Here is an 83,360-nt window from a genome sequence, read left to right on the forward strand (position 1 = left end):
GTCAAAGGGGTTCATGCTCATCTTCACGTTGGCGATGTCCACACCCGTGTTGTCCGACTTCACGCGGACCTTCACGTTGTAGTCCACCACGCGCTTGACGGGAACGAGGATCTTCAGCATGTTGGATTGGCAGAAAAAGTGAATGCGCTGCTCGGTGAGGCAGCAATGAAAAAGCAGCAGTGCCCACAAGAAAGGGCATTGCCGCAAACCAAGGCGCTGGGTCAGGGGTTGACGTACGCCGTCTTGACCGTGGTGAAGAACTCGGCGGCGTAGCGCCCTTGCTCCCGGGGGCCATGGCTGGACCCCTTGCGGCCACCAAACGGCACGTGGGGGTCGACCCCGGCAGTGGGCGCATTGACCATGACCATGCCGGCCTGCAACTCGCGCTTGAAACGGGCGGCGCTATTCAGGGACTGCGTCACGACCCCTGCGGACAAGCCAAACGGTGTGTCGTTCGCCACCTTCAGCGCCTCGTCGGCATCTTTCACCCGGATGACGCTGGCGACCGGTCCGAAGATTTCTTCGCGATTGATGGTCATGGCAGGCGTCGTCTCGGTGAACAGCGTGGGCTGCAGATAGAAGCCGGGCTGCCCGTTCCATTGCTCCATGGCGTTGCCGCCGAACGCCAAGTTCGCCCCTTCCTGTGTGCCCAGGCCAATGTAGCGCAGGTCTTGCTCCAGCTGGCTTTGATCCACAACGGGACCAATGACCGTGCCTGGAGCGCGGGCGTCTCCCACCACCAGGTTCTTCATCGCGTCGACCATGCCCGCCACGAAGCGATCATGGATGGCGTCCGTCACGATCAAGCGGGACGAGGCGGTGCAGCGCTGCCCCGTGGAGTAGAACGCGCCGTTGATGGCGCACGCCACAGCCTGCTCGATGTCCGCATCGTCCAGTACCACGAGCGGGTTCTTGCCGCCCATCTCCAGCTGGAATTTGGCCATGGCACCAGGCCGGCCCACCGCGCTCTGTGCGACTTTGCGACCAGTCGATTCCGATCCGGTGAAGGTGATGGCCTGAACGCCCGGATCTTCCAGCAGAACCTTGCCAAGCTCTCGTCCGCGCCCCATCACCAGATTGAAGGTGCCTGCGGGCAGTCCCGCACGCGAGATGATGTCTGCCAGCGCCCAGGCGCAGCCTGGAACCAGCTCCGCAGGCTTGAACACCACCGCGTTGCCGTAAGCCAGTGCGGGCGCAATTTTCCAGGCCGGAATCGCCAGCGGGAAGTTCCACGGCGTGATGATGGTGACCACGCCGACGGGCTCGCGAGTGATCTCCACGGTCATATTGGGGCGGGTGGACCCCAAAAGCTCGCCGCCCACGCGCAGAGCTTCGCCCGCAAAGAACTTGAAGATGTGCGCGGCGCGCAGCACTTCGCCCGCGGCGTCTGCCAAGGCCTTGCCTTCCTCGCGCGCCAACAGGTCGGCCAATTCGCCTTGCCGCGCCAGCAACTCGCTGCCGATGCGGTCCAGCGCTTCCGATCTCTGCATAGGGGTCTGCGCGGCCCAGCGCGGTTGCGCCGCCGCTGCAGCGGCCACGGCCGTGCGCGCCTGCGCTTGGCTGGCGCGCGCGTACTGACCCACGACATCTCGGGTGTCGGATGGGTTGATGTTGGCGGCGGCGTCCGCGCCCGCGAGCCATTCGCCCGCAATGAAATTGTGGTGGATGGAGTTACTCATTCGGATAGAGGCCCTTGGTTTGAGCAAATAGTCGGCAGATGCCGAACAAGGCGTCCACATTCGGCGTGGGGACCTGCACTCGCTGCGCAATGTCCCGCACTGCACCGACGATGGCGTCGAGCTCCAGTGTTCGGCCTGCCTCGGCGTCCTGCAACATGGATGTCTTGAAGGCACCGAGCTTTTCGGTGATGCGATGCCGGTCTTCGGGGCTTTGATCGATGGGGCTGCGGATTTTTTCGCCCACTGCGGCAACTTCGTTCATGGCGGCAGAGCAGAACGCCCGCACTTGTGCATCGGACAAGATGCGGTCTACGGTAGCGCCTGTGACTGCAGACAAGGGGTTCATGGTCAGGTTGCCCCAGAGCTTGAACCAGATGTCATGCCGTATGTCGTCACTCACCGTGACCTCGAACCCTGCAGCTTGCAAAAGCTCACCCACGGCCAGGGCGCGCGGCGAACTGCCCCCTTGAGGCTCGCCGATGATGAGGTGCTTGCCCTTGACGTGTTTGACCATGCCCGGCCCGCGCATCCGGCTGCTGGCATGCACCACAGCCCCGAGCACATTGGCAAAAGGGATGCTGGCGGCAATCTCGCCGTGAGGGTCAATGCGGGGCAGGCCGGACTCGAAGCCTGGCAGGCCCTGGCAGAACCACCAGGGCACACCGTTCATGGCGGGCAGCACCACGGTGTGGGGGCCGATGAGCGGCCGGATGGATGCGGCCACCGCCGCCAGCGCAGGGCCTTTGACTGCTATGACCACCAGGTCCTGGGGACCCAGGTCCTCGGCACGGTCGCTCGCGTTGGCCGGTGCCTGAACGTTGCTGCCATCCTCCCGCTCCATGCGCCACCCGGAGGTCTGGAGAGCGGTCAGGTTGTCGCCACGGGCGAGTGCAGACACCCGCAAATTGCCCGTGGCCGCGATGGATGCACCAATCAGGCTGCCAATCGCCCCCGCCCCGACGATGCAAACCGTTTGCAGGTTCGGGGCGGCGAGATCTGAAGCGAGGCGCGGCGGCGACTCAAGCATCGGCCGTGAATCCGATGGATTTGACGATAGGGCCCCAACGCTCCAGATCGGCCTTCAAGGCTGCCGCGAGTTCTTCAGGCGAAGAGGCGCGGACTTCGAGGCCCATGGCGGCGAGTCCGTCCACCACTTCTTTCGCGCCAAGCGCTTTGCGGATTTCGGCGTTCGCCTGGTTGACCACGGCCGCGCTGGCCTTGCCAGGCAGGAAGAAACCGTGCCATTCCCCATAGACCAGCGACTTGTACCCTTGCTCGGCCAGGGTGGCGACTTGCGGGACGAACTTGCTGCGCGTGGCTCCGCTGGTCGCAAGAATGCGCAGCTTGCCGCCAGGCAGATGGGGCAGAAACTCGCCCACGGGCGCGGACACGGCGGCAATCTGCCCGCCCACCAGGTCCATGATGGCTGGCTGCGTGCCACGGAAGCCGATGTGGCGCAGGTCCACCTTGCCCGCACGTCCGATCAGTACGCCGACGAAGTGGGGGACCGAGCCAGGGGCGGGAGAACCGAAGTTCGCCTGTGTGGGATTGGCATTGCACCAGGCCAGGAACTCAGGGACGGTGGTGACGGACGCAGGAACCAGGGGGCCCACGGCAAAACCCATGTCCACCTGCACGGCCGTCGAGACGGGCGTCAGATCGACCAGCGGGTCGTAGGGCAGCTTCTTGTAGGTATGGGGGTAGATACCGAGCATGGACATCGGCGTCACCAGCAGGGTGCTGCCATCGGCGGGCGACGCCTTCAGGGCCGAAATAGCGATTTGCCCCCCGGCACCCGGGCGGTTGTCAACGACGACCGCCTTTGCATAGGTGCCGGTTAAGCGAGCAGCGACACGGCGGGCTTCCGTATCGATCGTTCCGCCGGGGGCAAAGCCGGCAATGATCTTGGCGTTCTCCAGCGTGTTTGCGCGGGCAGCGAAGGGTACGGCGGTGGCGGCCAGGCCCCATGCCATCTGCGAGATGAGTTGTCGACGTGTTTGCATTGGATATGTCTCCTTGTGTTGATCGTTGAGGGGCAAGGGCTCAGCCCTTCTTGCTCTTTCTGGCGTCGGCAAGGTTTTGCTTGAAGCGGTCGGGCACGCGCTCGTCGAATCCCAGCGCCACGCGCCGGACCTCTGCCGTATCGGTGGGTGGATGCCCCACGCCCAGGGCGCTGGCGCGGGGAGCCGCAATTTCCACCACCGTTCCTGCCACGCGGCCCAGACCGGTGATTTCGCACTCGACGACATCGCCAGGGTCTACGGATCGCGAGTGGCAAGGGGTGCCCATCAGGATCACGTCGCCGGCCACCAGCGTGATGTGGCGCGCCAGATCGGCGATCACGTAGTGGGGGCCCCAGATGGTTTCTTCGCCGATGTGGGCCTCTTGCACCACCAGTCCGTTCACATAGGTACGCAGGGTCTGCGCAAACAGATTGACCCCACGCACCAGTCCGGGGCCGATGGGCAGCAGCGTGTCCGCGCCCTTCACGCGCAGCATCGAGCCCTGGTCGGTATCGCGGAAGTTCTGCAAGCCCATGTCGAGTGCGGGGCAGAAACCTTCGATGTAATCCCACGCCTCGTCGGGCGTGACATTGCGGCAGGTCTTGCCGATCACCACGGCATATTCGCCTTCGTAGTTCAGGTACTGGCAGTCGGCGGGCTTGAGGATTTGCCCGCCGTGACCGTTGAGCGACGTAGGCGGCTTGGTGAAATAAGTCGGCGACTCTGTTGGCTTGCTTTTTTGGCGTGTCTCGTAGCTGCGCGAGCTGTACGAGATATGCACGGCAATGATCTTGCTGGGGTTGACGGGCGGCAAGTAGGTCAGCGCCTGGGCGTCCAGCACCCGGCCGTCGTCCAGCTGCAAGCGGCCCGCGTCGGGACCACCCTCCATCAGGGTTCCCCAGAATGCGCTGCCGCCTACCAAGGCGCGGCGGCGCTCCACCCGGGGGCCGCACATGACGGCGGGTAGCTCAGAGATGGGAAACTCGAAATTCATGGTGCTCAATCTGTTGGATGTGTTGAAGGGGCGCGATGCGTTAGGCGGCAGCAGGCTGGCTCGCTGCGCCGGTGTTGCCCTGGCTGGCTGCCTCGGAGACATCGAACCAGACGTGGATGTTTCCGGTGCCGCGTGCGTTTTCGTAGGCCGACAGCGGGTCGCCTTTGGCGCGGCAGGCCGCACCACCCATGGCTCCGAGCATCTGCAGGTAGTGCGCTCCAAACGCTTCCCACGGCTTGCGGCGGTAGTCGTCGTCCCAGCGCGCGAGGATCTCGTCGTGGCGCCCCTGGCGCATGAATTCAATGGCTGCCTTGTCGCTGGCAATGTTCTCGGGACGAGACACATTGCTTTCGTGGAAGATGCGCGGATGGTTCGGGCGCCAATCAATGCCGTTGAACTTGTGGCTCAGCGCCCCAGAGGCGAGCAGCACCACATTGAGGTCGCTGCGGCGAATGGCTTCACCGATGTCTTCGCCCGATTGAAGGAACTGAGGCCACTCGCAGTTCTGGCAGGAGCTGACGGTCAGTACCGGGGTCTTGCTCAGTTCCAGGTGCAGGTGCTTGACCAGGTTGATCGTTGCGTACTGCTTTCCCAGTTCGGGATGGCGGATGTTGCGCACATAACCTTTGCGCTCCCGCGAAACGGCTTCCACCTGCACGGCGAGGTCGGGGCAACCCAGGTAGTTGTAGGGAACTCCATGCAGATACCAGGGCATTTCATCCGAGATATAGCTGCCTTCGAACTTCGCGCCACCGTCCACCAAGTGGTAGCCGGTGGTGAACCAGTGCGAATCAAAGATCAGTACGGCATCGGGTTTCACGGCCTTGATCCGCTCACGAACCCGGGCGTAGCCCGAGATCAGGTCAGAGTCTGACCCTGCACCTTGCAGCACGCGAAACTCTTCGCACTGCATCAGGCCAGGGTGGTGCGACACCATGGCGGCGCCAACGATTTTTCCCATCGGGAGTCTCCTAGAAGCTGCCATCTAGGCAGCAGGTCAGTTGAATTTCTTGCCGGCCCACAGTTGCCGCCGGTCCGCCAAGGGATCGGCCACCACTGCCGAGCGGGTGTCAAAGCGCATGGTCTGGCGGGTGGTGAGGTCGTACCGCGTCCATCCGGGGTCTCCGGTTTTGACGAATCGCAGCCAGTGCCCAAACATGGTGTCTGCCAACGGCTGGTAGCCCGGGCCGCCCAGGAAAGGGCTGGCCTGTTTGCTGGCCAGGGTGTTGAAGACGTAAGGAACGTCCACCACATGGGCGGCGCCCAGCCGGCCGCCAAAACCTGGCGATTGCCAGGCAAACTGGTAGTTCCAGGTCTGGGCACCCGCTGCGACCCGGTTCTCCGCGTAGCGCTGCGCTGGCATACGGAACGTGCTGTCGGACTCCAGTGCCGCCAGCATGTCGCCGGGCGATGCGTTGGGGCGCACCTGGGCGTAGACATTCGGCGCGTTGGACGTCAGGCCCGCCCCTCCCAGCGCAGCAGCGAAGGCCGGTGCAGAGATGCGCTCAATGGCTCCGCCGGGCACCAGGTACAAGCGGGCTTCGTCGTCGGTGCTGCCGATCAGCAGCGGTATTGATTTGTGTGCATGCCGGGTCAGCGAGGCCAACGGAGGGTCCGTGAGCAGCGTGCCGTCCACCACGGGCAGGTAGGGGGGCTGACCACTGATACCGCCCCACTTGGCCCGGTCACGCAAGTCGGCCACCATGCGTTCCGTGCCTGCGACAAGCGCGGGCAGGGGCACATTGGCAAGCGCCTTGGCGGTGGGCTCTACACCCAGTGTCGCAGCGGTCGCCGCCGCAATGCGGCCGGCCTGCTCAGGGGTCAAGTGATTCTGGGGCGGGCTCTGCGCAATGGCCTTATGGAACAGCCCTTGGGCCGCAGGCATGCCCATCAGAGCCATCACGCTCTGGGCTCCGGCAGACTGCCCGGCCAGGGTCACATTGGTCGCATCGCCCCCGAAGGCCGCGATGTTCTGGCGCACCCATTGGAGGGCCGCCACCTGGTCCAGAAAGCCCCGGTTGGGCGGCATGCCTTCGACCCACATGAATCCGTCGATGCCTACGCGGTAGTTCACGGTCACCACCACCACCCCTTCGTGGGCATAGGCGCTGCCGTCGTACCACGACTCGCCAGCATCCACGCGATAGAAGGCGCCACCCGGCAACCAGACTAGGACCGGCGCGCCCCGGGCGTCGGCGGGTGCCCAGATGTTCAGCGTCAAATCGTCTGCAGCGCCCGACATGCCTCCATCGGCTCCACGGGACGGCTGGGGAGGCATGGGGCCTGCACTCGACGCATCGCGAACGCCCGCCCATGCGGGCACTGGCTGGGGGGCCTTGAACCGGTTGGCCTCCAAGTACGGATTGGCTGCGTAGGGGATGCGCTGGAAAGACAGCACTTGCCCTTGCCTCCGGCCCGCTAGTTTCCCCTGCGCCACGGTCGCGATGGGGGTATCGCCCGTGGCATTGGCAATCGCCGTGGCCGTCGATGAGGCGCATCCGCTGAGCGCCATGCCGCTCAGGCCCAACGCCGCGCAACCCATGAGAAGCTGGCGCCGGGATGTGTTCTCGCTGTTCATTGTTGTCTCCTTGTGATGCGGCGATGCCGACCGACACTCAACGGTGGCTGAAGCTGGCCTTGAAAGGCTTTTTAGGAACGACCACGTCCTTGACATCGCAGAAGAATTCGAAGCTCCACTCGCCACCTTCACGACCCACCCCTGAGCGCTTGATGCCGCCAAACGGTGCCGCGAGATCGCGGATGCCAAAGCTGTTCACCCAGATAAAGCCCGTGCGGACTTTTTCGGCTACAGCCACGGCGTGTCCTTGCTCGCCGTAGCACACGCCCCCAAGGCCGTAGTCGGTGCCGTTCGCCATCTCGATGGCTTCTTCGTCAGAGCAGAAGGTCTGCAGCGTGAGTACCGGACCGAACACCTCGTTCTGCACGATCTCGTCGTCCTGGCGCAGGTTGGTCAGCATGGTGGGCTGGTAGTACTGCGCGCCGAATGGATGGCGAGCGCCGCCCCACAGCACGCGTGCGCCACCGGCCACGGCACGGTCCACAAACGCACCGACACGTTCCAACTGCCGGGGATGAATCAGTGGGCCCACTTCTGTCGCTTCGTCGCGCGGGTCGCCAATGTTGAGCTTCTCCACATAGCCGCGCAGCGCTTCGATGTAGCGGTCGGCGATCTTTTGGTGCACCAGGAATCGGGTGCCAGCCAGACACACCTGACCAGCGTTTCGGTACATGAGTGCCCCGGTGGCCGCAGCGCTATCGATATCAGCGTCTTCCAGCACGATGAAGGCGCTCTTGCCGCCCAGTTCCAGGCTGCACGGCACCAGGTTGGCACCTGCGGCCCCGGCGATCCACTTCGCGGTGGGGACTGAGCCCGTGAATGAGATCCGGGCAAGGCGTGGGTCGCTGACCAGCTTGGCACCGGTCTTTGCGCCGCTGCCTTGCACCACGTTGAACACGCCGGGGGGCAGGCCCGCCGCATGGGCGGCATCGGCCAGCAGCGAACAGGTCAAGGGCGCCCACTCTGGTGGCTTGAGCACACAGGTATTGCCCGATGCCAGTGCCGGGCCCAACTTCCATGTGGACAGCATGAGTGGTGCATTCCACGGCGTGATGATCGCAACCACCCCTGCAGGGTCATGCCGAACCAGGTGGGTGGCTTGTTCCGTTTCCAGCTTGCGGTCCTGCAGTCCCAGCGCGTGTTCCGCAAACCATTTGATGTTGAGCATGGCGCGTGGGACCACGCCGTGGCGCATGCGCGAGAGGAGCACCCCCGCGTCATTGCTTTCGAGCTGGCACAAGGCGTCTGCGCGCTTGCCGATCTCTTCGGCGAACCGGTCCAGATAGGGCTTGCGGCCCTCGGCCCCTAACGCTGCCCAGGCCGGAAACGCGCGTTGCGCCGCTTGGATCGCCTGGTCCACATGCTCGGCAAGGCCTTCCGACACGTGGCCCAGCAGGTGTTGGTCAATTGGGCAATGCAGCTCAAAGGTTTCGGTGGAACCGACTCTTTGGCCGTCGATGTAGTGGTCTGGTGACACGGGGACGCCGGCCACGACCAGGGGTGCGCTATTCATTGGGATTCCCATCCAAGTTGGAAACAGAAGAAGACGATCGATCAGGGCAGCAGCTTGCCGGGGTTGAGCAAGCCATGCGGATCGAGCGCGGCCTTGATGCGGCGCATCAGGTCGAGCTCCACGGGCGACTTGTAGCGGGCCGACTCGTCGCGCCGGAGCACACCGAGCCCGTGCTCTGCAGAGATGGAGCCGCCACGCGCGTGCACCGCGTCGTGGATCAAGCGATTCATTGCTGGCTCCAGTGCCAGAAAATCGGCGGGGGAGGACCCCTCGGCTGGCGACAGGTTGTAGTGCAGGTTGCCGTCGCCCAAATGGCCAAAAACCACAAGGCGGACCAAATGAGACTGCGCCAGGATGCCCGCATCGGTAGATTCGATGAACTCGGCAATGCGCGACGCTGGCAGCGAAATGTCGTGCTTGATGGTCTTGCCTTCCGCGCCTTGTGCTTCGGAGATGTTCTCGCGCAGCGCCCACAGGGCCTGCAGCTGCGACAGGCTGGAAGACGGCGCTGCGTCTGTGATCAGGGACTGCTCAAATGCGGCCTCCAGCAACGACTCCATGCTGGACGTGGCCTGGGTGTCGTCCATTTCCCCAGACAACTCCATCAGCACGTACCACGGACTGCGTTCTCCGAACGGAATGCGGCTTCCCGGAACATGCTTCTCCACCAGCTGCAAGCAGGTGTCGCTCATCAGCTCGAAGGCAGTGAGGGCCGCGCCCAGGCGTGCCTGTGCGAAAGTCAGTAGCTCGACCGCTTGGGCGGGTGCAGGCACCGCCACGCATGCGACGACCTGGGACCTGGGTTGGGGGAAGAGCTTCAGGGTCGCGCCCGTGATGATGCCGAGCGTGCCTTCGCTACCGATGTACAAGTCGCGCAGGTCATAGCCGGTGTTGTCCTTGCGCAGACCGCGCAGTCCGTTCCACAGCTCGCCTTCGGCCGTCACCACCTCAAGCCCCAGACAAAGCTCGCGTGCGTTGCCGTAGCGGAGCACCTGCACACCTCCTGCATTGCTGGCCAGGTTGCCGCCGATGGTGCAGCTGCCCTCGGCGGCCAGGCTCAGCGGGAACATCCGACCTTGCGCCTGCGCGGCCTCCTGCAGGGCCAGCAGCGTGACGCCCGCATCGACGGTGATGGTGTTGTTCTGGAGGTCGACCGAGCGGACGCTCTGGAGCCGGGACAACGACAGAACGACGGAGCGACCCGAAGCGTCGGGCGTCGCCCCTCCAGACAATCCGGTGTTGCCCCCTTGGGGTACTACCGGAATGCGCCGCTCATGGCACCACCGCATGACGCTCGCTACGTCCTGGGGGCTATCGGGTTGCACCACCGCCAACGCAGTCCCCGTCCACTTGCCGCGCCAGTCCGTCAGGAACGGCGCCATCTCTTCAGCCTCTGTGAAGAGACGGCCGGCAAATGCGGCACGCAGCGCCGTGTGCAGCTCAGTAGCCATTGCGCACCTCGGTGCTAGGGGATGCGACGTCGTTGCGATAGCGTTGCAGCAAGGCCTTGGCCGCCTGCGACAGCAGCGTCGTGTCGACCCCGATAGCAACAAACTGCGCACCCACCGAGGTGTAGTGACGCGCCAGGGCTTCGTCGGTGCACAGGATGCCGGCGGCCTTGCCGTGAGAGCGGATGGTCCGGATGGCCTTTTCGATGGCCGCCTTGACCTCGGGATGCGATGGCTGCCCCAGGTAGCCCATGGAAGCCGACAGATCGGCAGGGCCGATGAATACACCGTCCACACCTTCGACCTGCGCAATGGCGTCCAGCTGTGCAAGTGCGTCCGCCGTCTCGACCTGAACCAGCAGGCAGACCCGGTCATTGGCCTCGTGCAGATAGTTGGGATACCGGCTCCAACGGGAGGACCGCGCCAGGCCACTGCCCACGCCGCGAATGCCTTGCGGCGGATAGCGCATCGCGGAGGCCAGCGCGCTGGCGGCTTCCGCAGTCTCCACCATCGGGACGAGCAGGGTCCGCGCACCGATCTCCAGCACTTGTTTGATCAGCGCGGCATCGCCGTGTGGAATGCGCACGACCGCTTCCGTGTCGTAGGGGGCTGCCGCCTGCAGTGCGCCCAGCATGGAACGCAGGTCGTTCGGACCGTGCTCTCCGTCGATCAGCAGCCAGTCGTAGCCGAGCCCTGCGCACACCTCCGTCGCATACTGATCGGCAAGCCCGAGCCACAGGCCCGCAAGTTGTCGACCCGCCTGGAGCGTGTCCTTGAACGTATTGCGTGGCGTCTGGGTCATACAAACCTCGCAGAGATCGAACCGAGGGAGCCGTAGTCGGCGTGGAACACATCACCCACGGCACAGGCCACAGGTCGCGTGAAGGAGCCACCCAGAACAATTTCACCGGCAGCGAGCGATTGCCCGTAGGGCGCGAGCCGGTTGGCCAGCCATGCAACACCGTTGCCGGGATGGTTGAGCACGGCAGCCCCGAGGCCCGACTCTTCGATCCCCCCGTTTTTGAACAACAGGGCGCCGGCCCAGCGCCAGTCCACCTCGTTCGGGCGCATGGGGCGGCCTCCCAGAATGATGGCGCCATTGGCCGCGTTGTCTGCAATCGTGTCCAGCACCTTGCGCGGCGCACGCGTGTTCCGGTCGAATTGCTCGATGCGCGCGTCAATGAGTTCCAGCGCCGGGACGACATAGTCGGTCGCGTTGAGCACATCGAACAGGGTGATGCCCGGCCCCTGGAGGGGCTTGGCCAGGATGAACGCGAACTCCACCTCCAGGCGCGGCAGGATGAAGCGGTCGGTCCGGATCTCCGATCCGTCAGGGATCAGCATGTCGTCGAGCAGCGTCCCGTAGTCAGGCTCCGTGATCTGGGACGAGATCTGCATGGCGCGGGAGGTCAAGCCGATCTTGTGACCAATGACCTTGCGGCCATCCTGTTGGCACAGGTCCATCCAGGCGCTCTGGATGGCATAGCTGTCTTCGATATCCATGGTGGGATGAAGACGAGAAAAGTGTTCGAGCTGGGTGCGTGTGCGCTGCGATTCGTGCAGCTGGCGTGCCAGCGAGGCATGCAATGCGGGGCTGAGATTCACGGTATGGGCCTGGTCGGTGCTGATGGCAGGCCCAGAGTATCTGACTGTGAATTGCGCTTGACAATCGACAAATAATGGTGAATTAATAAGTAAAAGTGGCTAATTGATTTGACCTGGTGCAAAGCGCAAGCTGCAAAATTCACGCATGGCTCTCACACGGTTCACCCTCAGGCAGTTCGAAGCCTTCTCCAGCGTTGCTGAAATGCGGAGCTTTGCGGCTGCGAGCGAGCAGATGGGTTTGTCTTCATCAGCGGTCAGTCAACTTGTTGCGGAGCTGGAGTCCACCATTGGTTTCCGCGTGTTTGATCGCAGTACGAGGCGCGTGGAGCTGTCGAGTGCTGGCAGGGACTTTCTCGGCTCGGTCAAGTCCGTGCTGAGACATGTTCATATGGCCGAATCGGCGGCCTCTGACGTCAGAAACAGGGCCTCCGGGGTTGTGCGCATTGGCGCGCCCCTGGTGCTCGCGGGGGCCATCCTTCCTGCCGCTATCAAAGCCTTTTCCGAAGAGCGTCCGAAGGTTGTCATCCGCATCCGGGATACCCCTGTCGATGACCTCCTGGACCGTGTCGCCAGCGGCGACTTGGACTTGGCTGTGGGGCCAGATCGCAGCGGCATTGAACACGTTGAGGCCATCCCCGTCTTTGACAGCCCCTGGGTCCTTTGGTGCTCGCCCGCACATCCTTTGGCGCAGCGCAAGTCCCTCAAGTGGGCGGATCTGCGCAACGCCCACATCGTTTCCGCCGGGCGCGACCATGAGCGAAGCGTTGCGCAAATGCGCCTCAACGCCCCCGAGGGCTCGCGGATTCTCCCGGTGGATGTGGTGGACAACGTCTCCACGGCCCTGGGTATTGCGGCCCAGGGGCTCGCGGCGACGTTGGCGCCGGCGTACATCTCTGCCATGGCCGTGCCTTTGGGCCTCGTCATGCGGCGCGTCAAAGATCCGGAAGCAATACGCCAGGTTTGCATTTACCGGTCCACGGTACGTGCAGCGCCTCCGGCTGCGGAAGCGTTTGCCGAGTTTCTCAAGGAGTGGCTTCAGCAGTGGCAAGCTAATGAAGCTCGGCGGAAGCGGGCTCCACGGGCAACTGCGCGATGACTTGTCCCGTCCCTGAAGCCACAAAATACGGGGTGACCAGATGGGCGGGCGCCTTGTAGTTGGCCCAACCCAGGGCGCCCAGAAGCATCGCCGTGTCGTGCATCCATCCCTCGCCAGTGCACGCCTTGGCATAGCTCGGTAGCATGGCCGTGAACTCGGCCCAGCGGCCCGCCTGCCACAGCTCCAGGGTGAGCAGATCGCACTGCCGATTGAATTCGTCGCTGATCTCATACGGCCGGTCCAGAACGTCCTGGTTGTCGTGAATCCGGTGGGAGAGCGAGCCGCTGGCGATGAGCGCAACGCGGCTTTCCGACGCTTCAATGGCTTGGCGAAAGGCGGCACCTACCCGGCGGCTCTCGTCAATCGTCGCGAATGCGCACCAGCCAGACACCGAGATGACGCGAATGCTCTTGTCGAGCTGCATGAAGTGCAGCGGCACCAGCGTGCCGTACTCCAGTCCGAGATGGGATTTTTGGTGCGCAATCGTCTTGACGCCCGTCGCGCTGGCGCACTGGGCCATGGCGAATGCAAGCTCCGGGTTGCCCTGGTAGGAATAGGGAAGCTCGCTCAACTGCGTCGGGAACTCACTGCTCGTGAAGACGCCGTCAAATTGCGCTGCTCCGTTGATGTGGTACGCGGCGTTGCTCAGCCAGTGCGTGTCCAGGATCACAACGGTGTCGGCCCCGGCTTCGGTGATTTGCCGACCAACGGCCAGTAGCCCATCCGTGGCATCACGGCGGCAGCCGTGCAGCGGCCCTGGCTGCTCCGAGATGATGAGGCGGGGAATGTGCGTGACTTTGGCGGCGTAGACAAGTTGGCCCATGGGCGATCTCCTTTGGTTTGAGTTCCGCTGCAGTGTTGTTCAGTCACACCCCCAAGGACAAGCGATCAATACTTGCCCACTCTTCAGAATTCCTCAGCAAATGAATTCCTGGCAATTGCGCTTTGTCAACACGCTTCGCGTTTTGGGGTGACAACCAACGACCCGTTCAAAGCCGAATTGAACTACCGCCTAGCGCTATGAATAAAGCAAGGACATGGTTGAATTCGCTACGCTCAATTTTGGGTATCTTGGTTATCCGTCGTCGCCTGCTCGTTTCAAACTCTACGTCTCGCGTGCTGCGACTGAGGCCACCAAGTAGCGGGAGTTCGCCAGTCAAAACAATGAGATGGTGACGTGACTTGAAACGAACAGCCTCGGAACAGCTGGGACGATTCATTCCGAACTAGCGCTAACGAGTGGGTAAGAATTTGTCGATTGGTTTTTTGCTCTCCACGAATCAGACTCCGGGCACTTTGTTCGCTCGAACTTCGATGCCCATGTCGATGTCCAGAGCGCACGAAGTGCGAAGTAGAAAACACACTGGAGACATTTATCAATGCGGCGATTTAATCCCCTCTCACTCGGCACTGCCAAGCTCTCTCTGGCTGCGTGCATTGGCACCAGCGCGCTCATCACTGCGTGTGGTGGATCTGACGATTCATTCACGTCTCCCTTTCTCGACGCCACACTCACATTGCCTGCAACTGCAGTGCCGGCAGCTACTCGATCACCTGCAGGCACGAGTGAATATCAGCGACATCTGGACGCTGCGACGGCCAATGCCGGCAAGGAGTTCGCGGGAGAGCAACGTCGCCAATGGTGCTACTCCGTCGAGAACGCAGGTGCCCCGCCTGAGCTTCAGGACACGGCGGTCATTCCGATGACCAAGATGTTTGACAACCTGTACTACACGGGACGCCGCTGGGTGGGACAGTATGTTTTGAAGACGCCCAATGGCTATTTCCTTTTGGATGCGCAGAATAGTACCGATGACGCCAAGACTATGACGATCCCCGGACTGGTGTCTGTTGGCATCAATCCCGCCACCCTCAAGGGAATCATGCCGACACACGGGCATGGCGACCACTACAACGGCGCGAAGTTTATGCAGGACACCTACGGTGGGCCTGTGTACATTGGCTCTGAAGACGCGGCGGCACTGACTGCGGCCAACGCGCGCAACGCAACGGTGTTTTCTGGTTCCATCATCACCACCTCGCTCAGCAACGGGACCATGACACCCCAGATACTCGCTGTAGATGGCTTGAACTTAACGGTGCTGTCTACTCCCGGTCACACGCCTGGAACGTTCTCCGGCATATTGCCGGCGCAGCTGGATGGCAAGAGCTACAAGCTTATCTTTTGGGGTGGCACAGGTACACCAACCACCTTACCGCTTGCCAAGGCATATCTCGATGGATCTGAGCGGCTCTACCAATTGGCCGTTGCCGAAAACGTGGATGGGACTATCCACACGCATCCATTTGTAGATGGATCGCTGGCCAAGCTGGATGCCCTCAACAAAGGCACCGCAGGTGGCAAGAATCCATTTCTGATCGGTAATGCCAGCACGCTGCGATCTTTGTCGATTCTTCGCGAGTGCTCCGCAGCAAAGGTCAATGCGCTTGACGCGACCGTGATCAATCCTGTTTGGCTCACGACCACTACGGAAGTCGCAGCTAGCAAACGCACCAGTTCGAACGGCACCAGCAACGTGGCAGGACTGATTCGCGTCGCGGACCCCTATGGACCCGTCGCGAACGCGACGGTCAAGCTCAGCCTGTCGGGAGGCAGCGATAGCTGCACTGCGACTACAGATGCTGCAGGCGTCGCCTCCTGCGCCTTCCTGACAACTCAACCGACACAGGGTGGTATTGCTACTGCCCAGTTCGTCGGGACGCGGACCAGTACCCAGGTCCAGCTACAAAGCTCGGCATCTGTCGCACTCAACTAATAGATTACGTTCGTTGATGACAGAAGATCGTCTCGTACACGCTGCCTACTTCAAGGGGCCGGCTCTTAGGCAGGCCCTTCTGGGCCTGCTTTTCTTGTGTCCTTGGGGTGTCATCTGCGCTGATACTTCGCCTGCCGCAGAGAGACACCTTCATTCGGCGCGCCAGCATGCCAAGTCGTCCGCACAACTTCAAAAGAATTTCCGGACCTGGTGCGCATCTGACTTACAAGATTCGCGGTTAATTGGCGGCCTCAAAGAAGCATTGCTACAAGCCGAGATCAAGTTCAAAGATGCCCGGGACTCAGGTCAAAATAATCTTGAATCTCCCGTGGTTGAACGCCAATGCCTAGCATACAGGCTCACGAAGGTGAATCCTGAGTTCAAGACCCCAGTCTGGTACTTGAGTCATCTACAGTTTGTTCATACAAAGCCCACGAGCGGGCATGGAATTAGCGCAAAGGCCGTTGCACGGGCGAGCAGCGCAGACGGCCCAATCCTGAACAATCGAATCACTTTCTCCATGGGGCTTCATCACAGTTGCTTTGGTTACACGGATGTTAAGGGGCAAGTTGCCTGCACCCTTGTAGACACCCATCCCCATGGACCAGGGGTTGTGCACGAGGAGGAGGCCGACAGTATCGTGGCTTCATTGCAGGGGGTTCTGAGTGACGATCTGGTTCTGTGGCCAACAACCTTGACCCTAAAAATATCTCCGCACTCTGGACGTTCGACAGGGTCAACTGCAAAACGCCCGTAGTTCAAACTCTGCTGCGCAGTATCCGCCGTCGCTTTCAGAAAGAAGATGGGGCGGTGCACCGCGTGGATTCAGGTCTCGGCGGAGCGAGTCGCAATCCAACGGCTCTCTTCAATCAGTTCAAGTAAGCCTGCTTGGATGATGTCCAAGGTTGGTTTGTCCACTAACTGACCTTCTTGGATACGCGTCGCCACACCAGCAATGGCGATATGTTGGCGCACCAATGGCCGCGCTAACGTAGCTGCCAGTGCGTCACGAATCTGGGCTTGTGCGCGCACCCCCCCAGCTGTGCCTGGCGATGCTGTCATGATGAGCGCCGGCTTGCCCTTGAGGGGCGATGCGAAGCCCGGTCGCGACGCCCAGTCAATGGCGTTCTTGAGCACGCCTGGTATGCCGTAGTTGTATTCTGGCGAGCAGACAATCAGGCCATCGGCGCTCTTGATTGCTTCTTTCAACTGAACTACGGCGGCGGGCGGTTGGTCCCCATCCAGATCGGCGTTGTACAAGGGAATCTCGTCGAGAGGAAACAGCTCCAGTGTCGCTTCGGGTGGTAGCAGGGGCTGCAGGCTGCGCAGCACGGCGGTGCAATGCGAGGCACGGCGGATGCTGCCCGAGATGGCCAGGAGGCGCAGGGGGGAGGGGGGCGAGGCGGTAGTCACGAGGTTTTCTCCTTATTTCAATGGTCTGAGTTTATGCATAAAATTCAAAACATGTATAAAAATGACACTTCTCAGCGCACCCCGCCCCTGGTGGATCAGGCCTTTGCGCAACTGCGCAGGGATGTGTTGAGCGGCACCTATAGCCCCGGTGCCAAGCTCAAGCTCGATGAGTTGCAAGCTGCCTACGGTTTTTCCAGCAGCCCTCTGCGGGAAGCCTTGAGCCGTCTGGCCCAGGAGGGGTTGATCCGCGCCGACGAGCGCCGGGGTTTTCGTGTCACCGCAATTTCTGCAGAAGATCTGATCGATATCACCCGCATGCGGGTCATGCTTGATGTGCAGGCGCTGCGCGAGTCTATCGAGCACGGGGACGACGCGTGGGAAGCCCAGGTGGTGGCAGCTTTCCATCGACTGGAGAAGGTAGAAGGCCGGCTCAGCGACGGACCGGTTGTTTTGGACCAGGGATGGACCGACGTACACACGGCCTTTCACATGGCCCTGATCTCGGCGAGTCCCTCGGAGCGTTTGCGCACCTGGAGCGCCAGCCTCTTTGATCAGGCCGAACGCTACCGGCGGTTTTCTGCACGCCACCGGAAAACCTTCAAGAACAAATCCAGCGAGCACCGCAAGCTCATGGATGCCACCTTGCGGCGCGATGCGGACACCGCCTGTGCGCTTCTGCAGGAGCACATCTTGGGCACTGAGCGCAATGTACTGGCCGTGCTGAGCAAGGTGGAGCCTGATCGCGGCGCCTAAGAGGCTCTGCTCAAGCGCAGCTCAAGAAAACTAAGCGAACCCGTCCCATCGCGCACCAAGCCTTTACCTGGGGCGCCCATAGAGACCGTCTTTCCCTAGACCGTCCCCTCTCTCGTCAACGCCTCCCCCCTCAAAAAAAAGCCCGCAGGCCTCATGCCAGCGGGCTTTTTTTGCTTCTGGATGCGCGCGTTCCTGACGCTGACTGTGCAGCCTTCTGATGCTTGTTTCAGACAATTTCCCAGAAATTGCTCGGTAGAAACAACTATGCACGAAACATGTTTTATGCATAAAAATAACTTCATGCATTTATCTGCGAGATGCGTGATTTGTTGAATCACTCTTCTCGAAGCCTCTTTTCCATCCCTCTCTAAGGAAACCCATGAAACTGATGTCCTACTCAATCGGCGGCCGTGAAACCTGGGGCGTCGTCCTCGGCGATGGCGTGGCTGAACTCGCCAGCCGTACTGGCCATGCCACCTTGGCCGACTTCATTGCGAGCCCAGATTTCCAGCGTCGTGATGCTCTGGTGGATGGGCTCAAGGCGGATGCGAAATTGGCTGACGTGACATTCCTGCCAGTGATTCCTCGCCCAGAAAAGATCGTCTGTGCGGTGCGTAACTACATGGACCACCACCAGGAAGTGCTCGCCGCCGGCATGCAGCGCGAGTTGTCCGAGCAGCCACCGATCTTCCTGCGCGTATGGCGTTCGCAGACGCCCCATCAGGGCCCCATCATTCGCCCGCACGTGTCGGATTCGCTGGACTGGGAAGGCGAGCTGGCCGTGGTGATCGGCAAGGAAGGCCGTGACATCAGCGAGGCAGAAGCCTGGTCCCACATCGCGGGCTACAGCTGCTACAACGACGCCAGCGTGCGCGAGTGGCAGTTCCACGCCAAGCAGATCGCTTCAGGCAAGAACTTTGAATCCACTGGCGCCTTCGGCCCCTGGATGGTGACGGCCGACGAGATCGCGCCGGGCCGGGAGCTCAAGCTGGAGACACGCCTGAACGGCGTAGCGGTGCAGTCCAGCCACACCGGACACATGATCTTCTCCATCCCCCGACTGATCGCCTACGCCTCCACCATCTTCACGCTGGTGCCCGGTGACGTGATCATCACCGGCACTCCGGCTGGTGTGGGCTGGAGCAAGAAGCCGCAGCATTTCATGAAGCCAGGTGACGTGGTGGAGGTGGAGATCGAAGCCATTGGCGTGCTGCGCAATCCCGTGGTTGCGCAGGGCTGATTCCTACCGTTCACCAAACCCTTTTCGACCTTCCACCCACCCCTGCAAGGGCAGAGCCAGGCCCCATGCGGCCGCCGCCCACGGAGACAAATACGATGCATAGAAGACATGTCTTGGCCGCCTGTGGCGCGGCCGCGCTTGGATGGCCGGCTTTGCCTGCCTGGGCTCAGGTGTACCCTGAGCGAGCCATCAAGCTCTACCAGGGTTTTGCCCCCGGCGGCAACGCTGACGCCATCGCGCGCGCCGTTGGAACGGAAATGGCCAAAGCCTTGGGCCAGCCGGTGGTGGTGGAGTCACAGTCGGGAGCAGGTGGGAACATCGCAGCCACTACGGTGGCACGCGCCAAACCCGATGGGTACACGCTGCTGCTGGCGACCGGCGGACACGCCGTTGCGGGCGCCCTGTACAACACGCTGCCCTACAAGTCGGTGGCAGACTTCGAGATGGTGTCCACCATCACCTTCTTTCCCTTCCTGGTGGTGGTCAACGCCAATTCAAAGATTCAGAACCTGCGCGAGGTGATCGCCAATGCACAGGCTGCGCCCGGAACGGTAGGGTACGGCACCGCAGGTGTGGGCTCTACCCACCACCTGGCGGGCGAGTTGCTGGCCAAGATGGCCCGCGTGAGTCTGCTGCATGTGCCCTATCGGGGCGACGCTGCATCGATCACTTCCCTGCTGGCGGGCGATGTGCCTTTCATCATCGCTCCCCCCACTGCGGTGTTGACCAACATCCAGGCGGGCAAGCTGCGGGCCATTGCCACCACGGGGCTTCAGCGCTGGCCCGGCCTGCCCAACGTTCCCACCGTGGCGGAACAAGGCGTGGCAGGGTACGACGTGCGGTCGTGGGCGGGTTTGATGGCACCGGCCGGCACGCCCCGAGCGGTCGTAGATCGCCTCCAAACAGAAGTAATGCGCGCTCTGCAAGCATCTACCGTGCGTCAACGCCTGGAGGATATGGGAGGCGAGGCACGAGGGAGCACGCCCGAAGAAATGAAAACCATGGTCAGCCACGAAATAGAAAAATGGCAGCAGGTGGTGGCTGACGCCAAGATACCCAAACAATGATTGCCACCCATTCCAGCGAAGGACTTATTGCATGACTTTGATCGCTATCCGCAAGCGCAGCTTGACCATTGAAACGGTGTACCACGAGGGCGGGCCACCGCCCCAGACACCATTGCGTGTCGCCTCTGCCTGTGCCGTCATCCGCAATCCCTATGCGGGCCGATATGAGCCGGACCTCCTGCCGTTCATGGCCGAGCTGCGCAGCCTGGGCACGACGCTCGCCGAAGAGCTGGTCGGCGTGCTGGGCAAGGACAACGTACAGGCCTATAGCAAGGCCGCGATTGTGGGTGTGAACGGTGAGCTGGAACACGGTGCCGTCTGGCACGAAGCTGGCGGTTGGGCGATGCGCCAGGTGCTGGGCGAGCCCAAGGCCATCGTGCCGTCGGCCAAGGTCGTCGCGGCGACAGGTTACCGCTTGGTGGTGCCACTGCACTACATCCACGCGGCCTATGTCCGCAGCCATTTCAACAGTGCCGAGGTCGGCATCCAGGACGCACCGCGCCCCGACGAAATTCTCTTTGCGCTGGTGATGGCCGATGGTGGTCGCATCCATGCGCGTCTGGGCGGGCTCACCCGCGAGCAGGTCTCCGTCCACGACGGCCAGCGCTGAAGGTCAAGATGGCGATCTCCTTCGAAGGCTCGATGAAAGCCGTGCAGTTGCAGGTCACGGGTGGCCCGGAAGTCCTTTCCTGGATCGATCTGCCCACACCCCAGCCCGGGCCGGGCCAGGTGCGCGTGCGAGCGCGCGCCATCGGCGCAGGTGGCCCCGACGTGCTGATCCGCAACGGAACCTACAAATGGATGCCGCCGCTACCCGCCATCCCTGGCAACGAGCTGGCTGGCGTTGTGGACGCCGTGGGCCCGGGCGTGGCTCGGCTGCAAGTGGGAGATCGGGTGCTGGTGAGTGCGCGAGAGCTGCCCCAGCGCGGTGGCTGCTATGTGCAGGCGATCTGCGTACCAGAGTCGGTGCCTTTTGTGCTGCCCGCCAGCATCGCTTGGGAAGACGCCGTGAGCCTTGGCAACTTCCAGTTGGCCCTTGCTCTGCTGGGCAGCAACGGCAACTTGCCGGCCCAATCCATCCTGGTGCCTGGCGCAGCCGGTGGGGTGGCCACAGCGCTCGCTCAGGTTGCTCGCTCGCGCGGCCTGCGGGTGATCGGCACCGCCTCTACGCCTGAGAAGCGGGCATTCGCCTTGGAGAACGGCGTGACGGACCTGGTGGATGGCGACGTGCAGGCGCTGCCGCAACGGGTGATGGAACTGACCGCTGGCCGTGGCGTGGACCTGGCGTTCGACCACGTGGGCGCTGCGCTCTTCATTGCGTGCCTGCGTTCGCTCGCGCCGTCGGGCATGGCCGTGTCGTACAACATCCTGGCCGGCCCGCCCTCTGCGGACGTGTTCGACGAGTTGCGCAAGCTGCTCGCCAAGAGCCTCGCCATTCGCACCTTCTCCATTCACGCGGTGGACGCCGATGTGGCGCAGCGCCGTGGGTTGATGGAGCAGGCCATCGCACTTATGGCCAGCGGCCAATTGCGTGCGCCGCGCGCCATGTGCATGCCGCTGGCGGAGGCACGCCGGGCCCACGAGCTTCTCGACAGCGGTGGCACGCTCGGCAAGCTGGTCCTCATCCCCTGAACCCCTGGAGTCCGACACCGTGAACCCACCCTATACCGCCAACCTTTCCCACTGCGGAATCTTCTGCCGCGACCTGGAGGTGATGAAGACCTTCTACACCGGTGTGTTTGACATGCAGGAGACCGACCGGGGCGAAGGTGTGACCTTCCATTTCGAGATCGTGTTCCTGAGCGGGCGTGACGATCAGCACCACCAGTTGGCGCTGGCCGGAGGCCGCTCAGCGGATGCACCCAGCACGGTGATGCAGCTGTCCTTCAAGGTCCAGACCCTCGACCACCTGCGCGAAGCTCGCCGCCGTGCGCTGGCCCTGGGGGCGACAAAGATGCGCTGCCTCAACCACGGCAATGCGATCTCCATCTACTGCATGGATCCGGAAGACAACACCGTCGAGATTTACCTGGATACCCCTTGGTATGTGAGCCAACCCCATGGCGACCCCCTGGACCTGGACCAGACCGACGACGCCATCTGGGCCCAGACCGAGCGCGTTGTGCGTTCGGACCCCAGCTTCATGCCGATGACGGAGTGGACGGCGCGGTTTGCGCAACGCAATGCGGCTTTGAAGGCACAGTGAGGTAAAGAGAGCGGGGTTTTGAGGAGCCGCAGCAACTGTTGGCTCCTCATCATCGCTCCCTCCAACCGCTGTAGCGTATTTCCTAGCAGGGCAGGGCGCAATACAGCGGTGGCGGGACGGTAGCCGGCGCCTGCATCCATGGCACCGTTTTCTTTTCAAAGACTGAATGCCGAAGGGTCAGGCCTTCAGCGTGCAGCAACCGCCGCCGCCTCATAGATATCGATCTGCGGAGGCTCCTGGCAGAGGCTTGCCATGGACTGTGCGAACGTGCGCGAGGCCTCCACCCGGAAATGGGCTTGCAGTGCCGCCATGTCGCTCCAACGCTCGAAGAACACGAACCGCAGCGGCTGTTGCACGTCGCGGCTGACTTCGTGGGACACGCAACCCGGCTCCGCCCGGGAGCGCAGAACATGCTCCACGGCCAGCCTCTCAACGGTCTCCTCCGTGTCTTTGCGCGCGATCACATGGCCTGTGACGATGATCATGGTTTGGCTTCCTCTTTTTGTAGTGGCTGTAATGAACGGACAGATGCTCCCCAGAGCTAACGTGCGCTGGCACCACCGTCGATGGGGATGATGGCTCCGGTCATGTAACTGGAGGCCGGCGAAGCCAGCAGCAGCGCCAGCCCCTGGATCTCATGCGGCTGGGCGATGCGGCCCAGTGGGATGTAGGTGCGCATGCGTTCAGCGCTCTCCGGCAGGCGCAGGCGCCCGCCATTGATGCCGGTGGCAAAGGGGCCTGGGGCGATGGCGTTGACCAGGATGTTGAACGGCGCCAGCTCGATGGCCGCCTGGCGCACCACGTTGTTCACCGCGGCCTTGGAGGCCACGTAGGCGTAGCCGGAATGTGCCTCCGACCTCAGCCCGGCGATGGACGAGGTCACGATGATCCGCCCTTGGCGGCGGGGCTTCATGTGGCGGCTGGCGGCGCGCAGCGTGCCCAGCACGCCCGTCAGGTTGACCTGCAGTACCTTTTCCCACGCTGCAGGGTCCACATTTTCCAGGCGCCCTTGTTCGACCAGGAAGCCGCGTCCGGCGCTCATGCCCGCGTTCGCAAACACGCAATCGATGGCCTCTTCAGCCGCGATGGTGTCGATATGGCGGTCTACATCCGCGCCATCGCTGACGTCGATCACCCGCTGCTGAACCTTCGTGTATGCCTTGCGCAGACGTTGCACTTCGGCGTCCAGCGCCTGGGCATTGCTGTCAGACAGCACGACTTCCGCGCCTGCATCCAGCAGGGCTTCTGCGATAGCGAGGCCCAGGCCGCTGGCAGCGCCCGTCACCAGCGCCCGCTGGCCGGTCAAATCAAACAAGGATGGCAACTTGGCCATGGTGGCGGTGCCATTCATCAACGGGCTCCTTGCAGCGGAATGAGGTGGTCCCAGCGCTCGGCTGCTTCGATCATGTAGTGCACGCTCAGAGTGACGCGCTGAAAGAGCCACTGCCCGTCCAGGCGGATGTACTCGTCGTCAAAGCGGCCCACCACGTAAAAGCTCTTGCCATCCCGCACCGGCCGGCCGTCGAGGTAGCTGGACCCCGTGCCCCGGTCGCCCTGGACCTGCACCACATGGCTGTGGATGAACTGCCGGGCCGTTTGCACGGGAAACGATGCGAAGAAGGCGCGGATGTTGTCGCGGCCTCGCACTTCGGGACGGCCGCCGTAGGCCACGCAGGCGTCGGGCGCAAACAGTTCATAGAGGCGGTTGCCCGCATCCTCGTTCACGAGTTCGTGGTAGCGGGCGCGCAGCGCGCGGATGGCTTCGATGCCCTCCATGCGTTCAACGCGTTCTGTGAGCGCTTTGACAGTGTTGTGGAGGGCTGAAAGCTCGACCGGAGCGTGGGTTGCCGTCATTGAAAAGTCTCCTGGTGAAAGTGGTGGAAATCACCCATGATTTTTTGGGCGCGGTCCCTCACGGACGCACCCGTGTGGGCATGGGGAATGACGTAGAAGCGGCGTGCGTGAATCGCGTCGACCGCAGCGCGCGCGACATCCTCGGCCCTGACGGCGGATGCGGCCATGCCGGCGCGCACCCGCTCTTCATATGCCGCTGCCGTCGGGCCGGCCCCTGCCAATGCGGGTGGCCGGTTGCGCTGTGACTCGTTGATGCGCGTGGCCACCAGAGAGGGGCACAACACCGACACACCAATGGAAGAGCCCACCTGCTCCAGATCCTTGGCCAGGCATTCCGAATACGCGACGACCGCGTGCTTGCTGGCGCAGTACACCGCAGAGCCCCCGACGGTGGCGAGGCCTGCGGCCGACGCGGTGTTGACGATGTGGGCCGGCGTGCCCCGGGCGCGCATGCGCGGCACAAAGCTGTGTACGCCATGTGCCACCCTCATGAGGTTCACGCCCAGCACCCACCGCCAGTCGTCGTCCGTGGCGTCCCAAGCGGTCCCGAGCACCGCCACACCGGCGTTATTAAAAAGCCAGTCCACGCCGCCTCGCCAGCTCCAGCTGACTTCGGCCAGACGCTCCACGTCGGCGGCGCTCGACACATCGCAGCGCTGCGCCACGCAATCGGCGCCTGCGGCCTCCATCAGCGCCTGCGTTTGCGCCAGGGCCTCTGCCTCGACGTCGGCTGCCACCACCGCCATGCATTCGCGGGCACATGCCAACGCCAGTGCGCGGCCTATGCCGCTGCCTGCGCCGGTGACTACGGCCACTTTGGGCGACGACATCAGAGACTCGCCCCGGACTTGCGAATCACCTCGGCCCACTTGGCTGCCTCGCCGGCCACGAAAGGAGTGAACTGTTCGTGGGGCATGCCGATCTTGACGCTCGAGACCGCGTCCAGCGCCGCTGTGACCTCGGGCGAATTCAGTGCCTGACCCACCCCATCGGACAAGCGTTTGACGATGGGCGCAGGCGTATTGGCCGGTGCAAAGATACCGCCCCAGTTCATCGCCACCACGCTGGGGATTCCGGCCTCGGTCATCGTGGGCACGTTGGGCAGTGCAGCGAGGCGGCTCGTGCTGGTCACCGCGTGCGCATTGATTTTTCCGTCCCGGATGTGCGCCCGAGATGTCTGTACATAGTCGAACAGCACATCCACATTTCCCGCAATCAGGTCGACCAGGGCCGCGGTGGTGGCCTTGTAGGGGATGTGATTGAAGCGCGCGCCGGTTTGGGTTTGCAGCAACTCCAGACACAGGTGGGCAGACGTGCCATTTCCACCCGACCCAAAGTTGAGCTTGCCAGGCTGTTGCTTGCCGAACTCGATCACGTCGGCGACGGTTTTGAACTTTGTATTGGGATTGCAGACCATGACGTTGGCGTTACCTGTCAACCCATGGATGGCCACGAAGTCCTTGATCGGGTCGTAGCGAATGTTCTTGAAGAGAACCGTGTTGGTCCCTTGTGTGCCCTGGGTGCCGAGCAGGATGGTGTAGCCGTCGGGCGCCGCGCGTGCCACAAACTCGGCGCCGATGGACCCGCTCACACCGACCCGGTTGTCGATGACGATGGGCTGACCCAGGTTGTCACTCAGCGCCCGTGCGATGAGGCGGGCCTGGACATCCACCACGCTGCCCGCGGAGAAGGGAACGACGAGGGTGATCGGGCGCTGCGGGTAGGCGCTCTGTGCAAATACCGACGGCGAGAGTGCCAGAGCCCCCATGGATGCCGAGAAGTGGCGGCGATTCATCATGGTCTTGTCTCCTTGTTGTGTATTCGGTCGTGCTGCATGAGCGCGCAGTACGGTGAGCACTGAGTGGCGCGGAGGCGGTTTGCCCGACCGCCCCTTCCTGCATCAAACCATCGCGAAACCGCCCGATGCGCCGATGGTCTGCCCCGTGATGAACAGCGCGCGGTCGGACGCCAGGAACGCCACGATGCCCGACACGTCGGCGGGCCGCGAGAGGCGCCCCACTCCCTTGGAGATGGGGTACGCATTGAGCATCTTGCCCAGCAGCTCGTTGTTCTCCACCGTGGCGTGGATGTTGAGCGGGCCGTCCTTGATGCCTTCGTGGGACACGGCGCCCAGAGCGATGGAGTTGACGGTGACCGCGTGGCGGCCGTGCTCCCGTGCCAAGGCCTTGGCGAAACCGGCAATGGCGGCCTTGGCGCCCGAATACACCGCCATGTTGGCCTCGCCGATGCGGCCCGCTTCCGAGATGATGTTGATGATGCGGCCCGTCTTGCGCCCCACCATGCCTGGCAGCACGGCGCGGCAACAGTGCATGGTGCCGTAGACATTGAGGTTCACGATCTTGGCCCAGTCCACCACGGGGGTGTCCACAAAGGCAGGTGTGCGGCCGCCTTTTTCGCGGCGCTCGGGGATGATGCCCGCGTTGTTGACCAGCACGGTGATGGGTGCGCCGAAGTGCTCAGCGGCACTGGCCACCATGGCGTCGACCGCGTCCAGTTGGGTGATGTCCGCCGGTGCGGCGTAGGCTTGTCCGCCTGCGGCGTTGATCTCATCCGCCACCGCTTGGGCGCGCTCTGCAAACAGGTCGTTCACCACCACGCGTGCACCTTCGGCTGCGAGTTCGATGCAAATCTGCCGGCCTACGCCTTGCCCGCCGCCAGTGACGAGCGCGACCTGTCCGTTCAATCCGAGTTCCATGGGATACCTTTCGTGTGTGTTGTCTGATGAAGTCGCCAGTGCGGTAAGGCTCTAGCGCCCTTTGAATTGGGGTTCGCGTTTCTCGACAAAGGCGCGCATGCCCTCGATGCGGTCTTCGCTGTCCACGATCATTGCGGCCGCATAGCGCTCGTATTCCAGGCCCGAGTCCAGGTCAGTCTGCATGCCTCGGTTGATGGCACGCTTGGCGAAACGGACCGCCAGCGGCGGGTACTGCGCGATGCGCTGGCTCAGTTCCAGTGCAGCCGTCATCAGCTCGGCCTGCGGCACTACGCGGCTGACGAGGCCGTAGCGCAGCGCCGTCTCCGCGTCCACCAGGCCAGCCGTCAGGATCAGCTCTTTGGCCCGGGCTTCACCCACCAGCCGTGGCAGCCGCTGTGTGCCACCGGCGGCCGGGATGACGCCCAGCTTGATTTCGGGCAGGCCAAAGCGCGCGTGGGAGGCCGCAATGCGCAGGTCGCAGCACAGAGCAATCTCCAGCCCGCCGCCTAGCGCCACACCGTTGATGGCCGCAATGACGGGTTTTTCAAACTCTTCGATGTTGCGGAACAGTTCGTGGGTCGCTTTCTGGCGCACGAAGTACTCCGTGCCGCGCACCACGTCCGTGGCGCGCTCCTTGATGTCAGCGCCCGCGCAGAATGCCTTGTCGCCGCTGCCGGTGATCAGCACCGCGCGCACTTCGTCGTCGTTGCGTGCCAGCTCGAAGAAGGCGCGTGCCAGGTCCGGTTTCATGGTGCTGCCCAACGTGTTCATGCGGTCGGGCCGGTTGAGGGTGATCACGGCCACGCGGTCGCGCACCTCATAGAGCAATGTGCCCAGGTCCTGGATATCAGGGGTAGTCATTGGATTGCTTTCGGGAAGAGATGTGCGGTGCCGTCAAGCAGATGCCGACAACACATGAGCGACGGACACAGAACCCAGACCGATCATGTGGGCCATACCCCAACGCGCGTTGGGGTGCTGCCGGCCTTCGGCTTCACCCCGCAACTGCCGGGTGATTTCCGCCAACTGACCGATACCCGTGGGGCCGAGCGGGTGGCCCATGCCGATGAGGCCGCCCGATGCATTGATGGCGCAGCGGCCGCCAATCTGCGAATCGCCACGTGCCAGATAGCGGGCGCCTTCGCCGGGTTCGCACACACCAATGGCTTCGCTGTACAGCAGCTCTTCCACCGAGAAGGCATCGTGCAGCTCTAGCAAGTCGAGCTCCTTGGGGGCAATGCCTGCTTGGTCAAACGCGGCCTGCGCGCTGGTGCGGACCAGCTCCACAGCGCTGTCGCCGTATTGCGCTTCGGGCCGCTCGCTGCCTGCGACCGATGCCTTGACGCGCACGCAGCGGCGTGCATCCAGTCCCAAGTGACGGATGGCGTTGCCAGAGACCACCATCACTGCCGCAGCCCCTTCGCCGCGCGGGCAGCATTGCTGCACCGTGAGGTCGCCCACCACGCGCGGCGATGCGAGCACCTGTTCCAGCGTGCGGGGTTTGCGGAACTGCGCGAAAGGGTTGCGCGCCGCATTGCCGTGGTTCTTCACGGCCACGTTGGCCATTTCTTCGACAGAGGCACCGCGCTCGCGCAGATAGGTACGAGCCATCATCGCGAATTTGGCCGCCGGGATGGTGGCGGTTTCGCTCAGCCTCTCCAGACCGTCCTTGTTGGCAGCGCGGCGTCCGTCGCCATGTTTGTCCACTCCGACCGCCAGCACCACATCGCTCATGCCGGTGGCCACTTCCATGCACGCCTGGCGGAATGCGAAGGAGCCAGAGGCCGATGCGTTTTCCACCTGCGTCACCGCCAGGCCCGTGGACCCCAGGTGGCGCAGCATGACGCGGCCCGCCGCCATTCCGATGGAGGTGGTGCCCACGTACGCGCTCTGCACGCGGTCCCATGCCAGTCCCGCGTCGGCCAGCGCAGCGCGCACGGCCGTGAGGCCCAGCTCGGTATAGGGCGTTTCGGTAGGGAATTGATAGGGATGCAGGCCAATACCGGCGATGAACACGCCGCCATTGGCATCCAGCCAGTTGCCCGAATGGGATTGTTGGGTAGGGCTCATTGCGCTGCTCCTTTGTTCATGGGCACAAAGCGGCAGGCATAAACGCCTTCTTCCGGCTTCACTTCGGCCACGGCGCGAACCGCCATGCCGTGCTTTAGTAGCGATTCATCTGCAACGGCCATCACGCCTTCTTCGACGATGCCGGGGGCGATGCGAATGTCTCCCGCGATGCTGGGCGCGGCCATGCCGGGCAGCAGTGGTACGTGCAGAGTCACGAACTCCAGCAGTTCCCCGCCGCCTGGGCGGGTAATGCGTTGGGCTTTGCTCAGTGGTTCTCCGCAATGCGTGCAGCCCGGTGCGTTGGCAGGAAAGCTCAGCCCTCCACAGGCGCTGCATTGCGCAAAGAAGAAGTTGAGCGAGTGGCCGTCTTCTGCCAGCTCATACAGAGTCGGCTGCAACGGCTTCAAGGAAGTCTTTGAATCGGTCATAGAAAGAAGGGAGGGGAAAAAAGCTGCTGTGGGCGGGCAGGGATTGCCCGCAGCCTGTCAATCAAGCTTGGCGCCCGATTGCTGCACCACTGCACGCCACCGGGTCATCTCCGACTTCACGAAGGCGCCCATCTTGGCGTCGCGCAGGCCGACCAGCGGGACGCTGCCGAACTTCTCGGTGGCCTGCAGCATTTCGGGGTGAACGATGGCTTTGGCGATCTCGTCGCCCAGGCGCTTCACGATCTCGGGTGGCGTCTTGGCCGGAACGAACACCGCGCCCCAGGCAGTGGATTCGGCGTCGGGAACGCCCAGCTCACCCACGGTGGGTACGTCGGGCGAACTGGCCAGGCGCGTCTTGGAGGTGACCGCCAGCGCCTTGAGCTTGTTCGCCTGCACCTGGGGCAACACCACCGCCGGGTAGTCGAACATCAGGTCGATGCTGCCGGCCATCAAGTCGGTCAGTGCCGGCGCGCTGCCGCGGTACGGCACATGGGTCATCTTGATGCCGGCGGCGGTCTGGAACAGCTCGGCCGTCAGATGGGTACCCGTGCCAGGCCCTGCGGAGCCGTAGTTGAGCTTGCCGGGGTTGGCTTTCGCATAGGCAATCAGCTCCGGCACCGTCTTGAATGGGCGCGAAGGGTTGATCACCAGCATGAGCGGCGTTTCCGACATGGCGTGCACGGGCACGAAGTCCGCCACGGGGTCATAGCGCACGTTCTTGTACAGCGCTAGGTTGGCGCCATGCGTTCCCTGCGTGCCGTAAATGATGGTGTAGCCATCAGGCGGTTGGCGCGAGGCCGACTCGACACCAATGGAGCCGCCCGCCCCAGGGCGGTTGTCCACCACCACCGACTGCCCCAGTTGCGCGCTGAGCAGCTTGGCCAAAAGCCGCGACGTGCTGTCCGTAATGCCCCCGGGTGGGAACGGCACCACAAACGTTATGGGCTTGCTGGGCCACGCGTCCCCCGCAGCGTGCAGCACACCGAAGGCCAATGAGGCAATGACAAAAACAACCAGTTTTCGGAAGGTTCTACGCATGCTTGTCTCCATTTTTTGTTGCCACTTGATTGCGGCTGGTCGTAGAATACTTCAATATTTCGTAGAAATGCAAGAAGTTTTGGCGATCATCTCGAGAGCAAAAATGGAAATTTCAAAGCAAATCCATCGCTGAATCGCTTCAATCCCAAAGCTATGATTCGTTGATACCTACGAAATACCGGAGAACTTATGCCCACCATCGTCCCCGCTGCATCTCGCACCATGGCCCTTCTGGAGGTCTTTGCCCGCGAGCGCCGCGAACTCTCCAACTCAGACCTTGCGCGCCTGATGGACCTGCCCGAAAGCAGTTGCTCCGATCTCTTGCACACGTTGCATGAGCTGGGCTACCTGATGCGGACTGCGCGCACCCGGCGCTTCTATCCAACAGCCCGTCTGCTCACAGTTGCCAAAGGCATCGCTGCGGGCGATTCGCTCTATGCCGTGGCGTCCGAGGCCTGCGAACTGCTGCGCGACAAGACCGGAGAGACCGGCATGTGCGGCCGCGTGGAGGCCGGCGTGGTCAAGGTCCTGGCGTTTGCCGAGGGCACACACCCGCTGCGCTATGTAGAAAACGTGGGCAACAAGATCGCCCTGCACGTATCTGCTTTGGGCAAGGCCGCGCTGGCGCTGGGCACGCCCGAAGAGGCTGCGCGTCAGCTGCGGCTCAAGCCGCTCAAGCAGATCGCCCCCGGCTCCATCACCGACCTCGCAGCGCTGGAGGCGCAGATCGCGCAAGCGCGCGAGCAAGGCTGGATGTGGGTGGAGAACGAAGGCTTTGACGGCCTAGCCGCCATCGCCGTGGCCGGCTATCTGGGCGACGAACCCCTCGCGCTGTCGATCGCCGGCCCCACGGAACGGCTGCGTCGTACAAAAGACGCGTGCCTGCAGGCCTTGCAGGAGGTGCGGGCGCTCGTGTTCCATCCCCAGAACCCCGCGCCCACGCTGCGCGCCACGGCCTCGGGCCGGCGCGGCGCGGGCACCAAAGACACCACGCCCGCCTAGCGGCGGGTCCAAGCATTCAACCCAGGAGACATAGCCATGTATGCAACGATGAGTTCCGAACAAGAAATGCTGCGCGACAGCGTGCGCCGCTTCATGAAAAGCGAGGTCGCACCCCACGTGGCCCAGCACGACCGGGACAAGACCTTCCCCTTCGAACTCCTCAAGGAGCTGTCCCAGTTCGGATACATCGGTGGCCGCTTGCCCGAGGCCCTGGGCGGCATGGACATGGACCAGATGACCTGGGCCATGCTCATGGAAGAAGCGGGCTACACCTGGTTGTCGCTGCGGACCATGGTGAACATCACCAACGCGGCCATCAACAAGCTGGCGGCCGAGGCCAACGAAGAGCAGCGCGAACGCTTCCTGAAGCCCCTGCTGGCGTCCGAACGCAAGGTGTTCAATGCCATCAGCGAGCCAGGCACGGGATCGAACATCGCCCAGGTCCAGACGCGCGCAGACCTGCAGGGTGACCACTACGTCCTCAACGGCCGCAAGCTGTGGATCACCAACGGCGCCTTTGGCGACTTCGGCATCGTGGTCGCCCGCACGTTCAGCCCCGACTGCCAAGGTGGGCTCTCCACTTTCCTGATAGAGCGCGATGTATCGCCCTATGAAGTGCGCAATGTCGACACCATGGTGCTGCGCAGCACCGGCACGGCGGAGCTGGCGTTCGACAACGTCAAGGTGCCCCGCGAGAACCTGCTGGGCGAAGAAGGCAACGCGCTCAAGAAGATGCTCATGGGCCTGGACGGCGCGCGCGTCAACATTGCCATGGGTGCTGTGGGCGCTGCGCAGGCTGCGCTCGACCTGTCCATCGACTATGCCCGCACCCGCACCCAATTCGGCAAGCCCATCGGTAGTTTTCAACTGGTTCAAAAGCTCATCGTGGACATGACGATCCGCGTGGAAGCCGCCCGGGCACTGAGCCTGCGCGCTGCCGCAGCCCTCGACGCCAATGCCGATGCGCGCACTGCCTGCTCCATCGCCAAGCTCTACGCCACCGAGGCCGCACACGAAGTCGCCAGCATGGCGCTGCAGGTGCATGGCGGCCTGGGCTACGCCACCGACTACCCCATTGAGCGGATCTTCCGCGACACGCGCGGCGGCACGATCCCTGAAGGCACCACAGAAGTGCAGACCTTGATCGCTGGTCGCGAAATCCTGGGTATCTCAGCGATTGCCTGACCCTCGGCATCACCGCACCTATAACGACCAGGAGACAAGATTGACTGATATTTCACGACTGATCCGCCCCCGCTCGATTGCCCTTGTGGGCGCGTCCGACCGCCCGCAGAGCATCGGCGAGCGCACGCTGACCAACCTGCTGGACCATTCCGAGTTCGACGGGGACATCTACCTCGTCAACCCGACCAAGGCAGAAATCCGCGGGCACCGCTGCTGGCCCAGTGTGGCATCGCTGCCCGCCACGCCCGACGTGGCGGTGATCGTGGTGCCCGCATCGGGTGTGCTGGCCGTGGCCGAGGAGTGCGCGGCGCGGGGCGTGCTGTTTGCCATCGTGCTGACTTCGGGCTTTGGCGAGGCCGGAGAAGAAGGCGAACGCGCCCAGGTGCGACTCAAGGAGATTGCTGACGCAGGCGGCATGCGCCTGTACGGTCCCAACTGCCCGGGCCTCACCAACGTCAACCACCGCCTGGGTCTGACCTTTTCGCCGTCGTTCCCGCACGACCTGGTGAAGGGGCCCATCGGCCTGGCCACGCAGGGAGGTGGCCTGGGGCGCAACGTGATGCAGGCCATGGACCGGGGCATCGGCATTGGCCTGTGGGCCTCCACCGGCAACGAGGTGGACCTGCAGGTGGCCGACTTCATCCACTACATGGCCGATGCCCCCGACATCAAGGTGATCGTGACCTTGCTGGAGGGCATCAAGGACGGCGCGAAGTTTGTGGCCGCCGTGAACCGCGCGGCGGCCAACGGCAAGCCCGTGATCGCACTCAAGGTGGGCAAGTCGGCCTACGGGCAGAAGGCGGCGCAATCTCACACCGCATCCCTGACCGGATCGGCCGAGGTGAACAGCGCCGTGTTCAAGCAGTGTGGCGTGATCGAGGTGGATGACATCGACGAGCTGGTCGATACGGCCTGGCTGTTCGCGCGGGGCGAGCCGGCACCCAGCGAAGGGGTGGCCATCTACACCTCGTCGGGTGGCACGGCGGCCTTGACGGCGGATGCTGTGGGCACCGCAGGCCTGACCCTCGCGCAGTTTGCCCCGCACACACGGCAAGCCCTGGCCGATCTGCTGCCCGACTTCGCTGCGCTGGACAACCCGGTGGACACCACCGCCGCCGTACTGAGCGATGCGGCGCTGATCGAAAAGTCATTGAGCGCCGTGGCGGCGGACCCCCACCTGGGCTGCGTGATCGTTCCGATCGCGCTGGACTATGGCGACACCACGATCCAGCTGGCGCGCACCATCATTGCGGCGCAGAAAGGTTGCGCCACCCCGATCCTTCCCATCTGGATGAGCGATCGCATGGGCGATGGCTATCGCATGCTGGTTGAAGGCGGTTTTGCACCGCCACGGTCGGTGGGCAAGGCCATCAAAGCCATCCAGCGCTGGATCGAATATGGCCGCTGGACGCGTTCGCGCGGCACGCACACCCCGTTGAACCCAGCAGCGGCGTTGCCGCCCGCCAGCGCCACGCGCAGCCTGTCTGAGGCCGAGGCCAAGTCCCAGTTGCTGGCAGCCGGTATCCCGTTACTGCCCAACGCACTGGCACCGACGATGGAGGCTGCCGTCGCAGCCGCCAACGGCATGGGTTACCCCGTGGTGGCCAAGATCGCCAGCGAGCAGATCGTGCACAAGTCCGACATCGGCGGCGTCATCGTGGGGCTTCAGAACGCCGACGAACTGCGCCAAGCCTGGGAAGACATCATGGTGGCCGCGAAGCACCACCGGCCTGACGCGCACATCGACGGTCTGCTCATCGAGAAGATGGCGCCGAGCGGAGGCCTGGAGTTGATGGTCGGCGTCACGCGCGACCCGGTGTTCGGCCATGTGATGACCTTCGGCCTGGGCGGCATCTACGTGGAGATTCTGCGCGACGTCACCCGGCGCATGCTGCCGCTTTCCGCCAGCGAGGCCGCTGCGATGGTCCGCGAGATGCGGTGCTTCCCCTTGCTGGAAGGCGCGCGTGGCCGCCCGCCGGCGGACCTGGATGCGCTGCACACACTGCTGCTGCGCATCTCGGACTTCGTGATGCACAACGCAGGCCGTATCGAGGAGATGGACCTCAACCCCGTGTGGATTGGCGCGCAAGGCGAGGGCGTGCTGCCGCTCGATGCCGTGATCATCGAAAGAACCGTCGAATGACCGCCACTACAGCCCGGCCGCCGCTGCAGGGCATCACGGTGGTGGATTTCAGTGAGCTGCTGCCGGGGCCCTTCCTGACGCAGAACCTGGCGGAGATGGGCGCGCGCATCATCAAGATCGAGCGCCCGCCGCACGGCGACAACGCGCGCCATCTGGGGCAGGGAGCGTTCGAGGCCGTGAACCGGGGCAAGCAGAGCCTGATGGTGGACCTCAAGGACGAAGCCCAGCGCGATCACGTTCGCGCGCTGATCGCATCGGCCGATGTAGTGGTCGAGTCCTATCGCCCGGGCGTGATGGCGCGACTGGGGCTGGATGCCTCCGCACTCTGCCAGGCCTTTCCGCGACTCATCTATGTGTCCCTCAGTGGCTACGGGCAGACAGGGCCCTGGGCCGACCTGCCGGGGCATGACATCAACTACCTGGCCGCTGCGGGCGTGCTGGCGGTGTCAGGCCAAGCGAATGGCGTCCCCGCGCAAAGCTTCGGGCTGCCGGTGGCCGACCTGTGCGGGACCATGTACGCGCTGTCCGCCACGCTCGCCGCGCTGTTCCAGCGCGAAGCCACAGGCCGGGGGCAGTACCTGGACGTGGCGCTGGCCGATTGCGCCTTGCACTGGATGAACCCACGGCTGGGTGCCTACCGGTCGGCCGGCGCGCGCACGGTGCAAGCGCAGCGCGAGGCCACGCTGGTGAAGGCCGCCTACGGCGCGTTCCGTTGCAAGGATGGGCGCTACGTGTCGATTGCTGCGCTGGAAGACCATTTCTGGAAGCGCCTCTGCACAGCGCTGCCGCTCGCGCCCTTTGACGGGCCGGAGTACGCCACACACAAGACCCGCAAGGCAGTCGCTGATGCGATCAATCTGCGCATTGAGCAGGCCATGGAGTCACTGGATTCGCGTGAAGCCTTCGAGCTGCTGTGCCGTCACGACGTTCCCGCCGCGCCTGTGGTGCACCCCGCAGAACTGTCGACCCAGGCGCACTTTGCCTCGCGCGGCAAGTTTGGCGCTGGGGACGACATGCCATGGGTCCGCTTTCCGGTGGCCATGGAGGGGATGGGCGGCACCGACCTGGCGGGCGCGCCGTCACTGGGCGCAGGGATCGACTGAGTCATGGCAGCCGTCCTGCGCACGCGCATTACGCAGCTTCTGGGGATCGACCATCCCATCCTGGGCGGCGGACTGATGTGGCTGTCCGACGCCAGGTATGTGGCCGCGCTGGTGAACGCGGGCTGCATGGGCTTCATCACGCCCCGGTCGTATGCCAGCGAAGCGGATTTCTGCGACGCGCTTGCGCTCTGCTCTGCGCTGACCCGCGGCAAACCGTTTGGTGTGAACCTCACGCTCTCGCACCGGCCCGAAGCCAACATCACGGTTCCACGCTGGATGGATGCCGCCCTGGCGTATGGCGTGAAGGTGTTCGAGACAGCAGGACATGCGCCTGCGGAACTCATCAAAGCGCTGCACAAAGCCAACGCCGTCATTGTCCACAAGGCCTCCAGCATCCGCCACGCTTTGTCCGCAGAGCGCGCAGGTGCCGATGCCATTGCTTTGGTCGGCATGGAAGAGGGCGGTCACCCCGGCATGAACGAGCTGCCCACCATGCTGATGGGCGCTCTCGCCCATGGCCAGTTCAAGGTGCCCGTGGTGCTGGGGGGCGGCATCGGCCGCGGCAGGCAACTGGCCGCGGTGCTGGCTCAGGGGCTGGACGGTGTGCTCATTGGCAGCCGCTTTCTGGTGTGCGAGGAGATCCAGACGCACCCTCTTTACAAGGAGCATTTGCTCACCTGCGACGAGCACTCCACGGTGCGGTTGCTGCAGTCACTGGGCACCACCTGGCGCGTGCTGCTGAACGACACCGCGCGCCAGGTTCAGGCCATCGAGCGGGCTGGTGCCACTGAACACGCTGCGTTCGGCAGCCTCGTCAGTGGAACCGTCGCGCGCGACTGCTGCTACGCCGAGGGCGACTGGCGCCATGGCATGGTCTCCCTGGGGCCATCCATCGCATTCGCCCAACGCATCGAGCCGCTCCAGGCCATCGTCAATGACCTCGTGGACGAAGCGGTGCAGGCCATCGCGGCCCTTCGCGCAATGCATTCACAGAACTGAATGGAACAAGAATGAACCGACTGCCTTTTATGGAGCGGCTGGTGGTGCCCGTCATTGCGGCCCCTATGCTGCGTGTCTCGGGCATCGATCTGGTCTCGGCCGCTTGCGCGGCTGGCGTCATCGGTGCGTTTCCCACGGCCAATTGCACGTCTCTGGACGAGTTCGCGGCGTGGTTGCAGCGACTTCGGCGCGAGGCCAAAGAACAGCCCAGCCGAGCGCCTTATTGCCCCAACCTCATCATGCGGCGCGACCCCGCACGCCTCAAGGCCGAAGTGGACTTGATCGTGCGCCACGGCGCGGAACTGGTGATCACCAGTGTGGGGTCGCCCGCTTCGGTGATTCCTGCGTTGCGTGACGGCGGCTGCCTCGTGTTTGCCGATGTGGCCTCGCTCCACCATGCAGAGCGCGCGCTGGAAGCGGGTGTCGATGGCCTCGTTCTGCTGTCGTCCGGCGCCGGCGGGCACACCGGCTGGGCCAACCCGTTCGCCTTCGTACGTGCTGTACGCCAGATGTTCGACGGCCCCATCGTGCTGTCGGGCGGACTCTCGGACGGTGTGGCACTGCGCGCAGCCACGGTGTTGGGTTGCGACCTGGGGTGCGTGGGAACGCGATTCATCGCCACCCAGGAAAGCATGGCGACAGCGGACTACAAAGAGATGCTTCTGGAAAGTTCCATGGACGATGTGCTCGCCACACGCGCCTTCACGGGACTGCCTGCCAACTTCCTGAAGCCGTCTATCGTCCAGGTTGGGCTCGATCCAGAGGCTCTGGACGAGACGGTATCGGTTCAGGAGGCGCGCAAGAAGTTTGGCGGAGGATCTGAAGGGCCCGTCATTCAACGGTGGTCAGATCTTTGGAGTGCGGGGCATTCGGTGTCGGGTGTGACATCCCTACCCACTGCTGCCGAACTCGTTCAGTCCATGAAGATGGAGTATCGGGCTGCCAAGTAGCCTGTGTAGCCTGTATTCACCCGCTGGGATTGCAGCGGCACAGTATGTTCCCTGTAGCCGTCAGTGTCCGGTACGCACACATGCAGTCATGAGCAGCCATACATCTACGACGGCTATCAACCTGGAGCCGTCCAATCCTGCCGAATCAGCTAACGAGGCTCTCAACCCCCTCACCACTCCGCAAAACTCCCATCCCGATGCCGCCACACCGGATTCCTCCACCGGTGCCCCTCTACCGCGCGCTCGCGCACATACGCTTCGTTCACCTCAATGCCCAAACCCGGCCCGTTCGGGATCGCCACCATCCCATCCTGGTACGCAAACACCTCGGGGTTGGAGACATAGTCCATCAGGTCGTTGGCCTGGTTGTAGTGGATGCCCAGGCTCTGCTCCTGGATGAAGGCGTTGTAGCAAACCGCGTCCAGCTGCAGGTTGGCCGCCAGGGCAATGGGCCCTAGCGGGCAGTGCAGGGCCAGTGCCACGTCGTAGGCCTCGGCCATGCTGGCGATCTTGCGGGTTTCGGTGATGCCGCCTGCGTGAGAGGGGTCGGGCTGGATGATGTCGGCGTAGCCGCCTTGCAGCACGCGCTTGAAGTCCCAGCGCGAGTACAGGCGCTCGCCTAAGGCGATGGGGGTGGACGAGATGTGCGCTATTTCCTTGAGCGCCTCCTCGTGTTCGCTCAGTACGGGTTCTTCGATGAACATGAGCTTGTAGGGCTCCAGCTCCTTGACCAGCACCTTGGCCATGGGCCGGTGCACGCGGCCGTGGAAGTCCACGCCGATGCCCACATTGGGGCCCACGGCCTCGCGCACGGCGGCCACGTTCTGCAGGCAGCGCTCCACCTTGTCGTAGCTGTCCACGTACTGCACTTCTTCGGTGCCGTTCATTTTCACGGCCGTGAAGCCGCGTGCCACGGCGGCTTGAGCGGCGGCGGCTGTCTCGCTGGGGCGGTCGCCGCCGATCCAGCTGTAGACCTTGATGTGGCTGCGCACGTTGCCGCCCAGCAGCTCGGCCACGGGCACGCCCAGTGCCTTGCCCTTGATGTCCCACAGCGCCTGGTCGATGCCCGCCAGTGCGCTCATGTGTACGCCGCCACCCCGGTAGAAGCCGCCACGGTACAGCACCGTCCAGTGGTCTTCGATGTGGCGCGGGTCTTTGCCAACGAGGTAGTCCGCCAGCTCATCGACCGCAGCGGCCACGGTGTGGGCGCGGCCCTCCAGCACAGGCTCCCCCCAGCCGGCGATGCCTTCGTCGGTTTCGATTTTGAGAAAGCACCAGCGTGGCGGAACGATGAACGTGGTGAGTCGGGTGATCTTCATGGGGGCGCTGCAATGCGTTGCGAAACGCGGAGTTGTTGGGGACGAGTGGGGAAGTTCAGGCGGTGGTGGGCGAGGTGCTAAACGACGCCTGCCACGCCCGTGCAAACGCTGCGGCCTTGTGCGCCACTTCGGGGGGCTGGTCGCCGGGCCGGTACAGGGCCGAGCCCAAACCAAAGCCGCTGGCGCCAGCGGCGGCATACGGCGCGATACTCTCGGGCACGATGCCGCCCACGGGCACCAGTGCCATGGGCGGCGTGATGACGGCGCGCCAGGCCTTGAGTACATGGGGCGGCAGCGCTTCGGCCGGGAAGAGCTTCAGCATGTTGGCGCCCGCCGCCAGTGCGGCATAGGCCTCGGTCAGCGTGGCGACGCCCGGCGCGCAGGCCATGCCGGCAGCACGGGCGGCGCGGATCACATCGGGGTCGCTGTGGGGCATGACGATGATCTGCCCGCCGGCCGCCGCGACATCGGCCACGGCATCGATGGAGAGCACGGTGCCTGCGCCCACGAGGCAGTCGGCAGGCAGTGCATCGCGCAGTGCGCGGATGCTGGCCAGCGGCTCGGGCGAGTTGAGCGGCACTTCGATGATGCGAAACCCCGCGTCGTACAGTGCGTGGCCGATGGCCACCACCTCGTGCGGCTGCACGCCGCGCAGGATGGCGATGAGCCCGCAGCGCTGCAGGATGTGGAACAGGGCTTTGTCGATGGGGTTCATGCGGGCAGGCTCCCGGAGGTGAAGGGGTGTGAGGAGGAGGCGGGTGCGGGCGCAACGACCAGCCCTGCCGCCAGCGCGATCTGCCACAGCCCGGTGGCCGTGGCCTGCGTGGCGATGGTGGGGGCGGCAAAGCCATGGGTCTGCAGCGCGACGGCGTAGCGGCGGCACAGGTCGGGCTCGCCGCAAAGCACCAGCGTTTGTGGTGTTGTTGGGGTTTGATCCTGCGCGCGGCTCAGGCTCGCCACCTCGTGCCCGATCAGCAGGCCCGAGAGGTAGTCCGCTTGCGCGGTAGGCGCCAGCGCGCCGGTCAGCCCCAGCGTGCGTGTGCTGAAGATGTGCGACAGCAGGCCCAGTGCGGCATCGTTGCCACGTGCCACTTCTAGCCCGCGCGCAAAGGCATCGTCGTCGGGTGCTGCTGCAGCCTGCATGGTCTTGCCCAGAATGGTGTGGCCTCGCAGCGCAGCAAACACCTCGCCGGTCATGAAAGTGTGGAACTGTTCGATGCGGCCTTGCCGTGCCAGCACCCATTTGCTGTGCGTGCCGGGCAGGCCGATGAGTACGGGCGCGTTCGCAGGCTGTGCAAGGTCCGCCAGCACGCCCAGCACCTGGGTTTCTTCACCGCGCATCACGTTGGGTAAGGTGCCCTGCTGCAACAGGCCCGGCACGATGTGCAACGGTGTGCCGTCGCGCCGCGCCACCAACGTCAGGCCCCGGGCCAGTGCGTCGAGCGAGGTCGGCGTGGGCAGGTACTTGGCCTCGCACCAGCCTTGGGCGCTGCCCACCATGCCGCAGGCCAGCAGGGGCAGGCCGGGTGCGGCGGCCAGCCAGTCGCCACAGGTGTCCTGCACCGCGCGTTCAAATGCGGCGCCGGGTTCCGTATCGACTACATCGCTCGCGGCCGGGGGCAGGTTCATGATGCCCCAGGGGCGGTGCCGCGTCTCCAGCACCTCGCCATGCGCGCCCATGCGGAAGGCGCGCAACGCGCTGGTGCCCCAGTCCAGGGCAATCAGGCCCGCCTCGGCGGGCACCAGAAAACGTGCGGGCACCATGCGTGTCCTGCTTAACGCGCCCAGCGCAGCACCAGCGGGTCCAGCCGCCGCGCGATGTCGATCAGGCCGCGCCGCACTTCGGGGTGCATGGCCGGGAAGGGGTGGCGGCCCGCCTCGGAGGTGATCACGCCGCCTTCCTTCATCAGTGCCTTGGCCGTGAGGATGCCGCCCTGGCGGTTTTCGTGGTTGATGAGCGGCAACCAGCGCTGGTAGAGCGCAAACGCCTGGTCCATGTCGCCCTGGCGGTGCGCCTGGATGATGGGGCGGATACCGTCGGGGAAGGCGCCGCCCGTCATCGCGCCCGTGGCGCCGGCATCCAGGTCAGCCAGCAGGGTGATGGCTTCTTCACCATCCCACGGGCCTTCGATGGCGTCACCCCCCAGTCGGATTAGCTCGCGCAGCTTGCTGGCGGCGCCGGGCACTTCGATCTTGAAGTAGGCCAGGTTCTCGATCTCCTGCGCCATGCGCGCGAGGAACGGTGCCGACAGCACGGTGCCGCTGGCGGGTGCGTCCTGCACCATGATCGGGATGCGGATCGCATCCGACACTCGGGCATAGAACTCGTAAATCTGCGCCTCGGGCACGCGGAAGGTGGCACCGTGGTAAGGCGGCATGACCATCACCATGGCCGCGCCCATGTCCTGCGCGGCGCGGCTGCGCTCGGCGCACACGCGCGTGCCGTAGTGGGTGGTGGTGACGATGACTGGCACACGGCCCGCCACATGCTCCAGCGATGTGCGGGTGAGGGCTTCGCGCTCGGCATCCGACAGCGAGAACTGCTCGGAGAAGTTGGCCAGGATGCAGACGCCGTCCACGCCCGCATCGATCATGAAGTCGAGACAGCGCTTCTGGCTGTTCAGATCCAGCGTGCCGTCTTCGTGGAAGGTGGTGGGCACGACGGGGAAGATGCCTCGGTAGCGAGGGTTCTGGAGGGAATGGAGGGCAGGCATGGCGGGTATGGGCAAAAATTTGAGTGGAATATGCCTCTAGCGCTAGTTGAATTTGCGCTGGTAGCTATTGAATTTGTAGCGATTGACTGCGGCGAGCGTCTCAGAGGGCGCATCAATGCGAGTGGCGGGGTACAGCAGCCCCCCGGCAGCCGACCAGAAAGTCGAAGTCGCAGCCATCGTCAGCCTGCAGCACGTGGTCCACATACAGGCGTTGGTAGCCGCCGCGCCCGCCGTTGTCGGTGCCCGCCAAGGCAGCCAAGCGCGCGGCCAGTTCCTCGTCGCTGATATCCAGGTGCAACCGGCCGTTCTCGCAGTCCAACTCAATGAAGTCGCCATCGCGCACCGCAGCCAGGGGGCCGAGTGCAGCGGCCTCGGGCGCCACGTGTAGCACCACCGTGCCGTAGGCGGTGCCGCTCATGCGGGCATCGGAGATGCGCACCATGTCCTTCACGCCCTGGCGCAGCAGCTTGGGCGGCAGGCCCATGTTGCCCACCTCGGCCATGCCGGGGTAGCCCTTGGGGCCGCAGTTCTTGAGCACCATCACGCAGCTGGCGTCGATGTCCAGGTTTTCATCGACGATGCGCTCCTTGTAGTGCTCCAGGTTCTCGAACACCACGGCACGGCCCCGGTGCTTGAGCAGTTCGGGCGAGGCGGCGGAGGGCTTGAGCACCGCGCCACGCGGCGCCAGGTTGCCGCGCAGGATGCAGATGCCACCGTCGGCAATCAGCGGGTTGCTGATCGGGCGGATCACCTCGTCGTTGTATTGCGGCGCCTCGCGCACGTTGTCCCACAGGCTCTTGCCGTTGACGGTGAGCGCGTTGGGGTGGGGCAGCAGGCCGTTCTCGCCAAGGCGGCGCAGCACGGCGGGCAGGCCGCCCGCGTAGTAGAACTCTTCCATCAGGAAGCGGCCCGAGGGCTGCAGGTCCACCAGGGTGGGCGTGCCACGGCCGATGCGGGTCCAGTCCTCCAGGTCGAGCTGCACGCCGATGCGGCCTGCGATGGCTTTCAAATGAATGACAGCGTTGGTCGAGCCGCCGATGGCGGCGTTGGTGCGGATGGCGTTCTCGAACGCCTCGCGGGTCAGGATCTTGGAGAGCGTGAGCCCTTCGTGTGCCATTTCCACAATGCGCTTGCCCGACATGTGCGCCAGCACATAGCGGCGCGAGTCCACCGCCGGGATGGCTGCGTTGTGCGGCAGCGATGTGCCCAGCGATTCAGCCACGCAGGCCATGGTGCTGGCCGTGCCCATGGTGTTGCAGGTGCCGGCAGAGCGGGACATGCCGGCCTCGGCCGCGAAGAACTGGTGCTCGTTGATCTCGCCGGCTTTCAGTGACTCGTGCAGGCGCCACACGGCGGTGCCCGAGCCGATGTCCTTGCCGTCGAGCTTGCCGTTGAGCATGGGCCCGCCCGTGACCACGATGGCCGGCACGTCGCAGCTGGCCGCACCCATCAGCAGCGCGGGCGTGGTCTTGTCGCAGCCCACCAGCAGCACCACCGCGTCGATGGGGTTGCCGCGAATGGCCTCTTCCACATCCATACTGGCCAGGTTGCGCGTGAGCATGGCGGTGGGGCGCAGGTTGGATTCGCCATTGGAGAACACAGGGAACTCCACCGGAAAGCCGCCTGCCTCGTAAATGCCGCGCTTCACATGCTCGGCAATCTTGCGAAAGTGGGCGTTGCACGGGGTCAGCTCGGACCAGGTGTTGCAGATACCGATCACGGGACGGCCGTCGAACGCGTGGTCGGGGATGCCCTGGTTCTTCATCCAGCTGCGGTACATGAAGCCGTTCTTGTCGGCGGTGCCGAACCATTCGGTGGAGCGGAGTTTGCGCTTGGGGGTGGTCATGGTGGGGTGCGAGAGAAAGAGGAGAAATGAAGGGTCAACGGGCCTTGCCTGTGCGGCGCGAGAGCAGCCGCTGCAGCAGACAGAAAGCGAACAGCAGTACGCCGACGACGATGCGCGTCCACCAGGAACTGAGCGTGCCGTCGAAGGAAATCAGGGTCTGGATGATTCCGAGCATGAGCACGCCAAACAGCGTGCCCGCCACATAGCCCACGCCGCCGGTGAGCAGCGTGCCGCCAATGACCACGGCGGCAATCGCGTCCAGCTCCATGCCCACGGCATGCAGGCCATAGCCCGACAGCATGTAAAACGTGAACACCACGCCCGCCAGCGCCGAGCAGAAGCCCGACAGCGTGTACACGCCGATCAGCGTACGGCGCACCGGCAAACCCATGAGCACGGCCGAGTGCTCGCTACCGCCCACTGCATACACAGTGCGGCCAAACGGCGTGCAGTGCGCGACAAACAGGGCCACCAGCAGCACGGCGATGGCGATGAGCGCGCCCAGCGAGAGCGATGCGCCTTCCCACAGCGGCAAGCGCCACTGGGCCAGCTCGGAGTAGCCCTCGTGCGTGATACTGATCGAGTCAATGCTGATCAGGTAGCACAGCCCCCGCGCCAGGAACATGCCCGCCAGCGTGACGATGAAGGGCTGCAGCCGAAAGCGCTCGATGAGGAAACCCATGAACGCGCCAAACGCCGTGCCCATTAGCAGCACCAGCGGGATGGCGGCTAGAGGGTTCCAGCCCCGGTGTTCCACCAGCGCAGCCAGCACCATGGTGGTCAGTGCCACCACCGAGCCCACCGAGAGGTCGATGCCGCCCGACAGGATGACGAAGGTCATGCCTACCGCCACGATGATGAGGAAGGCGTTATCGATCAGCAGGTTGAGGAACACCTGGGCCGAGAAGAACCCGGTGTACAGCACCGAGCCCAGCGTGGCCATGGCCACGAACAGCGAAATGGTGGCGGCCAGCGGCAGGTACTTGGGGTTGAATCGCGCGCGCGCATTGGCGGCCGGTGGGGCAGGGTGGCTCACGCTGCTGAAGCCTGCAGTCTTGGGCACGGCGCTCATTGCAAGGCTCCCGCGCCAGGACGGCGTGCCAGCGCGCCGACTTGCGCTCGAAACTCGGGCGACTGCAGCAGCATCACGATGAACACCACCACGGCCTTCACTACCAGGTTGATCTCGGGCGGCACGCCCAGCGAGTAGATGGCGTAGGTCAGCGTCTGGATGATGAGCGCACCAATCACGCTGCCAACCAGGCTGAAGCGCCCGCCCGTGAGTGCGGTGCCACCCAGCGTGACGGCCAGGATGGCGTCCAGCTCCAGCAGCTGCCCGGCGTTGTTGCCGTCGGCGCTCTTCACGTTGGAGCTGATCAGCAGCCCCGCAATGCCCGCGCACACGCCACAGAACACATAGGCCGCCACGATAAGCCGCCCCGCCTGCACACCCGCCACGCGCGCTGCCGTGGGGTTGATGCCCACCGCCTGGATGAACAGGCCCAGCGCCGTGCGCGTGATGGCCAGGTACAGCACGGCAAAGACCACGGCCACCACAAACAGCGAGAACGGCAGCCCCGCCAGGTACCCGCCGCCCATGAAGAAGTAGGGCGTGTAGTAGATGGTGATGATCTGCCCGTCGGTGATGAGCTGGGCAATGCCCCGGCCTGCCACCATGAGGATCAGCGTGGCAATGATGGGCTGCATGCCCACCTTGGCCACCAGCACACCATTCCACAGTCCGCACAGCAGTGCGATGCCGATGGCGCCCAGGATGGCGACCGGGAGCGGGAACCGGCTTTCGGTGCCCGACACCGAGCCGCCGATGAGCCACGCGGCCACAGCAGCAGCTATCGCGACCACGGCGCCCACCGAGATGTCGATGCCGCGCGTGGCAATCACCAGCGTCATGCCCAGCGATACCAGCACCAGCGGTGCAGCGCGGTTCAGGATATCGATGAGGCTGCCGTACAGGTGGCCGTCGCGCCATTCGATGTGCAGGAAGCTGCTGTTGAAAACGGTGTTCACGATGAGCAGCAGCGCCAGCGTGATCAGCGGCCAGGCCAGGCGGTGGCGCAGCAGCGCCACCAAAAGGGAAGGTGAGCGTTCAGACATGTTCGGCAGCAATCAGGTCGTAGACGGCGTCCTCGCTGCTGCCTGCGGGCAGCTCGCCCACCTTGTGGCGGTCGCGGAGCACCACGATGCGGTGCGCTACGCGCACCACCTCGCTCATTTCGGAAGAGATGAACAGCACGGCCATGCCCGCCTGCGCCAGGCGCAGGATCTGGTCCATGATTTCCTGCTTGGCGGCCACGTCGATGCCGCGCGTGGGTTCGTCCAGGATGAGCAGGCGCGGTTCGATGGCCATCCAGCGCGCAAGGATGGCCTTCTGCTGGTTGCCGCCCGACAGCAGGCCGATGGGCTTGTCCACCGTCTCGGTCTTGATGCCCAGCAACTTCACATAGCGCTCGGCCAGCGCCGTCTGCTCGGCGCGTGAGAGGAACTTGCCCACCCCCATGCGCGCCTGCAGCGCCAGCGCAATGTTCTCGCGCACCGACAGCTCGGCCACGATGCCGTCGGTCTTGCGCTCTTCGGGGCACAGGGCCAGGCCATGGCGGATGGCGTCCATGGGGTTGGCAAATTTCACCACCTGCCCGTCGATGCGCAGCGCGCCCCGGTCGGGCTGCTCCAGGCCAAACAACAGGCGGGCCAGCTCGGTGCGGCCCGAGCCCAGCAGCCCAGCCAGGCCCACCACCTCACCTGCACGGATCTGTAGGTGCAGCGGCTGCAGTTGCGTGTCCTGCCCCAGGCCCTCTGCGTGCAGCAAGGTGGCCTGGCGACTGTCCACGGCGGGTGCGGGTGCAGGTTGCTCCGACGCAGCAGCCAGGTCGCGACCCAGCATGGCGGCGATCAGGGCCTGCGGCCCCAGGTCCTTGGCCAGCCACTCACCCACCCAGCTGCCATTGCGCAGCACAGTGATGCGGTCGGAGACGGCATACACCTGGTTCAAAAAGTGCGTCACAAAGACGATGGACAGCCCCTCGCTGCGCAAGCGGCGCAGCACCTCGAAGAGCTTTTTCACCTCGTCGTCGTCCAGGCTGGAGGTGGGTTCGTCCAGGATCAGCACACGCGATTCGATGCTGAGTGCGCGCGCAATCGCCACCAGCTGCTGCACGGCCACGGGGTAGTCCGACAGCAGGCGCGTCACGTCGATCTGCAGGCCGATGCGCGCCACCAGCTCGCGCGCGCGCTGGTGCAGCGTGGCCCAATCGATGCGAAAACCTTGCGCAACACCACAGCGCGGGTAGCGGCCCGCAAAGATGTTCTCGGCCACCGAGAGGTTGGGGCAGAGGTTGACCTCTTGGTACACGGTGCTGATGCCCAGTCGCTGCGCGGCCAGCGGCGAATCGGGCCACACGGCTTCTCCGCCCAACCGCATCTGGCCGCCGCTGGCCTCCAGCACGCCCGTCAGCACCTTGATCAGCGTGGACTTGCCCGCACCGTTTTGCCCCATCAGCGCGTGGATCTCGCCAGGGTAAAGGTTGAGCTGTACATCGCGCAGCACAGGGATGCCCGCAAACTGCTTGTGGATGCCCGAGAGCTGCAGCACCGGGGCAGCAGCAGAGGCGTGGGCGGTGGACGCGTCCATGGCGGCCGTCATGCCTTGTTCTTGTTGTAGACATCGACCAGCACGGCGGCCAGCAGCACCACGCCCTTGATGACCTGCTGGTAGTCGATGCCGATGCCCAGGATGGACATGCCGTTGTTCATCACGCCCATCACAAAGGCGCCAATGACCGCACCCATCACCTTGCCCACCCCGCCTGAGGCCGATGCGCCGCCGATGAAGCAGGCTGCTATCACGTCCAGCTCAAAACCCAAGCCTGCCTTGGGCGTGGCGGTATTGAGCCGCGCCGCAAACACCAGCCCGGCCAGGGCGGCCAGGACGCCCATGTTGATGAAGGCGTAGAGCGTGAGCCGTTCCGTCTTGATGCCCGAGAGCTTGGCCGCCTTCTCATTGCCACCCATGGCATAGATGCGGCGGCCGATGGTGGTGCGGCTGGTGACGAAGTCGAACAGCACGATCAGCAGCGCCATCACGATGAGCACATTGGGCAGGCCCTTGTACGAAGCCAGCAGGTAGCTGAAGTACACCAGCAGGCCACCAAACACCACGGTACGTGCGACGAACAGGCCCGCAGGCTCTGTCTGCACGCCGTGGCGCAAGCGGTTGGCGCGCTGGCGCAGGCCGCCCACGGCCAAGGCGGCAGCCACGGCGGCGCCCAGCAGCAGCGAGGTCAGGCGCAGCCCCTCCACGCTGAACAGGTCGGGGATGAAGCCCGAGCTGAGCATCTGGAAGGCTGAGGGGAACGGCCCCACCGACTGCCCCGCCAGCAGCGCCAGCGCCAGGCCTTTGAACACCAGCATGCCTGCCAGCGTGACGATGAACGAGGGGATGCGCGAGAAGGCCACAAAGCTGCCTTGAATGGCGCCGATGAGCCCGCCGCACAGCAGGCACACCAGCGTGGCAGGCACAAAGTGCCAGTTGTATTCGACCATCAGCACCGCTGCCAGTGCGCCGATGAAGCCACACACCGAGCCCACCGACAGGTCAATGTGCCCGGCCACGATGACCAACAGCATGCCCAGCGCCATGATGACGATGTAGCTGTTCTGCAGCACCAGGTTGGTCAGGTTCAAGGGCTGCATCAGCGTGCCCTCGGTCATGTACTGGAAGAAGCCCATGATGGCCACTAGCGTGATCAACATGCCGTATTCGCGCAGGTTGTGCTGCAGGTGGTGGAGCAGCGACTTGTCGTGCCGCACTGCGGCTGTCGGATTTCCGTCGGCCAACGTGCTGGCAGGGGGATGGGTGGTCTGGCTCATATCAACTGGCTTTCACAATCGCTCGCATGATTCGTTCTTGGGATGCTTCGGCAGTGGGCATCTCGGCCACAAAGCGGCCTTCGTTCATCACATAGATGCGGTCCGTGATGCCCAGCAGCTCGGGCATTTCGGAGGAGATCACGATCACACACTTGCCCTCGGCCGCCAGCTGGGCAATCAGCGTGTAGATCTCGTACTTGGCACCCACATCGATGCCGCGTGTGGGCTCGTCGAGGATGAGCACCTCGGGGCTGGTGAACAGCCATTTGCTCAGCACCACTTTTTGCTGGTTGCCGCCCGACAGGTTCAGCGTCTTCTGGTCCACGCCCGAGCAGCGGATGCGCAGCTTTTCGCGGTAGTCCTGCGCCACGCGGTGTTCCTGGCCGTTGTCGATCACGCTGGCGAACGACACGCCTGGCAGGTTGGCCAGCGAGGTGTTGAACTGGATGTCTTCGTTCAGCACCAGGCCGTTGCCCTTGCGGTCTTCAGTCACGTAGGCCAGGCCGTGACTCACGGCTTTCTCTACCGTGCTCACATCGATCGGCTGGCCGTGCAGCCGCACCTCGCCGCTGATGCGCTGGCCCCACGAGCGGCCAAAGATGCTCATGGCCAGCTCGGTGCGGCCTGCGCCCATCAGGCCTGCGATGCCCACGATCTCGCCGCGTCGCACGTTCAGGTCGATGCCCTTGAGGTGCTCGCGGTCGCTGCGCTGCGGGTGGTGGGCGCGCCAGTTGCGAACCTCAAAAACAATGTCGCCCACTTGCGGCTGGCGCTGGGGGTAGCGGTCGCTCATCTCGCGGCCCACCATGGCCTGGATCACGCGGTCTTCGCTCACCGGGCCTTCGCGGCAGTCCAGCATCTGCACGGTGCTGCCGTCGCGCAGCACCGTGATGGCATCGGCCACGCGCGAGATTTCGTTGAGCTTGTGCGAGATCAGGATGCAGGTGATGCCCTGGGCCTTCAGCTCCAGCAGCAGGTCCAGCAGGGCCTGGCTGTCGTTTTCGTTGAGGCTGGCGGTGGGCTCGTCCAGGATCAGCAGGCGCACCTTGCGCGACAAAGCCTTGGCAATCTCCACCAGCTGCTGCTTGCCCACGCCCAGTTGGCCCACGGGCGTGTCGGGCGATTCGCGAAGGCCCACCTTGTGCAGCAGCGCCTGGGCGCGGCTGTGGGCGGCCATCCAGTCGATGACGCCGTGGCGCGCGGTTTCGTTGCCCAGGAAGATGTTCTCGGCAATCGACAGGAGGGGCACCAGCGCCAGCTCCTGGTGAATGATGATGATGCCCAGGTGCTCGCTGTCGCGGATGCCCGCAAACTCGCGCTCTTGCCCGTCGAACAGGATCTGGCCGCTGTAGCTGCCGTGCGGGTACACACCCGACAGCACCTTCATCAGCGTGGATTTGCCCGCCCCGTTTTCGCCGACGATGGCATGGATCTCCCCGGCCTGCACCTGCAGGTTGACCTGGTTCAGCGCCACCACGCCGGGGAAGGTTTTGCGGATGTTCCGCATTTCAAGAAGCATGGTCTCTCAGTCTGTTGGCGGGGCCTCTGGCCTCGTCCCGGTTGCAGGCCGCCTGCGCTGCCCCAATGGCAATCGCAGGCGGCGGCTTTAGATGCAGAAGCCGCTCGTGCTCACTTGATTTGCGATTCCTTGTAGTACCCACTGCCTACCAACACCGTGTTCCAGTTGGAGGAATCCACCGCCACTGGCTTGAGCAGGTACGAAGGCACCACCTTCACGCCGTTGTTGTAGGTCTTGGCGTCGTTGATTTCAGGCTGCTTGCCCGTCAGCACGGCGTCCACCATGTTGGCGGCTACCTTTGCCAGCTCGCGGGTGTCCTTGAACACCGTGGAGGACTGCTCACCCTTGAGGATGGACTTGATGGAAGGCACCTCAGCGTCCTGGCCGCTGACCACGGGGCAGGGCTGCTGCGCAGTGCAGTAGCCCACACCCTTCAGGGACGACAGGATGCCGATGGAGATGCCGTCATAGGGCGACAGCACGGCATGCACCTTGTCCTTGCCATAGTAGGCAGACAGCAGGTTGTCCATGCGCGCCTGGGCCACCGAACCGTCCCAGCGCAGCGTGCCCACCTTGTTCATGCCGGTCTGCTTGCTGCGCACCACCAGCTTGCCGCTGTCGATGTACGGTTGCAGCACGCTCATGGCACCGTCGTAGAAGAAGAAGGCGTTGTTGTCGTCCGGCGAGCCGCCGAACAGTTCGATGTTGAACGGGCCCTTGCCTTGCTTGAGGCCCAGCTTGTCCACGATGGAGGTGGCCTGCAGCACACCCACTTGGAAGTTGTCGAACGTGGCGTAGTAGTCCACGTTCTTCGAGCCCTTGATGAGGCGGTCGTACGCAATGACCTTCACGCCCTTGTCGGCCGCGTTTTGCAGCGCCTTGGACAGCGTGGTGCCGTCAATCGACGCGATCACCAGCACCTTGGCGCCCTTGGTGATCATGTTCTCGATCTGCGCGAGCTGATTGGGGATGTCGTCATCGGCGTACTGCAGGTCGGTCTTGTAGCCGCGCTCCTTGAGCACCTTGACCATGTTGTCGCCATCGGCAATCCAGCGCGCCGAGGACTTGGTGGGCATCGAGATGCCGATGGCGCCCTTGTCCTGGGCCGATGCCACAGACGTGGCACCGATGGCAGCCAGTGCCACGGTGGCCAACACGGCCTTGAAAATTGCACGCTTCATTTGAGTCTGTCTCCTGGGGTTGTTTTGATTTGATTGCCGCTTGGATGCGCCACGGCCTAGCGAAACTGTCGCTGCCCAATGCCAGTGCCACCGCCCAAGGGCCGCCCCGCCGGGCCGGTGGCGTCCCCCTTCCCGCATCGCGCAGCGATGCGGGAAGGGGGAAGGCGCGCAGCGCCTCAGGGGGTTAGTACTTGCGGTTAGGCATTTCCTTGGCCGCCACTTCCATCGGGAAGATGCCTTCCTCGGTCACGATGCGCTTGGGCACCGCTTTACCAGCCTTGATGTCTTTGACTGCGGCCATGAGTTGCGGGCCCAGCAGGGGGCTGCACTCCACGCTCACGTTGAGCTTGCCGGCGATCATGGCTTCGAAAGCGCCCTTCACCGCGTCGATAGAGATGATCACGATGTCCTTGGCGGGCTTCATGCCGGCCTCTTCGATGGCCTGGATGGCGCCAATCGCCATGTCGTCGTTGTGTGCGTACAGCACGTTGATCTTCTTGCCCTCGGCCTTCAGGAAGGCTTCCATCACTTCCTTGCCCTTGGCGCGGGTGAAGTCGCCGGTCTGGCTGCGGATGATCTTGAACTTGGGGTCGGCCTTGATGATTTCCTCAAAGCCCTTCTTGCGGTCGATGGCGGGGGCGGAGCCTACGGTGCCCTGCAGCTCGACGATGTTGACCTCACCCTTCTGGTCCTTCATCTTTTCCACCAGCCAGCGGCCGGCCTTGCGACCTTCTTCCACAAAGTCCGAGCCCATGAAGGTCACGTAGAGCGACGTGTCCTTGGTGTTCACGGCGCGGTCGGTCAGCACCACGGGGATCTTGGCGGCCTTGGCCTCGCGCAGCACGGGCTCCCAGCCGGACTCCACCACGGGCGAGAACGCAATCACGTCCACCTTCTGCGCGATGAACGAGCGGATGGCCTTGATCTGGTTCTCTTGCTTTTGCTGTGCGTCCGAGAATTTCAGCTCGATGCCGGCCTCTTTGGCGGCGGACTTGATGGACTCGGTATTGGCGGTGCGCCATTCGCTCTCGGCCCCCACCTGGCTGAAGCCCAGCACCAGGGGCTTTTGCGCCCAGGCTGCGCCGGGCAGCAAGGCGGCCACGGGCACGCTGGCCAAGGCGGCAGCAACGGTGCGGCGGTTCATTTTCATCATCTTGTCTCCTGTCTGTAATGGTTGGTTGACGACGGTTGCGGGATGGAAAGAAGGAAAAAAAGAAGAAGGCTCAGGCCAGCATGTAGCCCGTCTTGACCGTGGTGTAGAACTCGGCCGCGTAGCGCCCTTGCTCACGGGCGCCGTAGCTCGACTCCTTGCGGCCACCAAACGGCACATGGAAGTCCACACCCGCCGTGGGCAGGTTCACCATGGTCATGCCCACGGCGGCGTGGCGCTTGAAGTGCATGGCGCGCTTGAGCGACGTGGTGCAGATGCCCGCGCACAGACCAAACGGCGTGTCGTTGGCCAGGGCCAGTGCGTGGTCGTAATCGTCGGCCCGCAGCACGCAGGCCACGGGGCCAAAGATTTCCTCGCGCGCCACGCGGTGCTCGGGCCGGGCCAGGAAGAGGGCGGGGCTCATGTAATGGCCTGGGGTGGGGCGCTCCAGGCGCTCGCCACCCCAGACATGCTCCGCTCCCTCATTGCGCGCAATGTCGATATAGCTCAGGTTCTGGGCCAGCTGGTTGTCATCCACCACCGGGCCCATCTCGGTGCCACGCTCCAGCGCGTGGCCCACCTTCAGGCTGGCCAGCCGGTTGCGCAGGCGCGCCACAAAGGCGTCGTGCACTTCGGCCTCGACGATGAGGCGGCTTGATGCCGTGCAGCGCTGGCCCGTCGAGAAATACGAGCCCTGCAGCGCGCAGTCCACCGCCTGGTCCAGGTCGGCGTCGGCCAGCACGATGAGCGGGTTCTTGCCGCCCATCTCCAGCTGCACCTTGGCGCGGCGCTGGCTGGCGGCGCGCAGGATGCGGTCGCCCGTGGCCACCGACCCGGTAAAGCTCAGCGCGTTGACCAGCGGGTGATCCACCAGCGTCTGCCCCACCTCGCGGCCGCTGCCCATGATGAGGTTGAACGCACCGGCGGGCAGGCCGCTGCGGCTGATGATTTCGGCCAGCGCCCAGCCACAGGCGGGCACCAGCTCGGCGGGCTTGAACACCACGGTGTTGCCGTAGGCCAGGGCCGGGGCGATCTTCCAGGCCGGGATGGCGAACGGGAAGTTCCACGGCGCGATGATGCCCACCACGCCCACGGGCTCGCGGGTCACATCCACCTGCACGCCCTGGCGCACAGAGGCCAGCAGCTCGCCCTGAATGCGCAGCGCCTCGCCCGCAAAGAACTTGAAGATCTGCCCGCTGCGCGCCACCTCAGCCACGCCCTCGGGCAGGGTCTTGCCTTCTTCACGGGCCAGCAGCGCGCCCAGCTCGTCCTTGCGGGCCAGCAGCTCGCTGCCAATCATGTCCAGCACGTCGGCGCGGCGTTGGGGCGTGCTCTGGCTCCAGGTGGGCAGGGCATCGGCCGCGGCGCGCACGGCCAGCTCGGTCTGGTTGCGGTCGGCGCGGGCGTATTCGGCCACCACCTCGCGGGTGTCCGACGGGTTGGTACTGATGCCGGTAGTGGTGCCGATTTCCCACCGGCCATTGATCAGGTGCCGGGGGCTGAGCTGGAGGTCGCCGAGCTTCATGGAGAGAGGCCTTTGTTGCAGTTGCGGCGAAGTCTATGGAAGGTTTTGATATCAATCCAATCGTTTTTTAGACAAAATACATATCGTTCTTTGCATTCTGGAAAACCCCTCCCTTTTCTCGCCCTCCCTTCCTTTCGTCCATCCATCCATGAGCACCTACAACCACTGGTTCATCCGCGCCCGCCTCAAGACGCGCCAACTGCTGCTGCTGGTGGCCCTGGCCGAGGAGGGCAACATCCACCGCGCCGCCCAGGTGCTCAGCATGACCCAGCCCGCCGCGTCCAAGCTGCTCAAGGACCTGGAGGACGTGCTGGAGGTGTCGCTGTTCGACCGCCTGCCACGCGGCATGCGCCCCACCTGGTATGGCGAAACGATGATTCGCCACGCGCGCATGGCGCTGGCCAACCTGAACCAGGCGCACGACGAGATCGGCGCGCTCAAGCGCGGGCATTACGGCCAGGTGGGCATTGGCGCCATCACCTCACCCGGCCTGAGCCTGCTGCCCGCCGCCGTGGCGCAGGTCAAGCAGGAGCACCCCAGCCTGCGCATTTCGCTCGACATCGAAACCAGCCCGGTGCTGCTGGAGCGGCTGGAGCAGGGCAAGCTCGACATCGTGGTGGGCCGCCTGTACGAGGAGCACGACAAGGAGAACCTGCGTTATGAGTCGCTGACGGAGGAACTGGTCTGCGCCATGACGCGCCCGGGCCACCCGCTGTCGAGCATGAGCGGGTTGACGCTGCGCGACGTGGTGTCGGCCAGCTGGATCGTGCCGCCTGCGGGCAGCGTGCTGCGGCACCGGTTTGACCTGATGTTCCAGCAGGACGGGCTGGCGCCGCCGCTGCACACGGTGGAGACATCGGCCCTGTTGTTCATCACCCGCATGCTGCAGCAGAGCGACATGATTGCGGTGGTGGCGGAGGATGTGGCGCGCTATTACGCGGCGCATGGGATCGTGACGGTGTTGCCGCTGGCGATGCCGTGCCATATGGATGCGTTCGGGATCATCACGCGGTCGGACCGGCTGTTGTCGCCGGCGGCGAAGGTGATGATGAAGGCGTTGAAGCAGACGAGTCTGGTGCAGTATGGGCGGCGGTTGGAGGTGGCGGATTGATAGTTTTGGGTGTTATTGGCTGGATGTGCTAGTGGGATATGCGTTGGTAGCTATTGATTTTGTAGTGTTTTTTCGTGCGCTGATTGGGTGGCGTGCCTTTGTTGAGGGCGGAGGCCGGGAGTCGCCCGGCATGCGAGTAACTTTCTTTTGCTTCGCCAAAAGAAAGTCACCAAAGAAAAGGCGACCCCCAGTCTGCGACCCCCCCTTCGCGGTGCGAAGGGGCAAACCTGCGGCGGTGCGGTTGCGGGGTGCGCCGTGGAACTCGCTTTGCGCTGGCGCGCGCCGCTCGGACAGCCACGGCGAGTCAGTTCACGAAGCATGGGCGCTTCGACGCCCATGCTCACCCCACAACCGCCCCGCCGCAGGCGCAGCCAGCAGGGGGGGGGCCAAACATCCAACAGCCGAACAGCCACACGGGCCATCGCTGCGCTCGGCCGCGCCTGCGTAGCGCGAGGCGCTTGCGCCGGCGAGACGGGGCCGAGCGCAGCAATGGCCCGTGTGGATGTCCGCTCCCCGGGTTCCCTTCTGTATGCGCCTGGGGCGCGCAGGGCGCGGGGTGGCGTGGGCGTCGGAGCGCCCATGCTTTGTGAGCTGACTCGCCGCAGTTGTTTGAACGGAGCGCGTCAGCGCGCAGTGAGTTCTGCGGCGCACCCCGTGACCGAGCACCCCAGGTTGCCCCGTAGCGCAGCGAAGGGGTCGCAGACAGTAGGGTCGCCCTTTCTTTGGTGACTTTCTTTCGGCGAAGCGAAAGAAAGTTACTCGCATGCCGGGCGACTCCCGGCCTCCGCCCTGAAACCAAGCACGCAGCCCAAACCAGAGAACGAGTTTCCCCAGCTTAGACAGGCTCAGCCCGAACGGGCGGGAGCCATCAGGACTACAAAAACAATAGCTACCAGCGGTTAATGGATAAGCGCCAGAACCCAAAAAGACCTCAAAAAATCAAACCCACCCCGCATCCACCTTGAACTCCTGTGCCGTACACATCGCCGCATCATCCGACGCCAAAAACAACACCATCCGCGCAATGTCATGCGGCCGCAGCTTGTCCGGCAGGCACTGGTTGCGCGCCAGCTCCTTCTCGCCCTCGGCGTCCAGCCACAGCTTGATCTGCCGCTCCGTCATCACCCAGCCGGGCGACACCGTGTTGATGCGGATGCGGTCCTGTCCCAGCGTCTTGGCCAGCCCGCGCGTGAGGCCGTTCACCGACGACTTGGCAATGGCATAGCAGGGGTAGCCCGTGCCCTTGCCCTGCCAGCCGGTGGAGCCCAGGTTGATCACCGAGCCCGCGCCCAGCCTGCGCATGCCGGGCACCACGGCCTGGATGGCGAAAAAGGCGGGGCGTTCATTGATGGCCATGCGCTCGTCGTAGTACTCGGGCGTCACGGATTCGAGCGTGTGCCGGTCATCGCTGGCCACGTTGTTCACCAGCACTGCAAAGTCGCTGCCCAGCTCGGCCGCCGCTTCGGCCACGCAGGCCTGCAGGGCGTTCACATCGCGCACATCGCACACACGCCACCAGGGGCGGGGCAGGCCTGCGTCGGCAATGTGCTGGGCCAGGGCTTCGCTCGCGTTGCGCGCTACGTCCACAAACGCCACGCGGGCACCTTGCTCGGCAAACGCCGCCACGATGGCCGCGCCAATGCCGCTGCCGCCGCCGGTCACGAACACGGCTCGGCCTTGCAGGCTGGGGAATTTCGCCAGGCCCTGGGGGGCGCCCGTGGCGTCGGTCGAGGAAGAGGAGGGGGTAAAAAGCTGTGTCATATTAATATTGCAATCAATCAATGGCAAAAAAATTCATTTCAAGCATCAATTGGCGTTGATAAGATGCCGCTCGTCAAGTGCCTGGCGGCAGGCCGATGCAAAAAAACGACCGGAGACAACCAACGTGCGCCCTTCGCTGGATACCCCCATCCCACCGTCCAGCGGCGTGTCCGCCTCTGCGCCAACAACCACCGGCGCCGTGCGCTGCGTGGTCGCATTGGGCAACGCGCTGGGCGAGGGCGTGCTGTGGTCGGTGCGCGAGCAGGCCGTGTACTGGGTGGACATCCTGCAGCGCGAGCTGCACCGCTGGAGCCCGGCCACGGGCGCCCACCAGCGCTGGACGTTTGACGAAGAAATCTCCGCCATCGCCGAGCGCGCCAACGCCCCGGGCTTCATCGTCGCCCTGCGCCGAGGCTTTGCGCTGTTCGACCCCGCTGCCGACATCGCCCCACGCTACCTGCACCAGCCCGAGCCAGAGCGCACCGGCAACCGATTCAACGACGGCAAGTGCGACGCCCAGGGGCGTTTTTGGGCCGGCAGCATGGACTTTGCGTGCGAGGCCCCCACGGGCGCGCTGTACACCTACACCGCCAGCGGCCACTGCGTGCGGCACGACGATGGTTTTGCCGTGACCAACGGACCCACTTGGGCCCCCACCGCGCAGGGCCCGGCCATGTTTTTCAACGACACGGTGCTGGGCACCACCTACCGCTACCGCTGCGACCCGGCCACCGGCACCGTGAGCGACAAGACGCTGTGGAAGCGCTGGCCCGCTGTGGACGGCGTGCCAGACGGCATGACCACCGACGCGCAAGGCCGCCTGTGGATTGCGCACTGGGGCGGTGGCTGCGTCACCTGCCACGACGCCGATACGGCCGATGAGCTGGCCCGCATCACGCTACCCGTGAGCCAGGTCACCAACTGCGCCTTTGGCGGTGCAGACCTGCGCACGCTGTACATCACCTCGGCCCGCACCGGCCTCACGCCCGAGCAGATCGCGGCCGAGCCGCTGGCGGGTGCACTGTTTGCCGTGGACGTCAGCGCGCCCGGCCTTCCCGCACACCAGTTCGGCGGCTGACGCCGACCCCACGCGCAGCGGTGGGGCCGTGGCTCCGCCTCTTCTTTTCTCCATCTCGCAGAAAGCACACCGCCCATGACCGAGGCCTCTTCATCCCACCCCATCGTCTGGCTGCACCACGCGGGGCAGCACCTGGGCCTGGTGCCCACGCTCGGCGGCAGCGTGGCGGCCTGGCAGATCGACAACCCGCAAGTGGCGGGCGCGCGCATCGACCTGTGGCGCCCGTGGGACGGCGCCACGCCCGACCTGTACCAGCTCGCGTCGTTTGCCATGGTGCCCTGGTCCAACCGCATCAGCGGCGGCGGGTTTGAGCATGCGGGGCAGTTCCACCCCATGCGGCCCAACCGCGTGGGCGAGCCGTACCCCATCCATGGCGATGGCTGGCTGCAGCCCTGGCTGCTGACCCAGCCCGCGCCCGACACGCTGCAGATGCAGCTGCGCTCCGAGCGCTTTGACGGCAACCCCTACGAGTACGAATGCGTGCAGACCTTCCGGCTGGTGGAGGGCGGCCTGGACCAGTCGGTGCAGGTGCGCCACCTGGGCGCACAGCCGCTGCCCTATGGCCTGGGCCTGCACCCCTGGTTTCCGCGCACCCCCGGCACGCGCATCACAGCGCCTGTGCAGGGCGTGTGGCTGTGTGGCGACGACCCTTTGCCCACGGAGCACACGCAGCACTTCCCGCCCGGTTGGGACCTGAACAGCGGTGCGCCTGCCAACGGCTGCCTGATCGACAACGCCTACACCGGCTGGGGCGGCACGGCGCACATCGACTGGCCCGAGCGCGGCCTGCGCCTCACGGCCCACATGCCCGATTTTGAAAAAGACGGCGGCGCGGCCCAGCACTACTGCCTGGTCTACCGCCCGCCGCAGGGCCCGGCGTTCTGCTTTGAGCCCATCACACAGCCCATCGACGCCTTTCACCAACCGGGCCAGCCCGGCCTGCGCACGCTGGCGCAGGGCGAGACGATGGTGATGAATGTGCAGTGGCGCTACCAGCCGCTGACTGATTGAGGGTGGGCCTTAAACCAGGTTCTTACAGCAGCGCCGCGTGGCACGCCACGCACAGCTTGTTGCCATCAGGGTCCCGAAAATACGCGCCGTAGTAATGGGCGTGGTACTCGGGCCGCAAGCCCGGGCGGCCCTCGCACACGGCGCCCAGGCTCAGCGCCAGGGCGTGTGCAGCATCCACCTGGTCGCGCGTGGCGGCCGCAAAGGCCACCATGGTGCCGTTTCCGGGTTGCGGCACCTCGCCATTAAAGGGGCGGGCAATCACAAACAGCGGGCGGGGGCCGGGGTTGGATTCCCAACCTGCCCAGGGCCGGCTGGGCTCGCAAAAACGCTCCTTCACGCCCAGCACGCTCAGCACGGGCCGGTAAAACGCCAGCGCGCGCTCAAAGTCTGAAATGCCCACAAACACGTGCGACAGCATGATGGGGTGATCCTTCCGTTGGTCTGAATGCTGGGGCCTATGCGGCCGACCCTATGTGCCCCGGTGCCCGGCCCTTGCGGGCCTTGCTGCTGCCCAGCGCATTGAGCTCTACCGCCGCGCGGATGAGCGCGCGGAACGCATCGGCAGGCAGCGTGTCGCCCTCGTGGATATCAATGGCACGGCGTGCGTTGCCGTCCAGGCTGGCATTGAACAGGCGCGCCGGGTCGGGCAGGGCGGCGCCTTTGAGAAACGTGAGTTTCACGGCTGCTTTGTAGCTCTCGCCCGTGCACAAGATCCCGCCCAGCGACCACACCGGCGTGCCACGCCACTTCCACTCTTCCACCACACCGGGCGCCGCTTCGTGGATCAGCTGGCGCACCTGCGCCAGCACCTGCCCGCGCCAGTCGCCCAGGTCGGCAATGCGCTGGTCGATCAGTGCCGATGCGGCGGGCCCGGTGGTTGCCGCGTCTGGCGCGGCGGTGTTGGGCGCACGGCCCATGGCAGCGGGTGGGGATTTTTTGGCAGCAGCCACGGGGTGGTCCTTGGTGGAGTGGGTGCAAAAGGCGAGGGGTGCGGCCCCGCCATTGTTGCCACTCTGCGCACCTTGGCAACCCCGGTACAACGGGTTGTTACCTTCTGGCTCGCCTCTGTTCATTCAGGCAAGCGCGTCGATGGCTGCAGGACCTGCCCTCCCATGCGCGGCGTTGCTCCGCGCGTCCGCCCGATTCGCTTCAGCCGTGCGCCACGACCTATCCCGCCACCCGCGCCATCACTTCGCGCGCCTGCTCCGCAGTCACTGCCGGGCCGCCTGCCTGCGCCGTCCAGGCCACAAACTGGTCGGGCCGCACCAGCACCAGCGGTGCGCCATAGCGTGCGGGCTCGGTGCCTTTGCCCCCGTCGCCACAGTCCACCAGCCGTAGCGGCAGGCCCAGGCCCGCAGCCGCCTCGCGAAAGGCTTGCACCGAGGGCGCATGCGCGCCGTCGCCACCCACCACCAGCAGCGAAAAGCCTGCGCCCAGCTCCTCAAACACGTTGCGCCCGCTGGGCAGCGTGGCGGGCGCCAGGTGGTGGCCTGGCCGCGCTGTGAACTGGTGCGAGCCCTTGGCACTGGTGATGCGGCCCTCGCTGCCACACACCATGGCCGAGCCCTCGTAGTGCGGCTCAAACGCATGCACTTCGCCCACGACCCCTAGGGCGCGCGCTTGCCACGCGGCTTCAAACGCGGCCTGTTCGCGCGCCGGGTCGTAGGCGTCCAAGAATTCCTTGTCGGTCTCGATGGATCGCGCGATGAAGTCGTTGATGGTGGACGCAAACACCGGGCGCCGCTCGGCGTCGTACGAGTCCAGCAGCCGCTCGCCGCCCCAGCCCTGCAGCACGGCGGCCAGCTTCCAGCCCAGGTTGCGCGCGTCTTCCAGGCCCGAGTTCACGCCGTAGCCACCGTAGGGCGGGTGGCTGTGCGCGGCATCACCCGCGATGAATACGCGGCCCTTGCGGTAGCTGTCGGCCAGCATGAAGCGCAGGTCCCAAAAGCCGATGTGCTCAAACTCCACCTCAAACTCCGCGCCCACCGCCTCGTGCAGGTAGGCCGCAAAGTCAAAGTTGTCCTTGGTGGTGCCCGGCGGCACTGGTGCATGAAAGAACCAGGTGCTGCCCAGGTCCACCCGGCCCAGAAACTTCCAGTAGCCCTTCAGCTCGGGCTGCAGCACGTTGTAGTAAGACTTGCCGGGATAGCGCTCCAGCAGCTGGTGCAGGCCTTGCGACTTGAACACCAGCAGCACCATCATGCGGTCGTGGTCGGTGCGGGTGTGGGTGATGCCCGCCTGCTCGCGCACCACCGACCGTGCCCCGTCCGAACCCACCACATAGGCGCCGCGCAGCACGCGCTGGGCCTTGCTGTCGCCACGCTGCTGGATGGTGACGGAAACGCCCGCATCGTCCTGCGCCAAGGTGCTGGTCTCCCAGCTGTAGAGGGTCTGCACCGACGGCAGCTGCGCCACGCGCTGGCGCAGCACGGCCTCGGTGGCGTACTGAGGCAGCCGCTCGTTGGCGGTGAAGTAGTAGGGTTTGACGAGATCGCGCTGCAGCCAGTCGTAGCTGTAGGGCCCCAGCAGCGTGCCGTGTGCGGTCAGCCCGCCAATGCCGTATTCGACCGGGATGGTGCGCGCCGCGCGCAGCTGCTTTTCAGCACCCCAGAAGTGAAAGTGCTCCATGGTGCGCTGCGTGAGGTTCTGCCCCTTGGGGATGGGCTGGGGCTGCACATAGCGCTCCACCACGATCACGCTCACGCCGCGCTGGCCCAGCTCAATGGCCAGGCCCATGCCGACCGGGCCGCCGCCCACGATGATCACTTCGGCGTCTTGCTGTGGCGCCACGGTTGCTTGCTGGTTCATGTTGTTGGTGTTGTTCGGTACGGGTCGGTTTGGCATTGGCCACTATGCGGTGTTGTGCAGTGCTTCGCGCTACTGGCTACCGCTGGGTACGGGTGGTCGTGGTTACTCGGCGGTGATGCCCTGGGCCTTGATCAGGTCAGCCCAGCGCTTGGCGTCAGCCGTCACCAGCTTCTGGAAGGCGTCTGGCGAGCTGTGGGCAGGCGTCATGCCCTGGGTCTCGAACGACTTGGCCACGGCGGGCGATGCCAGCACGTCACGCAGCTCGGTGTTCAGCCGGTCCATCATGGCGCGGGGCGTGCCTGCGGGGGCAAACACGCCGTACCACATGTCCACGTTCAGGTCGCCCAGCTTCAGGGTGCCCAGCGACGGCACCTCGGGCAGCAGCGGGTGGGGCGTGTCCGAGCTGATGGCCAGCGCCTTCAGCTTGCCCGCCTTGACGTGCTGCAGGGCCACGTGGATGGGCAAAAACATCGCGTCGATCTGCCCGCCCAGCAGGTCCGTCACGGCGGGGGCGGTGCCCCGGTAGCTGATGTGGGTGAGCGAAATTTTGGCCCGGTTCTTCAGCAATTCCATCGCCAAGTGGTGCGGCGTGCCCGCACCGGGCGAGCCGTAGTTGAGCGAACCGGGCTTGGCCCGGGCGCGGTCCATCAGGTCCTTGAGCGATTCGATCTTGGACCCGGCCGACGCCACCAGCAGCAGCTGCCCCCAGCTCGTCTGGCTCACGGGCACCAGGTCCGTCAGCGGGTTAAAGCCCTGCTTGGGGTACAGCGCCATGTTCATCACCAGCGTGTTCACGCTGACCACCAGCGTGTTCACGCTGACCAGCAGCGTGGTGCCGTCGGGCGTGGCGCGTACCACCTCTTGCGTGCCGATGATGCCGGACGCACCCGCCTTGTTCTCCACAAAAAACGGGCGCTTGAGCCGGTCAGACAGCGGCTGTGCAATCTGCCGCGCAATCAGGTCAATGCCTGTGCCGGGCGTGAACGGCACCACCAGCCGCACAGGTGCGTCAGCACCCGTCTGCGCCCAGGCCCTGGGCGTGGCGGCTGCCGCCGTGGCGGCCAGCGCGCCCAGCAGCAGGCTGCGACGTTGGGGGGAGGGCGGGTGCGCGTTGGCACGCAATACAGGCTGATCGAACATGGGGCTTGTCTCTTTAGTCGTTGAAAGGGCGTTGCGGGTCGATTACAACGACACTCTTGACATTGATCAAACGGAAAATTCTGATGAATTCTTCATCAAAGCTGATGAATGTCAGCACCCGCCAGCTCCACGCTTTTCTGGAGGTCACGCGCCTGCAAAGCTTTGCCAAGGCGGCCGAGCAGGTGCACCTGTCGCCCTCGGGCATGAGCATGCTGGTCAAGGAGCTGGAGGACCAGGTGGGCGCCCGCCTGTTTGACCGCACCACACGGTCCATCACCCTCACCGACGCCGGGCGCCGCCTGCAGCCCGTGGCCGAGCGTGTGGTGGGCGAGCTGCGCGCCCTGGGCGCCGTGCTGGATGGCAACGAGGCCGCCGTGCGCTCGCGTCTGCTGGTGGCGGCCACGCCCATGATCTCGGCCAGCCTGCTGCCCGAGGTGATTCGCGGCTTTGCGCACAGCCACCCCGGCGTGCAGGTGCAGCTCAGCGACGTAGAGGTGGGCACCGTGCGCCAGCGCGTGCTCGACGGCGAGGCCGACATCGGCTTTGGCTTCTTCGTCAAACCCGCCGTGGGGCTGTCGCGCCAGCCCTTGTGCAAGTTCCGCCTCATGCGCATCAGCCCGCCCGACGCGGCGCACACCAGCGGCCAGCTGTCAGACAGCCAGCCCTGGAGCCGCCTCAAAGACGTGCCCCTGGTCAGCCTGCCGTCCGACAACCCCATCCAGGTGGTGATTGAAAAGCAGCTATCTCGCCTGGGCCTGGCCCACCAGGAGCGCCCCCGCATGAACCTCATCGGCACCCTCATCGGCATGGTGCGCGCAGGCCGTGGCAGCGCTATCGTGCCTTCGTTTGCGCTGGAAGAATGCCTGCGCCAGGGCCTGGGCGTCGCCATGCTGCGCGAGCCCGTGGTGCATCTGGACCTGTACCTCGCCTACCGCCGGGGCACGCAGCAAAAACCAGCGGCGATGGCGTTTGCAGAGGCGTTGCGAGAGGCGGCGGTGCGGTTGCCAGCGTAGTTGAGCGATCCTGAGGCATCCATTCAGCCTGATTTATCTATTCTTTTATCTATTCAATTTTCCATTCAATCGGCGTATCCTTAGGGCATGCCCTCCGCCGCCCAGACCTATGCCAACGCCATCCGCCCCCTGCTGCGCCCCGGCCCCGCCAAGGCGCAGGCGCTGGCCCAGGCGCTGCAGGTCAGCCAGCCCACCGTCTCTCGAGCCCTCAGCGCGCTGGGTGATGAGGTGGTGCCTTTTGGCGCCGCCAGATCTATTCAATACACCCTCCGCGATCCAGTCCGCGCCGATCTGGAGGCCACTGTGTACCGCGTCACCCCCCAGGGCGCGCTCGAAACCCTGGGCACCCTCGTCCCCGTGTGCCCGCAGGGCTTTGTGATGGTCGAGGCGGGCGGGGCCCGGCAACACAGCGACGGCCTCCCGTGGTGGATTTATGACATGCGCCCGCAGGGCTACCTGGGGCGCGCCTACTGCCAGCGGCACGGCCAGCGCCTGGGCTTGCCCGAGCGGCTGGGCGATTGGAGCGACACCCACGCGCTGCGCGCCATCCTGGACCAGGGCGACGACATGCCCGGCAACCTGCTCATCGGCCCCACCGCGCGCGACCAGTTCGTCAACGCGCCCGACCCCGTGCCCATTGCAGCCGCGCAAAAGCTGCACACCTACGCCCAGTTGGCCGACCTGTCCGCGCGCGGCGAAGTGGCGGGCTCGTCAGCCGCCGGAGAGCAGCCCAAGTTCACCGCCTACGCCGAGCAAGCCGATGGCACCGCCGCGCATGTCATGGTCAAGTTCACCGCCGAACTTGACACCCCCGTCAGCGCCCGCTGGCGCGACCTGCTGCTGGCCGAACACATCGCCCTGCAGGTGCTGCGCGACCACGGCGTGCCTGCCGCGCAATCAATGACCTGGATGCACGGCACCCAACGATTTCTGGAAGTGCAGCGGTTTGACCGCCTGGGCGCTCGCGGGCGCAGGGCGCTGCATTCCTTCGCGGCGCTCGATGCCGAGTTTGTCGGCAGCGGCGGCAACTGGCCGGTGATTGCCCGGGCGTTGTGGAAGTCCGGGGTCATCACCCCCCAAGCCTTTGACACGGCCTGCCTGCTGTGGGCGTTTGGCACCCTGATCGGCAACACCGACATGCACAGCGGCAATCTGTCGTGCTTGTCAGAGGGGCGAAGGCCTTACGAGCTGGCGCCTGCGTATGACATGACGCCCATGGCGTTTGCTCCCACGGCGGGGGGAGGTTTGTCGGATCGGGCGCTGGAACTCACGGTGGGGGAGCAGGTCAGTGCGGCGGCTTGGAAGGAGGCGCTTGCGATGGCGCAGGTGTTTGTTCGGCGGTTGGAGGACGAACAAGGGTTCAGCGCGGGTTTTGATGTGTGCAAGGCTGAGTTGGTGCGCCATGTGGCCGTGGCGGCCGAGCGTGTTGGGCGGCTTGTGGTTTAGGGTGGATGCCTGCAGGAAACGCGGCAAAAGGCCGTGGCTATGACGTTTGCGGATGCTGAATACGTCGGACATAGGACACGGCTTTTAAAACGGATTTAATGCCAAATATGCGAATGGTGCTTGCTCTTTAGGTGTTAATGGCTATGAAATTGAGAGCAAGATTGGCTATTAAATTAAATTAAATTAAATTAAATTAAATTAAATTAAATTAAATTAATTGCTTGGTGCCCAAAGGGGAAATTCAAAATACCGTTTGTGCATGCTGGCTCGCTGCAGTTGTTGGCTAAATATTTGCCAAGCTTCGCAGAATTTTATTAATAGATATTTAAATGCATGCCCCTTGTAAACCCATGTTGCAAGCCACTTTTCGTAGGAATGAATTTCCAGAATGTTTAATTTGGCTTGATTGGTTTTGCTGGTTTTTGAAGTAAATTGCATTTTGCATTGATGGAGTAGTTATGCCCGAAAAAAACATTGATCCAAAATTGATATCTTGGGGTGAAATCCAGGGGGAAAAATGGAAATCGCTTTTGCTGGGTAACGGTTTTAGCATGAACGTTTGGCCGGGATTCGGGTATGCAAGTCTTTTTGAGGTTGCGAAAGATGAAGTGATTGCAGAGCCGCTTGATCAAAACAGTGTAGCCCTATTTGATCGGCTTGGTTCAAGTAATTTTGAAGATGTGCTTCGAGTTCTTTTTCATGCACGAATAGTTGATGAGCAACTAAACTGCCCGCAAAGAAATCAGATTGACGCCCTGTATAGTTGTACGAAAAATGCACTTGCGGCTGCTGTGAATCACTCTCACGTTTCTCACGGGTTTAACGGCTTAGCTGCAATAAATAAGGCTCTCCGCGTCTATAGAAACGTATTTACAACCAACTATGATCTCATTCCGTATTGGGCGATCATGCAAGAAGATCTTTGGCGGTTCAAAGATCTCTTTTGGGGGGAGGACGGGACATTTGATCCAAGCAACACGTCCGTCAATGCGGATAGATGTGTTATTTCATACCTTCATGGGGCTATTCATCTGGTTGAACTTCCTGATGGAAGGACCAAAAAGCTAGCGGCGAACGGAATTGAAAGCCTTAAGGACCTGTTTAACCTAAACCATCCAGAGTACTTTCCTCTTTTCATATCGGAGGGCGCATCTGAGAGGAAGTTGTCCAGAATAAAGAGAAATGATTATTTGCGTTTCTCGTTTGAAAAATTCCAGTCTATAGATGAAGGATTGGTTGTAATTGGGCATTCTCTTCAAAAGGATTATGATCAGCATCTAGTGGATGCTTTGCATAATAGCGATTTAGCTTCAATTGCAATTGGTGTTTGGCCTCATCAAAATGAAGAGCAGATATTGCTTTTCAAAGCCCGAATTGTCGCTGAGCTTGTTGGGAAAAATATCTATTTCTTTGACTCCACAACACATCCACTAGGAAATCCGGAGTTGAAGCATCATGTATAAAAATTCCGTCGAGATGGACGATTTGTAAGCTGTGCTTGTGAATATCCTCCCCCGCCGCTTTGGGGCCACTGCGGCCTCCCATGTCAAATGCTAAAGCTCATATGCAAATGCGCTTGTCCGACACGACGTTCCGCATGTACCGCAAGGGTGACGGTCGGGTGTCGTTCAGACTTCATAGCCGTCTGATGGTTTTGTCAAAGGGCGTTGGCTTCAGGCTGTCGGCGTATCTCAGCCACTTTGAGGGTCGACTCACACTCGATTCGGGTCTTGTCGTACCGATGGACTATTTGGGATTCACAGACGATTGCATGTATCGCATGGATACGATGGTCCATGAATTCTGGGCGTCTGGCGAAGCTGAACTCGATGAAATGCGGGAAACCTTAGGTCTCTTTCGGTTGCAGTACGCCATCTTCCACCATCCATCGATGGGCCCGCCAGACGCTATCGAATTGGTGGTACCTGTTGTCCCCCGGGGCCCTCACGCCTCTTACCGTAGGCCGAGGTCTGGTGCGTCTATCAGCACGGACCCCTAAGAACGTCCTCAGGGAGCGCCGGAAGTGCCGTGGGGCGCCGGTTACATTGAATATTGAGCTTCCGCTTTCATTTGAGGTGAGCGGCTTGCTTCTGACCGCTTTCCTCCACCAGCCTCGGCCCTTCACCCCACCGCCCGCATCCCCACCAACCCCGGCATCGCCCCCCGCATCGCCTCCAAAAACAACCGCAGCCGCGCCGGATAAAACCGCGCATACGGGTACACCAAGTACACCGGCAGCGGCGCCGCGTGCCAGTTGGGCACCAGGTGCAGCAAGTTCCCCTGCCGCACGTCGTTGTCCACGATCCATGCCGATGAAATGCACGCCCCCAGCCCAGCCAGGGCGGCGCTGCGCAGGGCGTACAGGCTGTCGGTGGCCAGACGCGGGGTGATGCCGAAGGTGTGGGCCTCGCCGCCGGGCTCCTGGGTTAGCGTGACCTCGCGGCGGTAGAAGGTGCTCAGGGCCAGCCAGGGCAGGGGTTGCAGGTCTTGCGCGTGCTGGGGCGTGGGGCGCCCGGCCATGAGGGCGGGGGCGGCCAGCACGATGCGGGGCACCTCGGCCAGGCGCACGGCGACCACGCTGGGGTCGTCCACCGCGCCGACCTGGATGGCGCAGTCGATGCCTTCGGCGATGAAGTTGGGGCGGCGGTCGTGCAGCATCCATTCCACGTCCACCTCGGGGTAGCGGCGCAGGTAGGCCATCAGCGGGGCGATGAACTGGTCTTGTCCAAAGGCGTGCGGCGCCAGCACGCGCAGGGTGCCGCGCGGGGTGTCGGCGGTGCCGCGCAGGTCGTCTTCCATGGCGCGCCAGTCTTCCAGCAGGGCCTTGGCGTGGGCAAAGCAGCGGTCGCCGTCTTCGGTCAGCTTCATCACATGGGTGGAGCGCTGCAGCAGCTTGATGCCCAGGCTGCGCTCCAGCGCCTGCAGGCGGCGGCTCACGGTGGGCTGGCTGGTGCCCAGTTGCTGGGCGGCGGCAGACAGGCTGCCAGCCTCCACGATGCGGACAAAGGTCTGCATCAGCTCGATGCGGTCGGCGCCGGGTTGCAAGGCTGGCTGGGGGTTGGTCATGCGCCAAGCGTATAACGAATCTGCAATTCAGCCTACTACCCAGTGCGGCGGAGGGCTAGAACAATCGCACCATTCCTTTCTAACCAATGGTGTTGTGATGTCTTCCATTCAAAACGTGCATGCAAGCGGTGCGGCGGGGCTGGCCCCGGTGGCGCCGCCTGCAGAGGGGGCGGTGAGTGCGCCGCTGCTGTTGCTGCTGGCGACCACGGCGGGGCTGAGCGTGGCGTCGCTGTACTACAGCCAGCCCATGCTGGGCGTGCTGGGGCCCGACATGCAGGCCGACAGCCGTGTGGTGGGGCTGGTGCCCACGCTCACGCAGCTGGGGTATGCGCTGGGCATCTTGCTGCTGGCGCCGCTGGGCGACCGGTTTGACCGGCGCCGCATCATCGTCATCAAGTCCATCGCGCTGATGCTGGCGCTGCTGCTGAGCGGCCTGGCGCCTGGCATGGGTGCGCTGCTGGCGGCCAGCCTGGCGGTGGGGCTGGCGGCCACGGTGGCGCAAGACGTGGTGCCCGCCGCCGCCACGCTGGCCCCTGCCGCACAGCGCGGGCGCATGGTGGGCATTGTGATGACGGGGCTGCTGCTGGGCATTTTGTTGTCGCGCGTGGTCAGCGGCTTTGTGGCGCAGCAGTGGGGCTGGCGCACGGTGTATGTGGCGGCGGCGGTGGCCATTGCGCTGCTGACGGTGGCCGTGTGGCGCGGGCTGCCGCGCTTTGCGCCCACCACGCAGATGGGCTATGGCGCGCTGATCGGCTCCATGGTGGCACTGTGGCGCCAGCACGCGGCACTGCGCCGCGCGGCCTGGGCGCAGGGGCTGCTGGCCGTGGGTTTCAGCGCGTTCTGGTCCACGCTGGCGGTGATGCTGCACAGCCAGTTTGGGCTGGGCACGGCGGCGGCGGGCGCGTTTGGCCTGGCCGGGGCGGCGGGCGCATTGGCCGCCCCGCTGGCCGGGCGCCTGGCCGACAAGCGCGGGCCCGAGGTGGTGACGAGCTACGGCGCCGGGCTGGCCGCTGCATCGTTTGCGGTGATGGCGCTGGCACCGTTGCTGCCTGCGCAGGCCCAGCTGGGCTTGATTGTGGCCAGTGCCATCGGCTTTGACTTTGGCGTGCAGGCCACGCTGGTGGCGCACCAGACCATCGTGTACGGCATCGACCCTGCGGCGCGCAGCCGGCTTAATGCGCTGCTGTTCACCGGCATGTTCATCGGCATGTCGGCCGGCGCGGCGCTGGGCAGCTTGGCGCTGGCGCAGTGGGGCTGGCTGGGGGTGGTGGGCTTGGCCACGGCCGGGTCGCTGGCGGCACTGGCGGTGCGCATGGGGCGGCGCCGGGGCTGATTTAGAACGAAATAGGGCGGTAGCGCTAGTGGATCATGCGCTGGCAGCTATCAAAAAAAGAGCGACCCTGGGGTCGCTCTTTTTGTTGGGTGGCGGTTTGTGCCGTGCTGGTGCTCAACCGCCCTTCGGTGTTGGGCCTGCGTGGGCTCAGGCCTTTTTCACCTCAATGTGGTACAGCCCCCAAGGGCACAGGCCAAAGCGTTCCTTCACGGGCTTGTCCTTGAAGGCGGGCAGCACATCCGCGTCGTACACGGCCCACTGCGGGCCCAGGCCGCCCAGGGCCATGGGCTGGCCGTCGATGTGGGTGGCAACGATCATGCGGTAGGCCTGGGCGTCGGCCATGCTGATGTTGACGTTGTAGCCGTCCACCGCGCGCAGGCCCAGTTGCACGGGGCTGCCAGCGGCTACACCGGCGGCTGCCAGCACGGTGGTGAGCAGGGGCCCCTTGAGCGTGTGGGGCTTGCTGTCGTATTCGAGCGTGGGCTTGATGGTGACGGCGGGCATGCGCGCCAGGGCGGCGGCGTCTAGCGCGTAGGCCTTGTCAAACTGGATGCCGTGTTTGCCCATCATCTGGTCGATGGTGGCATCGAGCGCGCCGCGGTTGGACTGGGTGATGGCGCCGCTGATGGTCAGCAGCGTGGGGCCGCTGGGGGCCTTGGCCTGTGTGGCGGCGTGGCTGCTGCCCGTGGCCGTCCACAGACCTGCCAGGCCCATGCCGGCGGCGACGAAGTTGCGCTTGTTCATGTTCATGGGAGGGTGCTCCTTGGTGGAAATCAGGGGCGGATGGTAAGTGCTGGAGCCGCGCTTGCCACGCAATAAATCGCAACAGGCTCGCAACAGGCGGTGTGCAGCGTGCCCAACCTTCAGCCGCCAGGGTGCTTGCCTTGTGGTGACAGCGGCCCGACGCCAGCCGCACCACAATCGGGTCATATGACCTCTTCTTCGACGATGCTGCGGGTGATCAGCCTGGCAGCCTTTTGCAGCATGGCCTCCATGCGCGTGTGCGACCCGATGCTGGTGTCTCTGGCTCGCGAGTTTTCTGTCACCACGGGCGATGCGTCGGCCGTCATTGCCGCGTTTGCCGTGTCGTATGGCGTGCTGCAGTTGTTCTATGGCCCGCTGGGCGACCGGCTGGGCAAGGTGCGGGTGGTGATTGGTGCCACGTTTGCCTGTGCGCTCTTCAGCGGCGTGACGGCGCTGGCGCCCACGCTGCCGGTGCTGGTGGCGGCGCGTGCGGCCATGGGGGCGTCAGCGGCGGGCATCATCCCGCTGTCGATGGCGTGGATTGGCGACAACGTGCCGTACGAGCAGCGGCAAGAGACCCTGGCGCAGCTGATGGTGGCCACGGTGTCGGGGATGATGGCCGGGCAGTGGTTTGGCGGCTTTGCGGTGGAGGCGCTGGGCTGGCGGGCGGCGTTTGTGGTGCTGTCGCTGCTGTTTTTGACGGCTGCCAGCCTGCTGTGGCGGCAGTCCCGCGCCCTGGCGGCCAGCACGCCCGCGCCTGCGGCTGGCAGTGCGGTGCCGCCCGCGTTTTCGCTGTCGGCCTACCTGGCCAACACGGCCGCGCTGCTGCGCATGCCCCGGGTGCGCTGGGTGCTGACCGTGGTGGCGGTGGAGGGCGCGCTGGCCTTTGGCACGCTGGCTTTTGTGCCCGCACGCATGGTGGACGGGTTTGGGCTGTCGGCCTCGGCCGCCGGTGGGGTGATGGTGCTGTATGGCGTGGGCGGGCTCATCTACAGCCTGCTGGCACGCCGCTGGCTGGCGCTGCTGGGCGAGCGGGGCCTGGCGCTGGTGGGTGCGTCGCTGATCGCCGCCGGGCTGTTGCTGTTGGCCTGGGGGCCGGTGGCTGCCTGGGGCGTGCTGGGCTGCTTCTTTGCCGGGGTGGGCTTTTACATGCTGCACAACACGCTGCAGGTGCAGGCCACGCAGATGGCGCCCGAGGCGCGGGGCACGGCGGTCACGCTGTTTGCGTGCCTGCTGTTTTTGGGGCAGTCGCTGGGGGTGCTGCTGGTGGCGGCCAGTGTGGACCGGGGCTGGATTGCGCCCGTGTTCTCTGTGGCGGCGCTGGGGGTGCTGGTGCTTGGCGCGCTGGTGTCGCGCAAGGTGAATGGCAGGGTGGCGGCGCCTGCGGGGGCGTAGACCCGACTCGGCTGCACCGCGTCGGCTGCAATGCGCAAATAACTTTGATGTCTTATTACTTTATTTTTTGATAGTTTGATTCTTTATGGCGCAATAGTACATTCCCTTATCTTTGTGTCTTTTAGGGCCGAACCCGCGCCGCCCGGCGTGTGGCGGCCCTTTGTGTTTCATGATCGAACTACGGGGTATCACCCAAACCTACCAGGGCTCACAAGGCCCGGTCGAGGCGCTTAAGGGCATCGACCTCACCATCCAGCCGGGCGAAGTGTTCGGCATCATCGGCAAGAGCGGCGCGGGCAAAAGCTCGCTGGTGCGCGTCATCAACCTGCTCAACCGGCCCACCACGGGCCAGGTCATCGTGGGCGGGCAAGACCTGACCCAGCTGAACGACGCGCATTTGCGCGAGGCGCGCCGCGAGATCGGCATGGTGTTCCAGCACTTCAACCTGCTGTCGTCACGCACGGTGTTTGACAACGCCGCGCTGCCGCTGGAGCTGGCGGGCATGGACAAGGCCGCCATCCGTGCGCGTGTGAACCCGCTGCTGGATCTGGTGGGCCTGTCGGCCCTGGCCGACCGCTACCCCGCGCAGATCAGCGGCGGGCAAAAGCAGCGCGTGGGCATTGCGCGTGCGCTGGCCAGCCGCCCCAAGGTGCTATTGAGCGACGAGGCAACGTCCGCGCTGGACCCGGAGACCACGCGCTCCATCCTCGACCTGCTGCGCCAGGTCAACCGCGAGCTGGGCCTGACGGTGGTGCTCATCACCCACCAGATGCAGGTCATCAAGCAGGTGGCCGACCGTGTGGCTGTGATTGAGGCGGGCCGCATCGTGGAGCAGGGTCGTGTGCTGGACGTGTTCACCCGCCCGCAGCAGGCCATTACCAAAAGCCTGATCGACGAGATCCTGCCGCAAGAGCTGCCCGCCAGCGTGCTGGACCATGTGCGCAAGCTCGCAGGCCAGCTGGGTGCCGGGCGAACCGGCCAGCTGCTGCGCCTGTCGTACGCCGGGGACAGTGCCTACCAGCCCATCCTGTCGCAGCTGATTCGCCAGTTTGGTGTGGACATGAGCATCCTGCACGGCCAGGTGGACGAGATCCAGGGCGAAACCTTCGGCTCGCTGGCCGTGTACGCCAGTGGCGAGGCCGACAGCGTGCGCGGCGCCGTGGCGCACCTGCGCGCGGGCGGGGTCGAGGTGGAAGAAGTGGCCGTGGCCGGTTAAGAGGGAGCACACATCATGTTCAACAACTTCACGCCAGCCATGCTGGATTTGTTTGCTTCGTCCTTGTGGGAGACGCTCATCATGGTCGGCATCTCCGGCCTGGTGGGGGGCTTGCTGGGGGTGCCGCTCGGTGTATTCCTGCGCCTGACCGATGACGGCGGTGTGCTGGAGAACGGCCCCGTCAACAAACTGGTGGGCTGGCTGGTCAACGCCGTGCGGTCCACGCCCTTCATCATCCTGCTGGTGGCCATCATCCCGTTCACGCGGTTCATCACCGGCTCGTCCATCGGCACGGCCGCCGCCGTGGTGCCACTGACCATTGCCGCCGCCCCGTTTGTGGCCCGCCTGGTCGAGGCCGCGCTGCGCGAGGTGGACCACGGCCTGGTCGAAGCCGCGCAGGCCATGGGCGCCACCACCAGCCAGATCGTGTGGAAGGTGCTGCTGCCCGAGGCGCTGCCGGGCATCGTCGCGGGCCTGACCATCACGTTCGTGAGCCTGACCGGCTACTCGGCCATGGCCGGTGCTATTGGCGGTGGCGGCCTGGGCGACCTGGGCATCCGCTATGGCTACCAGCGCTTTCTGCCCGAGATCATGCTGGCCGTGGTGCTGGTGCTGATCTTCTTTGTGCAGGCCGTGCAAAGCCTGGGCGACTGGGCCGTGCGCAAGCTGAGCCACCGTTGAGTGGTGAATGGCTTGCTATTGAATCAATAGCTGCTGGCGCATGATTCACTGGCGCTTGCGGCCTGTTTTGCTTCAAAACCACGCGTGGGGGCACAGCCTGGGCCTCTGCGCTGGTCCCGGGTCCCTCGCACCCTGTGGGAGAGGTGCAGAAGTCAACCTCAGCCCGGCACCCGGTAGTGGTAGCCGTAGGCCGTCTTGAACCCCATCGATTCATACAGCCGCAGCGCTGGCGTGTTCTGCGCTCGCACCTGCAGGTAGGCGCTGGTCGTCCCGGCCTCGGCGCCCCAGTGCAGCAGGGCCTGCACCAGCGCGCGCCCGCGCCCGCCGCCCCGGTGTTCGGGCGCTACGGCCAGGTCGTACAGGCCCACCGCGCCGCGCTCCAGCACCGCCAGGCCAAAGCCCACGGCATGGCCCTGGGCGTCGTGTTGCAGCGCATAGCCCACCGGGTGGGCAATGGCGTCGAGGATGCTGCGGTGCAGGTTGCGGTGATGCGGCGCCACGCCGTTGGCCGCCGCAAACCCTTCCAGCCACGTGGGCGATGGCGAAGTGCTGACCACCGTGCTGCCGTCGGGCCGGGGCACCGCGCCCAGCGCCAGCGGCCGGTGCAGGACCAGCGAGGGGTCAAAGTGCTGGTAGCCCGCGTCCGCCAGCTCCTGGTCGGCCTCTGCCGGGGCCAGGGGGGAGATGCGGAACACGGCGGGCAACCCATGCCGCGCATACAGCGCTGCCGCCGCCTCGCGCACACCGTCAAACGGCGCGCCGGGCACCAGCGCGTTGACCGAGTTGGCGCGCTTGGTGTACCCGCCCGACAGCCGAAACACCCAGCCCCGGTGAAACACCGTCTGGTGCGCAGGCCAGGCGTTGAAGGCGCGTTCTTCCAGCGCGCGGACGAGGGCAGCGGGTACGGTGTTGGCGATAGGGGCGGCGGTGTCGGTCATCACAGGTTTATACCAACCCACCTTGACCATTCACCGCGCCAGCCACCCTGTGCGACCGCTCTTTGCAACCCCTCTTTGCCATTGGCTCAGTCGGTGGTGATCTTGTTGTCGGCCACCAGCTTGGCAAAACGTGCGGTGTCGGCCGCAATCTGTTCGGCCATCTGCGCGGGAGTGTTGCCGATGGGTTCGGCACCAATGTCCTGCATGCGCTTTTGAAAGTCGGGCGACTGGATGACCTTGACCATTTCGGTGTTCAGCCGTGCCACCACGTCGGCGGGCGTGCGGGCGGGGGCCAGCACACCAAACCAGGTGCCGATGTCAAAGCCCGCAAAGCCACTTTCTTGCAGCGTGGGCACGTCAGGCAAGGTGGACGAGCGTTTGGCCGTGGTCACCGCCAGGGCGCGCAGCTTGCCCGCCTTGATGTGCGGCAGCACGGGGGTGACGGTGTCGAACGACATCGACACCTGCCCGCCCAGCAGGTCGGTGGTGAGCGGGCCGCTGCCCTTGTAGGGCACATGCAGCAGGGGCTGGCCGATGGAGGTGGCGAACTGCGTGCCGATCAGGTGCTGCGCAGTGCCCGCGCCGTTGGAGCCGTAGGAGAACTTGTTGGGCGTGGCCTTGATCAGCGCCACCAGCTCCTTCACGTCCTTGGCGGGCGTGGCCGCGCTCACGGCCAGCACGTTGGGCACCAGCGCCACGGTGGTGATGGGCGCAAAACTCTTTTGAAAGTCGTAGTTGAGCTTTTTGTACACGCTGGTGGCAATGGTGTGGTGCACCGCGCCCATCAGCAGCGTGTAGCCGTCGGCGGGGGCCTTGGCCACGTAGTCGGCCCCGATGGTGGCGCCCGCACCGCCCCGGTTTTCCACGATCACGGGCTGGCCCAGGGCCGTGCCCAGTTTTTCGCCCAGTGCGCGTGCCAGCACATCGGTGGTGCCGCCCGCTGCAAAGGGCACGACGATGGTGACGGGCTTGACCGGCCAGGCCTGCGCATGGGCCGGTGCGCTGGGCAGGGCACAGGCAGCGGCAGCCAGGGCTACCAGTGCCAGCAGCTGGTGCCGGCGTGTAGTGGGCGTTGTGGGCGGCGTTGACGGTGGGTGGTGCGGCTGTGCAATGCGTGTCATGGTTGTCTCCGTGGGGTTGTGGTTCTTGTGGTGGTATGGCCGGTGGGGACGCGGGGGGCGTGGCGTCGGCCCTTGGCTGCGATCAGGATCGCGCGGAAGTCGTTGACGTTGGTGCCCGTGGGCCCGGTGATCACGGCGTCGCCCAGCGCGCCAAAAAAGGTGTGGGCATCGTGCGCGTCCAGCGCGGCGGTGGCGTGTTGGCCCAGTGCTGCGGCGCGCTTCAGCGTGTCTGGCGTGGCAATGGCGCCTGCCACGTGCTCCAGGCCGTCGATGCCGTCGGTGTCGCCAGCTAACGCGTACACGCCGGGCAAGCCCTTGAGCGACAGAGCCATGGACAGCAGGCATTCCACATTGCGCCCGCCGCGCCCTGGGGTTGGCGTGGGTTGCCCGGGGGCGGGTGCGCGCAGGGTGACGGTGCTTTCGCCGCCACTCAGCAGCACGCGGTGCCGTGGTGACGGGGCCTTGGCGGCGTAGCGGGCGACACCGGCCAGCACCGTGCCCATGTCGCGGGCTTCGCCCTCCAGCGCGTCGCCGAGCAGCGTGGGCTCTATGCCCGCCTCGCGCGCCACCTGGGCCGCCGCCCGCAGCGCCAGGTCGGGCGTGGCAATGACGTGGGTGGTGATGGGCCCCAGCCGGGTGTCGCCGGGCTTGATGCTCTCGCTGGCGGCCGTGTCCAGTGCGGCCGTTACGGCGGGCGGCAGTGCAATGCGGTAGCGCTGCAAGATGGCCCGCGCCTGTGCACGGGTGGTCGGGTCGGCCACGGTGGGGCCAGACGCCACGTCCAGCGGGTCGTCGCCCGGCACGTCCGACATCACCAGGTTGACCACGCGGGCGGGGCTGCACGCCAGGGCCAGCCGCCCGCCCTTGATGGCCGAGAGGTGGCGCCGCACGCAGTTCATCTCGCCAATGCTGGCGCCGCTGCGCAGCAGGGCCTGGTTGAGCGCCTGCTTGTCGGCTAGCGTGATGCCAGGTAACGGCAAGGGCAGCAGCGCCGAGCCGCCACCCGACCACAGGCCGATCACCAGGTCGTCTGCCGTGAGACTTTCCACCGCTTTCAACATCTGTTGCGCGGCTGTCAGGCCCGCCGCATCGGGCACGGGGTGGGCAGCCTCCAGCACGCGGATGTGCTGGCAGGCGGCAGCATGCCCATACCGCGTGACCACCACGCCTGTGAGTGGTGCCGGCCACTGGGCCTCCAGCACCTGCGCCATCTGCGCCGATGCCTTGCCCGCACCGATCACCACCGTGCGGCCCCGGGGCGGGGCCGGCAGGTGCTGTGGCAGGCATACGGCGGGCTGGGCCGAGGCGATGGCGGCATCGAACATGCTGCGCAGCCAGTGGCGGGCCTGGGTGTCGATGTGTGGGGTCATCGGGTGGTGGGGCAGGGCGCAATGCGTGGGAGCCACGCGGCTCAGGCCGCCTTTTGCAGCGGCGTACTGCCGATCAGTGCGCACACGGCGTCGGTCACCTGCGCCGTGGTGGCCGTGCCGCCCAGGTCGCGGGTGTGCAGGGCGGGGTTGGCTGTGACCTGTTCGATGGCCTGCATCACGGTGCGGGCGGCGTCGGCCTCGCCCAGGTGCTCCAGCAGCATCACCACCGACCAGAAGGTGCCGATGGGGTTGGCCAGGCCCTTGCCCATGATGTCGAACGCCGAGCCGTGGATGGGCTCGAACATGCTGGGGTAGCGGCGCTCGGGGTCGATGTTGCCGGTGGGCGCAATGCCCAGGCTGCCCGCCAGCGCGGCGGCCAGGTCGCTAAGGATGTCGGCATGCAGGTTGGTGGCGACGATGGTGTCGAGCGTGGCGGGGCGGTTGACCATGCGGGCCGTGGCGGCGTCCACCAGCTCCTTGTCCCACTTCACATCGGGGAACTCGGTGGCCACCTGCGCGGCGATCTCGTCCCACATCACCATGGCATGGCGCTGGGCGTTGCTCTTGGTGATGACGGTGAGCAGCTTGCGGGGCCGCAACTGCGCCAGGCGGAAGGCAAAACGCAGGATGCGTTCCACCCCCACGCGGGTCATGATGGACACGTCCGTCGCTGCCTCGATGGGGTGACCCTGGTGCACGCGGCCGCCCACGCCGGAGTATTCGCCCTCGGAGTTTTCACGCACGATGACCCAGTCCAGGTCCTTGGGTGTGCAGCGCTTCAGCGGTGCGTCGATGCCCGGCAGGATGCGTGTGGGCCGCACGTTGGCGTACTGGTCAAAGCCCTGGCAGATCTTGAGGCGCAGCCCCCACAGCGTGATGTGGTCGGGGATGTCTGGGTCGCCCGCCGAGCCAAACAGGATGGCGTCCTTGCCGCGCAGCGCATTGAGCCCATCGGCCGGCATCATCACGCCATGGGCGCGGTACCAGTCTCCGCCCCAGCCGAAGTTCTCGAATTGGAACTGCAGGCCCGTGTGGCGGGCGGCCAGGGCTTCGAGCACGCGTTGGCCGGCGGGAATCACTTCTTTGCCGATGCCGTCTCCGGGGATGGTGGCGATTTGATAGGTTTTCATGAAGGTCTCTGGTCTTGGTGTGTGAAAGCGTCGGGGAAGGCCTGTGGGGATGCCGGGCCGCGAAAAATGGGTGGAACAAAACAGTGAGAGCGACTGTAGGCATCCGCTCGTTGTAAAAACGGCGGCCAAGTGAATCCATCGTTAACCTGCAGTTGATAATGCAGCGATGAGCTCCACCATCCAGCCCGCAGAACTGGGTTTCTTTTCGGCACTGGCCGCCAGCCCCAGCCTGAGCGCCGCCGGGCGCGAAATGGGTGTGTCCACCGCCGCCGTGAGCAAACACCTGGCGCAGATGGAAAAGCGCCTGGGTGTGGTGCTCATCAACCGCACCACGCGTCGCATGAGCCTCACGCCCGAGGGTGAGCTGCTGCTGGAGCACGCGCGCCGCATCCTGCGCGAGATCGACGCGCTGGACGAACTTATCGTGCAGTCCAAGGCCAGCCCCAAGGGCCTGCTGCGCGTGAATGCCACGCTGGGTTTTGGCCGCATGCACATCGCCCCCGTGATCTCGGACTTTGTGCGCCAGTACCCCGAAGTGGATGTGCAACTGCAGTTGTCGGTGCACCCACCACCGATCACCGACGATGCCTACGACGTTTGCGTGCGTTTTGGCGAGCCACCCGATGGCCGCGTGATTGCCCGCCGCATAGCCCCCAACCGGCGTGTGCTGTGCGCCGCACCCGCCTACCTGGCGCAGCACGGCAGGCCCCGCGTGCCGCGCGACCTGATGGAGCACCAGTGCATCGGCATCCGCCAGGGCGACGAGGCCTACGGCCTGTGGCGCCTGATCACCGGGCGTGGCAGCAAGGCGCACACCGAGTCGATCAAGATCACCGGCAACCTCACCACCAACGACGGCGAGATCGCCGTGCTGTGGGCGCTGCAGGGCCACGGCATCGTGATGCGCGCCGAGTGGGACGTGAACCGCCATCTGGCCCAGGGCCTGCTGGAGCCCGTGCTGCCGCAGTACCACACGCCTGCGGCCGACATCTATGCGGTGTACCCGCAGCGGCACCAGTTCTCCACGCGGGTGCAGGCGTTCGTTGGGTTCCTGGCAGATGCGTTGGCCGCGTCGGGCACGCTGGCGGGTGTGGGCGTGGGTGCCCGTGTGGACAAGCGGCGTGCCGTGCGGGTTTCTTGACCTGGCGGGTGGCGCAGGTGCCGCTGCCGGGTTAGGGTGTTGGCGAGGCGTTTTTTGACCCCTGTGGTTTCTGAGGTGCTTTTCATCCCGCCGACTTTTCTCTTGCTTTTATCGCCCCTGTTTCGTCCATGAAAACGTTGTTGCTGCTCATCCCCCCGCTGTTGGGTGCGCTGTTTGCCGGGCCTGCGCAGGCCGCCGATTCGCTGGTGGCAGCCGATTGGTCTCTGTCCGTGGATGGCGCTTATGTGCTGGACCAGCGCGCGGGCCTGGCCTGGCCGCGCTGTGTGGAGGGCATGCAGTGGAATGGAAAAACCTGCACCGGCCAGCCCCTGCTGCTGGACCGCGCCGAGGCCACGGCCCTGGCTTCGGACCGCTGGAAGGCCGAGGGCGTGGGCTGGCGCATTCCGCGTGCGGCCGAGCTGCAGCGGCTGGTGGACAAGTCGCTGTCGCCCCCGGGCCTCAACCCGATTTTGTTTCCGGTGGCGCCCGGCCAGTGGCACTGGTCGTCCACCAGCAACGTGAGCGCGCCCAGCGTCAATCAGTACACCTACGGCAACATCTCCCAGAGCCGCGCGGGCGACAGCGCGCGCCAGGCCGCCATGATCAATGGCTGGGCGGTGAACCTGTCCACCGGCGAGGCGCGCGGCGATGCGGCGCGGGCCAGCAAGCTGCCCGTGCGGCTGGTACGGCCGATGCCGGTGGGTGGGGGCAAATAGCCTGTCGTCTCCGGGAGAGTGCGCTGCGCAGGTGCGCCACGCACGGTAGGTCGCTTCAAGCAGTCACGGGTTGCTCGTCAGCCGCTGCAAACACCTCGCGCGCGACAGTCAGCCCGTTGAGTGCGGCCGGAAAACCCGCGTACACCGCCATCTGCATCAGCACCTCCACGATCTCTTCGCGGCTGACGCCCACGTTGAGCGCGGCCTGCAAATGCACTTTGAGCTGAGGTGTGGCGTTGCCCAGCGCGGTCAGGGCGGCGACGACGGCAATCTCGCGGCTGCGCAGATCGAGTCCGGGGCGCGAGTAGATGTCGCCAAACGGAAACTCGATCAGGTAGCGCGCGAAGTCGGGGGCAATGTCGGCCAGGCTGGCGACGACACGCTCACCCGCGTGGCCGTCGATTTCGCGCAGCTTGGCGAGGCCCTGGAGATATCGGGGTTGGGTTTCGGGGGACATGGGAGCTTCCTTGGTGGGTGGACGACAGGGTGGGTCGAAGGGAAGCTTCCAGGCCCTGGTAATGCGCGATCTTGGCTTGCAGGGCCTGCGCGGCTTGCTGCATGGCGGTGATCGTTGCCAGCACCTGCGCCAGATGCTGTTCCAGCAACTGGCGCCGCTCGGGGGCGGTGGCGTTCCCTTCGCTGCGTAGCTGCGCAAAGGCCTGCATCTGCCCGATGGGCATCTGGGTCTCACGCAGGCGCAGCAGGAATCCGATCCATTCCATGTCCGACGCCGCATAACGGCGCTGGCCGCCGGGTGCACGCGCCACCGGCGCAATCAACCCGGCGCGCTCGTAGTAGCGCAGGGTGTGTGCGGTGAGGCCTGTGCGCTTGGCGACTTCGGCAATGGTGAGGAGGGATGCCATAGGAACGATTCTGAAAGTTAGAGCGCACTCTAAGTCAAGCGACACGTGCATGACTTTGGACGGGGCGTGTGAAAGCGTTTCTGGCATGTAGCTGCAGCGCCCTGCGTGCATCGTTCGTCCCAGCGCATGGGGGGCAGCCATTCACCGAGGGGACAGCGCGGTCGCGCAGCTTGGTCAAGAATGCGGGCTGGTGGTGGTGAGGCGCCGTTGAATACGGCACCCTTTCACCACACTGCGCGGTCCAGCGCGCAGGCCCTTTGTCCCATCTTCTACCTGCGAGTCCTCCATGAACCCCTCCATCCCCACCACCGCGCTGCAGTTGCGCTCGCTTGTGCAAGCCGATGGCACCTTGCAGATCAGCCTGGAGCCCACACCCGTGCCCACGCCGGGGCCTGACGAAGTGCTGATCCAGGTGCAGGCCACGCCCATCAACCCGTCGGACATCGGCCTGCTGCTGGGCCCGGCCGATTTGTCGACCGTGCAGGTCACGGGCACGGCCGAGCGGCCGGTGGCTACGGCGCGTATCCCGGAGCGCGCCATGCCCGGCATGGCGGCACGCCTGGGTCAGAGCATGCCGGTGGGCAACGAGGGCGCGGGCCTTGTGGTGGCTGCGGGTGCCTCACCCGCCGCGCAGGCGCTGCTGGGCCGCACGGTGGCGGTGATTGGCGGTGCCATGTATTCGCAATACCGCGCCATGCCGGCGGCGCAGTGCCTGCCGCTGCCGCCCGGGACCACGGCGGCCGAGGGCGCATCGTGCTTCGTCAACCCGCTGACGGCGCTGAGCATGGTGGAGACCATGAAGCGCGAGGGTCACACCGCGCTGGTGCACACCGCGGCAGCCAGCAACCTGGGCCAGATGCTGCTCAAGATTTGCCAGAAGGATGGCGTCGGCCTGGTCAACATCGTGCGCAAACCCGAGCAGGCGGCGCTGCTGCGCGGGCTGGGCGCCCAGTATGTGTGCGACAGCAGTGCGCCCAACTTCATGGCCGAGCTGACCGACGCGCTGGCCGCTACGGGCGCCACCATCGCGTTTGATGCCACGGGCGGCGGCACGCTGGCCGGGCAGATCCTGCAGTGCATGGAGGCCGCCGTCAACCGCAAGGCCAAGGAATACAGCCGCTACGGCTCGGCCGTGCACAAGCAGGTGTACCTGTACGGCCACCTGGACACGCGCCCGACCGAAGTGCACCGTACCTTTGGCATGGCCTGGGGCATGGGCGGGTGGTTGCTGTTTCCGTTTCTCCAGAAGATTGGCGACGAGGCGACGCAGGCGCTGCGCCAGCGTGTGGCGGCCGAGCTGAAGACCACGTTTGCCAGCCACTACGCGCGCACCGTGTCGCTGGCGGGCGCGCTGAGCGCGGACGCCATTGCGTTCTACGGCCCGCGCAACACCGGGGCCAAGGTGTTGATCGATCCGTCGCTGTAAGCGAGGTTGCAGGGGCGCGCCTGGCGCCTTTGAGGGGTGGGGCTACACGGCAGGCACCAACAAAAAGGGCTCCCAGTGGGAGCCCTTTTTGCCTGCCCGCCCCTGCGGTTCAGTTAACACTCCCCATGGCAGCAGCACCCGCACCGCGCGAAGTGCCACCACCATGGGAAGTCCCACAACTGCTTCAAACCAATCTCAGCAGTTGGTCTGCCAAATTACATGGCGCTGAATTCGCCCGAAGGGATCTGGCCGGTGCGCACAGCTTCGGCAGCCTGGGCACGCACGGCAGCGCGGTCAGCGGTGGACTTGTAGGTCACCACGCGCGAACCTGCGGGTTCCATGTTGTGGGTGCGGGCTTCGACAACGGCTTCGGCAGCCACTTCAGCGCGGGTGCGGTTCGTGTCGAACTTCAGGGCAAATTGCGAGCCATCGGCTTCATCAGCATGGGCGCCAAAAGCGGCGAAAGCGGCAACAGCGGCGACGGAGAGGAAACGGGCGGTCTTGTTCATGATGAAAATCCTTAAAAGCTAAAAAAGCGTCTCAAAAAAGCCGGGTCAAAAACCATTCCTGAACCGGGTTCGGTGAGTCGCCTTGCGGGTTCGGCTCATCGATGGGATGAACTGTACGCCGATGGTGTTCAGGGAAAAACCACCTAGTCGCAAACTAACTGTTCCAGTATTGAGAACAATCTTTCCATCCTCTCGCGCTCTCGGGCGATCTTTAATCCCTCGCCTTCTGCTGGAAAAAACTGTATATTTATAAGGGGTATCTGCTTAGCTCCAGTAGCTCCGTTGATACTGTGATTTCATCCAGCAATGGTATCCGATTGCCTCTCCCCGGTATTCTTGCTC

At 64.6% G+C, this 83,360-nt stretch carries 76 protein-coding genes and 1 pseudogene; 27 read left to right on the forward strand and 50 right to left on the reverse strand.

Annotated features, from left to right (window positions below; translation table 11 throughout):
- From ASD94_RS23155 to hpaH, 11 genes and pseudogenes are all read right to left on the reverse strand, one after another.
- Positions 1-117 (reverse strand): annotated as a pseudogene (locus ASD94_RS23155) (electron transfer flavoprotein subunit beta/FixA family protein); the annotation flags it as partial.
- Positions 118-221: 104 nt separating this feature from the next.
- A complete protein-coding gene (locus ASD94_RS10055; protein WP_233247357.1) occupies positions 222-1,667 on the reverse strand; it encodes an aldehyde dehydrogenase family protein in 1,446 nt (481 codons plus the stop codon).
- Between the two features lie 4 nt (positions 1,668-1,671).
- Complete coding sequence (locus ASD94_RS10060) at positions 1,672-2,706, reverse strand: 2-dehydropantoate 2-reductase (protein ID WP_056642214.1); 1,035 nt, start codon at positions 2,704-2,706, stop codon at positions 1,672-1,674.
- Complete coding sequence (locus ASD94_RS10065) at positions 2,699-3,682, reverse strand: Bug family tripartite tricarboxylate transporter substrate binding protein (RefSeq protein WP_056642215.1); 984 nt, start codon at positions 3,680-3,682, stop codon at positions 2,699-2,701. Before ASD94_RS10065 ends, ASD94_RS10060 begins: the two co-directional genes overlap by 8 nt.
- Positions 3,683-3,722: 40 nt before the next feature.
- Positions 3,723-4,676 carry a fumarylacetoacetate hydrolase family protein gene (locus ASD94_RS10070; protein WP_056642218.1) on the reverse strand — a complete coding sequence of 318 codons (954 nt, stop codon included), beginning with the start codon at positions 4,674-4,676 and terminating at the stop codon, positions 3,723-3,725.
- A 40-nt stretch (positions 4,677-4,716) separates the two neighbouring features.
- A complete protein-coding gene (locus ASD94_RS10075) occupies positions 4,717-5,637 on the reverse strand; it encodes an extradiol ring-cleavage dioxygenase (protein ID WP_056642221.1) in 921 nt (306 codons plus the stop codon).
- A gap of 36 nt (positions 5,638-5,673) precedes the next feature.
- The gene (locus ASD94_RS10080) at positions 5,674-7,254 is read right to left on the reverse strand and encodes a carboxylesterase/lipase family protein (protein ID WP_233247202.1); all 1,581 of its coding nucleotides are present in this window, start codon (positions 7,252-7,254) and stop codon (positions 5,674-5,676) included.
- A gap of 37 nt (positions 7,255-7,291) precedes the next feature.
- Positions 7,292-8,767, reverse strand: a complete 1,476-nt coding sequence (locus ASD94_RS10085; RefSeq protein ID WP_056642222.1) for an aldehyde dehydrogenase family protein — start codon at positions 8,765-8,767, stop codon at positions 7,292-7,294.
- Positions 8,768-8,808: 41 nt separating this feature from the next.
- Positions 8,809-10,218 (reverse strand): FAD-binding oxidoreductase, encoded by a 1,410-nt coding sequence (locus ASD94_RS10090; RefSeq protein ID WP_056642223.1) that lies wholly within the window; start codon positions 10,216-10,218, stop codon positions 8,809-8,811.
- On the reverse strand, positions 10,208-11,017 hold the full coding sequence (hpaI, locus tag ASD94_RS10095; protein WP_056642225.1) for a 4-hydroxy-2-oxoheptanedioate aldolase: 810 nt from the start codon (positions 11,015-11,017) through the stop codon (positions 10,208-10,210). The genes ASD94_RS10090 and hpaI overlap by 11 nt, the downstream gene beginning before the upstream one ends.
- Entirely contained in the window at positions 11,014-11,820 is an 807-nt protein-coding gene (gene hpaH / locus ASD94_RS10100) for a 2-oxo-hept-4-ene-1,7-dioate hydratase (RefSeq protein ID WP_056642228.1), read from the reverse strand. The genes hpaI and hpaH overlap by 4 nt, the downstream gene beginning before the upstream one ends.
- Before the next feature lie 145 nt (positions 11,821-11,965).
- Between hpaH and ASD94_RS10105 the strand changes: the two genes are divergently transcribed.
- A complete protein-coding gene (locus ASD94_RS10105; protein WP_056642229.1) occupies positions 11,966-12,916 on the forward strand; it encodes a LysR family transcriptional regulator in 951 nt (316 codons plus the stop codon).
- Here ASD94_RS10105 and hpaD read toward each other — a convergent pair.
- Positions 12,870-13,739, reverse strand: a complete 870-nt coding sequence (gene hpaD / locus ASD94_RS10110) for a 3,4-dihydroxyphenylacetate 2,3-dioxygenase (RefSeq protein WP_056642233.1) — start codon at positions 13,737-13,739, stop codon at positions 12,870-12,872. The genes ASD94_RS10105 and hpaD overlap by 47 nt on opposite strands.
- A gap of 880 nt (positions 13,740-14,619) precedes the next feature.
- On the opposite strand from hpaD, the gene ASD94_RS10115 reads away from it, so the two are divergent.
- Positions 14,620-15,693 carry an MBL fold metallo-hydrolase gene (locus ASD94_RS10115; RefSeq protein ID WP_056642236.1) on the forward strand — a complete coding sequence of 358 codons (1,074 nt, stop codon included), beginning with the start codon at positions 14,620-14,622 and terminating at the stop codon, positions 15,691-15,693.
- Positions 15,694-16,518: 825 nt separating this feature from the next.
- Here ASD94_RS10115 and ASD94_RS10120 read toward each other — a convergent pair.
- Positions 16,519-17,106, reverse strand: a complete 588-nt coding sequence (locus ASD94_RS10120) for an NADPH-dependent FMN reductase (protein ID WP_056642239.1) — start codon at positions 17,104-17,106, stop codon at positions 16,519-16,521.
- 33 nt (positions 17,107-17,139) lie between these two features.
- Between ASD94_RS10120 and ASD94_RS10125 the strand changes: the two genes are divergently transcribed.
- The 6 genes from ASD94_RS10125 (at position 17,140) to ASD94_RS10150 (ending at position 22,372) form a co-directional block, all read left to right on the forward strand.
- Positions 17,140-17,859 (forward strand): GntR family transcriptional regulator, encoded by a 720-nt coding sequence (locus ASD94_RS10125; protein WP_056642241.1) that lies wholly within the window; start codon positions 17,140-17,142, stop codon positions 17,857-17,859.
- A gap of 379 nt (positions 17,860-18,238) precedes the next feature.
- Positions 18,239-19,099: a fumarylacetoacetate hydrolase family protein gene (locus ASD94_RS10130; RefSeq protein WP_056642244.1), complete on the forward strand. Its 861-nt coding sequence runs from the start codon at positions 18,239-18,241 to the stop codon at positions 19,097-19,099.
- 95 nt (positions 19,100-19,194) lie between these two features.
- The gene (locus ASD94_RS10135) at positions 19,195-20,166 is read left to right on the forward strand and encodes a tripartite tricarboxylate transporter substrate binding protein (RefSeq protein WP_056642247.1); all 972 of its coding nucleotides are present in this window, start codon (positions 19,195-19,197) and stop codon (positions 20,164-20,166) included.
- Positions 20,167-20,197: 31 nt separating this feature from the next.
- Positions 20,198-20,776, forward strand: a complete 579-nt coding sequence (locus ASD94_RS10140) for an amino acid synthesis family protein (protein WP_056642250.1) — start codon at positions 20,198-20,200, stop codon at positions 20,774-20,776.
- A gap of 8 nt (positions 20,777-20,784) precedes the next feature.
- Positions 20,785-21,798, forward strand: a complete 1,014-nt coding sequence (locus ASD94_RS10145; protein ID WP_056642254.1) for a zinc-dependent alcohol dehydrogenase family protein — start codon at positions 20,785-20,787, stop codon at positions 21,796-21,798.
- Between the two features lie 19 nt (positions 21,799-21,817).
- Positions 21,818-22,372 carry a VOC family protein gene (locus ASD94_RS10150; protein ID WP_056642257.1) on the forward strand — a complete coding sequence of 185 codons (555 nt, stop codon included), beginning with the start codon at positions 21,818-21,820 and terminating at the stop codon, positions 22,370-22,372.
- A 185-nt stretch (positions 22,373-22,557) separates the two neighbouring features.
- Here ASD94_RS10150 and ASD94_RS10155 read toward each other — a convergent pair whose 3' ends face one another.
- The 10 genes from ASD94_RS10155 to ASD94_RS10200 form a co-directional block, all read right to left on the reverse strand.
- Positions 22,558-22,857 (reverse strand): putative quinol monooxygenase, encoded by a 300-nt coding sequence (locus tag ASD94_RS10155; RefSeq protein WP_056642260.1) that lies wholly within the window; start codon positions 22,855-22,857, stop codon positions 22,558-22,560.
- 56 nt (positions 22,858-22,913) lie between these two features.
- Positions 22,914-23,723 carry an SDR family NAD(P)-dependent oxidoreductase gene (locus ASD94_RS10160; RefSeq protein ID WP_056642263.1) on the reverse strand — a complete coding sequence of 270 codons (810 nt, stop codon included), beginning with the start codon at positions 23,721-23,723 and terminating at the stop codon, positions 22,914-22,916.
- Positions 23,723-24,226 (reverse strand): nuclear transport factor 2 family protein, encoded by a 504-nt coding sequence (locus ASD94_RS10165; protein ID WP_056642265.1) that lies wholly within the window; start codon positions 24,224-24,226, stop codon positions 23,723-23,725. The genes ASD94_RS10160 and ASD94_RS10165 overlap by 1 nt, the downstream gene beginning before the upstream one ends.
- Positions 24,223-25,056 carry an SDR family NAD(P)-dependent oxidoreductase gene (locus tag ASD94_RS10170; protein ID WP_056642268.1) on the reverse strand — a complete coding sequence of 278 codons (834 nt, stop codon included), beginning with the start codon at positions 25,054-25,056 and terminating at the stop codon, positions 24,223-24,225. The genes ASD94_RS10165 and ASD94_RS10170 overlap by 4 nt, the downstream gene beginning before the upstream one ends.
- Positions 25,056-26,024 (reverse strand): tripartite tricarboxylate transporter substrate binding protein, encoded by a 969-nt coding sequence (locus ASD94_RS10175; protein ID WP_056642269.1) that lies wholly within the window; start codon positions 26,022-26,024, stop codon positions 25,056-25,058. The genes ASD94_RS10170 and ASD94_RS10175 overlap by 1 nt, the downstream gene beginning before the upstream one ends.
- A 102-nt stretch (positions 26,025-26,126) precedes the next feature.
- Positions 26,127-26,942 (reverse strand): SDR family NAD(P)-dependent oxidoreductase, encoded by an 816-nt coding sequence (locus ASD94_RS10180; protein ID WP_056642272.1) that lies wholly within the window; start codon positions 26,940-26,942, stop codon positions 26,127-26,129.
- 51 nt (positions 26,943-26,993) lie between these two features.
- Positions 26,994-27,803: an enoyl-CoA hydratase/isomerase family protein gene (locus tag ASD94_RS10185; RefSeq protein ID WP_056642276.1), complete on the reverse strand. Its 810-nt coding sequence runs from the start codon at positions 27,801-27,803 to the stop codon at positions 26,994-26,996.
- A 33-nt stretch (positions 27,804-27,836) separates the two neighbouring features.
- Positions 27,837-29,012 carry a thiolase family protein gene (locus ASD94_RS10190; protein ID WP_056642281.1) on the reverse strand — a complete coding sequence of 392 codons (1,176 nt, stop codon included), beginning with the start codon at positions 29,010-29,012 and terminating at the stop codon, positions 27,837-27,839.
- Positions 29,009-29,440 carry a Zn-ribbon domain-containing OB-fold protein gene (locus tag ASD94_RS10195; RefSeq protein ID WP_056642285.1) on the reverse strand — a complete coding sequence of 144 codons (432 nt, stop codon included), beginning with the start codon at positions 29,438-29,440 and terminating at the stop codon, positions 29,009-29,011. Before ASD94_RS10195 ends, ASD94_RS10190 begins: the two co-directional genes overlap by 4 nt.
- A gap of 57 nt (positions 29,441-29,497) precedes the next feature.
- On the reverse strand, positions 29,498-30,478 hold the full coding sequence (locus ASD94_RS10200) for a tripartite tricarboxylate transporter substrate binding protein (protein ID WP_056642287.1): 981 nt from the start codon (positions 30,476-30,478) through the stop codon (positions 29,498-29,500).
- A 189-nt stretch (positions 30,479-30,667) separates the two neighbouring features.
- Between ASD94_RS10200 and ASD94_RS10205 the strand changes: the two genes are divergently transcribed.
- The 6 genes from ASD94_RS10205 to ASD94_RS10230 are packed head-to-tail and all read left to right on the forward strand — an operon-like array spanning position 30,668 to position 37,860.
- Positions 30,668-31,480 carry an IclR family transcriptional regulator gene (locus ASD94_RS10205; protein ID WP_056642290.1) on the forward strand — a complete coding sequence of 271 codons (813 nt, stop codon included), beginning with the start codon at positions 30,668-30,670 and terminating at the stop codon, positions 31,478-31,480.
- Positions 31,481-31,516: 36 nt separating this feature from the next.
- A complete protein-coding gene (locus ASD94_RS10210) occupies positions 31,517-32,665 on the forward strand; it encodes an acyl-CoA dehydrogenase family protein (RefSeq protein ID WP_056642293.1) in 1,149 nt (382 codons plus the stop codon).
- 40 nt (positions 32,666-32,705) lie between these two features.
- A complete protein-coding gene (locus ASD94_RS10215) occupies positions 32,706-34,808 on the forward strand; it encodes an acetate--CoA ligase family protein (protein ID WP_082576830.1) in 2,103 nt (700 codons plus the stop codon).
- On the forward strand, positions 34,805-35,911 hold the full coding sequence (locus tag ASD94_RS10220; RefSeq protein ID WP_056642299.1) for a CaiB/BaiF CoA-transferase family protein: 1,107 nt from the start codon (positions 34,805-34,807) through the stop codon (positions 35,909-35,911). Before ASD94_RS10215 ends, ASD94_RS10220 begins: the two co-directional genes overlap by 4 nt.
- 3 nt (positions 35,912-35,914) lie before the next feature.
- Positions 35,915-36,910, forward strand: coding sequence for a nitronate monooxygenase family protein (locus ASD94_RS10225; protein ID WP_056642302.1), 996 nt, complete (start codon positions 35,915-35,917; stop codon positions 36,908-36,910).
- An 11-nt stretch (positions 36,911-36,921) separates the two neighbouring features.
- The gene (locus tag ASD94_RS10230) at positions 36,922-37,860 is read left to right on the forward strand and encodes a nitronate monooxygenase family protein (protein WP_056642305.1); all 939 of its coding nucleotides are present in this window, start codon (positions 36,922-36,924) and stop codon (positions 37,858-37,860) included.
- A gap of 170 nt (positions 37,861-38,030) precedes the next feature.
- On the opposite strand, the gene dgoD is transcribed toward ASD94_RS10230, so the two are convergent.
- The 13 genes from dgoD to ASD94_RS10295 form a co-directional block, all read right to left on the reverse strand.
- Positions 38,031-39,179, reverse strand: coding sequence for a galactonate dehydratase (gene dgoD, locus ASD94_RS10235; protein ID WP_056642308.1), 1,149 nt, complete (start codon positions 39,177-39,179; stop codon positions 38,031-38,033).
- A gap of 55 nt (positions 39,180-39,234) precedes the next feature.
- Positions 39,235-39,894, reverse strand: a complete 660-nt coding sequence (locus tag ASD94_RS10240) for a 2-dehydro-3-deoxy-6-phosphogalactonate aldolase (protein WP_056642309.1) — start codon at positions 39,892-39,894, stop codon at positions 39,235-39,237.
- A complete protein-coding gene (locus tag ASD94_RS10245; RefSeq protein WP_056642312.1) occupies positions 39,891-40,943 on the reverse strand; it encodes a 2-dehydro-3-deoxygalactonokinase in 1,053 nt (350 codons plus the stop codon). The genes ASD94_RS10240 and ASD94_RS10245 overlap by 4 nt, the downstream gene beginning before the upstream one ends.
- Before the next feature lie 11 nt (positions 40,944-40,954).
- Positions 40,955-41,893, reverse strand: a complete 939-nt coding sequence (locus ASD94_RS10250) for a dihydrodipicolinate synthase family protein (protein ID WP_056642316.1) — start codon at positions 41,891-41,893, stop codon at positions 40,955-40,957.
- A 112-nt stretch (positions 41,894-42,005) separates the two neighbouring features.
- Entirely contained in the window at positions 42,006-43,739 is a 1,734-nt protein-coding gene (locus tag ASD94_RS10255) for an IlvD/Edd family dehydratase (RefSeq protein ID WP_056642320.1), read from the reverse strand.
- 34 nt (positions 43,740-43,773) lie between these two features.
- Entirely contained in the window at positions 43,774-44,811 is a 1,038-nt protein-coding gene (gene yjfF / locus ASD94_RS10260; protein WP_056642322.1) for a galactofuranose ABC transporter, permease protein YjfF, read from the reverse strand.
- Complete coding sequence (locus ASD94_RS10265) at positions 44,808-45,854, reverse strand: ABC transporter permease (protein WP_056642324.1); 1,047 nt, start codon at positions 45,852-45,854, stop codon at positions 44,808-44,810. Before ASD94_RS10265 ends, yjfF begins: the two co-directional genes overlap by 4 nt.
- Complete coding sequence (locus tag ASD94_RS10270; protein WP_235510618.1) at positions 45,847-47,400, reverse strand: sugar ABC transporter ATP-binding protein; 1,554 nt, start codon at positions 47,398-47,400, stop codon at positions 45,847-45,849. The genes ASD94_RS10265 and ASD94_RS10270 overlap by 8 nt, the downstream gene beginning before the upstream one ends.
- Complete coding sequence (mmsB, locus tag ASD94_RS10275; protein ID WP_056642327.1) at positions 47,397-48,626, reverse strand: multiple monosaccharide ABC transporter permease; 1,230 nt, start codon at positions 48,624-48,626, stop codon at positions 47,397-47,399. The genes ASD94_RS10270 and mmsB overlap by 4 nt, the downstream gene beginning before the upstream one ends.
- 1 nt (position 48,627) lies before the next feature.
- Complete coding sequence (gene mmsA, locus ASD94_RS10280) at positions 48,628-50,145, reverse strand: multiple monosaccharide ABC transporter ATP-binding protein (protein ID WP_056642330.1); 1,518 nt, start codon at positions 50,143-50,145, stop codon at positions 48,628-48,630.
- Positions 50,146-50,255: 110 nt separating this feature from the next.
- Positions 50,256-51,326: a multiple monosaccharide ABC transporter substrate-binding protein gene (gene chvE / locus ASD94_RS10285; RefSeq protein WP_056642333.1), complete on the reverse strand. Its 1,071-nt coding sequence runs from the start codon at positions 51,324-51,326 to the stop codon at positions 50,256-50,258.
- A gap of 184 nt (positions 51,327-51,510) precedes the next feature.
- Positions 51,511-52,476 carry an ABC transporter substrate-binding protein gene (locus ASD94_RS10290; RefSeq protein ID WP_056642400.1) on the reverse strand — a complete coding sequence of 322 codons (966 nt, stop codon included), beginning with the start codon at positions 52,474-52,476 and terminating at the stop codon, positions 51,511-51,513.
- 73 nt (positions 52,477-52,549) lie between these two features.
- Positions 52,550-54,001 (reverse strand): aldehyde dehydrogenase family protein, encoded by a 1,452-nt coding sequence (locus tag ASD94_RS10295; protein ID WP_056642337.1) that lies wholly within the window; start codon positions 53,999-54,001, stop codon positions 52,550-52,552.
- 148 nt (positions 54,002-54,149) lie between these two features.
- On the opposite strand from ASD94_RS10295, the gene ASD94_RS10300 reads away from it, so the two are divergent.
- The gene (locus ASD94_RS10300; RefSeq protein ID WP_056642340.1) at positions 54,150-55,112 is read left to right on the forward strand and encodes a LysR substrate-binding domain-containing protein; all 963 of its coding nucleotides are present in this window, start codon (positions 54,150-54,152) and stop codon (positions 55,110-55,112) included.
- Positions 55,113-56,051: 939 nt separating this feature from the next.
- Here the strand turns inward: ASD94_RS10300 and ASD94_RS10305 are convergent.
- Positions 56,052-56,873, reverse strand: a complete 822-nt coding sequence (locus ASD94_RS10305; protein WP_055401789.1) for an SDR family NAD(P)-dependent oxidoreductase — start codon at positions 56,871-56,873, stop codon at positions 56,052-56,054.
- A gap of 124 nt (positions 56,874-56,997) precedes the next feature.
- Between ASD94_RS10305 and ASD94_RS10310 the strand changes: the two genes are divergently transcribed.
- Both ASD94_RS10310 and ASD94_RS10315 read left to right on the forward strand, forming a co-directional pair.
- Positions 56,998-57,951: an SMP-30/gluconolactonase/LRE family protein gene (locus ASD94_RS10310; protein ID WP_056642343.1), complete on the forward strand. Its 954-nt coding sequence runs from the start codon at positions 56,998-57,000 to the stop codon at positions 57,949-57,951.
- A 75-nt stretch (positions 57,952-58,026) separates the two neighbouring features.
- Positions 58,027-58,962, forward strand: a complete 936-nt coding sequence (locus tag ASD94_RS10315; protein ID WP_056642345.1) for an aldose 1-epimerase — start codon at positions 58,027-58,029, stop codon at positions 58,960-58,962.
- Positions 58,963-58,984: 22 nt separating this feature from the next.
- Here ASD94_RS10315 and ASD94_RS10320 read toward each other — a convergent pair whose 3' ends face one another.
- From ASD94_RS10320 to ASD94_RS10335, 4 genes are all read right to left on the reverse strand, one after another.
- The gene (locus ASD94_RS10320) at positions 58,985-59,380 is read right to left on the reverse strand and encodes a VOC family protein (RefSeq protein ID WP_056642348.1); all 396 of its coding nucleotides are present in this window, start codon (positions 59,378-59,380) and stop codon (positions 58,985-58,987) included.
- Between the two features lie 37 nt (positions 59,381-59,417).
- Positions 59,418-59,879, reverse strand: a complete 462-nt coding sequence (locus ASD94_RS10325) for a DUF1801 domain-containing protein (protein WP_056642403.1) — start codon at positions 59,877-59,879, stop codon at positions 59,418-59,420.
- 250 nt (positions 59,880-60,129) lie between these two features.
- Positions 60,130-61,770 carry an FAD-dependent monooxygenase gene (locus tag ASD94_RS10330; RefSeq protein ID WP_056642351.1) on the reverse strand — a complete coding sequence of 547 codons (1,641 nt, stop codon included), beginning with the start codon at positions 61,768-61,770 and terminating at the stop codon, positions 60,130-60,132.
- A 102-nt stretch (positions 61,771-61,872) separates the two neighbouring features.
- Positions 61,873-62,910: a tripartite tricarboxylate transporter substrate binding protein gene (locus ASD94_RS10335; protein WP_056642354.1), complete on the reverse strand. Its 1,038-nt coding sequence runs from the start codon at positions 62,908-62,910 to the stop codon at positions 61,873-61,875.
- Between the two features lie 83 nt (positions 62,911-62,993).
- On the opposite strand from ASD94_RS10335, the gene ASD94_RS10340 reads away from it, so the two are divergent.
- The 3 genes from ASD94_RS10340 to ASD94_RS23160 all read left to right on the forward strand — a co-directional run bounded on the left by ASD94_RS10340 (position 62,994) and on the right by ASD94_RS23160 (position 66,832).
- Positions 62,994-63,923 carry a LysR family transcriptional regulator gene (locus ASD94_RS10340; protein WP_233247200.1) on the forward strand — a complete coding sequence of 310 codons (930 nt, stop codon included), beginning with the start codon at positions 62,994-62,996 and terminating at the stop codon, positions 63,921-63,923.
- 87 nt (positions 63,924-64,010) lie between these two features.
- The gene (gene yjjJ / locus ASD94_RS10345) at positions 64,011-65,369 is read left to right on the forward strand and encodes a type II toxin-antitoxin system HipA family toxin YjjJ (protein WP_056642360.1); all 1,359 of its coding nucleotides are present in this window, start codon (positions 64,011-64,013) and stop codon (positions 65,367-65,369) included.
- A 458-nt stretch (positions 65,370-65,827) separates the two neighbouring features.
- Entirely contained in the window at positions 65,828-66,832 is a 1,005-nt protein-coding gene (locus ASD94_RS23160; protein ID WP_082576831.1) for a DUF4917 family protein, read from the forward strand.
- Between the two features lie 658 nt (positions 66,833-67,490).
- Here the strand turns inward: ASD94_RS23160 and ASD94_RS10355 are convergent.
- A complete protein-coding gene (locus tag ASD94_RS10355) occupies positions 67,491-68,435 on the reverse strand; it encodes a LysR family transcriptional regulator (RefSeq protein WP_056642364.1) in 945 nt (314 codons plus the stop codon).
- A 97-nt stretch (positions 68,436-68,532) separates the two neighbouring features.
- Between ASD94_RS10355 and ASD94_RS10360 the strand changes: the two genes are divergently transcribed.
- The gene (locus ASD94_RS10360) at positions 68,533-69,768 is read left to right on the forward strand and encodes an MFS transporter (protein ID WP_056642367.1); all 1,236 of its coding nucleotides are present in this window, start codon (positions 68,533-68,535) and stop codon (positions 69,766-69,768) included.
- 147 nt (positions 69,769-69,915) lie between these two features.
- Here the strand turns inward: ASD94_RS10360 and ASD94_RS10365 are convergent, their stop codons facing one another.
- Positions 69,916-70,512, reverse strand: coding sequence for a hypothetical protein (locus ASD94_RS10365; RefSeq protein ID WP_056642407.1), 597 nt, complete (start codon positions 70,510-70,512; stop codon positions 69,916-69,918).
- Positions 70,513-70,698: 186 nt separating this feature from the next.
- On the opposite strand from ASD94_RS10365, the gene ASD94_RS10370 reads away from it, so the two are divergent.
- The 3 genes from ASD94_RS10370 to ASD94_RS10380 all read left to right on the forward strand — a co-directional run bounded on the left by ASD94_RS10370 (position 70,699) and on the right by ASD94_RS10380 (position 73,804).
- The gene (locus ASD94_RS10370; RefSeq protein ID WP_233247199.1) at positions 70,699-71,907 is read left to right on the forward strand and encodes an MFS transporter; all 1,209 of its coding nucleotides are present in this window, start codon (positions 70,699-70,701) and stop codon (positions 71,905-71,907) included.
- A 169-nt stretch (positions 71,908-72,076) separates the two neighbouring features.
- Entirely contained in the window at positions 72,077-73,123 is a 1,047-nt protein-coding gene (locus tag ASD94_RS10375; RefSeq protein ID WP_056642374.1) for a methionine ABC transporter ATP-binding protein, read from the forward strand.
- Between the two features lie 15 nt (positions 73,124-73,138).
- Positions 73,139-73,804, forward strand: coding sequence for a methionine ABC transporter permease (locus ASD94_RS10380; RefSeq protein ID WP_015013836.1), 666 nt, complete (start codon positions 73,139-73,141; stop codon positions 73,802-73,804).
- A gap of 158 nt (positions 73,805-73,962) precedes the next feature.
- Here ASD94_RS10380 and ASD94_RS10385 read toward each other — a convergent pair whose 3' ends face one another.
- The 4 genes from ASD94_RS10385 to ASD94_RS10400 all read right to left on the reverse strand — a co-directional run bounded on the left by ASD94_RS10385 (position 73,963) and on the right by ASD94_RS10400 (position 78,363).
- Positions 73,963-74,742, reverse strand: coding sequence for an N-acetyltransferase (locus ASD94_RS10385; RefSeq protein ID WP_056642410.1), 780 nt, complete (start codon positions 74,740-74,742; stop codon positions 73,963-73,965).
- Positions 74,743-74,828: 86 nt separating this feature from the next.
- The gene (locus ASD94_RS10390) at positions 74,829-75,863 is read right to left on the reverse strand and encodes a tripartite tricarboxylate transporter substrate binding protein (protein ID WP_056642376.1); all 1,035 of its coding nucleotides are present in this window, start codon (positions 75,861-75,863) and stop codon (positions 74,829-74,831) included.
- On the reverse strand, positions 75,860-77,233 hold the full coding sequence (locus tag ASD94_RS10395; RefSeq protein ID WP_235510623.1) for a glycerate kinase: 1,374 nt from the start codon (positions 77,231-77,233) through the stop codon (positions 75,860-75,862). The genes ASD94_RS10390 and ASD94_RS10395 overlap by 4 nt, the downstream gene beginning before the upstream one ends.
- Positions 77,234-77,274: 41 nt before the next feature.
- Positions 77,275-78,363, reverse strand: a complete 1,089-nt coding sequence (locus ASD94_RS10400; RefSeq protein WP_056642379.1) for a tartrate dehydrogenase — start codon at positions 78,361-78,363, stop codon at positions 77,275-77,277.
- 166 nt (positions 78,364-78,529) lie between these two features.
- On the opposite strand from ASD94_RS10400, the gene ASD94_RS10405 reads away from it, so the two are divergent.
- Together ASD94_RS10405 and ASD94_RS10410 are read left to right on the forward strand one after the other, a co-directional pair.
- Positions 78,530-79,504: a LysR substrate-binding domain-containing protein gene (locus ASD94_RS10405; RefSeq protein WP_056642382.1), complete on the forward strand. Its 975-nt coding sequence runs from the start codon at positions 78,530-78,532 to the stop codon at positions 79,502-79,504.
- 128 nt (positions 79,505-79,632) lie between these two features.
- Positions 79,633-80,220: a DUF1566 domain-containing protein gene (locus ASD94_RS10410; RefSeq protein ID WP_056642385.1), complete on the forward strand. Its 588-nt coding sequence runs from the start codon at positions 79,633-79,635 to the stop codon at positions 80,218-80,220.
- 55 nt (positions 80,221-80,275) lie between these two features.
- Here ASD94_RS10410 and ASD94_RS10415 read toward each other — a convergent pair whose 3' ends face one another.
- Together ASD94_RS10415 and ASD94_RS10420 are read right to left on the reverse strand one after the other, a co-directional pair.
- Positions 80,276-80,677, reverse strand: coding sequence for a carboxymuconolactone decarboxylase family protein (locus ASD94_RS10415; protein ID WP_056642389.1), 402 nt, complete (start codon positions 80,675-80,677; stop codon positions 80,276-80,278).
- On the reverse strand, positions 80,604-81,083 hold the full coding sequence (locus tag ASD94_RS10420; protein ID WP_056642391.1) for a MerR family transcriptional regulator: 480 nt from the start codon (positions 81,081-81,083) through the stop codon (positions 80,604-80,606). The genes ASD94_RS10415 and ASD94_RS10420 overlap by 74 nt, the downstream gene beginning before the upstream one ends.
- 286 nt (positions 81,084-81,369) lie before the next feature.
- On the opposite strand from ASD94_RS10420, the gene ASD94_RS10425 reads away from it, so the two are divergent.
- Positions 81,370-82,509 (forward strand): zinc-binding dehydrogenase, encoded by a 1,140-nt coding sequence (locus tag ASD94_RS10425; RefSeq protein WP_056642393.1) that lies wholly within the window; start codon positions 81,370-81,372, stop codon positions 82,507-82,509.
- A gap of 215 nt (positions 82,510-82,724) precedes the next feature.
- On the opposite strand, the gene ASD94_RS10430 is transcribed toward ASD94_RS10425, so the two are convergent.
- Positions 82,725-83,018, reverse strand: a complete 294-nt coding sequence (locus ASD94_RS10430) for a hypothetical protein (RefSeq protein WP_056639501.1) — start codon at positions 83,016-83,018, stop codon at positions 82,725-82,727.
- Between the last annotated feature and the right edge of the window lie 342 nt (positions 83,019-83,360).

Source organism: Acidovorax sp. Root70 (genome assembly GCF_001428225.1).
GTDB lineage: Bacteria > Pseudomonadota > Gammaproteobacteria > Burkholderiales > Burkholderiaceae_C > Acidovorax.

What these genes read in the sequence shown, in the direction of transcription:
- ASD94_RS10060 (WP_056642214.1), bottom strand. Translation starts at nt 2,706, where the DNA reads ATGCTTGAGTCGCCGCCGCGCCTCGCTTCAGATCTCGCCGCCCCGAAC.
- ASD94_RS10065 (WP_056642215.1), bottom strand. Translation starts at nt 3,682, where the DNA reads ATGCAAACACGTCGACAACTCATCTCGCAGATGGCATGGGGCCTGGCC.
- ASD94_RS10070 (WP_056642218.1), bottom strand. Translation starts at nt 4,676, where the DNA reads ATGAATTTCGAGTTTCCCATCTCTGAGCTACCCGCCGTCATGTGCGGC.
- ASD94_RS10075 (WP_056642221.1), bottom strand. Translation starts at nt 5,637, where the DNA reads ATGGGAAAAATCGTTGGCGCCGCCATGGTGTCGCACCACCCTGGCCTG.
- ASD94_RS10080 (WP_233247202.1), bottom strand. Translation starts at nt 7,254, where the DNA reads ATGAACAGCGAGAACACATCCCGGCGCCAGCTTCTCATGGGTTGCGCG.
- ASD94_RS10085 (WP_056642222.1), bottom strand. Translation starts at nt 8,767, where the DNA reads ATGAATAGCGCACCCCTGGTCGTGGCCGGCGTCCCCGTGTCACCAGAC.
- ASD94_RS10090 (WP_056642223.1), bottom strand. Translation starts at nt 10,218, where the DNA reads ATGGCTACTGAGCTGCACACGGCGCTGCGTGCCGCATTTGCCGGCCGT.
- hpaI (WP_056642225.1), bottom strand. Translation starts at nt 11,017, where the DNA reads ATGACCCAGACGCCACGCAATACGTTCAAGGACACGCTCCAGGCGGGT.
- ASD94_RS10105 (WP_056642229.1), top strand. Translation starts at nt 11,966, where the DNA reads ATGGCTCTCACACGGTTCACCCTCAGGCAGTTCGAAGCCTTCTCCAGC.
- hpaD (WP_056642233.1), bottom strand. Translation starts at nt 13,739, where the DNA reads ATGGGCCAACTTGTCTACGCCGCCAAAGTCACGCACATTCCCCGCCTC.
- ASD94_RS10115 (WP_056642236.1), top strand. Translation starts at nt 14,620, where the DNA reads ATGACCAAGATGTTTGACAACCTGTACTACACGGGACGCCGCTGGGTG.
- ASD94_RS10125 (WP_056642241.1), top strand. Translation starts at nt 17,140, where the DNA reads ATGCATAAAATTCAAAACATGTATAAAAATGACACTTCTCAGCGCACC.
- ASD94_RS10130 (WP_056642244.1), top strand. Translation starts at nt 18,239, where the DNA reads ATGAAACTGATGTCCTACTCAATCGGCGGCCGTGAAACCTGGGGCGTC.
- ASD94_RS10135 (WP_056642247.1), top strand. Translation starts at nt 19,195, where the DNA reads ATGCATAGAAGACATGTCTTGGCCGCCTGTGGCGCGGCCGCGCTTGGA.
- ASD94_RS10140 (WP_056642250.1), top strand. Translation starts at nt 20,198, where the DNA reads ATGACTTTGATCGCTATCCGCAAGCGCAGCTTGACCATTGAAACGGTG.
- ASD94_RS10145 (WP_056642254.1), top strand. Translation starts at nt 20,785, where the DNA reads ATGGCGATCTCCTTCGAAGGCTCGATGAAAGCCGTGCAGTTGCAGGTC.
- ASD94_RS10155 (WP_056642260.1), bottom strand. Translation starts at nt 22,857, where the DNA reads ATGATCATCGTCACAGGCCATGTGATCGCGCGCAAAGACACGGAGGAG.
- ASD94_RS10160 (WP_056642263.1), bottom strand. Translation starts at nt 23,723, where the DNA reads ATGAATGGCACCGCCACCATGGCCAAGTTGCCATCCTTGTTTGATTTG.
- ASD94_RS10165 (WP_056642265.1), bottom strand. Translation starts at nt 24,226, where the DNA reads ATGACGGCAACCCACGCTCCGGTCGAGCTTTCAGCCCTCCACAACACT.
- ASD94_RS10170 (WP_056642268.1), bottom strand. Translation starts at nt 25,056, where the DNA reads ATGTCGTCGCCCAAAGTGGCCGTAGTCACCGGCGCAGGCAGCGGCATA.
- ASD94_RS10175 (WP_056642269.1), bottom strand. Translation starts at nt 26,024, where the DNA reads ATGATGAATCGCCGCCACTTCTCGGCATCCATGGGGGCTCTGGCACTC.
- ASD94_RS10180 (WP_056642272.1), bottom strand. Translation starts at nt 26,942, where the DNA reads ATGGAACTCGGATTGAACGGACAGGTCGCGCTCGTCACTGGCGGCGGG.
- ASD94_RS10185 (WP_056642276.1), bottom strand. Translation starts at nt 27,803, where the DNA reads ATGACTACCCCTGATATCCAGGACCTGGGCACATTGCTCTATGAGGTG.
- ASD94_RS10190 (WP_056642281.1), bottom strand. Translation starts at nt 29,012, where the DNA reads ATGAGCCCTACCCAACAATCCCATTCGGGCAACTGGCTGGATGCCAAT.
- ASD94_RS10195 (WP_056642285.1), bottom strand. Translation starts at nt 29,440, where the DNA reads ATGACCGATTCAAAGACTTCCTTGAAGCCGTTGCAGCCGACTCTGTAT.
- ASD94_RS10200 (WP_056642287.1), bottom strand. Translation starts at nt 30,478, where the DNA reads ATGCGTAGAACCTTCCGAAAACTGGTTGTTTTTGTCATTGCCTCATTG.
- ASD94_RS10205 (WP_056642290.1), top strand. Translation starts at nt 30,668, where the DNA reads ATGCCCACCATCGTCCCCGCTGCATCTCGCACCATGGCCCTTCTGGAG.
- ASD94_RS10210 (WP_056642293.1), top strand. Translation starts at nt 31,517, where the DNA reads ATGTATGCAACGATGAGTTCCGAACAAGAAATGCTGCGCGACAGCGTG.
- ASD94_RS10220 (WP_056642299.1), top strand. Translation starts at nt 34,805, where the DNA reads ATGACCGCCACTACAGCCCGGCCGCCGCTGCAGGGCATCACGGTGGTG.
- ASD94_RS10225 (WP_056642302.1), top strand. Translation starts at nt 35,915, where the DNA reads ATGGCAGCCGTCCTGCGCACGCGCATTACGCAGCTTCTGGGGATCGAC.
- ASD94_RS10230 (WP_056642305.1), top strand. Translation starts at nt 36,922, where the DNA reads ATGAACCGACTGCCTTTTATGGAGCGGCTGGTGGTGCCCGTCATTGCG.
- dgoD (WP_056642308.1), bottom strand. Translation starts at nt 39,179, where the DNA reads ATGAAGATCACCCGACTCACCACGTTCATCGTTCCGCCACGCTGGTGC.
- ASD94_RS10240 (WP_056642309.1), bottom strand. Translation starts at nt 39,894, where the DNA reads ATGAACCCCATCGACAAAGCCCTGTTCCACATCCTGCAGCGCTGCGGG.
- ASD94_RS10245 (WP_056642312.1), bottom strand. Translation starts at nt 40,943, where the DNA reads ATGGTGCCCGCACGTTTTCTGGTGCCCGCCGAGGCGGGCCTGATTGCC.
- ASD94_RS10250 (WP_056642316.1), bottom strand. Translation starts at nt 41,893, where the DNA reads ATGCCTGCCCTCCATTCCCTCCAGAACCCTCGCTACCGAGGCATCTTC.
- ASD94_RS10255 (WP_056642320.1), bottom strand. Translation starts at nt 43,739, where the DNA reads ATGACCACCCCCAAGCGCAAACTCCGCTCCACCGAATGGTTCGGCACC.
- yjfF (WP_056642322.1), bottom strand. Translation starts at nt 44,811, where the DNA reads ATGAGCGCCGTGCCCAAGACTGCAGGCTTCAGCAGCGTGAGCCACCCT.
- ASD94_RS10265 (WP_056642324.1), bottom strand. Translation starts at nt 45,854, where the DNA reads ATGTCTGAACGCTCACCTTCCCTTTTGGTGGCGCTGCTGCGCCACCGC.
- ASD94_RS10270 (WP_235510618.1), bottom strand. Translation starts at nt 47,400, where the DNA reads ATGACGGCCGCCATGGACGCGTCCACCGCCCACGCCTCTGCTGCTGCC.
- mmsB (WP_056642327.1), bottom strand. Translation starts at nt 48,626, where the DNA reads ATGAGCCAGACCACCCATCCCCCTGCCAGCACGTTGGCCGACGGAAAT.
- mmsA (WP_056642330.1), bottom strand. Translation starts at nt 50,145, where the DNA reads ATGCTTCTTGAAATGCGGAACATCCGCAAAACCTTCCCCGGCGTGGTG.
- chvE (WP_056642333.1), bottom strand. Translation starts at nt 51,326, where the DNA reads ATGAAGCGTGCAATTTTCAAGGCCGTGTTGGCCACCGTGGCACTGGCT.
- ASD94_RS10290 (WP_056642400.1), bottom strand. Translation starts at nt 52,476, where the DNA reads ATGAAAATGAACCGCCGCACCGTTGCTGCCGCCTTGGCCAGCGTGCCC.
- ASD94_RS10295 (WP_056642337.1), bottom strand. Translation starts at nt 54,001, where the DNA reads ATGAAGCTCGGCGACCTCCAGCTCAGCCCCCGGCACCTGATCAATGGC.
- ASD94_RS10300 (WP_056642340.1), top strand. Translation starts at nt 54,150, where the DNA reads ATGAGCACCTACAACCACTGGTTCATCCGCGCCCGCCTCAAGACGCGC.
- ASD94_RS10305 (WP_055401789.1), bottom strand. Translation starts at nt 56,873, where the DNA reads ATGACACAGCTTTTTACCCCCTCCTCTTCCTCGACCGACGCCACGGGC.
- ASD94_RS10315 (WP_056642345.1), top strand. Translation starts at nt 58,027, where the DNA reads ATGACCGAGGCCTCTTCATCCCACCCCATCGTCTGGCTGCACCACGCG.
- ASD94_RS10320 (WP_056642348.1), bottom strand. Translation starts at nt 59,380, where the DNA reads ATGCTGTCGCACGTGTTTGTGGGCATTTCAGACTTTGAGCGCGCGCTG.
- ASD94_RS10325 (WP_056642403.1), bottom strand. Translation starts at nt 59,879, where the DNA reads ATGGGCCGTGCGCCCAACACCGCCGCGCCAGACGCGGCAACCACCGGG.
- ASD94_RS10330 (WP_056642351.1), bottom strand. Translation starts at nt 61,770, where the DNA reads ATGAACCAGCAAGCAACCGTGGCGCCACAGCAAGACGCCGAAGTGATC.
- ASD94_RS10335 (WP_056642354.1), bottom strand. Translation starts at nt 62,910, where the DNA reads ATGTTCGATCAGCCTGTATTGCGTGCCAACGCGCACCCGCCCTCCCCC.
- ASD94_RS10340 (WP_233247200.1), top strand. Translation starts at nt 62,994, where the DNA reads ATGAATTCTTCATCAAAGCTGATGAATGTCAGCACCCGCCAGCTCCAC.
- yjjJ (WP_056642360.1), top strand. Translation starts at nt 64,011, where the DNA reads ATGCCCTCCGCCGCCCAGACCTATGCCAACGCCATCCGCCCCCTGCTG.
- ASD94_RS23160 (WP_082576831.1), top strand. Translation starts at nt 65,828, where the DNA reads ATGCCCGAAAAAAACATTGATCCAAAATTGATATCTTGGGGTGAAATC.
- ASD94_RS10355 (WP_056642364.1), bottom strand. Translation starts at nt 68,435, where the DNA reads ATGACCAACCCCCAGCCAGCCTTGCAACCCGGCGCCGACCGCATCGAG.
- ASD94_RS10360 (WP_056642367.1), top strand. Translation starts at nt 68,533, where the DNA reads ATGTCTTCCATTCAAAACGTGCATGCAAGCGGTGCGGCGGGGCTGGCC.
- ASD94_RS10365 (WP_056642407.1), bottom strand. Translation starts at nt 70,512, where the DNA reads ATGAACAAGCGCAACTTCGTCGCCGCCGGCATGGGCCTGGCAGGTCTG.
- ASD94_RS10370 (WP_233247199.1), top strand. Translation starts at nt 70,699, where the DNA reads ATGACCTCTTCTTCGACGATGCTGCGGGTGATCAGCCTGGCAGCCTTT.
- ASD94_RS10375 (WP_056642374.1), top strand. Translation starts at nt 72,077, where the DNA reads ATGATCGAACTACGGGGTATCACCCAAACCTACCAGGGCTCACAAGGC.
- ASD94_RS10380 (WP_015013836.1), top strand. Translation starts at nt 73,139, where the DNA reads ATGTTCAACAACTTCACGCCAGCCATGCTGGATTTGTTTGCTTCGTCC.
- ASD94_RS10385 (WP_056642410.1), bottom strand. Translation starts at nt 74,742, where the DNA reads ATGACCGACACCGCCGCCCCTATCGCCAACACCGTACCCGCTGCCCTC.
- ASD94_RS10390 (WP_056642376.1), bottom strand. Translation starts at nt 75,863, where the DNA reads ATGACACGCATTGCACAGCCGCACCACCCACCGTCAACGCCGCCCACA.
- ASD94_RS10395 (WP_235510623.1), bottom strand. Translation starts at nt 77,233, where the DNA reads ATGACCCCACACATCGACACCCAGGCCCGCCACTGGCTGCGCAGCATG.
- ASD94_RS10400 (WP_056642379.1), bottom strand. Translation starts at nt 78,363, where the DNA reads ATGAAAACCTATCAAATCGCCACCATCCCCGGAGACGGCATCGGCAAA.
- ASD94_RS10405 (WP_056642382.1), top strand. Translation starts at nt 78,530, where the DNA reads ATGAGCTCCACCATCCAGCCCGCAGAACTGGGTTTCTTTTCGGCACTG.
- ASD94_RS10410 (WP_056642385.1), top strand. Translation starts at nt 79,633, where the DNA reads ATGAAAACGTTGTTGCTGCTCATCCCCCCGCTGTTGGGTGCGCTGTTT.
- ASD94_RS10415 (WP_056642389.1), bottom strand. Translation starts at nt 80,677, where the DNA reads ATGTCCCCCGAAACCCAACCCCGATATCTCCAGGGCCTCGCCAAGCTG.
- ASD94_RS10420 (WP_056642391.1), bottom strand. Translation starts at nt 81,083, where the DNA reads ATGGCATCCCTCCTCACCATTGCCGAAGTCGCCAAGCGCACAGGCCTC.
- ASD94_RS10425 (WP_056642393.1), top strand. Translation starts at nt 81,370, where the DNA reads ATGAACCCCTCCATCCCCACCACCGCGCTGCAGTTGCGCTCGCTTGTG.
- ASD94_RS10430 (WP_056639501.1), bottom strand. Translation starts at nt 83,018, where the DNA reads ATGAACAAGACCGCCCGTTTCCTCTCCGTCGCCGCTGTTGCCGCTTTC.